Annotated in this window: 111 protein-coding genes, 1 tRNA gene, 1 other RNA gene and 2 riboswitches (1 of these 115 only partly in view); of the genes, 28 read left to right on the plus strand and 85 right to left on the minus strand. The window is 41.4% G+C overall.

Going from position 1 to position 115343, the window contains the following annotated elements; all coding sequences use genetic code 11:
- Positions 1 to 42: 42 nt before the first annotated feature.
- Complete coding sequence (locus G6554_RS05145) at positions 43 to 684, plus strand: YhcN/YlaJ family sporulation lipoprotein (protein ID WP_166239441.1); 642 nt, start codon at positions 43 to 45, stop codon at positions 682 to 684.
- Positions 685 to 730: 46 nt separating this feature from the next.
- Here the strand turns inward: G6554_RS05145 and lipA are convergent, their stop codons facing one another.
- Positions 731 to 1648: a lipoyl synthase gene (gene lipA / locus G6554_RS05150; RefSeq protein WP_166239443.1), complete on the minus strand. Its 918-nt coding sequence runs from the start codon at positions 1646 to 1648 to the stop codon at positions 731 to 733.
- 353 nt (positions 1649 to 2001) lie between these two features.
- Between lipA and G6554_RS05155 the strand changes: the two genes are divergently transcribed.
- Positions 2002 to 2964 (plus strand): M23 family metallopeptidase, encoded by a 963-nt coding sequence (locus G6554_RS05155; protein ID WP_481747908.1) that lies wholly within the window; start codon positions 2002 to 2004, stop codon positions 2962 to 2964.
- A gap of 24 nt (positions 2965 to 2988) precedes the next feature.
- Here G6554_RS05155 and yunB read toward each other — a convergent pair whose 3' ends face one another.
- From yunB to G6554_RS05230, 15 genes are all read right to left on the minus strand, one after another.
- Positions 2989 to 3771 carry a sporulation protein YunB gene (yunB, locus tag G6554_RS05160; protein WP_166239447.1) on the minus strand — a complete coding sequence of 261 codons (783 nt, stop codon included), beginning with the start codon at positions 3769 to 3771 and terminating at the stop codon, positions 2989 to 2991.
- Positions 3772 to 3859: 88 nt separating this feature from the next.
- A complete protein-coding gene (locus G6554_RS05165) occupies positions 3860 to 4162 on the minus strand; it encodes a YunC family protein (protein ID WP_166239449.1) in 303 nt (100 codons plus the stop codon).
- Between the two features lie 46 nt (positions 4163 to 4208).
- A complete protein-coding gene (locus G6554_RS05170) occupies positions 4209 to 5573 on the minus strand; it encodes a bifunctional metallophosphatase/5'-nucleotidase (RefSeq protein ID WP_166239451.1) in 1365 nt (454 codons plus the stop codon).
- A 9-nt stretch (positions 5574 to 5582) separates the two neighbouring features.
- Positions 5583 to 6404: a sulfite exporter TauE/SafE family protein gene (locus G6554_RS05175; RefSeq protein WP_166239453.1), complete on the minus strand. Its 822-nt coding sequence runs from the start codon at positions 6402 to 6404 to the stop codon at positions 5583 to 5585.
- A gap of 28 nt (positions 6405 to 6432) precedes the next feature.
- Entirely contained in the window at positions 6433 to 7278 is an 846-nt protein-coding gene (locus tag G6554_RS05180; protein ID WP_166239455.1) for a DUF72 domain-containing protein, read from the minus strand.
- 139 nt (positions 7279 to 7417) lie between these two features.
- Positions 7418 to 8815, minus strand: a complete 1398-nt coding sequence (gene sufB, locus G6554_RS05185; RefSeq protein ID WP_166239457.1) for a Fe-S cluster assembly protein SufB — start codon at positions 8813 to 8815, stop codon at positions 7418 to 7420.
- Between the two features lie 51 nt (positions 8816 to 8866).
- Positions 8867 to 9304, minus strand: coding sequence for a Fe-S cluster assembly sulfur transfer protein SufU (sufU, locus tag G6554_RS05190; RefSeq protein WP_166239459.1), 438 nt, complete (start codon positions 9302 to 9304; stop codon positions 8867 to 8869).
- Positions 9294 to 10523, minus strand: coding sequence for a cysteine desulfurase (locus G6554_RS05195; protein WP_166239461.1), 1230 nt, complete (start codon positions 10521 to 10523; stop codon positions 9294 to 9296). Before G6554_RS05195 ends, sufU begins: the two co-directional genes overlap by 11 nt.
- Positions 10523 to 11833: a Fe-S cluster assembly protein SufD gene (sufD, locus tag G6554_RS05200; protein ID WP_166239463.1), complete on the minus strand. Its 1311-nt coding sequence runs from the start codon at positions 11831 to 11833 to the stop codon at positions 10523 to 10525. The genes G6554_RS05195 and sufD overlap by 1 nt, the downstream gene beginning before the upstream one ends.
- Positions 11834 to 11854: 21 nt before the next feature.
- Positions 11855 to 12640, minus strand: coding sequence for a Fe-S cluster assembly ATPase SufC (gene sufC, locus G6554_RS05205; RefSeq protein WP_166239465.1), 786 nt, complete (start codon positions 12638 to 12640; stop codon positions 11855 to 11857).
- A 392-nt stretch (positions 12641 to 13032) separates the two neighbouring features.
- Positions 13033 to 13872 carry a MetQ/NlpA family ABC transporter substrate-binding protein gene (locus tag G6554_RS05210; protein WP_166239467.1) on the minus strand — a complete coding sequence of 280 codons (840 nt, stop codon included), beginning with the start codon at positions 13870 to 13872 and terminating at the stop codon, positions 13033 to 13035.
- Positions 13873 to 13886: 14 nt separating this feature from the next.
- Positions 13887 to 14555: a methionine ABC transporter permease gene (locus G6554_RS05215; RefSeq protein WP_166239469.1), complete on the minus strand. Its 669-nt coding sequence runs from the start codon at positions 14553 to 14555 to the stop codon at positions 13887 to 13889.
- On the minus strand, positions 14548 to 15573 hold the full coding sequence (locus G6554_RS05220; protein WP_166239471.1) for an ATP-binding cassette domain-containing protein: 1026 nt from the start codon (positions 15571 to 15573) through the stop codon (positions 14548 to 14550). Before G6554_RS05220 ends, G6554_RS05215 begins: the two co-directional genes overlap by 8 nt.
- A 195-nt stretch (positions 15574 to 15768) precedes the next feature.
- Positions 15769 to 15878, minus strand: a riboswitch (SAM riboswitch).
- A gap of 191 nt (positions 15879 to 16069) precedes the next feature.
- Positions 16070 to 17386 (minus strand): O-acetylhomoserine aminocarboxypropyltransferase/cysteine synthase family protein, encoded by a 1317-nt coding sequence (locus G6554_RS05225; RefSeq protein WP_166239473.1) that lies wholly within the window; start codon positions 17384 to 17386, stop codon positions 16070 to 16072.
- A gap of 64 nt (positions 17387 to 17450) precedes the next feature.
- Positions 17451 to 17553, minus strand: a riboswitch (SAM riboswitch).
- An 80-nt stretch (positions 17554 to 17633) separates the two neighbouring features.
- Positions 17634 to 17996: an SCP2 sterol-binding domain-containing protein gene (locus G6554_RS05230; RefSeq protein ID WP_166239475.1), complete on the minus strand. Its 363-nt coding sequence runs from the start codon at positions 17994 to 17996 to the stop codon at positions 17634 to 17636.
- 201 nt (positions 17997 to 18197) lie between these two features.
- Here G6554_RS05230 and G6554_RS05235 point away from each other — a divergent pair, with 201 nt between their 5' ends.
- The gene (locus G6554_RS05235; RefSeq protein ID WP_166239477.1) at positions 18198 to 19106 is read left to right on the plus strand and encodes a nuclease-related domain-containing protein; all 909 of its coding nucleotides are present in this window, start codon (positions 18198 to 18200) and stop codon (positions 19104 to 19106) included.
- Between the two features lie 679 nt (positions 19107 to 19785).
- On the opposite strand, the gene G6554_RS05240 is transcribed toward G6554_RS05235, so the two are convergent.
- From G6554_RS05240 to G6554_RS05270, 7 genes are all read right to left on the minus strand, one after another.
- A complete protein-coding gene (locus G6554_RS05240) occupies positions 19786 to 20094 on the minus strand; it encodes a thioredoxin family protein (protein ID WP_166239479.1) in 309 nt (102 codons plus the stop codon).
- Positions 20095 to 20100: 6 nt separating this feature from the next.
- Entirely contained in the window at positions 20101 to 20457 is a 357-nt protein-coding gene (locus G6554_RS05245) for a toprim domain-containing protein (RefSeq protein WP_007088111.1), read from the minus strand.
- Between the two features lie 247 nt (positions 20458 to 20704).
- Entirely contained in the window at positions 20705 to 21088 is a 384-nt protein-coding gene (gcvH, locus tag G6554_RS05250) for a glycine cleavage system protein GcvH (protein WP_166239699.1), read from the minus strand.
- Between the two features lie 71 nt (positions 21089 to 21159).
- Positions 21160 to 21516 carry a Spx/MgsR family RNA polymerase-binding regulatory protein gene (locus tag G6554_RS05255; RefSeq protein WP_166239481.1) on the minus strand — a complete coding sequence of 119 codons (357 nt, stop codon included), beginning with the start codon at positions 21514 to 21516 and terminating at the stop codon, positions 21160 to 21162.
- Between the two features lie 380 nt (positions 21517 to 21896).
- A complete protein-coding gene (locus G6554_RS05260) occupies positions 21897 to 23678 on the minus strand; it encodes an acyl-CoA dehydrogenase family protein (protein WP_166239483.1) in 1782 nt (593 codons plus the stop codon).
- Between the two features lie 60 nt (positions 23679 to 23738).
- Positions 23739 to 24914, minus strand: coding sequence for an acetyl-CoA C-acetyltransferase (locus tag G6554_RS05265; RefSeq protein WP_166239485.1), 1176 nt, complete (start codon positions 24912 to 24914; stop codon positions 23739 to 23741).
- Positions 24915 to 24961: 47 nt separating this feature from the next.
- Entirely contained in the window at positions 24962 to 27349 is a 2388-nt protein-coding gene (locus tag G6554_RS05270) for a 3-hydroxyacyl-CoA dehydrogenase/enoyl-CoA hydratase family protein (RefSeq protein WP_166239487.1), read from the minus strand.
- 208 nt (positions 27350 to 27557) lie between these two features.
- Here G6554_RS05270 and G6554_RS05275 point away from each other — a divergent pair, with 208 nt between their 5' ends.
- Genes G6554_RS05275 through G6554_RS05285 form a run of 3 tightly spaced genes read left to right on the plus strand, consistent with a single transcriptional unit; the run spans position 27558 to position 28358 of the window.
- Complete coding sequence (locus G6554_RS05275; RefSeq protein ID WP_166239489.1) at positions 27558 to 27689, plus strand: YuzL family protein; 132 nt, start codon at positions 27558 to 27560, stop codon at positions 27687 to 27689.
- A gap of 18 nt (positions 27690 to 27707) precedes the next feature.
- Positions 27708 to 28001, plus strand: coding sequence for a hypothetical protein (locus G6554_RS05280; RefSeq protein ID WP_166239491.1), 294 nt, complete (start codon positions 27708 to 27710; stop codon positions 27999 to 28001).
- 18 nt (positions 28002 to 28019) lie between these two features.
- Positions 28020 to 28358, plus strand: a complete 339-nt coding sequence (locus G6554_RS05285; RefSeq protein WP_166239701.1) for a spore coat protein — start codon at positions 28020 to 28022, stop codon at positions 28356 to 28358.
- Between the two features lie 36 nt (positions 28359 to 28394).
- Here the strand turns inward: G6554_RS05285 and G6554_RS05290 are convergent, their stop codons facing one another.
- Genes G6554_RS05290 through G6554_RS05310 form a run of 5 tightly spaced genes read right to left on the minus strand, consistent with a single transcriptional unit; the run spans position 28395 to position 32301 of the window.
- Complete coding sequence (locus tag G6554_RS05290) at positions 28395 to 28646, minus strand: DUF2573 family protein (RefSeq protein WP_166239703.1); 252 nt, start codon at positions 28644 to 28646, stop codon at positions 28395 to 28397.
- Positions 28606 to 29403: a siderophore-iron reductase FhuF gene (gene fhuF / locus G6554_RS05295; protein WP_166239493.1), complete on the minus strand. Its 798-nt coding sequence runs from the start codon at positions 29401 to 29403 to the stop codon at positions 28606 to 28608. The genes G6554_RS05290 and fhuF overlap by 41 nt, the downstream gene beginning before the upstream one ends.
- The gene (locus G6554_RS05300) at positions 29396 to 30214 is read right to left on the minus strand and encodes an ABC transporter ATP-binding protein (protein ID WP_166239705.1); all 819 of its coding nucleotides are present in this window, start codon (positions 30212 to 30214) and stop codon (positions 29396 to 29398) included. Before G6554_RS05300 ends, fhuF begins: the two co-directional genes overlap by 8 nt.
- 30 nt (positions 30215 to 30244) lie before the next feature.
- Entirely contained in the window at positions 30245 to 31300 is a 1056-nt protein-coding gene (locus G6554_RS05305; protein ID WP_166239495.1) for a FecCD family ABC transporter permease, read from the minus strand.
- On the minus strand, positions 31297 to 32301 hold the full coding sequence (locus G6554_RS05310) for a FecCD family ABC transporter permease (protein WP_166239707.1): 1005 nt from the start codon (positions 32299 to 32301) through the stop codon (positions 31297 to 31299). The genes G6554_RS05305 and G6554_RS05310 overlap by 4 nt, the downstream gene beginning before the upstream one ends.
- Before the next feature lie 188 nt (positions 32302 to 32489).
- Here G6554_RS05310 and G6554_RS05315 point away from each other — a divergent pair, with 188 nt between their 5' ends.
- Complete coding sequence (locus tag G6554_RS05315; RefSeq protein ID WP_166239497.1) at positions 32490 to 33458, plus strand: ABC transporter substrate-binding protein; 969 nt, start codon at positions 32490 to 32492, stop codon at positions 33456 to 33458.
- Positions 33459 to 33679: 221 nt separating this feature from the next.
- On the opposite strand, the gene G6554_RS05320 is transcribed toward G6554_RS05315, so the two are convergent.
- Together G6554_RS05320 and G6554_RS05325 are read right to left on the minus strand one after the other, a co-directional pair.
- Entirely contained in the window at positions 33680 to 34849 is a 1170-nt protein-coding gene (locus G6554_RS05320) for an FtsW/RodA/SpoVE family cell cycle protein (RefSeq protein WP_166239499.1), read from the minus strand.
- Positions 34850 to 34939: 90 nt separating this feature from the next.
- Complete coding sequence (locus tag G6554_RS05325) at positions 34940 to 35704, minus strand: DUF4931 domain-containing protein (RefSeq protein ID WP_166239501.1); 765 nt, start codon at positions 35702 to 35704, stop codon at positions 34940 to 34942.
- 186 nt (positions 35705 to 35890) lie between these two features.
- Here G6554_RS05325 and G6554_RS05330 point away from each other — a divergent pair, with 186 nt between their 5' ends.
- Positions 35891 to 36673, plus strand: coding sequence for an undecaprenyl-diphosphate phosphatase (locus G6554_RS05330; protein WP_166239503.1), 783 nt, complete (start codon positions 35891 to 35893; stop codon positions 36671 to 36673).
- A gap of 38 nt (positions 36674 to 36711) precedes the next feature.
- Here G6554_RS05330 and G6554_RS05335 read toward each other — a convergent pair whose 3' ends face one another.
- Positions 36712 to 37374 carry an FMN-dependent NADH-azoreductase gene (locus G6554_RS05335; RefSeq protein WP_166239507.1) on the minus strand — a complete coding sequence of 221 codons (663 nt, stop codon included), beginning with the start codon at positions 37372 to 37374 and terminating at the stop codon, positions 36712 to 36714.
- 226 nt (positions 37375 to 37600) lie between these two features.
- On the opposite strand from G6554_RS05335, the gene G6554_RS05340 reads away from it, so the two are divergent.
- From G6554_RS05340 to G6554_RS05360, 5 genes are all read left to right on the plus strand, one after another.
- A complete protein-coding gene (locus G6554_RS05340; protein ID WP_166239509.1) occupies positions 37601 to 38542 on the plus strand; it encodes a substrate-binding domain-containing protein in 942 nt (313 codons plus the stop codon).
- Entirely contained in the window at positions 38539 to 39408 is an 870-nt protein-coding gene (locus G6554_RS05345) for an ABC transporter substrate-binding protein (RefSeq protein ID WP_166239511.1), read from the plus strand. Before G6554_RS05340 ends, G6554_RS05345 begins: the two co-directional genes overlap by 4 nt.
- A 58-nt stretch (positions 39409 to 39466) precedes the next feature.
- Positions 39467 to 40165, plus strand: a complete 699-nt coding sequence (locus tag G6554_RS05350) for an ABC transporter permease (RefSeq protein WP_166239513.1) — start codon at positions 39467 to 39469, stop codon at positions 40163 to 40165.
- A complete protein-coding gene (locus G6554_RS05355; protein ID WP_166239515.1) occupies positions 40162 to 40899 on the plus strand; it encodes an ABC transporter ATP-binding protein in 738 nt (245 codons plus the stop codon). The genes G6554_RS05350 and G6554_RS05355 overlap by 4 nt, the downstream gene beginning before the upstream one ends.
- Before the next feature lie 442 nt (positions 40900 to 41341).
- Positions 41342 to 42100 (plus strand): (S)-benzoin forming benzil reductase, encoded by a 759-nt coding sequence (locus G6554_RS05360; protein ID WP_166239517.1) that lies wholly within the window; start codon positions 41342 to 41344, stop codon positions 42098 to 42100.
- Between the two features lie 29 nt (positions 42101 to 42129).
- Here the strand turns inward: G6554_RS05360 and G6554_RS05365 are convergent, their stop codons facing one another.
- From G6554_RS05365 to nadE, 10 genes are all read right to left on the minus strand, one after another.
- Positions 42130 to 43503, minus strand: a complete 1374-nt coding sequence (locus G6554_RS05365) for a HAMP domain-containing sensor histidine kinase (protein ID WP_166239519.1) — start codon at positions 43501 to 43503, stop codon at positions 42130 to 42132.
- Entirely contained in the window at positions 43481 to 44191 is a 711-nt protein-coding gene (locus tag G6554_RS05370; protein ID WP_166239521.1) for a response regulator transcription factor, read from the minus strand. Before G6554_RS05370 ends, G6554_RS05365 begins: the two co-directional genes overlap by 23 nt.
- A 279-nt stretch (positions 44192 to 44470) precedes the next feature.
- Complete coding sequence (locus tag G6554_RS05375; protein WP_166239709.1) at positions 44471 to 46813, minus strand: immune inhibitor A domain-containing protein; 2343 nt, start codon at positions 46811 to 46813, stop codon at positions 44471 to 44473.
- A 360-nt stretch (positions 46814 to 47173) separates the two neighbouring features.
- Positions 47174 to 48694, minus strand: a complete 1521-nt coding sequence (locus G6554_RS05380; protein WP_166239523.1) for a flotillin family protein — start codon at positions 48692 to 48694, stop codon at positions 47174 to 47176.
- Positions 48695 to 48712: 18 nt separating this feature from the next.
- A complete protein-coding gene (locus tag G6554_RS05385) occupies positions 48713 to 49258 on the minus strand; it encodes an NfeD family protein (protein ID WP_166239525.1) in 546 nt (181 codons plus the stop codon).
- Positions 49259 to 49502: 244 nt separating this feature from the next.
- A complete protein-coding gene (locus tag G6554_RS05390) occupies positions 49503 to 50237 on the minus strand; it encodes an amino acid ABC transporter ATP-binding protein (protein ID WP_166239711.1) in 735 nt (244 codons plus the stop codon).
- A 15-nt stretch (positions 50238 to 50252) separates the two neighbouring features.
- A complete protein-coding gene (locus G6554_RS05395) occupies positions 50253 to 50951 on the minus strand; it encodes an amino acid ABC transporter permease (protein WP_166239527.1) in 699 nt (232 codons plus the stop codon).
- Positions 50938 to 51768, minus strand: a complete 831-nt coding sequence (locus tag G6554_RS05400) for an amino acid ABC transporter substrate-binding protein (protein WP_166239529.1) — start codon at positions 51766 to 51768, stop codon at positions 50938 to 50940. Before G6554_RS05400 ends, G6554_RS05395 begins: the two co-directional genes overlap by 14 nt.
- Positions 51769 to 51921: 153 nt before the next feature.
- Positions 51922 to 53346, minus strand: coding sequence for an amino acid permease (locus G6554_RS05405; protein WP_166239531.1), 1425 nt, complete (start codon positions 53344 to 53346; stop codon positions 51922 to 51924).
- Between the two features lie 238 nt (positions 53347 to 53584).
- Entirely contained in the window at positions 53585 to 54406 is an 822-nt protein-coding gene (gene nadE, locus G6554_RS05410) for an ammonia-dependent NAD(+) synthetase (protein ID WP_166239533.1), read from the minus strand.
- A 121-nt stretch (positions 54407 to 54527) separates the two neighbouring features.
- Here nadE and G6554_RS05415 point away from each other — a divergent pair, with 121 nt between their 5' ends.
- Positions 54528 to 55040, plus strand: coding sequence for a hotdog domain-containing protein (locus G6554_RS05415; protein ID WP_166239535.1), 513 nt, complete (start codon positions 54528 to 54530; stop codon positions 55038 to 55040).
- 103 nt (positions 55041 to 55143) lie between these two features.
- Here the strand turns inward: G6554_RS05415 and G6554_RS26175 are convergent, their stop codons facing one another.
- Both G6554_RS26175 and G6554_RS05425 read right to left on the minus strand, forming a co-directional pair.
- Entirely contained in the window at positions 55144 to 56145 is a 1002-nt protein-coding gene (locus G6554_RS26175; protein ID WP_166239537.1) for a DUF3231 family protein, read from the minus strand.
- Positions 56146 to 56221: 76 nt separating this feature from the next.
- Positions 56222 to 57196, minus strand: coding sequence for a cation diffusion facilitator family transporter (locus G6554_RS05425; protein ID WP_166239539.1), 975 nt, complete (start codon positions 57194 to 57196; stop codon positions 56222 to 56224).
- A 159-nt stretch (positions 57197 to 57355) separates the two neighbouring features.
- Between G6554_RS05425 and G6554_RS05430 the strand changes: the two genes are divergently transcribed.
- Complete coding sequence (locus G6554_RS05430) at positions 57356 to 58063, plus strand: DNA alkylation repair protein (protein WP_166239541.1); 708 nt, start codon at positions 57356 to 57358, stop codon at positions 58061 to 58063.
- 70 nt (positions 58064 to 58133) lie between these two features.
- Here the strand turns inward: G6554_RS05430 and G6554_RS05435 are convergent, their stop codons facing one another.
- The 3 genes from G6554_RS05435 to G6554_RS05445 form a co-directional block, all read right to left on the minus strand.
- Positions 58134 to 58367 carry a group-specific protein gene (locus G6554_RS05435; protein ID WP_166239543.1) on the minus strand — a complete coding sequence of 78 codons (234 nt, stop codon included), beginning with the start codon at positions 58365 to 58367 and terminating at the stop codon, positions 58134 to 58136.
- An 80-nt stretch (positions 58368 to 58447) separates the two neighbouring features.
- Positions 58448 to 59458 (minus strand): AI-2E family transporter, encoded by a 1011-nt coding sequence (locus G6554_RS05440; RefSeq protein ID WP_481747905.1) that lies wholly within the window; start codon positions 59456 to 59458, stop codon positions 58448 to 58450.
- Positions 59459 to 59537: 79 nt separating this feature from the next.
- On the minus strand, positions 59538 to 60548 hold the full coding sequence (locus tag G6554_RS05445; RefSeq protein WP_166239545.1) for a polysaccharide deacetylase family protein: 1011 nt from the start codon (positions 60546 to 60548) through the stop codon (positions 59538 to 59540).
- A 330-nt stretch (positions 60549 to 60878) separates the two neighbouring features.
- On the opposite strand from G6554_RS05445, the gene G6554_RS05450 reads away from it, so the two are divergent.
- From G6554_RS05450 to arcC, 10 genes are all read left to right on the plus strand, one after another.
- Positions 60879 to 61100, plus strand: a complete 222-nt coding sequence (locus tag G6554_RS05450; protein WP_166239547.1) for a hypothetical protein — start codon at positions 60879 to 60881, stop codon at positions 61098 to 61100.
- Positions 61101 to 61224: 124 nt separating this feature from the next.
- Complete coding sequence (locus tag G6554_RS05455) at positions 61225 to 61869, plus strand: DUF2085 domain-containing protein (RefSeq protein ID WP_166239549.1); 645 nt, start codon at positions 61225 to 61227, stop codon at positions 61867 to 61869.
- A 175-nt stretch (positions 61870 to 62044) separates the two neighbouring features.
- Positions 62045 to 62497, plus strand: coding sequence for an arginine repressor (gene argR, locus G6554_RS05460; protein WP_166239551.1), 453 nt, complete (start codon positions 62045 to 62047; stop codon positions 62495 to 62497).
- 23 nt (positions 62498 to 62520) lie between these two features.
- Positions 62521 to 63219 (plus strand): Crp/Fnr family transcriptional regulator, encoded by a 699-nt coding sequence (locus G6554_RS05465; protein ID WP_207627526.1) that lies wholly within the window; start codon positions 62521 to 62523, stop codon positions 63217 to 63219.
- A gap of 308 nt (positions 63220 to 63527) precedes the next feature.
- Positions 63528 to 64796 carry an arginine deiminase gene (gene arcA / locus G6554_RS05470; protein ID WP_166239717.1) on the plus strand — a complete coding sequence of 423 codons (1269 nt, stop codon included), beginning with the start codon at positions 63528 to 63530 and terminating at the stop codon, positions 64794 to 64796.
- Positions 64797 to 64822: 26 nt separating this feature from the next.
- Positions 64823 to 65833 carry an ornithine carbamoyltransferase gene (gene argF / locus G6554_RS05475; RefSeq protein WP_166239553.1) on the plus strand — a complete coding sequence of 337 codons (1011 nt, stop codon included), beginning with the start codon at positions 64823 to 64825 and terminating at the stop codon, positions 65831 to 65833.
- A gap of 193 nt (positions 65834 to 66026) precedes the next feature.
- Complete coding sequence (locus tag G6554_RS05480; protein WP_166239555.1) at positions 66027 to 67370, plus strand: M20 family metallopeptidase; 1344 nt, start codon at positions 66027 to 66029, stop codon at positions 67368 to 67370.
- A gap of 24 nt (positions 67371 to 67394) precedes the next feature.
- The gene (locus G6554_RS05485; protein WP_166239557.1) at positions 67395 to 68885 is read left to right on the plus strand and encodes a YfcC family protein; all 1491 of its coding nucleotides are present in this window, start codon (positions 67395 to 67397) and stop codon (positions 68883 to 68885) included.
- 145 nt (positions 68886 to 69030) lie between these two features.
- Positions 69031 to 70431 carry an arginine-ornithine antiporter gene (gene arcD, locus G6554_RS05490; protein ID WP_166239559.1) on the plus strand — a complete coding sequence of 467 codons (1401 nt, stop codon included), beginning with the start codon at positions 69031 to 69033 and terminating at the stop codon, positions 70429 to 70431.
- Between the two features lie 276 nt (positions 70432 to 70707).
- Positions 70708 to 71670, plus strand: a complete 963-nt coding sequence (gene arcC, locus G6554_RS05495) for a carbamate kinase (protein ID WP_166239719.1) — start codon at positions 70708 to 70710, stop codon at positions 71668 to 71670.
- A 44-nt stretch (positions 71671 to 71714) separates the two neighbouring features.
- Here arcC and G6554_RS05500 read toward each other — a convergent pair whose 3' ends face one another.
- The 10 genes from G6554_RS05500 to G6554_RS05545 form a co-directional block, all read right to left on the minus strand.
- Positions 71715 to 72326, minus strand: a complete 612-nt coding sequence (locus tag G6554_RS05500; protein WP_166239561.1) for an undecaprenyl-diphosphatase — start codon at positions 72324 to 72326, stop codon at positions 71715 to 71717.
- Between the two features lie 16 nt (positions 72327 to 72342).
- On the minus strand, positions 72343 to 73590 hold the full coding sequence (locus G6554_RS05505; protein WP_166239563.1) for an MFS transporter: 1248 nt from the start codon (positions 73588 to 73590) through the stop codon (positions 72343 to 72345).
- A 367-nt stretch (positions 73591 to 73957) separates the two neighbouring features.
- The gene (locus tag G6554_RS05510) at positions 73958 to 74296 is read right to left on the minus strand and encodes a YmaF family protein (protein WP_166239565.1); all 339 of its coding nucleotides are present in this window, start codon (positions 74294 to 74296) and stop codon (positions 73958 to 73960) included.
- Positions 74297 to 74401: 105 nt separating this feature from the next.
- Positions 74402 to 75109: a DUF421 domain-containing protein gene (locus G6554_RS05515; protein ID WP_166239567.1), complete on the minus strand. Its 708-nt coding sequence runs from the start codon at positions 75107 to 75109 to the stop codon at positions 74402 to 74404.
- Between the two features lie 223 nt (positions 75110 to 75332).
- Positions 75333 to 76649 (minus strand): sensor domain-containing protein, encoded by a 1317-nt coding sequence (locus tag G6554_RS05520; protein WP_166239569.1) that lies wholly within the window; start codon positions 76647 to 76649, stop codon positions 75333 to 75335.
- 76 nt (positions 76650 to 76725) lie between these two features.
- Positions 76726 to 78810 (minus strand): sensor domain-containing protein, encoded by a 2085-nt coding sequence (locus G6554_RS05525; RefSeq protein ID WP_166239571.1) that lies wholly within the window; start codon positions 78808 to 78810, stop codon positions 76726 to 76728.
- Positions 78810 to 79028, minus strand: a complete 219-nt coding sequence (locus G6554_RS05530) for an aspartyl-phosphate phosphatase Spo0E family protein (RefSeq protein ID WP_166239573.1) — start codon at positions 79026 to 79028, stop codon at positions 78810 to 78812. The genes G6554_RS05525 and G6554_RS05530 overlap by 1 nt, the downstream gene beginning before the upstream one ends.
- Before the next feature lie 192 nt (positions 79029 to 79220).
- A complete protein-coding gene (locus tag G6554_RS05535) occupies positions 79221 to 80063 on the minus strand; it encodes a CheR family methyltransferase (RefSeq protein WP_166239575.1) in 843 nt (280 codons plus the stop codon).
- A gap of 34 nt (positions 80064 to 80097) precedes the next feature.
- Complete coding sequence (locus G6554_RS05540) at positions 80098 to 83325, minus strand: response regulator (protein WP_166239577.1); 3228 nt, start codon at positions 83323 to 83325, stop codon at positions 80098 to 80100.
- Between the two features lie 48 nt (positions 83326 to 83373).
- Complete coding sequence (locus G6554_RS05545; protein ID WP_166239578.1) at positions 83374 to 85899, minus strand: EAL domain-containing protein; 2526 nt, start codon at positions 85897 to 85899, stop codon at positions 83374 to 83376.
- 417 nt (positions 85900 to 86316) lie between these two features.
- On the opposite strand from G6554_RS05545, the gene G6554_RS05550 reads away from it, so the two are divergent.
- Positions 86317 to 87270, plus strand: coding sequence for an L-lactate dehydrogenase (locus tag G6554_RS05550; protein WP_166239579.1), 954 nt, complete (start codon positions 86317 to 86319; stop codon positions 87268 to 87270).
- 34 nt (positions 87271 to 87304) lie between these two features.
- Positions 87305 to 88528, plus strand: a complete 1224-nt coding sequence (locus G6554_RS05555; RefSeq protein WP_166239581.1) for an MFS transporter — start codon at positions 87305 to 87307, stop codon at positions 88526 to 88528.
- 260 nt (positions 88529 to 88788) lie between these two features.
- Here the strand turns inward: G6554_RS05555 and ssrA are convergent.
- The 16 genes from ssrA to G6554_RS05635 form a co-directional block, all read right to left on the minus strand.
- Positions 88789 to 89147, minus strand: a transfer-messenger RNA (tmRNA) gene (ssrA, locus tag G6554_RS05560).
- A 147-nt stretch (positions 89148 to 89294) separates the two neighbouring features.
- Positions 89295 to 89762 carry an SsrA-binding protein SmpB gene (gene smpB, locus G6554_RS05565; protein ID WP_166239583.1) on the minus strand — a complete coding sequence of 156 codons (468 nt, stop codon included), beginning with the start codon at positions 89760 to 89762 and terminating at the stop codon, positions 89295 to 89297.
- 94 nt (positions 89763 to 89856) lie between these two features.
- Positions 89857 to 92202, minus strand: coding sequence for a ribonuclease R (gene rnr, locus G6554_RS05570; protein WP_481747909.1), 2346 nt, complete (start codon positions 92200 to 92202; stop codon positions 89857 to 89859).
- Positions 92203 to 92273: 71 nt separating this feature from the next.
- Positions 92274 to 93020: an alpha/beta hydrolase gene (locus G6554_RS05575; RefSeq protein ID WP_166239587.1), complete on the minus strand. Its 747-nt coding sequence runs from the start codon at positions 93018 to 93020 to the stop codon at positions 92274 to 92276.
- Between the two features lie 62 nt (positions 93021 to 93082).
- Positions 93083 to 93271, minus strand: a complete 189-nt coding sequence (locus tag G6554_RS05580) for a hypothetical protein (RefSeq protein WP_166239589.1) — start codon at positions 93269 to 93271, stop codon at positions 93083 to 93085.
- 39 nt (positions 93272 to 93310) lie between these two features.
- Positions 93311 to 93544: a preprotein translocase subunit SecG gene (gene secG, locus G6554_RS05585; protein ID WP_166239591.1), complete on the minus strand. Its 234-nt coding sequence runs from the start codon at positions 93542 to 93544 to the stop codon at positions 93311 to 93313.
- 117 nt (positions 93545 to 93661) lie between these two features.
- Positions 93662 to 94585, minus strand: coding sequence for a DUF7916 family protein (locus tag G6554_RS05590; protein WP_166239594.1), 924 nt, complete (start codon positions 94583 to 94585; stop codon positions 93662 to 93664).
- 96 nt (positions 94586 to 94681) lie between these two features.
- Complete coding sequence (gene eno, locus G6554_RS05595; RefSeq protein ID WP_166239596.1) at positions 94682 to 95980, minus strand: phosphopyruvate hydratase; 1299 nt, start codon at positions 95978 to 95980, stop codon at positions 94682 to 94684.
- Positions 95981 to 95998: 18 nt separating this feature from the next.
- Positions 95999 to 97531, minus strand: coding sequence for a 2,3-bisphosphoglycerate-independent phosphoglycerate mutase (gpmI, locus tag G6554_RS05600; protein WP_166239598.1), 1533 nt, complete (start codon positions 97529 to 97531; stop codon positions 95999 to 96001).
- Positions 97524 to 98285 (minus strand): triose-phosphate isomerase, encoded by a 762-nt coding sequence (tpiA, locus tag G6554_RS05605; RefSeq protein ID WP_166239600.1) that lies wholly within the window; start codon positions 98283 to 98285, stop codon positions 97524 to 97526. Before tpiA ends, gpmI begins: the two co-directional genes overlap by 8 nt.
- Positions 98286 to 98412: 127 nt before the next feature.
- Complete coding sequence (locus G6554_RS05610; RefSeq protein ID WP_166239602.1) at positions 98413 to 99597, minus strand: phosphoglycerate kinase; 1185 nt, start codon at positions 99595 to 99597, stop codon at positions 98413 to 98415.
- Between the two features lie 108 nt (positions 99598 to 99705).
- Positions 99706 to 100713: a type I glyceraldehyde-3-phosphate dehydrogenase gene (gene gap / locus G6554_RS05615; protein WP_166239604.1), complete on the minus strand. Its 1008-nt coding sequence runs from the start codon at positions 100711 to 100713 to the stop codon at positions 99706 to 99708.
- Positions 100714 to 100763: 50 nt separating this feature from the next.
- On the minus strand, positions 100764 to 101786 hold the full coding sequence (locus G6554_RS05620; RefSeq protein WP_166239606.1) for a sugar-binding transcriptional regulator: 1023 nt from the start codon (positions 101784 to 101786) through the stop codon (positions 100764 to 100766).
- A gap of 141 nt (positions 101787 to 101927) precedes the next feature.
- On the minus strand, positions 101928 to 102176 hold the full coding sequence (locus G6554_RS05625; protein ID WP_166239608.1) for a glutaredoxin family protein: 249 nt from the start codon (positions 102174 to 102176) through the stop codon (positions 101928 to 101930).
- A gap of 14 nt (positions 102177 to 102190) precedes the next feature.
- Positions 102191 to 103513, minus strand: coding sequence for an RNA polymerase factor sigma-54 (gene rpoN / locus G6554_RS05630; protein WP_166239610.1), 1323 nt, complete (start codon positions 103511 to 103513; stop codon positions 102191 to 102193).
- Positions 103514 to 103646: 133 nt separating this feature from the next.
- Positions 103647 to 103718, minus strand: a tRNA-Arg gene (locus tag G6554_RS05635).
- 205 nt (positions 103719 to 103923) lie between these two features.
- On the opposite strand from G6554_RS05635, the gene clpP reads away from it, so the two are divergent.
- Entirely contained in the window at positions 103924 to 104529 is a 606-nt protein-coding gene (gene clpP / locus G6554_RS05640; protein ID WP_166239612.1) for an ATP-dependent Clp endopeptidase proteolytic subunit ClpP, read from the plus strand.
- Between the two features lie 102 nt (positions 104530 to 104631).
- On the opposite strand, the gene G6554_RS05645 is transcribed toward clpP, so the two are convergent.
- From G6554_RS05645 to hisD, 13 genes are all read right to left on the minus strand, one after another.
- Complete coding sequence (locus G6554_RS05645; protein ID WP_166239614.1) at positions 104632 to 104889, minus strand: HPr family phosphocarrier protein; 258 nt, start codon at positions 104887 to 104889, stop codon at positions 104632 to 104634.
- A 56-nt stretch (positions 104890 to 104945) separates the two neighbouring features.
- On the minus strand, positions 104946 to 105905 hold the full coding sequence (gene whiA / locus G6554_RS05650) for a DNA-binding protein WhiA (protein ID WP_166239616.1): 960 nt from the start codon (positions 105903 to 105905) through the stop codon (positions 104946 to 104948).
- A 62-nt stretch (positions 105906 to 105967) separates the two neighbouring features.
- Positions 105968 to 106954, minus strand: a complete 987-nt coding sequence (locus G6554_RS05655) for a gluconeogenesis factor YvcK family protein (RefSeq protein ID WP_166239617.1) — start codon at positions 106952 to 106954, stop codon at positions 105968 to 105970.
- Positions 106951 to 107844 (minus strand): RNase adapter RapZ, encoded by an 894-nt coding sequence (rapZ, locus tag G6554_RS05660; RefSeq protein WP_166239619.1) that lies wholly within the window; start codon positions 107842 to 107844, stop codon positions 106951 to 106953. Before rapZ ends, G6554_RS05655 begins: the two co-directional genes overlap by 4 nt.
- A gap of 58 nt (positions 107845 to 107902) precedes the next feature.
- Positions 107903 to 108361 (minus strand): NUDIX hydrolase, encoded by a 459-nt coding sequence (locus tag G6554_RS05665; protein WP_166239621.1) that lies wholly within the window; start codon positions 108359 to 108361, stop codon positions 107903 to 107905.
- 392 nt (positions 108362 to 108753) lie between these two features.
- Entirely contained in the window at positions 108754 to 109704 is a 951-nt protein-coding gene (gene trxB / locus G6554_RS05670; RefSeq protein WP_166239623.1) for a thioredoxin-disulfide reductase, read from the minus strand.
- Positions 109705 to 109803: 99 nt separating this feature from the next.
- Positions 109804 to 111297 (minus strand): tetratricopeptide repeat protein, encoded by a 1494-nt coding sequence (locus G6554_RS05675; protein WP_166239625.1) that lies wholly within the window; start codon positions 111295 to 111297, stop codon positions 109804 to 109806.
- A 102-nt stretch (positions 111298 to 111399) separates the two neighbouring features.
- Positions 111400 to 112017: a bifunctional phosphoribosyl-AMP cyclohydrolase/phosphoribosyl-ATP diphosphatase HisIE gene (hisIE, locus tag G6554_RS05680; protein WP_166239627.1), complete on the minus strand. Its 618-nt coding sequence runs from the start codon at positions 112015 to 112017 to the stop codon at positions 111400 to 111402.
- Complete coding sequence (hisF, locus tag G6554_RS05685; RefSeq protein WP_166239629.1) at positions 112014 to 112775, minus strand: imidazole glycerol phosphate synthase subunit HisF; 762 nt, start codon at positions 112773 to 112775, stop codon at positions 112014 to 112016. The genes hisIE and hisF overlap by 4 nt, the downstream gene beginning before the upstream one ends.
- Entirely contained in the window at positions 112772 to 113503 is a 732-nt protein-coding gene (hisA, locus tag G6554_RS05690) for a 1-(5-phosphoribosyl)-5-[(5-phosphoribosylamino)methylideneamino]imidazole-4-carboxamide isomerase (RefSeq protein ID WP_166239631.1), read from the minus strand. The genes hisF and hisA overlap by 4 nt, the downstream gene beginning before the upstream one ends.
- Positions 113500 to 114126 carry an imidazole glycerol phosphate synthase subunit HisH gene (gene hisH / locus G6554_RS05695; protein WP_166239633.1) on the minus strand — a complete coding sequence of 209 codons (627 nt, stop codon included), beginning with the start codon at positions 114124 to 114126 and terminating at the stop codon, positions 113500 to 113502. The genes hisA and hisH overlap by 4 nt, the downstream gene beginning before the upstream one ends.
- Before the next feature lie 99 nt (positions 114127 to 114225).
- Entirely contained in the window at positions 114226 to 114813 is a 588-nt protein-coding gene (hisB, locus tag G6554_RS05700; protein ID WP_166239635.1) for an imidazoleglycerol-phosphate dehydratase HisB, read from the minus strand.
- Between the two features lie 40 nt (positions 114814 to 114853).
- A protein-coding gene (hisD, locus tag G6554_RS05705; protein WP_166239638.1) for a histidinol dehydrogenase crosses the window boundary here: on the minus strand, positions 114854 to 115343 show its 3' end. It continues 782 nt past the right edge of the window; the window shows 490 of its 1272 coding nt (coding positions 783–1272); its start codon lies beyond the right edge, outside the window; the stop codon is at positions 114854 to 114856.

Genomic DNA, 115343 nt, shown 5'->3' on the forward strand with positions numbered 1-115343 from the left:
AAATCCTTCCTTTGGCCATTCTAATAAAAGGAGGTGTTGAAATTGAAAAAACTGATTTTAATCGCCGGATTGTGTGCAATCACCGCACTAACCGGATGTTCAAAGGATAATGCAAACCAAGATATTTATGAAGAAAGCGGCAACACCATTAACGTTAATAATAAAAGACATGAGCTCTACAACGAAGGTGCAAGTCGGGGGATTCGTAATGTCAGCAACAATTATGGCTTTGTCCGCCATCAAAAGAGTCCTGTGATGAATGATAATACGGCAAACAATCATTATGCTGCATTGGACCGAGAGCAAGTCGCTAACATTATAAGCAAGTACAGTACGTCTATTCCCCATGTCAATGACGTGGCAACACTTGTCACAGACCAAGAAGTGTTAATTGCCTATGATACCGATTCAAAGGATCGCAACCTAACAGCTGACCAGGTAAAACAGACCGCCATGTCAGTTGTACCTAGATATTACCACGTTTATATCACAGATAATAAAGTATTGATGCGTGATGTCGAAAATCTGGCTAATACCGATTCAAACGGTAAGAATGCCCGCAATTTAGTTACCGGGCTCATTACGCAAATGAAAAAGTCTCCACAAGGTACGAGGGTAAATCCGAGTGAAGATGAAAATGGTCTGACACCGGATGATCATACCACTAATCGGACAAATCGCTAAAAGAAAGAGTTCAACCCTTTTATTATTCAGGGTTGAACTCTTTTTATTACGCTTCTTTTGCTTCTTTTTCGCCAAGAAGTTGCTTGTGCTTTGCTGCAGCATTGACTTGTTCATCGGCATGATAAGAAGAGCGAACAAGCGGGCCCGCTTGACAGTGGCTAAAGCCTTTACTCATCGCAATTTGCTGGAATTCTGCAAATTCATCAGGACTGTAGTATTTTTCTACCTTTAAATGACTTCTTGAAGGCTGTAGGTATTGACCAATCGTCATAATATCCACATTGTTAGCCCGTAAATCATCCATCACTTCCAAAATTTCTTCTTTTGTTTCACCAAGGCCGATCATTAAGCTTGATTTAGTGGGAATGCTTGGCTCCATTTCCTTCGCACGACGGAGAAACTCAAGTGAACGATCGTATTTCGCACGTGCTCTGACTCTTGGGGTTAAACGTCTTGTCGTTTCAATATTATGATTCAAGATATCTGGCTTTGCATCCATCAACATTTTTAAATTTTCTTCTTTACCGCCCATATCTGAAGGAAGTACCTCAATGCTAGTAAACGGATTTTTCCGGCGAATCGCACGTACCGTTTCGGCAAACACCGCAGCACCGCCGTCTTTTAAATCATCACGAGCTACTGCTGTCACGACGACATGTTTTAGGTTCATCAATTGAACAGAGTCAGCCACTCTTTCTGGCTCTTGCCAATCAAGTTCTGTGGGCAGTCCTGTTTTTACCGCACAGAAGCGGCAAGCGCGCGTGCAGGTATCTCCAAGAATCATAAAGGTTGCGGTACGCCTTTCAGCCCAGCATTCGTGAATATTTGGGCAGCGGGCCTCCTCACAAACCGTATGAAGATTTTTCTCCCGCATCATTTTCTTTAAGCCCGTATACGTCTCATTCGTGTTCAACTTTATTTTCAGCCACTCCGGCTTACGTAAAATTTCTTCGTTTTTGCTCATAATTACACCCCTTAAATCCAATTATGTACGTTGTCACTTTATCATACTGCGATAGGAACGACAAGCCAACAGGTAATTTTGAATTGGAGCTGAAGCTTTTACTAGGATTCCGCCAACATTGGTGGGAATTCCGCCAAACTTGCGATTAATTCCGCCAAACTGCTACTTTATTCCGCCAACTTTACAATTAATCCCGCCAATAGGCAAGAATTCCGCCAATCTCTTTCGTGTAACTTTTTTGATTACCAATTATTATCTCTAATGAAAAAGCTAAATCATCATAAACTAACCTTGTACATTAATTGGAAGGAGGATTCCTGGTGCGAGCTGTTTTCATTATAGGAACTATCCTTATATTACTTACCTCACCTTTGTCTGTCAGGGATGCTCATGCTAAAGAAGCTTCCGATCCCTATCTGGAAAGAATGAAGCTATATAAAAAAGTGGAAACAGTAACCCAAATTCCTTGGTACTATTTAGCGGCTATCGATCAATATGAAAGAAGTATCCGTTTTGCTCGCCGCGATTTACCAAAACCGGAAAGTACCATTTCCATTTATTTTAGGCCTGAACAATGGGCGGGGTTAACGAATCCTAATCCTTCTGAAGAAAATCCAGCCATCATTCAGTTTTTTAATGGGATCGGTGTTGATGGGGATGGGGATGGAAAAGCGAGTTTAAAAAGTGATGAGGATGTTTTATATGCGTTCGCCCATTATCTTCTTTCATACGGGGTGGACCAGGATAATATTAAAATCGGTTTATGGAATTACTATCATCGCGATAAATCAGTACGGATTATCACAGGAAAAGCTAAAATTTATCGTCAGTTTGGCAGGCTTGATTTAGATAAACAAGTCTTTCCCGTGCCGCTTTATAGCAATCACAGCTATCGCAGTACCTGGGGCGATGCCCGCGGCTGGGGCGGTAGAAGAATCCATGAAGGGACCGATATCTTTGCCGGCTACGGCGTACCCGTACGTGCCACCAGCTATGGGATTATTGAAATGAAAGGCTGGAATAAGTTTGGCGGCTGGAGAATCGGGATCCGTGACATTAATAATACGTATCATTACTTTGCACATTTGAGCGGGTTTGCCAAGGATTTAAAGGTTGGCCAAGTGGTTGAGCCGGGATTGGTCATTGGCGGTGTTGGCAGCTCCGGATATGGCCCTCCAGGAACATCGGGTAAATTCCCTCCACATCTACATTACGGAATGTATAAGGACAATGGGATCAGCGAATGGTCATTCGATCCTTATCCACATTTAGCAAAATGGAAGCGGCTTGAGCGGATGAATATGAAACGGAAATAGGACTGTCCATGAAGGATAGTCCTTTTAATTCTCTGATTTTTTTGTTTCTGATTTCTTTTCTGGAAGTTGTATGGATGGTGTGATCCCGCCACCACTGTTATAGAATTGTGGAACTTCCCCTTCTACTAATCGGCCACCAACCGGAATACTTTGTTTTAACTTGGTAATTTTTGTTGCAAATGGAGTGATAATTTGAACAGACACTTCGATTTCAACAGAGACTTGAATCCAGACACTATTAATGCCCATTTCTTTAGGTACAATATGAACATCCGGCTCGACTTCACCAATCGCATGGAATTTCACCGGAATTTTTGGCCCAATATTCCCTAGTAATGAAATATTGGTGGCCTGGCCTAATGGCACATACCAAATAATCCCATCTTCCTTTCCGGTATTTTCTGTTTCAATCTCTACATCTGATTCTAATAATGCTATATCCCCCTTCTTTGCTGTTTTCAAATTCCTTTGAATTTGGGCAGTGGTTTCTGCCAATACCCGATTGATTAAATCTGTATTCAATTCGGCGTTTTGTTTTTTTCCATCACTGCTTTCCGTTATTTTTATAACCTCATTATTATCTCCTACATTGGTTGTCCGTTTGGTAATGGCTCTATTAATAACAAGAGAAGCGATATTCCGTGTTTCCGTTTCAGCATATCTCATCAGTGTCGGTTCTAATCCCTTGTTTACAAGCACCAAACCGGTTGCTGTGGAGAAAAGGAAAAAGACCAATGTTAGGAGCATCACATAGCGGAATGGCAAAGGTCCCCGTTTGAAAAACCTCCGCCCTCTAAACTTTGCCAACTAAATCCCCCCCTTCAAGCTATATGTATGCTTGTAAAAGGGGAACTAGCCCAAATAGCTAAAAAAGCTTGCTTTCGTAAGCAAGCTTTTACACCATTTTCAACAAGGCATCTTTACCAATCATACCTTGATGAATCCCTAATTCCTCTGCCTCTAAAGTGACTGATTCTAATGGGGCATTTAGGAGTTGATCAATCGTTCTGACTCCGACGGCACGGCCAGCAATGATTTTGCGATCCTTTAATTTTTCATTTAATAGGCTAACATCTAAAGCACCGCACATAATATATCCTTTATCATTTGATACCGTTAAAAGGGTGGTTTTAGGAAGTAACACGGTAACAGCCAAAAAAGTATGGCCGTCAATTTCAATTGGTGAAAGCTCAATCAAAGGTCCCACACTCCTTTCCTCACTATCAAAGTATGATAACAAAGGACTAAGCGTATGGGCTTGATGGCAGCTGAAGCCTCCATTTTATTAAATCCCGCAAAAATTCCGGCAGAAAATAGTGCTTCTGCTTGTGTGGTAATACTTCTTTGAAAAAATGACCAAAGGTAAACATATCCGGCAGGGCTAACGTATAGTTTTTCCCATACACAATTTCACTGCCATTCACAAAAACGGTATTCTTTTCGAAATGAATGCCATCATAAACAAACACGCCTAAAACGGTTCCTCTAAAACCAAGGCCTTTAATTTGTTTGTGTGGTAATGTCTCATCTCTTGTTTGGAAAAGCACGGTTTGTAATTCCAGTCCCGTCAATTCCACCACACACGGATTAATCGGATGTGGACAAACCTCTAGTAAATCATAGTTAGTGACCTCACCAGCTAATGTTCCAAGCAAGAGCCCAGCATTGATCATGGCACAATCGGCATTGCACCACTCCCTCAGTGTCTGAGAAAGCAATTTTGAAAAATTCGTTTCACGAAAAGGGTCATGAACCAATGGCTCACGAAGAGTGGCAACCGGTTTGTTTAACAATTCTTTCCCTTTGTTTAAAAAAGAAAGGATTTGTTCCTGTTCGTTTTTTATCATGGGGAGGTCAATAAAGTCATAAAGAATAGCTTCCTTATTCGTAACCGTTTTTTGGTCATTCAGAGTGATCAGGACCTCACCAACATAGTAACCATACTTTCCCGCAGCACCAAGCAGGGTATCACCCACTTGCATTCCTTTTTCGAAAAAGTGGTGCGTATGGGCGCCTAAAATCACATCGATTTCCGGAAACTCCGTCGCAATCCGTTCATCCTCATTTTTACCAAGATGGGACAGTAAGATGATGAAATCTGCTTCCTCTTTTAATGGTGTGAGCCATTTTTTCAGCTCTGATAGCGGTTCTGTCAACTTCCAGCCAAGCAATTCGTATAGTTGGGGAAACGGGGCTGTGATTCCGATTACACCGATTCGCGTCCCCTTTTTTGTCTGATAAATCTTATATGGTTTTACCCACTCCGGATAGTGACCATCTTTTTTATACAGGTTAGCAACCAGTACATCAAAAGCAGCATCATCGTATAGCTGGTCTAAATCTTCATATGGGAGGTTAACCCCCTCATTGTTTCCAATCGTAACCGCCGTATAATGGGCGTCATTTAATAGGGTAATGTTTCCCTGTCCTTTTGTTGCCTCTGTTAACGGATGCCAGCGATCAAGAAAATCACCGATATCAAAGAGAAAAACATCCTCTTCTTGTTGCAGGTGAAGGGCATTCTTTTGTTTTAAAAATTGTTGTATTCGCGGCCAATGTTCTAAGTGACTATGGAGATCATTTGTATGATAAAGATGGATTGTTTCCATTTTTCACCCTTACCCTGTAATCCCTTGAAAGATCAACCGGACAGCGACCACAACAAGGATGATTCTGATAATCAGGACAATCGTTTTGCTCTTTAGTTTTGAATTTAATAATACGCCTACCTTCGCACCAATCCATGCGCCAGGTATTAATGCCAGCGCATAAAGCCAATTCACATTTCCCAAAGTAATATGGGTGATCGAGCTAAGGATGGCCGTCGGTAAAATCATAAACATGGATGTCGCCGTTGCCACATGCGGTGGAAAGAAAAACAGTAAAATCATTGTGGGTACCATTAGCGAGCCGCCGCCGATCCCAAAAATTCCTGATAAAAATCCAACAATGAAGGAAATGATGATGGCAGTGATTGGACTAAAACCATATTCGAAGGTCTTGCCGCTATTGTCAGTAAAGCTGCGAACAATACCCTTATCTTTCCGATACGGAAGCGGCCTTAATTTGTCTTTGACCACCATAACAATGGAAACAAAAAGAATAAAGACACCAAAGTAAATATTGAACGAGTGTAAATCTAATTTTTCCGTTACCCAGGCACCAAGGATGCTACCCGGTCCACTGCCGATCAGAAAGATCAAACCACTTTTATAATCCACTGTTTTGTGTTTCATATAGGCTAACGTCGAAGATAGCCCGGTAAAAATCATCGTAAATAGGGAGGTCCCCACTACGACCTGTGGTGTGAGGTGGCTAAATGTTGATAATGTTGCTAAGTATAGCAAGGCAGGAACAACAATGATGCCTCCCCCCATGCCGATCAACGACCCTAATGAGCTCGCAAGCAGCCCGACTAAAACTAATATGATCCATTCCATATATTCTCACCTTCTACTGTCTGTCTTCTTAAAATAAATCTAACTGCCTTGGTGCGAGTCCTTCGTATTCTATTTGTAAAAGATTCATCATTTCTTTGGCGTTATCCGCTGCATCGCCGCCGGAGTTGTTGTTAAACAGGAGATAGACGTTTTCGGTCTCCAAGGCCAATCTTTGTATATGGTCCACCCATTCTGCCAGCTCTTGCTGATTATAGCGATAAAGGTAGCGAACTTCACGCCAGTTTTCAGCAGTCCGCTTTTGCCAGCCATGGACGTTACGGCCGTGAAATCTGATAAGTACATTGTGTGGGTCAATTCCCTCCAGGATCGTTGGAATCGATCCTTCGCCGGATTGGGGCTCATCACAAATGCTGTGAAGCCATTTTTCTGTTTTCATAAACTCGAGCGTTTGTTGGCGATATGACGGTGTAAACCATGATTGGTGCCGAAACTCTAACGCACAGGGAATGCCATTCATTTGACGTTTACACCATTTTAAATAATCAACATTTTCACGTTTACATGAAAACCACGGCGGAAATTGAAATAAGACCATGGCTAATTTATTGTGTTGTATGTATGGTTCCAGTGATTCTTTAAAGGCAGCGAACATTGCTTGTTTTGTTTCAAAAGGAATTTCGCCACGTTGATGACCCGTCATTCCTTGGTAGGCTTTTACGATAAACTGGAAGCCCACTGGGGTTTCAGTGACCCATTTTTCAGCATTTCTTGTTGGCTGAATCGCGTAAAAGGCCGTATCTACTTCAACAATTGGAAAATGACCTGCATATACCTTTAGCTTATCTCGTGTTGGTGTTTGATTCGGATATAAGCTATCATGGTCGCCCCAGCCTGTTACACCGATATAGATCAAGAAACTCACCTCCATTTATTAATAATAGCAGTAAATTACCCTTATACGCTAGTAAACGAATGCTATCCGACAGTAACCCGCAACCAGACGCAAAAACCCGCCTGCCAACGCAGCAAGCGGGTAAATTTTTCAAAAAATATTAACCGATGGAGCCTTCCATCTCAAACTTGATAAGTCGATTCATCTCAACGGCGTATTCCATTGGTAATTCTTTTGTAAATGGCTCGATGAAGCCCATAACAATCATCTCAGTTGCTTCCTGCTCAGAGATGCCGCGGCTCATCAAGTAGAAGAGCTGCTCTTCGGAAACTTTCGAAACCTTCGCTTCATGCTCAAGAGAAATATTGTTATTTAATACTTCGTTGTATGGAATGGTATCTGATGTAGATAGATTATCCATAATCAACGTATCACACTCGATGTTAGAACGGGCACCATCGGCTTTGCGTCCAAAATGGACCAATCCGCGATAGTTTGTTTGTCCGCCATGCTTGGAAATAGACTTAGAAACAATGGTCGAAGATGTATTTGGCGCTAAGTGAATCATCTTAGAACCAGTATCTTGGACTTGGCCTTTGCCGGCAATCGCAATCGATAATGTCATGCCGCGGGCACCTTCACCCTTCAGAATAACCGCCGGATATTTCATGGTTAACTTGGAACCGATATTACCGTCGACCCATTCCATTGTCGCATTTGCTTCGCAGACAGTCCGCTTCGTTACAAGGTTATAAACATTGTTTGCCCAGTTTTGAATCGTTGTATAACGGCAGTAGCCGCCTTTTTTAACGATAATTTCAACAACGGCGCTGTGAAGAGAGTTTGTTGTATAAACAGGTGCTGTACAGCCCTCTACATAGTGTACACTTGCCCCTTCATCCACGATGATCAATGTTCTTTCAAATTGTCCCATATTTTCGGAGTTAATCCGGAAATAGGCTTGTAACGGTGTATCCACCTTAATACCTGGTGGCACATAAATGAACGAGCCGCCTGACCAAACCGCAGAGTTTAATGCTGCGAATTTATTATCCGTTGGAGGAATCACCTTTGCCCAGTGCTCGCGGAAAATATCTTCGTTTTCCCTTAAAGCTGAGTCGGTATCCTTAAAGACTATCCCTAATTCTTCAAGATCTTCCTTCATATTATGGTAAACAACCTCTGATTCATATTGAGCAGAAACCCCAGAAAGATACTTTTGCTCTGCTTCAGGAATTCCAAGTTTATCAAAGGTAGCTTTAATTTCTTCCGGTACTTGATCCCATGATTTCTCGGATTTCTCAGAAGGTTTAACATAATAGGTTATTTCATCAAAATTTAATGAGTTTAAATCCCCGCCCCATTGCGGCATTGGCTTGCTGTAAAAAATTTCAAGTGATTTCAAGCGGAAATCCAGCATCCACTGTGGTTCTTTTTTCATTTTAGAAATTTCTTCGACAATCTCACGTGTTAAACCACGTTTCGATCGGAATATGGAAACGTCTTTATCGGCAAAACCATATTTATAATCACCGATCTCAGGCATTTTTTTTGCCATCGTCGTTTTCCTCCTTCATAAACGAAAAGGGGTACAACTCCCCTTCTTGTTTTATTGTTGTTCCTCTTCCTTCAATCCTTTTTCCATCGCTTTCCATGCTAATGTTGCGCATTTAATGCGGGCTGGAAATTTCGCAACACCTTGAAGTGCTTCGATATCACCTAAGTCAATGGAATCATCAGGCTCTTTTCCTAGCATCATGTCTGAAAAAACATGTGCTAAATTGATCGCATCATCGACTTTTTTTCCTTTAATTGCTTGCGTCATCATTGAAGCGGATGACATCGAAATCGAACAGCCTTCACCCTCAAATCTGGCATCTTCCACGATTCCATCGACCACTTTAAAGGTTAATTGAATTCGGTCGCCACAGGTTGGGTTATTCATATTAATGGTATGGCTGCCATCTTCCAAAATCCCGCGATTGCGCGGTTTTTTATAATGATCCATAATCACTCTACGGTAAAGTGCATCTAAATTAGAAGACATCGCTGAAATACTCCTTTGTTTTGACAAGCCCTTCAACGAGTTTATCAATATCCTCTTCTGTATTGTATAAATAGAAACTTGCACGCGCTGTGGCGGAGGCTTTCAACCATCTCATCAGCGGCTGGGCACAATGGTGTCCGGCACGGACTGCAATTCCTTCTGCATCTAAAACAGTTGCCACATCGTGCGGATGAACCTCATTAATATTAAAAGTAATAAGTCCTGCACGCTTAGCCGCATCAAGCGGTCCATAAATGGTCATGCCTTCTACAGCTGCCATTTTTTCTAAAGCGTAAGCCGCGAGCTTATGTTCATGCTCGGCAATATTGTCTAGACCGACTTCATTTAAAAAGTCGATTGCTGCACCTAAACCAACAGCCCCAGCAATAATCGGTGTACCGCCTTCGAACTTCCACGGCAGCTCTTTCCAGGTTGATTCGTACAACTCAACGAAATCAATCATTTCGCCGCCGAATTCAATCGGCTCCATTTTTTCAAGTAGATGTTTTTTTCCATAAAGCACACCAATACCGGTCGGTCCGCACATTTTGTGGCCGGAAAAAGCAAGGAAATCACAATCCAAATCTTGCACATCTATTTTCATATGCGGTGCACTTTGGGCACCATCAACCACCATAACTGCACCGTTTTCATGGGCAATTTGGGCAATTTCTTTGACAGGATTAATCACACCCAGCACATTTGACACCTGCATCACTGATACAATCTTTGTATTCTCAGTGATCGTTGCACGGACATCATCAAGTGATAATGTGCCGTCCTCTTGCAGCGGAATATATTTCAACTGGGCACCAGTCCGTTTGGCGACTTGCTGCCACGGAATGATATTACTATGATGCTCCATATAGGTAATAACAATTTCATCGCCTGCTTTTACATTTGCGGCCGCATAGCTTGCTGCAACTGTATTAAGCGATGTTGTTGTTCCTCTTGTAAAAATAACTTCCTGTGTTGATTTGGCATTAATAAACTTACGAACCTTTTCCCGTGCCCCTTCGTATGCATCTGTAGCTCTTGTTCCTAATGTATGCACACCACGATGGACATTGGAATTGATTTCACGATAATATTTATCAACTGCCTCGATAACTTGAAGCGGCTTCTGCGATGTTGCCGAACTGTCTAAGTACACAAGGGGATTGCCATTCACTTCTTGGTCAAGGATAGGAAACTGTTTGCGAATATCCTGGATATTCATTAGCGTACTTTCCTTTCAATTACTTCAGTCAGCTGTTTCTTTACTCCTTCAATTGGAAGTTGTGTCACAACTGGTGCAAGGAATCCATGAATCACTAAGCGTTCCGCTTCTGTTTTCGTAATCCCTCGGCTCATGAGGTAATACAATTGAACTGGATCAACACGGCCTACGGAGGCAGCGTGACCCGCCATTACATCATCTTCATCAATTAACAAAATTGGATTCGCATCGCCGCGTGCTTTTTCACTCAAGATTAGAATGCGTGAGGTTTGTTCTGCATCGGATTTAGATGCGCCATGCTCAATCTTTCCAATTCCGTTAAAGATAGAGGTGGCACTTTCCTTCACAACACCATGATTTAAAATATTTCCATTCGTATGCTTTCCAAAATGAACCACTTTAGTGGTAAAGTTTTGTATCTGCTCACCGCGTCCGACAACTACTGTTTTCGTATCTCCAGTGGAGCCATCGCCAAGAAGATTGGTTGTGTTTTCCGAGATCGTATTACCCTCGTTCATTAAGCCGAGTGCCCATTCAATTTGGGAATCTCTGCCGGCAACGCCACGGCGATTGACATAAGTAGTAATTCCCTTAGCCAATGTATCTACTGCACCATATCGAACTTTTGCATTCACATTCGCGATGACTTCAGTCAAAATATTCGCTAATGTATTAGATGTTTCCATTGTGGAAAAATAGTTTTCAACGTATGTTACTGAACTATTATCTTCTGCCACCACAATCACATGGTTAAACAGATTTGCTTCCGCATCATCATGGACAAAAACAGCTTGGATAGGTTCCGTAATTTCCACATTTTTAGGAACATATAAGAACACCCCGCCATTTACAAGTGCTGCATGAAGTGCTGTCAAACGATGTTCATCGACATTAATAGCCTGCGTCATATAGTACTTTTTCAACAAATCTCCATGCTCTCTTGCTGCCGTGAAGATATCCGTAAAAATAACACCTTTGCTTTTTAAGTCTTCAGACAAAGTTAAAAAAGCCGGAGTTTGATTTCGTTGAATGTATAAATTCATCTTTTCAGCATCCAGATCAACTAACGACTTTACTTCTTCCGGAAGCTCCGCAAGTGATGCATAGACATCACTTTTTACCGTATGCTGATTGAACCCAGTAAAATTCCATTTATCTATCTTCGTTTTATCAGGTCTAGGCATTGGCAATTGTTCGAAATCAGCTAATGCCTTTAGACGAAACTCTTCAAACCACACAGGCTCGTTCATTTCTTTTGAAAAAGAACTGATTGACCCGTTGTCAAATGGTAATTTTGTTTCTGTTGTCATTTTAATCCTCCTAACACTCTCTTACGCTTCTTGCCCAACTGTTTCATCTTCAATTCCGAGTTCTTGCTTGATCCAGTCATATCCTTCTGCTTCTAAGCGTTGTGCCAGTTCTGGTCCGCCTGATTTCACGATACGGCCTTGCATCATAACGTGCACATGGTCAGGAGTGATATAGTCTAATAGACGTTGATAGTGAGTGATCACTAAGCAGCCGAACTCTTCGCCGCGCATTTCATTAATACCCTTTGAAACAACTTTTAGGGCATCGATATCGAGTCCTGAGTCGATTTCATCAAGAATTGCAATCTTAGGCTGCAGCATCATTAATTGCAAAATTTCGTTACGCTTTTTCTCTCCGCCTGAGAAGCCTTCGTTTAAATAGCGTTGTGCCATATCGAGGTCCATTTCAAGGAATTCCATTTGCTTATCCATTTGACGGATAAATTTCATAAGGGAAATCTCATTGCCTTCGCCACGGCGGCTATTAAGTGCTGAACGTAAAAAGTCTGCATTTGTTACACCATTAATCTCACTTGGATATTGCATGGCTAGGAATAAACCTGCACGAGCGCGCTCGTCTACTTCCATTTCAAGAACATTTTGTCCGTCTAATGTAATGTTACCGCTCGTTACTTCATATTTTGGGTGACCCATGATGGCCGATGATAACGTGGATTTACCAGTACCGTTTGGTCCCATGATGGCATGGATTTCTCCACCCTTTATTTCAAGGTTTACCCCTTTTAAAATTTCTTTCCCATCAATTTCTACATGTAAATCTTTGATCGCTAAAGTTGATCCAGCCATATCTATACCTCCGAAAAGAAAGTTTTGTATCTTATAGACCCATGGGGACTATGTTCTATTCTCATTTTATTCTCATTCCAATCTTATAACAAATGAAATGTATTAGCAACTCCTAAACAGTAAAAACTAGGGAGCCATTTTCATTAAGCCAATCCTAAATGAGAATGGGAGTATTCCTTTAAAAAAGATTCAGACAACAGTTCTTTTATGTAAAATGCACCCGTTTAAAATCATACCTCATTTTTTAGGCTTTTCCAACTGAATTCAAGTGTAAAATCCTTTCTATTTTTACCCAACCCACTGGATTCATGTATGCGGTTACCCTGCTCGCGTAGAAACAGCAAAAGCCAGTGAAGGGTTCACTGGCTTTTGCCTTTCTACCTATTTATATATTATTCAGAAACGGGTACAACGGCACCTTCGTATTTTTCAAGAATGAAATCTTGAATTTCCTTTGAATGAAGGACTTCAACAAGTGTTTTAATGGCTGGCTTGCTTTCGTCACCTTTACGAACAGCAATCACGTTTACATACGGTGATTCTTTATCTTCAATGGCAATGGAATCCTTCACAGGGTTTAAGCCGCCGTCGATCGCATAGTTTGAGTTGATTAACACGGCATCTCCTTCGCCATTGTTAAAAATTTGCGGTAATAACTTCGCTTCATAGTTAGCATCGAATTTAAGCATCTTAGGGTTTTCGACAACATCTTTAATTTCGGCTTTTGTTTTATCGATTCCGTCTTTTAATTTGATTAAGCCTTCTTTTTCAAGTAATGAAAGGAGACGGCCATGGTCAGCGACAGAGTTACTCATGATTAAGTGTGCACCTTCTGGAAGATCGCTAAGCTTTTTGTATTTTTTTGAATAAATTCCGATTGGTTCGATGTGAATTCCGCCAGCATTAACAAAGCCATAGCCAAATTCTTTGTTTTGGGACTCTAAGTATGGAATGTGTTGGAAATAGTTAGCGTCTAATTCTTTTGACTTTAACGCTTTGTTAGGTAAGACATAGTCTGTAAATGTTTTAATTTCAAGATCAATGCCTTTTTCTTTTAAAAGTGGTTTTGCTTTTTCAAGGATTTCTGCATGCGGAACCGTAGATGCTCCGACAACTAATTTGCTTGTTTCAGATTTATCGCTAGTACCTTCAGACTTTTCCTCTGATTTCCCACATGCTGCTACAACAAATACAATCGATAAGGCTAAAAGTAAACTAAGTATTTTCTTCATTTTGACCTCTCCTTTTATCGTTTATCTAATTTTGAAGTGATAAAATCACCAATAAATTGAACTATAAACACAATGATTAATATGATGACGGTTGCGACAAACGTGACATCGTTTTGACCCCGTTGAAAACCATAATTATAGGCAAGATTCCCTAAACCACCGGCACCAATCGCACCTGCCATCGCCGTGTAACCGATAAGGGCAATCGCGGTAACTGTAATCCCGGATATAAGCGCCGGCATCGATTCTGGCAGCAAAACCTTCCAAATAATTGTTCCCGTTGTGGCACCCATTGACTTAGCGGCTTCAATGACCCCTTTATCAATTTCTCTAAGGCCAATTTCCACCATCCTCGCATAAAACGGGGCAGCTCCGATAATCAGTGCCGGCAATGCAGCGTCTTCGCCAATCATGGTTCCTACCAAGAATGTGGTAAAAGGGATTAATAATACAATTAAGATAATAAACGGGACTGAGCGAAAAATATTTACAATTCCACTGATTACGGCGTTAATCGGTTTATTTTCCCACATGTTTCCTTTTGTGGTTAAAAATAAGATCAAGCCAAGTAGGGTGCCTAAAATAAAGGTTGCTAGAACCGATATTCCCGTCATGTAAAGAGTATTTTTTGTTTCCTGCCACATGATCAGCCAATCCACATTCGGAAAATATTCTTTAATCATTTGTGACCACCTCCACTCCTACCTGTTGTGAACGAATAAAGTCGATTGCTTTGTGAACTTCATCATCGTCCCCATCGATATGAATGAAAAGTGTTCCGTATGAACCACTTTGTGTTTGCGAAATTTTCCCCTGCAAAATATTCACGACTACGTTATGATGGCGGATTAAATTCGTCATCAGCGGCTGCTCTGCAGATTCGCCAATAAACGTCAGTTGAACAATCCTTCCTGAACGATATTGGTCAAGTAAATGATCTGCTGTTTCCTTTGTTTCTTCAGGCTCTGAAACCTGCTGCACGAATCGTTTCGTAATCGGCTGCTGCGGGTTTTTAAATACATCGAGCACCGTACCAAGCTCCACGACACGACCGCTCTCCATCACCGCAACCCGGTGACAAATTTTCCGAATAACATGCATTTCATGTGTAATCAAAACAATCGTTAACCCAAGCCGCTTGTTGATATCTACTAACAATTCTAATATCGAATCGGTCGTTTGCGGATCCAGTGCCGAAGTCGCTTCGTCACAAAGGAGTACTTTTGGGTTATTGGCGAGTGCTCTGGCAATCCCAACTCGCTGCTTTTGTCCACCGCTCAGCTGTGAGGGGTACGCATTTTCGCGTCCTTCCAAGCCAACTAACTTTACTAACTCTTCGACTCTCTTCTTTCTTTGCGTTCCTTTAACACCCGCAATTTCAAGTGGAAAAGCAATATTTTCGCTAACTGTCCTTGACCACAGCAAGTTAAAATGCTGAAAAATCATACTGATTTCCTGACGTGCTTTTCGAAGTTCAGCGCCCTTGATTTTTGAAATGACCCGTCCGGCAACCGTGACACTTCCATCGGTTGGCAGCTCCAGCCCATTCAACATCCGGATCAGGGTACTTTTTCCGGCACCACTATAACCAATTACACCGAAGATCTCTCCATTTTTAATCTCAAGGTTTACATCATCTACAGCTTTCAGTTCACCTTGCTTCGAAGGATAAATCTTGCGGACACTTTTTATTGAAATCACCTAAAATCACCTACTTCTTATCCTGATTATCCGTTACTTGAATATAGGGTTTGACTGTTTCAGAGAAAATATTTCAGAAAAATAAAAGCGGAAAGCGCCTGAAGTTAGACAATTCTAAAAGTTGAAAATCTCTTTCCTTTTCCAAAATAAAATGCCTCTCTGCACAGGCAGAAAGGCATCACGAACTAGACCTTTCTCCCATCTTCCAAAGCCTACGCTTTGTGTGAATTGGCACCATTTCAATAAAAAATATTGACGGTTGCCGGGCTTCATCGGGCACATCCCTCCACCTCTCTTGATAAGAGCTAACAGCATTCTATATTCAATTAACACGTTAAATTATTTAAGTAAATTATTTTACAAAAGCTATCGTATCACGGATAAAAAATAGTGTCAATAAAAAGATTCTTCATTTTCGGAAAATTGAGTGGAAAAACGCTAGTCGCTGAAGCCGGTCCATTCTCTCAAAGTCGAACGTTTTTTTTTTCCTTATTACTTAGGCATTCGCCTTAACTGATGCCAAGCCTGTTGCTGCTTCAATTGCTGCTTCGAGATCCTCAATTAAATCCTCCACATTCTCAATACCAATGGAAAGTCGGATTAAATCCTCCGATACACCTGCCGATTTCAGTCCTTCAGCATCTAATTGCTGGTGTGTCGTACTTGCCGGGTGAATAATTAAGCTTTTTGCATCACCCACATTGGCCACATGCGCCCAAAGTGACAGAGAATCAATCAATTTAGCTCCTGCTTCTTTGCCTCCCTTAATGCCAAAGACAACCATTGACCCTGCACCTTTTGGTAAATACTTTTTCGCTAGCTTCTGATCTGGGTGCGATGGATGCCCCGGATAGGATACCCATGCAACGGCAGGGTGATCTTCTAAATATTCAACTACTTGCTTCGTATTAGCCACATGCTCCTTCATCCGGACATGGAGCGTTTCGAGCCCAAGCGTAAATTGGAAGGCATTAAGCGGACTTAGGGCAGGACCGAGGTCGCGCAATAATTGCACGCGGGCTTTAATAATGTAAGCTATAGCACCGAGTGCTTCGGCATAAACAAGGTCATGGTAGCTTGAGTCAGGTGTCGTGAAGCCCGGGAATTTCGGTGAATTCCAATCAAATTTGCCGCCATCAACAATGATTCCGCCAGTTGTTGTCCCATTACCTAGCAGCCATTTTGTCGCCGAGTGAATGACAATATCAGCACCGAATTCAATTGGACGGCAGAGATACGGTGTCGCAAATGTATTGTCAATAATTAATGGCACTCCTGCCTCATGTGCAATGTCGGCCACTTTTTCAATATCGAGGAGGCGTAAGCTTGGATTACCAATCGTTTCTGCAAAAACGGCTTTTGTTTTTTCCGTAATTGCTGCACGGAAATTTTCCGGATCATCCGGGTTAACAAATTTCACGTTTATTCCATATTTAGGGAGGGTAACAGCAAATAGATTATATGTTCCGCCATAAAGGTTTGATGCAGAAACTATCTCATCCCCTGCCTGTGCAAGGTTTAGAATTGCGAGTGTGATCGCTGCCATGCCGCTGGCAACCGCAAGGGCGCCGACTCCGCCTTCTAATAATGCCACTCTTTCTTCAAAAACCGTTGTTGTCGGATTATGAATTCGGGTATATATGTAACCTGGCTCCGCTAAACTAAATAGATTTGCTGCGTGCTCGGTATTTTTAAATTGGTAGGCATTGTTTTGATAAATGGGAACAGCACGCGCACCTGTTACCGGATCCGGAGCTAACCCTCCATGTACACTTAATGTTTCAAAACGATATTTCTTTTGATTTTCTGCCATTCTCGCTTCCTCCTTTATTGTAAAAAAACTAAAACCCCACTTCATGAGAAGAGGGGTCACTCTCTTCTCATCTCCCAGAGCGCCATTGCTCTGCTGGATTTAGCACCGTGTTCCATACCGGTTGCCGGGCTTCAAAGGGCCAGTCCCTCCGCCACTCTTGATAAGAATGCCTTATTAAGTTATCTTAATTGATTGAATATTTAAGTAATACATTACAGCAAGTTCAATTCCGAGTCAATAACTTTGTTTAAATTATTTTTGCAAGTGGATGTTCCTGTGCTTTTGTTAAAAAGAAGATCGATTCTAGTAATAGTATGGTTCTTAATGGTGCTGAAACTTTTAGCCGCCCCTGCTGTTCAAGAACACGCAGCCTTTCCGTTCCATTGAGCAGCTGCTTCATTGCAGCAGGGGAGCCAGTGATCTCGTATTTCGACGGTTGTACTTCTGAATTTTGCAGGCTTATGATGGTGCTGTTTTTGATTATTAATTGGATGATCTGTTCCCCACATCTTAGGTTAATTTGTACGTCCGCTTGATGAATGAGGGGAAGGACATGGGCTTGGTCCTGGATTTTTACTAAAAAGGTGTTTAGCACTTCGATCATTTTCACCACTCCGGTCTCCTTGCTTATAAAGTACTAATTCAGCAAGCAGGTACGGAATCCTTTTATTATCACTCGACAATTTCCTGAGAAATATGTCGGATTTACATGAGAAGGCCCTTTTTTTGGAAAGTGTTAAAAAGTATTCAAATCTTCATCTTCCTTCGCTAAGTTATTTTTATAAAATGAAAGTTAGAAAGGACGTGGAATATGTGTTATAAACCTCGAGCGAAACCAATGAAAGCAATTATTCTAGAATTCCTAAATGGTAGAATGTTTTTGGCTGAAAAGGACAAACAGCGCCTGCATTATCTCGTCAAAGGCTATGAGGGTGAAGTGATGTTTGACGCATTGACAGAGAAGCTTCACTGTCAAAGGTATACGCTAAATGACTTATTGCTTGATTCTAGCGGCAGTACCTTTCAAATTGATTCATTGATGGTAACTCAAGAGCCTTTATACCTTTTCGAAGTGAAAAATTTTGAAGGAGATTATTTTTATGAAAATGGCAGGTTCCATCTAGTTTACAAGGATAAGGAGATTAAGAATCCATTGCAACAACTAGAACGAAGCGAATCCTTACTCCGGCAATTTCTTCAGAATTTGGGTTATAAACTCCCAATTGAGGCGTACGTTGTCTTTATCAACCCCGAGTTTCACCTATATCAAGCCCCTCAAAACTTACCTATTATTTATCCAAATCAACTCAATCGTTTTATGAATAAAGTGAATAAAAGGCCATCTACTTCAAATGGCTTCCATAAAAAGCTTGCAGACCAATTAGTTTCTATGCATCAAGTTAAGTCCCCCTATGATAAGTTACCCCCATATGACTATGCAGGTCTGAAAAAGGGTAATTTGTGTGCTGCTTGCCACTCCCTTAAAACTTCTGTTGTTGAACGTAAACTTTTTTGTGATGTATGCGGTCACATAGAATTGCTTGATCATGCTGTTTTGCGAGGTGTGGAGGAGTTAAGACTACTTTTTCCTGGGATGAAGATCACCACTGTTGTCGTTTATGATTGGTGTGGTATGGCAGTGTCGATGAAGACCATTAGGAGGGTTTTGATGCAGAACCTTAGAATTAGTGGAAAAACAAAGGGATCCTTTTTTATGTAATTTTGTTGATTTGCATTTTCCGGGGTATAAATCACCTTTTTATAGCGACAGTGGCTTCTTTTTCCGGCTACTAGGCACAATTATTTTTTTTGTGACCGCGGCGGTCTTTTTTTCCGGCTTCCGGTCACAATTATTTTTCGTGACCGCGGCAGCCCTTTTTTCTGGCTATCGGTCACAATTTTCCTTTTTTGTGACCGTGGCGGCTCTTCTTTTCAGCTACCGGTCACAATTATTTTTTTGTGACCGCGGCGGCCCTTTTTTCTGGCTATCGGTCACAATTTTCCTTTTTTGTGACCGCGGCGGCTCTTTTTTCTGGCTATCGGTCACAATTTTCCTTTTTTGTGACCGCGGCGGCCCTTTTTTTCGGCCTCAGGTCACAATTATTTTTTTGTGACCGCGGCGGCTCTTTTTTCCGGCTATCGGTCACAATTTATCTTTTTTATGACCGCGGCGGTTCTTTTTTCCGGCTACCGGTCACAATTTTCCTTTTTTGTGACCGTGGCGCACTTTTTTCCGGCCTCCGGTCACAATTATTTTTTTGTGCCCGCAGCGGCTCTTTTTTCCAGCTATCGGTCACAATTTATCTTTTTTATGACCGTGGCGGCTCTTTTTTCCGGCTACCGGTCACAATTACTACCACGAATCCTCACACCAAAAAGCAGATGCTACCCGCATCTGCTTAAGTTAAATATTCTTTTATTTTTTCCAGCAAATAGGGCACGGAATGAAATGCGTAAAGGGTCTCTTTCACTTGGCCGCCTCGTACAATTAATAAGCACGGCACACTTTCTACCGCAAATTCTGCCGCTAGATCAGGATAAAAATTCAAGTTCATTTTTCCCATTTTAACCTTTACGAGCTCCTCAACCACAGCTAGCATCTTTGACGCTACCTGACAGGTGCCGCATAGAGGGGTATAAAAATATAGTATCCCGCTTTCCTCATTGCCAAGGAAAGCAGTCAAATCATTTCGATTCCATTCGTTCATAACTATTTAACCCATTTCTAAAAACTCAGTATGCACATCGATATTCGCTCCTAGGAGAACGGTTGCCAAGTGGTGTACTGGCGCGGTCGCTACCTCGCGATACATGCGATCAATATATAAATGTTCAGCCTGTGGAAACTCCCTTTTAAAGCGTTTGCGAAGCTTCTCACCGGCAGCATCAGCATCAACAAGAATATAGACATCCTTGTCCTCGAGAAAATCAATCAATTCATCCAATTTGGTGTGACTGATGGTCCCGTTTGTACAAATGATTTCAACCGGTTCCTTAACAATATTCTTTACCTTATTTTTATCCGATTTCCCTTCGACAATTAGAACTTTGTCAACATACGAATCATTCATATCCACATCACCTGTATTAGAAAGTTGTTTATGTTAACATATTCTAAAATATTGATTCCGTGTGCATCTTTAACTATAGCATTATTGTTATGATAAGAGTAGGGTTTTGCATACTCATGAGGTTTACCTGCCCTTAGATTCAATCCGTCACACGTTCATTTTATTATAGGCTTCCCGATTTTAGTAGAAGAAAAAGTGGGAATTTAAGAGAAAAAGCACCCAACAAGGTGCTTTTTCAACTGTATGATTAGTCTTCTTTTGTCATTGCTTCATATTGTTCTGCAGTCATTAGCTTGTCTAACTCACTTGAATCAGAAAGCTCCACAACAACCATCCATGCTTTTTCGTATGGAGATTCATTGACAAATTCGGGGCTGTCGCTTAGATCTTCGTTTACTTCAACAACTTTGCCGGTGACTGGTGCGTAAAGCTCAGAAACAGTTTTAACGGATTCAACGCTACCAAATGGTTCGTCGGCAGTTACTTCGTCGCCTACTTCTGGAAGCTCAACGAAAACGATGTCGCCTAATTCATGCTGAGCAAAGTCAGTAATTCCAACACGGACTCTTTCCCCTTCAACCTTTACCCACTCATGTTCTTCGGAATAACGCAATTCTTTTGGTGTACTCATTAGCTCAAATCCCTCCATTATTTTTTCTAAAATCTATCATCGAAATAAATCGATTTCCCATTAATCATAACTTAAAGCCACTTCTTCTCATACTCTTCTTCTTTAAAGCCAACTGTGACACGTTCACCATCTGTTACTATCGGTCTTTTGAGTAACATTCCGTCAGATGCAAGCAAATCAAGCAGTTCGTCCTCGGAGGCAGATTTCATTTTATCCTTGATCCCTAATTCCCGATATTTCAAACCACTCGTGTTAAAAAATTTCTTTAATTCTAAGCCGCTTTTTTGATAAAACGCCTGCAACTCGTCACGGGTTGGGGGCTGTTCCACAATATGTATTTCTTCATAGGAAATCTGGTGTGCATCAAGCCATTTCTTTGCGTTTCGGCATGTGCCGCATTTGGGATACCAGTAAAAAGTCAGAGACACTTGTTTCACCGCCTTTTACTAAAATGTGATCGCGTCAATAGAATAGTACCATAACGTTTTTTAAAATCCTAACAAGTGGCCTTAAAAGTTCTCCCTAACAAAAATTCGACTAATTTCGTAAAAACCCTTCCCTATTCGAAAATTATTTTTATAAGAAAAGCGCACGCGCCCTGTTCAGCGGCGTATGGCCTGGAGCGCTCCAACTGAGATAAAGGAAACACGGAGAGCGGAGCGATCCGATGTTGACTTATCGTAGGGCGGAGCACGAAGGACACTAGCCGCTAGGGCGCTGGAGCTGGACAATTCTCAAAGTCGAATGATATAAATTCCAATATTCAAAAAGAAAAACTCCCTTCAAGAAAGAAGGGAGCCTTGATCAATTAAACAATATAACGTTCAGCTTCGATTAATACATCTGCTGCTTCACGTTTTTTCGCAATCACGTTGATTGGGGTATGACGTGTAAATTTGCGAAGGGAAGACAACATCATGCGAAGTGTGTCTCCATGTTCAACCGCTACTAAAGTTTCTTTCGCAGTAGCTTCGATTTCATTGAATGCTTCTTGACAGAAAATCTGTGTATAAAGAAGTTTTTGCTTGTTCTTTTCTAATCCGTCTTTGGCGATGGCCTTTTCTGTACGTAAAACGACAGATTCCATTGCGTAAACAGCCGAGACAATGTCAGCAATATTCGCTAGCACTTCTTGCTCTCTTTCGAGGGCCTTGCCAAATTTCTGTGCCGCTAAACCAGCAGATAGTAACGCAATCTTTTTCGCATTTTTTACAAGGTATTTTTCTTGTGCAAGTGGCTCATCACCTGGCTCCTCCGGCATGAGCATCATAAGTTCCTCTTGAAGCGCCATAGCTTTTTGGAATAGTGGAAGCTCACCCTTCATTGCTTTTTTCACAAGAGTTCCTGGAACAAGAAGGCGGTTAATTTCGTTTGTACCTTCAAAAATTCGGTTAATACGGGCGTCACGATATGCTCTTTCAATTGGATATTCTTGCATGAAGCCATAGCCGCCATGAATTTGGACACCTTCGTCTACAACGTATGATAATACTTCACTTGCGAAGAATTTGTTAACTGAGCACTCAATGGCATATTCTGCAATCGAATCTGCCACCTTCTTTAAGTCCTTTGCTTCTTCCGTAGAAAGCTGGCCTTGGTTGTCTTCATATAAACCAATTGTGCGATAGACTGAGCTTTCAGCGGCATAGATTTTAGATCCCATTGTTCCAAACTTTTCTTTTGTCAAATTAAACTGGGAGATTGGTGTTTTGAATTGCTTGCGGCCGTTTGCATATTTTACCGTCATATCAAATGCCTTTTTAGAGCCGCCGACACCGCCAACTGCTAATTTGTAACGTCCAATATTTAAGATGTTAAAGGCAATGACGTGACCTTTGCCATATTCACCTAATAGGTTTTCAACAGGGACAGCAACGTCTTCTAAAATAAGTGTACGAGTGGATGAACTCTTGATTCCCATTTTCTTCTCTTCTGCTCCAGTAGATACACCCGGATACTCTCTTTCCACGATAAATGCGGAGAAATGTTCGCCATCAATCTTTGCATAGACAACAAAGACATCAGCAAAACCAGCATTTGTAATCCATTGCTTTTCACCATTTAGAACATAGTGAGTACCTGCCGCATTTAATTTTGCCGTTGTTCTGGCACCTAGGGCATCTGAACCGGATCCCGGCTCTGTTAAAGCATAGGCAGCAATCTTTTCACCTGATGCTAATGCAGGTAAATATTTTTTCTTTTGCTCATCGTTTCCGAATAAAACGATTGGCAGCGAGCCAATCCCTACGTGGGCGCCATAAGATAGAGAAAAGCCGCCAGCCCCAGACATTTTCTCTGTAATGACAGATGAGGTCACCTTATCTAATCCTAAGCCTTCAAACTCTTCCGGAACGTCAACAGCTAAAAGACCAAGCTCACCCATTTTCTTTAACAGCTTTACCGTACGATCAAATTCATGGTTTTCCAAGTGTTCTATTTGTGGAGCCACTTCTTTTTCAATAAAGTCGGCTGCTGTTTGCGCAATCATTAAGTGCTCTTCAGAGAAATCCTCTGGTGTAAAAATATCTTCAAATGACAAATCTTCAATTAAAAAGCTTCCGCCTTTTACGAATTTTTTAGTTTCAGTCATGAAAAATTCCTCCTAATCCTTTTTTCATGGGGCTAGAGGTGAAAGCCCCATGGTTGTAATTTAAAGTAATTCGAATACCCCGGCAGCCCCCATACCGCCGCCGATACACATGGTAACAACACCAAATTGCTGATTTCTACGTTTCAATTCATGGATCAAGCTTAACGTCAGCTTTGCACCCGTACAGCCTAGCGGGTGACCAAGCGCGATTGCTCCACCATTAACGTTAACGATTTCTTCGCTAAGTCCTAGTTCACGAATAACTTGCAGTGATTGCGAGGCAAATGCTTCATTCAATTCAAACAAATTAATATCGGATAACTCTAAACCAGCTAGTTTAACGGCTTTTGGAATGGCGACAACAGGGCCGACACCCATAATTTCCGGTGGAACGCCGCCAACAGCAAATGATCTGAATTTGGCTAATGGCTTTAAGCCAAGTGATTCTGCTTTTTCACGATCCATTACCATCACTGCTGCAGCTCCGTCACTTGTTTGCGAAGCATTTCCAGCTGTTACCGACCCCGTTACGGAGAAGGCTGGACGTAGTTTTCCGAGTGTCTGCAGGTTTGTACCTGGACGAACTCCTTCATCCTGTGAAAATTGAATCGTTTTTTCAACAAGTTTATTATCATTTCCAACCGTGCGAATCGTTACATCAACCGGCACGATTTCATCCACGAATTTACCTTCTGCAATTGCTTGAGCAGCACGCTGGTGACTTCTTACTGCGAACGCATCCTGATCTTCACGGGAAATTCCATATTTCTGTGCAACTTGCTCCGCTGTATGGCCCATTCCCATATAATATTGCGGTGCTGTTTCGGCAAGTTTAATATTCGGACGAACCACATGCCCCATCATCGGGATCATGCTCATCGATTCCGCGCCGCCGGCAATCGCTGTATCTGTGTGACCCAGCATAATTCCTTGCGCCGCATAGGCAATGGCCTGTAAGCCTGACGAACAGAAACGATTAATGGTGATAGCAGGGACAGTATATGGCAGTCCTGCCAGGGCACCGATATTACGAGCCATGTTATTTCCTTGTTCTGCTTCCGGCATCGCACAGCCGATAATTAAATCATCTATATTTCCTTCATAGTTTCCCGCACGTTTTAATGTTTCTTTTACAACTAACGCTCCCAAGTCATCAGGGCGAACATGGGCAAGCGTTCCTTTCTTTGCCTTACCAACCGGGGTACGCGCTCCGGCAACGATTACCGCTTCTCTCATGCAAGTTCCCTCGCTTTCTCTCAAATTAGGGGGGCTGACCCCCTTGTTTAGTTTCTTAACGGTTTGCCCTTCACAAGCATGTGCTGCATGCGCTGCTGTGATTTTGGTTCTGCAATTAGGCTAAGGAAAGCTTCTCTTTCTAGATCTAATAGATATTGCTCATCCACTTCTGTTCCAAACGGTACTTTACCACCGGCGATGACATAGGCAATCTTCTTCGCAATCTTCATGTCATGTTCAGAAAGATAGCCGGATAAGCGCATTCCTTCCGCGCCCAGTAACAATGTCGCATAGCCCGTTTCTCCCACTACCGGAACCTTTTTTCGCACTTTTGGTTTATAGCCCTGTTTATGGAGGGCAAGTACGGCCTGTTTCGCATCATAGATCAGATGATCGCTATTGAAGCTGATACCATCCGAACCATCTAAGAAGTTATTTTCACGTGCTTCTTCAGCAGAAGTAGAAACCTTCGCCATCGCAATCGTTTCAAACACTTTATTGGCTACATTTTGTAGATCAAATGGAATGCCATTTGGCAGATTCTCTAAATGCTTCATGTAAAGCTCTTTATTACCGCCTCCGCCAGGCAGTAAGCCAACACCGACTTCGACAAGACCCATATACGTTTCAGCAGATGCTTGGATATGTGCTGTCGGCAGACAAACCTCTGCACCTCCGCCGAGTGTCATTCCAAATGGTGCCGCGACCACCGGCTTCGCGCTGTATTTCACTTTCAACAACGCACTATGAAGGTGGCGGACAATCATATCAAGTTCATAAATATTATCATCCTGCACTTCCATTAACATCATCGCCAGGTTCGCGCCAACACAGAAGTTCTTGCCCTGGTTGCCAATCACAAGACCTTTATAATTTTTCTCAACTTCATCCACCGCATAATTAATCATTTGCACGATATCGAGACCAATCGCATTGTTTGGTGAATGGAATTCTAAGAGGGCAACACCGTCGCCAAGGTCAATTAAACTTGCGCCGCTATTCTTTTTAATAACACCCTTTTGTTTTTTTAGTTTTTTAAGATCAATTGCTTTTGGATTATATTCCACTAGTCTATATTGACCGTTATCATAGTAGAACTGCTCACCGTTTTCTTCTAAGTAGAAAGAGGAATTTCCTTTTTCAAGCATTTCTGTCACCCATACTGGAACTTCTATACCTGCTTCTTGCATCTTTTTAACAGATTTTTCAACGCCAATTGCATCCCATGCTTCGAATGGACCCATTTCCCAGCCAAAGCCCCACTTCATCGCACGATCAATTGCTACGATATCATCGGCGATTTCACCTAACAGCTGTGCAGAGTAGACAAATGACGCTGTGAAGGTGTTCCATAAAAATTGCCCAGCTTTGTCATTCGCATATACAAGCGCTTTCAATTTATTCCCTGTGCCTTTTTCCTGCTTTGCTAACTCAACGGCAGGTGTAGACAGCTTTTTACGTGGGCCATATTCTAATGTATTTGGATCTAATTCCAGAATTTCTTTTCCTTTTTTCAAAAAGAATCCTTGTCCGGATTTGCTTCCAAGCCAGCCTTTTTCAACCATTGCTTTTAAGAAAGCGGGTACCTCAAATACTTCTTTCTCCTTGCCATCCACTTGGTCATACACATTTCCGGCAACATGATAGAAGGTATCTAAACCAACTACATCAAGGGTACGGAAGGTAGCACTTTTAGCGCGGCCAATTAATGGTCCCGTTATCGAGTCGACTTCGCCAACACTTAAACCGGCTTTCAGCATTTCTTGCACAGTGACAAGAAGACCGTATGTCCCAATCCGGTTAGCAATAAAGTTTGGTGTATCTTTCGCCACTACCACACCTTTTCCAAGTACATCCTCACCGAATGTCTTCATGAAGGCGAGAACTTCCGGGTCTGTGTATTGGGTTGGAATTACCTCTAATAATTTCAGGTAGCGCGGCGGGTTAAAGAAGTGGGTGCCAAGGAAATGCTTTTGGAAGTCGTCAGAACGGCCTTCTACCATTGCTTCTACCGATATTCCCGAAGTATTAGAGCTGATAATGCTGCCTGGCTTACGGTATTGGTCCACTTTTTCAAATACCTGTTTTTTAACGTTTAGGTTCTCGACAACGACCTCGATAACCCAGTCAACCTCTTTTAATTTAACTAAATCATCTTCTAAATTTCCTGCTTCGATGAGGGCTATGTTCTTTTTCGCCGCTAGTGGCGCCGGCTTTTGCTTCAATAATTTTTGAATGTTTCCTGCACTGATGCGATTACGTACTTGTTTGTCAGCTAATGTGAGCCCTTTTGCTTCCTCATCTTTGGTTAATTCTCGTGGCACAATATCCAGTAATAATGTTGGAATGCCGATATTTGCGAGGTGGGCAGCAATTCCTGAGCCCATTACTCCAGATCCTAGGACAGCTGCTTTTTTTATCAATTGGTTCAACATTGTCTCCCCCTTCAAACTTTGAATGAATACTCATTCATTTTTATGTCAAAAAAAATTCACTTATGAATGAGTTCTACTACTACTTACTATAAAATATTTCGAAAATTTGTGCAATCCATAAACGCGGAAAATTGAAATTTTTTTGAACTTTTCTTTTTAGCAAAATAAAAGTTCCTGATTGGGCATGCTATTTCGTGAGGTGATAACGATGGCGAAAATGAAAAAAGATCCTTCCAAAGCAGGCGTTAGTGCCGCTAGTGTGAAGGGAAATGCCGGGCCTGGCAACGAAGAGGCTCATTTAGATAAGAAAAACAGCCAAAATAATCAATATAAAAGATAGGAAATCGGAGGGATAACGATGCAGCAGCAAAATATGAGTATGCCAAACATGAATGCACAAAACCAACAAATGAAGATGCAGCAGCCCCCTGGGGTGGTTTCAACAAAAGATGCACTTTACTTAACCGACATGATGTCATGGAATTTACTATCTGCCAAAAAGGCACACTTCTTTGCCGGCCAATGTCAGGATCCTGAGGTAAAAGCAGCAGCGGCAAAATGCGGGCAAATGCATCAACGTCATTACCAGCAGCTCCTTCAACACATGGGTCAGCACGCTAGTCAGCAACAGCCGTTAAACAACATGCAATGAGAAATGGAGGTTTTTATGATGAATCAAAACCAGCAAAAAATTCAAAATCCAGAAACGCAAGTACCAAAGACACCGCAAATGAATGATCGTGATTTCATTAACGATTTATTGACAACAGAGAAATATATGACGACTTCCTATAGCATGGCAATGCATGAGGCGAGTCATCAAGGGCTATACCAGGATATCATGCAAATTTTCAACGAAACTGAGCAATGCCAGCGCGATCTTTATAATTTGATGTTCCAAAAAGGCTGGTATGCCATTGAAGCAGCTGACCAGCAGAAACTGCAACAATCGTATCAGCAATTCCAAGGGTATACCAATCAATTTCCTAATGGCGGGACGCTGCAATAAAATAAGAAACCGGAGGATTTAAAATCCTCCGGTTTCTTATTTTTCCGTCGATTTCCGATGTTCTTCATTCAATTGTTTAATTTCCTGAATCATTTGCTTCATTTCTTCCCGTGCATCAGGGTATAGTGAACTCCAATGGTTGATTAATGCCGGCATCGACTTGGCAATATGAGAGTACAGCGCCCAGGCCTTTACCTTTTCCTTTGTTTCAGCATCGGATTCTCCCACTAATAGTTCACTATATTTTTCAAGCAAAGCGTTGAACTGCTCCGCAAATACTTTCTCCATCATGACACCTTCCATCTTTCGCCAAATGAGTACATGGACATGTTTTGCAGCGTTTCCCTGCAGGTAGCTGATAGGTAAAACAGCAAGTCTTTCTAATTCTAATCTCTTCATCTCGCTCTTCTACATACGTCTTTTCAGTAAAGTATTTATGCAATGGGTTTAAATGGTAATCCCCAAACAGTTGTCCTTCTGCTTCTAGCAATAAATAGCGAAAATCATCTCTCACGTTAGCATTCTCGCTATCTTTCCATTCACTTTCATAAAGCCAGAATATGTATATAGCGATATTCTCCCACAGAATCAGTTTAGAAATTCTGACTGTTTTTTCCATCTGCGCAATAATGGGATAAATATTTTTCGCAAACAGATCCTTCAGAATACGATCGCGCCATTCTGAACGATTCTCACTTGCGTCCAATTCTTCCACAGCTGAATCCATCAAAGTTAAGGACGGGAGCCAATTTTCCCCTTGTATCGGTAGCTCCATCTCCACGTTTTCCAATGACACATTCAATTTTTTATTCCAGGCGGTCATCGCATAAAGCGCCATTACTGCTATGAAGGCATACCTTTTGATAAAAATCGATGCCGCTACTTTTTCATTCGGTGCCCCGAGCGTCTCTGCTAATTTTTTCAAATAGTCCTTGAGGAACGACTCATCCAGCAGTTTGGCGACGCTGACGGAATCATTTAAACTGGCCTGGAACCTGTATTTTTTTAACTGAATTCTTTCTTGATCTGTCATTGGGTTAGCCATTTATCGCTACCGCCTTATCAATAATACATCTGCCTTTACCGTAAGGGATGCACAATGGAGTCCCAAATAGCGGATCCATCGTTACCTCACAGTCCATGCCAAAGACATTTTTGACCAAGCCGCAGTTGATGACATGCTCGGGTTTCCCTTGTGCGTAAACCTTCTTGTCCTTAATGGCAACCACATTATGGGCATAGCGGCAGGCAAGGTTGAGGTCGTGAAGCACCATCACAACGGTTCTATTTTTCATTTCATTTAATTCAAACAGCAAATCAAGAATTTCAATTTGGTGGGTCATATCCAAATATGTCGTCGGTTCGTCCAAAAGGATAATATCCGTATCCTGTGCCAAAGTCATCGCAATCCATGCCCGCTGTCTCTGCCCTCCGGAAAGAGAATCAACTGTTCTCCCTTTTAACTCTTCCAAACGAGTGGCTTTAAGGGCATCATTGACCTTTTTTTCATCTTCCTCAGACCATTGTTTGAGCCAGGTTTGATGCGGGTAACGACCTTGTTTGACGAGTTGAAGAACGGTTAACCCCTCCGGAGCAGTCGGTGACTGCGGCAGTATAGCCATCTTTTTGGCAATTTCTTTTGTAGAAAGCTTAGCAATTGCCTTTCCCTCAAGGAGGACTCCCCCGGACTTCGGCTTTAGGAGACGGGCAATTGAACGAAGCAAAGTGGATTTCCCGCAGCCATTCCCGCCAATAAAAACGGTAATTTCACCCTTTGGAATTTTCAAATCCAGCTCATTAATAATGAGTGTCTCTCCGTAGGAGAGGGATAAATTTTTCGTTTCAATCGCATTCATCATCCTGCCAGCTCCTTTATGACTTTTATCTTAAGCATTCCTCGTTTTAAATAGTAAGTAAATAAAGTACGGTGCGCCGATTCCGGCCGTAAACACTCCGGCAGGCACTTCTAACGGTGAAAACATCGTTCGACCGATTAAATCTGCCACCATCACTAAGATTCCGCCCAGTAGCGCTGAGGTCGGAAGCAATGCGCCAAAGGACGATCCCACTAACCTTCGGGCCATATGCGGTGCCATTAACCCAACAAAGCCAATGCCCCCGGCAAAAGCGACCGAACTGCCAATCAAGGCGGTACTGATCATTAACAGTAGAAAACGTTGTTTCTGCACCTTGCCACCTAAACCGGTTGCCACCTCATCACCAAGCTCTTGAATATTAATCGCTCTTGCTGCCACCATGGCAATGATGAGAAAAATGACCGTCCACGGAACAAGTGTCGCTACATTTTTCCAATTGGATCCATAAACCGTGCCCGTAATCCAAATATTTGCTTGGCTTGCCTGGTAAATCGGCCCCATAATCATCATTAAAGTCGTTAACGCCTGCATCAAGGTGGAAATCCCAATACCAATCAATACAAGTCTAATTGGCGAGACCCCATTTTTCCAGGCTAGGAAGTAAACGAGCAGCGCCACAATCCCTGCACCCAAAAAGGCGGCTAACGGCAACCAGGCTATGCTGACGGTTAACGCATTATTTTTGTCACTAAATAGGGCTAAGAAGGCCACTACCGCAACTGCGGCTCCCCCGGTAATCCCAAGGATATCCGGTGAGGCGAGCGGGTTACGAATCATCCCTTGTAAGATGCCGCCCGCTACCGCTAAAGACATTCCTACCATTAAGGCGACAATAATTCGTGGTAAACGAAAGGATGTAATGATTAGCTTTTCCATTTCAGGGCCGCCACCAAATAAAACTTTAACCACAGTTAACGGGTTAATTTTCATTTCCCCTATACCGGTACTAGTTACAAATACGATGAAAGTAACAAGTAGCAGAATGATAAAGATAAATGCAGCCCTTTGGTCGATTAAAAAGGACAGTTTGCCCTTAAACGGACGAAAATTTTTATATTTACTCATCGGCCATTGAACCCCCTTCTCGCAATGTAGATAAAGAATGGAGTTCCAATAATGGCTGTCATGACTCCGACAGGTACTTCGGAGGGCATTAAAATATATCGTGCAGCGATATCGGCGGCAAGTAACAGGATTGCCCCCAGAACACCAGATAAAGGAATTACCCAGCGATGATCAATACCAATGATCGACCTCGCAATATGGGGAATGACGATTCCGACGAAGCCTATCGGCCCTGCCACTGCCACGGAACCACCGGCCAATAAAATGACTATCACACCAATGGCAATTTTAATTAATCCTGTGTTGAGCCCAAGACCCTTTGCGACATCTTCCCCCATGGACAGGATATTCATTTTTCCAGCAATCAGAACGGCACCTAACCAGCCAATGCCGATAAATGGTAACACGGACATAAGCGTCGAAAGCTTCCGGCCTTGTACAGACCCGGCAAGCCAAAACAATACCTGCTCAAGTGCCGCTTCATCTACAACCAGTAAACCTTGGGTAAAAGATGAAAACATTGCGGCTATTGCAGCACCCGCCAAGGTAAGCTTCATCGGTGTTAATCCCTCCCGGCCGAAGGAACCAATCCCGTAAACACTAATCGCCGCAACTGTTGCGCCAAGAAAGGCGAGACCGTTGAAGGCTGTTAAATCATTGACTGAAAATAAGGTAACCGCCGCAACGACGGCAAAGCCTGCCCCGGCATTAATCCCGAAGATTCCCGGTGAAGCGAGCGGGTTCTTGGTTAATGTTTGCATCAAAACCCCTGCTATTGCTAGGCTTGCCCCTACTGCTGATGCAATTAACGCACGTGGAAGTCTAACAGTTTGAATAATAATATGTTCGTTTGAGCCATTATAATGCGTAAAGGAATCAATTGCCGTTCGCCAGCTAGTATCTGTATAGCCGAAAATAACACTGGCACACATTAATAGAAGCATGACTAGAACCGCGGTTATAAATCCAACCCATTTTAATGATATATTTTTTAACAGCATTTGCATGAAACCTTCCTACCAGCTTTATTGTTCATTACCATTAGTCTATCTTTAATTGATAACCATTGTCAATGAATTTGATAATCACTTTCAATTAGTCATTGACAACTTGTGTAAGGCACATTATGATAAAAATGTCATTGAAAATGATTATCATTTACATTTATAAAAGGAGGATACATACTTATATGAAGTCAGTAAAAACAGTTCTTTCTCTTTTCTCGGTCATGGCGCTTCTTTTATTAGCGGCTTGTGGTGGAAATGAGGAAAAGACAACAGACAAGAAAGATACACCAAAAACAACGGAAGAAACGTCCTATACCGTTGAACATGCAATGGGTTCTACTCCTATTAAGGGTACCCCAAAAAGAGTCGTCATTCTCACGAACGAAGGAACGGAAGCACTTTTGGCAATGGGGGTAACTCCTGTCGGTGCTGTTAAATCTTTTACCGGTGATCCTTGGTATGATCATATTGCCGATAAGATGAAAGATGTAAAGGTAGTTGGGGTGGAAAGTGAAGTAAACGTAGAAGCCATAGCAGCACTGAAGCCTGATTTGATTATCGGTAATAAAATGCGTCAGGAAAAAATTTACGATCAATTAAAAGCGATTGCACCAACTGTATTTGCGGAAACCCTTCGTGGTGATTGGAAAGAGAACTTTAAGTTATATGCTAAAGCACTTAATAAGGTAGATAAAGGCAATGAAGTCATTGAAAAATATGACGCCCGCATTGCTGACATGAAAGAAAAACTTGGTGATCAGAAAAATATGAAGGTGTCTATGGTCCGCTTTATGGCCGGCGAGGTTCGTATTTATCACAAAGATACCTTCTCAGGTGTTATCTTAGATGACCTTGGCTTCGCCCGTCCGGAAAGTCAAAATGTTGAGGATTTTGCCGAAAGAAACGTGACGAAGGAACGGATTCCAGCAATGGAAGGAGATATTCTTTTCTACTTCACGTATGAAACAGGTGATGGCAAAGGTTCTGAATTGGAGAAAGAATGGATTAATGATCCATTGTTCAAGAATCTAGAGGTAGCTAAGAAGGGTGAAGTTCACAAAGTGAGCGATACGATTTGGAATACCGCAGGCGGCGTCCTTGCTGCCAACCTGATGCTTGATGATATTGAAAAGATCTTTTTGAAAAAATAAGCTTCAAGGACCGCCTATGTGATGGGCGGTCCTTGTTTTGGATTTTTGTTAAAATCTTGTGGATTCCGCCAACTTGAGTCGGATTTCCGCCAAGCTAGATGTGGATTCCGCCAAACTTAGAATTTATTCCGCCAACTTCCGGATTAATTCCGCCAAACTGCACTCGGATTCCGCCAAACCCCTTTTTAAAGCAAAAAAAGAGCGAAACCGATCTCGCCCTTTTATGCTGTTGTCGAAAACATGTATTTTTTATAATGGTAGCGAATCGAAAAAATCAGGCCCAGTGCGAGCATGTTCCCCATTAACGCGCTCCCGCCGTAGCTGATGAACGGCAGCGGGATTCCTGTGATTGGCAGGACGCCAATCGTCATCCCAATATTTTGGAAAACGTGGAAGGTAATCATACTGATGACCCCGACACAAATATACGTATAAAAGTTATTCTTCGTTTCCATGCCAACTTTTGTAATATGGTAGATCAATAAGAAAAATAAACTGATTAATACGCTCGCACCAATAAAGCCATATTCCTCGCCGACCACACTAAAGATAAAATCGGTTTGGCTTTCCGGTAAATAAACTTCGCGGTTGCCGAACCCTTTGCCGCCTGTTTGCCCTGAGCCAATGGCAAGCAGGGATTTCGTCAGCTGGTAGGCATCCGTCCCTTGATAGCTATATGGATCAAGCCATGAATAAATCCGGCGAAGCTGGTACTCGCCCACGCCAAGATACTTTGCCAAAAAGTCGGGATTCCATAGGACAAAATAAAAAACAGTTCCAATCAGGACTACCCCTGCAGAAAACATCGGCACCAATATCTTCCACGAAATACCAGAGATAAAAATCATCCCTATCAAAATGGCAATAAAGACGAGTGCTGTTCCCAAGTCCTGCTTAATGATCAGCACTAATGGAGCCATTGCGACAATCCCCATTTTGATCATAAGCCAGAAATCAGACTGCATGGTCTTGACCACATTTTTTTGATGATGTTGATCGATAACCCGTGCCAAACCTAAGATAATAAAGATTTTGACAAACTCCGATGGCTGCAAAGAGCCAATCCCTGGAAGCACGAACCAGTTTTTCGCACCGTTGATAACCGGAGCGATACTTGCTGGTGCAACAATTAGAAAACAAAGCAGGAAAATACCAAATCCATAGGCATACCAGGTGAGCTTTCGCAGCTGGTCGGAATCAAGCGTCATAACAGCTGCGATAATCCCGCCGCCGACACCATACCACACAATTTGCTTAATTAAGAAATTTTCCTTGTACTGCCCGCTCGCCTGCGCACTATAAATGGCCAAACAGCTAGCTAAGAAAAGTAAGATCAATATAAATACCAGATTATAATCGAGTTTTGAAGTTGCGTTATTTTTTGAAGTCATTTACGTTCCACCTTACTAAGAACTTGTCCATTTCTTCATTATATTTTTAATAACAACAAATCTCAACTTCTAACCCTATAATGGTTTTATTTACATAGTAAAATAAATTTTTCTCACTTCTTCTGCCATCCACTGTAAATTACTTGGTACCTGGGGGATGCCATAGCCAATATAAAGTGGGGTGGTGACAAAACGGGAAACAATTTTCGCATAGATTTTATCGTCAATATGATGAAAAAATACATTGTAGCTTGTTGCTCTGAAGGGAAAATGGTTTAGGATATAGTCGACCGCCATCTGCATATATTCCGAAAACTTCTCTTGATAGGCGGTATCCGGCATTTCTACATTAAATTCATAAAACCCCACGCGAGGCTTTGTCGACAGTGTAAACCGAACACTATCTGCTTCGGCAATCACAATCCCCTCAAACATTTCATGGGTTACCGTTTCTTTGTAATCAATATCATGTAAACCAATGATCTGCATATGTGGATGGGCGAGCGTCCCACCAGACAATGGTCCATGGTTTTTGAAAAAAATGACCGAATGATAGTTGCCGGTTTCCTCCATTGCTAACCAATGCCGCAAGCCGAACCTAATCAATTTATGTAGATGCTCTTTTGAATAGGTTGATAAATCTGCGTGACAATCGTCTGTTTCTATTAATACGGTTTGGTAGGCATTTTCTAATACAGGATATTTATTTTTCAAAAGAATAATGGATCCATCCACAGCGATGAGATCCGTCAGTTTGTCTCTTTCGCAAAATGGGCAGGCCTGCTCTTTGTTTCGAATATTTTCCGGTTTCTTGACACCGATGGATGTATTAAAATGCAGATGTTTCGTTTCCAAACGTTTATCCCCTCTCCAAAAGGCTATAGTTCTATTTTATGGGAGGTAGTGTTTCATTTGCACTTATTTTGTTCTAACAGCTTATTATTTTTATTTACCTTATAGGAGAAATTTCATTAATTTAAAGATATTTGCATATCTTTAAATTGTACAGGCATATGAATACTTTAGAATGTGAGGGACCTTATGTTAACAAAACTAGAAGCATTGATCCTCGGGATTATTCAGGGGTTAACGGAATTTTTGCCGATCAGCAGTACCGGACATCTTTATTTAGGAAGGAATTTATTCGGCTTACAGGAAGCGGGGCTTTTGCTCGATACGATGCTTCATGTCGGCACACTCTTGGCAGTCTTTGTTTTTTATAAAGCTGAATTTATCAAAATCATCAAAAATCCTTTTAGCAAATTAACGTTTTTATTGATTGTGGGGACACTGCCCGCGGTCATTTTTGGACTTGCCTTTAAGGATTATATTGATGAGATTTCAAAGACAGGGGTGACGATTGGCTGGGAGTTTTTAATTACCGGGTTATTCCTGTGGCTCGCCGATTCCGCAAAAAATGGTTATAAGAAAATGGATGATATTAACTACAAAGATGCCCTTATCATTGGAACATTTCAAGCGGTTGCGATTATGCCGGCAATTTCCCGTTCCGGCATGACGATTGTTGCGGCACTTTGGCGAAAATTAGACAGGGAAACGGCCGCTTATTTCTCCTTCTTATTATCGACACCCGCGATTGCCGGCGCGATTGTCTTACAAACGAAGGATTTACTTGGCGGCCAAGGAGAAGAAATCTCTTTATCTGCCTTGCTTGTCGGCATCATCGCCTCGGCTATCTTTGGATATATTGCCGTGAAATGGATGATTGGTTACTTGAAGAATCATTCTTTAAAGCCGTTTGCGATTTATGTATGGGCGCTAGGCCTACTCGTGTTATTTTTCCAATTTACAGGGAAGTTCTAACATAAAAAAGCGACTCGAGGCAATCGAGTCGTTCTTTTTTAGCTATTAACAGGCTGTTTTGCCATTTCTCTTGCTGCTGCCGCTGCTTCTTCCTTCGCTTTTGCCATAATTTCCGGAACCTTTTTCGGAAAATGATCCATTCCTTCGGCAACGACAGTATCAAAAATTTCAAATCCGAGGAATTGAAATACCTTTTGGAGGTACCGATCCCCCATTTCGAATTCCACCATTGGGCCGCTGGAATAAATGCCGCCACGGGTTTGAATGTGGAGGGCTTTCCTGCCGGTCAAGAGTCCTTTTGGTCCTGCTTCCGTATTGGTAAATGTCTTTTCTACAATAAATAAATTATCAATAAACTTTTTCAAAATCGACGGGGCACCTAGATTCCAAATCGGTGTGACAAACACATAATAATCCGCAGCGATAAAGCGATCGGCTAGTGCATGCATGTTTTCTAGCTTTGTCCGTTCTGCTTCCGATAGCTGCTCCTTCGTATAACCCATGAACGATAATTTTGCGCGAGCATATAACAGATCCATATCAATATCGGGGATATCCATATCATATAAGTGCCAGCGTTCAATTTCTACATCCGGTTGCGCTGCCTTAAACTCCTCTAAAAATACCTCTCCAATTTGCATCCCTTTAGATAACTTACTATCATTTTTCGGATTTGCTGTAATATACAAAAGTTTTGACATGTACATCCCTTCCCTTTAGCTACAATTTTCTCCACTATTATTATTTTACAACAAACTTTCTTGCTCACCATTGAACGATATGGAAAAATTGTGAATTCTGGGTGATTCCTTTGAACTATTTGTGACAATTCTAAACAAAACTAAATGAAACTTAACAAAACTTAACAAAAGTCACATTTATTATGCTATTCTTTTACTAAAATAAACGGGAAAAGGAGGTTACTAAATGGATGTGAAAGCGTATACGCCCGATGAGGTCGCACAAATCTTTCAAATCTCAAAACATACTGTTTATGAGCTGATAAAAAGAGGCGAGCTGCAAGCCTTTAAAATCGGTAATAAAATGAGAATTGAACATACCGAAATAGAAAGATTTAAAGAGAACATGAAGGCTCCTGCAAAAAAACAGCCACCGGAACAAATAATCACGAGGAGCAAGACTAACGCGCCAATCCGGCTTTCCGGCAGTCATGACTTCCTTGTCGAACATTTTGCCAAACAAGCGGGACAAGCGTTACATATGCAAATTCTGCCTTCCTTCATTGGCAGTTTAGAAGGGCTGATGATGCTTTATCGCGGACAATCCGATATTGCAGCCATTCATCTATTAGACCCAGCATCACAAGAGTATAATCTGCCATTCATCCATCAACTGTTTGTCTACGAATCGATTTTAGTGGTGAGATTGGCCGAAAGAGAGCAAGGCTTAATTGTCACGAAAGGAAATCCAAAGAGTATTCTTGATTTTTCCGATCTAACGAGAAAAGATATTCAATTTATTAACCGCCAAAAAGGGTCGGGGACAAGATTTTTACTAGATTCCAAGCTTTCAAGCTGTGGAATTGCCCCTAGTAAAATCAACGGGTACGGCAATGAAGAATGGAACCATTTGTCGGCGGCTTCTTACATTAGCAGGGGCATTGCCGATGTGACCTTTGGTATTCAATCTGCCGCCAGCCACTTAGGGCTTGATTTCGTGCCAGTAGCAACGGAACAGTTTGATCTCGTTTTCCGTTTTACAGATGAGAACAAACAAAGCTTAACAGATTTAATTCATTACTTACAATCTGCCAATTTCAAAAATAGCCTACAAGATTTAGAAGGCTATTCGATTCAAGCTCTAGGAAAAATCATCTATCAAACTACTCAAACGGAGGAACTCGTATGAAGAAAAATCGCTTATTCATCGTACTATTTGCTTTAATGCTCCTAGTTTTATCGGCTTGCGGAAATTCCGACTCAAAAGATGCTGCCGCAAAAGAGACAAAGAAACCTGCACCAAAACCGGCTCCAACAGAAATGATTTTGGCAACAACAACGAGCACACAGGACAGCGGCCTGCTCGATGTTTTACTTCCCATGTTTGAAAAAGAATATAATGTAAAAGTAAAACCAATTGCAGTTGGTACAGGTCAAGCTTTGGAAATGGGGACAAAAGGGGAAGCAGATGTCCTTCTTGTTCATGCCCCAGCAGCTGAAAAAGCAGTTGTTGATGCTGGTGATGCCATTAACTACAAACGTGTGATGTATAACGACTTTATTTTAGTAGGACCAAAGGAAAACCCAGCAGGTGTAAGTGGGGATGATATCAAAGGTGCTTTCAAAAAATTAGCTGATACAAAATCCATTTTCGTTTCACGCGGTGACGACTCTGGTACACATAAGAAAGAACTTGGCATCTGGACTGCTGCCGCCGTTCAACCAGCCGGTGATTGGTATGTATCTACAGGACAAGGCATGGGACAAACTCTTCAGGTTGCAGCCGAGAAAAAAGGCTATGTGTTAACTGACCGTGCCACATGGCTCGCCCAAGAAAAGAATTTGGATACTCTCAAGATTGCCGTTGAGGGCGGAAATGATTTAATGAATATTTATCACGTTATGCAAGTAAATCCTGAAAAACATGATAAAGTGAATAGCAAAGATGCCGAAAAGTTTGTAAACTTTATGGTAGATGCGAAAACACAAGACGTAATCGAAAACTTCGGTAAGAAAGAATACGGACAATCCCTATTCTTTAAATATACGGAGTAATTTTAAAAGCGCAAGCGCCCTGATCAGCGGCGCATGGCATCCTGGAGGCATTGTAAGTATGGAACTACTACTAGATGGACTCAAAAAAGCGATAGAAATGATCTTATCCGGTGATCAAGAAATTTTTGCGATTACCTGGTTGACGCTTAAGGTCTGTCTCATTTCCATTCTAATTAGTACTCTGATTGGATTGCCGCTAGGGATTTTCCTTGGTTTAACTAGATTCAAAGGGCGCAGGATTCTATTATTATTGATCAATATTGGTATGGGCCTGCCCCCGGTTGTTGCCGGACTATGGATTACGATGCTGTTATGGCGTTCTGGTCCATTAGGCGACTTAACCCTGCTCTATTCACCGACAGCGATTGTGATGGCACAAATATTAGTCAGTCTGCCGATTGTCACGAGCCTGACATGCACAGCATTTCAGCAAATCAGTGAGAAGATGCTCTTACAAATTAAAGCGCTCGGAGCTACAAAGCTGCAGACATTAATGATTCTTATTAAGCAATTAAAAATTGCCATTTTAGCGGCGGTAATGGCTGGTTTTGGACGCGTCATTGCAGAGGTTGGTGCCGCGATGATGGTCGGCGGTAATATTCAGGGCGATACGCGAATCTTAACCACAACGATTGTGATGGAAGTTTCCAAAGGGAACTTTGACATTGCCTTAGCTCTTTCGTTTATTCTATTATCTGTTGCCCTATTGATTACGGCCGCCTTAACATTTTTACAGCAAAGGAAGCGAATATCATGAACCCGTTAATTGAGCTAAAAAATATTACTTTTAACGCCCATATGAAAACGATTCTTGATATTCAGGAATTCCAGGTTTATGATGGCGAATTTCTCGGAATTATGGGGCCAAATGGCGCCGGGAAAAGTACTCTGTTAAAGCTGTTAGCATTTCTCGATCAGCAAACGAGCGGTGATATTCTTTTTCGTGGGCAGAGCATTCCCAAGGGAAATGCCCCGCTCGGTTTACGGCGGAAGTTCTCGATTGCCCTCCAGCAATCGTTGCTGTTAGATGGAACTGTTTTTCATAATATCGCAATTGGTTTAACGTTACGAAAGGTTCCGAAAAGCATTATAAAGGACAAAGTGGCCCATTGGATGGAGCTGTTTGGCATCAGCCATTTGGCCAAAAAAAATGCGCTGTATTTATCCGGCGGCGAGGCGCAGCGCGTCAACTTAGCGCGGGCGATGATTGTTGAACCGGAGATTCTCTTTCTTGATGAGCCTTTTTCCGCATTGGATTTTCCGACCAAAATAAAGTTAATGGAAGATTTCAAGGGCATTATCGAAAAGGCCCAAACAACAGCCGTGTTTGTCAGCCATGATTTAATGGAAATTAATTACCTCACGAATCGGCTGGCCATTATCGTGAATGGTGAAGTGAAGCAATCCGGGCCCACCCCTCGGGTCCTAGAACATCCTAATTCTTCCACTCAATCCTTCCTAAATGAGTGGAAGAAATTTTATCCCGCATAAACGGGCAGTAAATTTCCTTTTAAAAGTTTTAATAAAAGCGGAAAAGTCTTGTTAAGGTAATACTGCCCGCAAATGCCCGATTGGTTCAACTAACAATCAGTGGGGAAAGCCCCTCCACTGATTGAAGTTTCACTTTATCCCTTAGCACGTTAACTTGCAGTTCCCATTGGGACTGCCTTTTTAGAGATACGAAAGTATAAATTTCGACTTTGAGAATAGTCCAGCTCCAGCGCCCTAGCGGCTAGTGTCCTTCGCTCTCCGCCCTACGATAAGTCAACATCGAATCGCCTCCGGCTCTTCGTGTTTCCTTTATCTCAGTTGGAGCGCTCCAGGCCATACGCCGCTGACCAGGGCACTTGCGCATTTCTAATTTGCTTTAAAAATTTGTGAGACATAAAATGGAGATACATAATGTAACTGGATCCAAAGGGGGAGTAGTACGATGAAATACGCAATCATTACCGGTGCATCAAGAGGTTTAGGTGAAGCGATTGCTAAACGACTTATTCGTGAACAAATCTCTGTCGTTTCGGTTTCACGGACAGAGAATGAAGAAATTAAAAGTCTGGCAATCAAACATGGAATTGATTATAAGCATCTTTCCTGTAATCTTTCATTAGAACAGGAAGTTCAGGAAGTTTTCATGGAAATTGCCCATTGTATTTTTCAAAAGGATCCGAAAGAAATTCTTCTATTTAATAATGCCGGTGTGATTGATCCCATCCAAAAAGTTGGTCATTTAGACCAAACGCCAATCATCGGGAACATTCAGGTCAATTTAATTGCACCGATTCTGATTACAAATTTATTTTTTAACAAGGCGCAATTAACCAATACAAAGGTAACGGTTATTAATGTATCCTCAGGTGCGGCAGTTCGTTCGATAGAAGGCTGGAGTGTGTATTGCAGCGCAAAGGCGGGATTAAATATGTTCACGCAGACCGCTGCAATAGAGCAAGTCGGGTTGAACACAACCAACAAAATTATTGCGTTTAGCCCTGGTGTGATGGATACGAACATGCAGGAAACGATTCGTTCGTCCCACGAGGAGGCATTTAAAGATCTAGAACAGTTTAAAGAATATAAAGAAAAGAACCTGCTTTTAAAGGCAGATGTGGTCGCTAATGCCTTAGTCGATCTCGTTCTAAGCGGCGAGGTTGAAAGTGGGAAAATATACACTATCAAAGACCTGTTAAAATAGTATTAAGGCCGCTTCAGATAGGCGGCCTTTTAGTCTTCCCGTGGAAACCATAGGATGATACTGGTTCCCTTATTCAACCTGCTTTTAACCTTGATGATGCCTTTATGGGAATCCATCAAGGCTTTTACAATCGAAAGGCCGATTCCGACACCGCCCGTTTTGCGGTCACGGGATTTGTCACCGCGATAAAAGCGCTCGAAGATATGCGGGATATCCTCCTCCTTCATCCCCGAACCTTCATCTTGAATCCTAAAGCCTACATACCCTTCCTTTTCTGTCATCACCGATATCGTCACATTCTTCCCTTCTGGTGTGTACTTCAGGGCATTATTGAGGATATTGGAAAGGATTTGCATTAAGCGATCCTTATCTGCCGCAAATATTTCTTCTTGAGCAGGCTCTTCAATTTGCAGCTCAACACCTTTTTCTTTAAAAATAGGCAAAAACATTTCCCATAAGGCTGCCAATACACTACCGGCTTCAAGTTCGATCTTTTCCAGCCTGATTTGCGGATTCTCGGCCGCTAATAATTTTTCTAATTCATTCACGAGCCGTACTAAGCGCATCAGTTCTTCGTGACTTACCTCTAACCGTTGTGGTGTTGGCTCCCAGATCCCGTCCTGAAAGGCTTCAATCTGGCTCCTTAATGTGGCAAGCGGCGTCCTTAATTCGTGAGCCAGGTCACCGGTAAATTGCTTCCGGAGCATTTCCTCCTTTGCCAGTGATTCAGCAAGATTATTGAAGGATATGGCAATCTGCTTTACCTCTGTGGGCAAGCCTGATAAAGGAATGCGGATATCCAAGTTATGCTGTTGCAGCTCACCAGCCGCAAATGACAGTTTTTTCAATCCAGAGGTTAATTTTTTTGAAAAAATCATGCTAAAGACAATTGCCAGCACAATCGTTAGACAGACGGCAGCTAAAATATATAACTGAATAGTTTGGATAAATGTGTATTCATCGTCAATTAATCCCTCTGGGTAGATGGCCACAAGTTTCCCAATAATAGCATGATCGATTTTGAGTGTATAGGTTTTGGAGTGCCACTCTTCCTCATCAGGTGCTGGTTCTGTTAAGCCAAAGCTATTCAACATGCCACGAATATTGGAAGAATCCATCTGAATTTGCCCAAAGCGGTCATATAATTGAAAATAAAGCTGATCTGTCATTGCATGCTCATGGAGCAGTCCAAACACCGGATCACTGGTAAAATGGCCATTTTTTCGATAGTCTTTCTCAATTTCAGTAATAATTCGATCTATCTTTTTTTCACGATTACGGTCTAAATAACTATGAAAACTTTCCTCAAAGCCATATTGAATAAAAAAGCTGACAATTAAAATGCCAATCATTGAGATGAGGACTAGATAAAACAGGATCTTAGACCGGAGTGTTTGCAGCATCTAGGACCCCTCCAAATTTATAGCCCATCCCAAAAACAGTTACGATAAAATCTGGCTGCCGCGAATCTGATTCAATTTTTTTTCGAAGATTTTTGATATGCGTATCGACACTCCGCTCATACCCTTCATAATACATCCCTGCATCTTGAATTTTTTCCAGTAAATCCATCCGGCTGTATACTCGGCCGGGATTGACTGCCATATTGGTTAACAATTTATACTCAATCGGTGTTAAGGTAACATCCTCACCGTTTACCATCACTTCTTTTTTAATTAAATCAATGGCTAGTTTCCTTCTATTAAATTCGAGTCTCTCCATTTTCTCGGTCTTTTTCACTCGTCTTAAAATCGCTTGGACACGGACAACCACTTCCCGCGGGCTGAATGGCTTTGTTAAATAATCGTCGGCTCCCATGACAATCCCGTTGATTCGATCATCTTCAGCTGATTTTGCCGTCAGCATCAGGATTGGCACATCCGACTCTTTTCGTACTAAGCGACAAACTTCTTCACCTGAAATATCAGGCAGCATTAAATCTAATATGATTAAGTCTGGGTTGATTGTTTTGGCTTTTTTCAAGGCATCAATTCCATTATCGGCACTATGAATTTCATAGCCTTCTCTTTCTAAATAGGCTTCGAGAACTTCTATGATTCTGAGTTCATCGTCAACTAATAAAATCTTCATGAATCACCACTCCCCATACCATTACTATATCATCTTGGGTCTGTGATTTTTATAACTTCACAAATTCACCACAACTTCTCCATAACATCTTCAATTTTTCCCGCTAAAATGTGATTGTAGTTAAGTTGTTGTAGTACATGGTTCGTAGCCATCTTACTCATCCCAAATTTAACCTCTCTCTTCCTATAGTTAGGGTGCCGCGATTTACGAGGCGCCTATTTTTTTGATTTTAAAAACCAGAAAAGAGACATCGGTGAATTCCGATGTCTCTTCCATTTCCTATTTATGGATCCAAACTGCACCAGCAGAGTTATCTTTTGCTTCCCCGATGACTTGGACCTTAAGTGGGTACTGTGCAGGAACTTTAACTCCGGCATCAGGAATCACTGTGTTAATATACGATTTAGTAGAATCAAACTCCGTTATGCTTGGAAGGCCTTTGTAATCATAGATTCCACGACTTGGAGAATTTACACTCCATGCAGGTGACTTGTCTAATGAGAACGCAGCATCTGCCACTTGGTAGCGAGTTGTTTGGCTAATAGAGTCCTTACCATTTAGGTTAAATACAAGTGCTTCAGGGTGTGAATCCACTACACTTAGGAATCCTTCACCTGGGTGGACGCCACCCCAGTTATCTGTAAATGTATCATCACCATACCAAACTACTAAACCAGTATTATATTTTGCGTCACGAGAGAATTGAAGTGCTGTATCAGAACCAGCATAATTTCTCCACTCTAGATAGTAGTAGTGTGGTTTGTTGATCCAGCCATCAGATACTTCGAAACCGTTTAGGAATACTTGAGGTGTATCTTCCGCATCGTCAGAGAACGTAACTTGCCCATCTACTGTTAATGAAAGGTTATCAAGCGCGAAACCGTTTGGAGCAAGACCGCCGTCCGTTACATATTCAAATACCAGTTTTACTTTTTTACCTGCAAATTGGCTTAAATCAAGCTTTCCATCTACCCATTTGCCTTGAGAAGTTTCAAGCCCACCTGCCGTGTTTTCATCACCGATCACATCTAGGTCCACGCTCTTGCCATCTTCAGTTACTGCACTCACTGAAAGATAATCATAATCAGTTTCAACCTCATACCACTGTTTATAGTCGAACGTTGCAGTTGTAGCACTTGTTAAATCAAACACTGGTGTTTCTAAAACAGTGTGAAGGTCATCCCCTTTTGTACTGTAATAGTATTTTGCCCCAAATTCTGGCGCAATGCCTGGAACCCTCTTATTAGGCAAGTTTACCTTCACGATACCTGGGTTCTTAGATTTTGTGACACTCTGATCGATAACTGTTGCTAAACCGTTTTTATCGATATCTTCATAGTTTACTTCCGTTATATTAGCCCAGTTACCGCCAATTGTTTTTTGATAGAATTCTTTGACCTGCGGTGAGAAGCTTGGCGGTTGTGTGCCGGCAATATGACCGCTCCAGCTGCCGCCGCTCATAATAGACCATTGTGCAACCGTATCACCATTGCCGGTATATTGGGTATCATACTCATCCGGGGCACCTAAGTCATGACCATATTCGTGTGCGAATACACCAACTGCTCCATCTTCTGGCTCCACTGTATAATCGAATGCAGCCATATTTCCGCCCCAGTAATCTACTGTAGCTGTTGTGTTTGCAACTGGGTAAACGCCATTTAATGTCCAGCGGTGTGACCAGATGGCATTATCGCCAAGAGCTCCGCCCCCTGCTTCCTGACCAACACCAGCATGAATGACCATTAAGTGGTCAACCAAACCGTCCGGCTCATTAATATTTCCATCGCCATCAAGGTCATAGATATCTAAATTATCGTAATCTCCTAGGTTAATTCCAGATGCAACCGCAGCATTTAAGGAATCCTTAATAAATCCACGTGGTCCTTTTGTGCCTGGCATATTATCATTGCCGCCTTCCGGACTATCACTGCCGTAATCTGCGGCATTTCCCGGTACTGTCAGCCAATTTGAAACAGTTCCATCAACCGTATAGCTGCCGCCAGATTGTTCTTCATAATATTGTTTAAACGTTTTTACCTTGTCACCATTGAACAGGGTAAAATCTTGATCGCCAAATAACATTTTTTGATAGTGTTCTTTACTGAAGTCACTTGCATACATATAGCCAGGTTCTTGTTCGACATTATTATGCTTAAAATCAGCATACTCAACTAAAAGAACTAGTACTTCATCCTTTCGTACATCTCCGTTATATGCAGCTTGTTTGGCAGAATCTACTTTAACTGCCCCGTTTGGCTTGCCTTTTTTGAAGTTTTCATGACCTTTGGCTAGCTGCTTCGCAAGCTTGTCCTTTTGTTTAGTAAGAAAGTCTTTTGCTTTTTTATCTAACTTCTGTTCTTCCTTCGTTTGAGCCTTGCCTGCTTTACCAGGCTTTTTGCCTTGTTTTTTCTCTATGTAGTTCTTTGCAGCTTTGGTAATTTCTGCAGGTGTTGCATTCTTTGCAATGAGCCCTCTTTTTTGCAATGCTTTACCAAGGCGATCCAAATCCACTACATTTAAATCAATCGGAGCTGATTCGACTGTTGCTGCCGCAGATGCCGGTTTTGGTGCAACCGTACTGCCAGCAAATGCGCCTGCAAACATGGTAGTAGCTACCATTGTACTAGCTGCAAGGCTGGAAAAGACTTTTAAAGTATTTTTCTTCTTCAACTGATTATTCCCCCCATACTCTATATCTCTGACCGCTCCTTTAAAGAAACGGTGCTCTATTATTCTATCAGTTGAGTATGAATATTATAAATAGTCTGAATTCAGTGTTGTAAACTATTACAATAGAATCACTTTAGTAGTAAATCAGGGGAAACTTAGGTACTATAGCACATAAAAAGCCGCTTAGATCCACTTTTTACCCTTTCCTCTATTAAATAAGGAAATTTCACTATTCTAAAGTTAGGTATTTAGACCCACTCAAAACTATCAAAAAAACCTTATCAATGGATAAGGTTTTTTTGGTGGTATTTATTCAGTCTTATTCTTGACTTCGTCTGTTAGTTCCTCAATGCTCTTTCTTACATTCCCTTTACCAGAGTAGTTCTCGATTAGCTCCTTCACGTCAATCCCGCTTGAAGCCTTTAATGACTCTTGCAGACTTGCCATTAAATTGGTTGCATAGCTGGTAATCTTATTGGCACCGCCATTTTCTCCTGAACCGCCGCCCGTATCGACAACGGTAATTTTATCAATATTGGACAATGGGGCAGCGACTTGCTTCGCATATTCCGGAAGCATTTTGATAACCATGTCGAGAATGGCCGCTTGGCCGAATTGTTCGAATGCTTCCGCGATTTTTTCCTTCGCTTCGGCCTCCGCTAAACCTTTTAAACGGATTATTTCTGCCTCTGATGACCCTTGAGCCTTTTGTGCTTCCGCTTTGGCAAGACCGTCGAGACGAATCCGCTCCGCTTCCGCCTTTGCCATTGCTTCAATCCGGTATTTATTTGCCTCTGCTTCGGCCATCTCTCTTGCCTTGTTAGCAGCAGCGGATTGCTCGACAGAATAGCGATCGGCATCCGCTTTTTTCTTCACTTCAGAATCGTATTGACGCTCGCGGCGTTGAATTTCTTTTTCTTCTAATTCAATTTGCTTCTGTCTCTCAATAATCTTAATTTGCATTTCCTGTTCCATAACGTCTTGCTTTGATCGAGCCGTTTCAAGGTCATACGCTTGGTCGGCTTTCGCTTTAGCGATATCCTGCTCGCGGCGGAACTCAGCAATTTTTAACTGGTTAATTTTTTCAGCTTCAGCAATTTCTGTTGCACGCTCTAATTCGTTACGCTTTGCTTCCTTAGAAGCCTCGGCTTTTTTGATACGGGTTTCTTTTTCCGCTTCAGCTGTGGCGATATCCGCATCACGCTTCACTTGTGCAATCCGTGGTTTACCGAGGGAATCAAGATAGCCATTTTTATCACGGACATCTTTAATGGTGAACGATACAATCACGAGACCCATTTTAGCAAGATCTTGCGAGGCAACCCGTTGGACTTCTTGTGAAAATTTATCGCGATTTTTATAAATTTCTTCCACCGTCATCGAACCGAGGATAGACCGTAGGTGACCCTCTAGGACTTCTCTGGCTTCATTTTCACGATCTTCCTTCGGCTTTCCAAGGAACTGCTCAGCAGCAGTAGCAATTTCACTAATCGAACCGCCAATTTTTATAATGGCAACCCCATCGGCCATGACCGGCACACCCTGCTCCGTGTATACTTCTGGTGTGGTAACTTCTAGTTTACTAGATAACAAGCTAAGCGGCTTTGCCTGCTGGAATACTGGTAAAATAAAGCTACCGCCGCCACGGATAATTTTAATTTTATTGCCAGCTTCATCTACATGGACATTTCCGTTTCCAAGAAAACTACCAGTTACAATCAAGGCCTCATCCGGTCCAGCAGTCCTGTACTTTGTAATAAAAACGCCAATTAATGCTAGGAAAATAAGTACGACAATCCCAACGATAACCCAAATAATGTTAAAATCCATTTTTTTATTCCCCCTACTCTATATAAAACTTTCTAATTGATGATGAACCGTTACCTGGAGCACTCCATCTTTCACCTGGACAACTAACACACTTGTTCCATTAGGTATTTGGTCGCCATCAAAGCTTGCAGCCGGTTTAGCAATTCTTCCACTTGTACTCTCAATCATCACTTCACCAAAGCCATCCGCTGGGATCGAGGTAATGACTGTCCCAATTCGGCCTTGTAAATCTGATTCTTTATAAACAAGTGATTCCTCCGCGGAAGACAGTGGCAAGAGAACAAAGACATTTAATAATGTAACCACAATAATGGCGATGACTGCAGAGATAGCCAAAATGAGTAAATAATGCAGCGATGACAAACGTTCAAACAAGTAACCGCTCGCTGACAAAATGGTCACGAAGGCAAAGATTAGGACCGGGTTTAGGAAGTGCAGCCCGCCATCCCCTGCTCCGTGAAAATGAAACACATCGGCAAATAAAACATAGATTACCGTCAAAACACCAGAAATAATTAATCCATATAAATAAATTGTTTCTAAAGGTATGCTGAAAGGTTCCATAAGCATCAATCCTTTTTTGATTATGGTAAATAGACAAAGGAAAGTGTACCTTCTGACTAGAATTTCACGAAAACTCAGGGCATAGTGCATCCTTCCCTTCCCCGTAGGTTATGTATGGTAGGTAATACGGATAAACATGTAAAAGGTTTCATACATAATACAATTTTATCATTATTTTCCAATTTATAATATAGCAATCTTCGACAAATAAAAAAATGCCATAGCCCCCATGAGCTACAGCACCTTACTGAATCATATTCAAAAACTTCTTTGTTCGTTCTTCCTTTGGATTGGTGAAAATCTCTGCTGGCTTGTCTCGTTCGACAATGACACCCTGATCCATAAAAATGACCTCATCGGCAGCATCGCGGGCGAAGCGCATTTCATGGGTCACGACAATCATCGTCATCCCTTCTGCGGCAAGATCCTTCATTACTTTTAACACCTCGCCGACAAGCTCGGGATCAAGGGCGGATGTTGGTTCATCAAACAGCATGACCTCCGGTTCCATCGCGAGCGCCCGGGCAATCCCGACACGCTGCTGCTGGCCGCCTGAAAGCTGGGCAGGATAATAATCCTGCTTATCACCAAGACCGACTTTTTCCAAAAGTGCCGAGGCATTTTTGCGTGCCGCCTCTTTACTTTCCCCTTTAACAATCACTGGGCCTTCCATGACATTTTCTAGGGCCGTTTTATGTGGAAAAAGATTGTACCCTTGAAAGACCATTCCCGTTAACCGGCGGAAGGAAGTAATATTCTTTTTCGGAACGGCCTTTGAAAAATCCAAACTTTGACCTTCAATCGAAATCATCCCTTTGGTAGGCACCTCCAACGCATTTAAACAGCGGAGCATGGTGGTCTTCCCGGAACCGGATGGACCGATGATGACCACTACTTTTCCTTTTTCCACCTCGAGGTCAATTCCCTTTAAAACTTCTAATTGGCCGAATTGTTTATATAAACCTTTAATTGAAATCATCATAAAACTCCCTTACTATGATGCGTAGCGATCCAATCTTTTTTCCATAAATCCTTGGATTATGGAAAGGAAAAAGCAGATTATCCAATAAAGGAGGGCCGCTTCGATATAGACCAACAAAAATTCATAATTGGTTGCAGCAATTTCTTGGGCACGGCGAAACATCTCAGTTACAAGCACAAGTGAAGCTAATGATGTATCTTTGACAAGACTAATAAAGGTATTCGATAGTGGCGGGATTGATACCTTTGCAGCCTGTGGCAAAATAATCCGTTTTAATGCCTGTGTATAGGTCATTCCAATTGAATAACCGGCCTCCCACTGCCCTTTTGGAATCGAAAGAATCGCAGCGCGGATTATTTCGGACGCGTACGCACCAACACTTAGCGAAAACCCAATAACAGCAGATAGAAATGGATCGAGCGTTATCCCGATATTGGGAAGGCCATAAAAAATAATAAATAATTGCACTAGTAAAGGTGTCCCGCGGATGGCCGAAACATACACCCTTGCAATGATCTGAAATGCCTTTACATGGGAAATGCGAGCAAGGGCTGTCAGAACAGCTAAGATGATCCCAATAATAAACGAAATAAGGGTTAAGGGAATCGTGTTCATAATAGCACCCTCCAGCATCGGCTGGAGGGAGGTTTTGGCGATATCAATCAGTCTTGCTGCTCGTTCCGGGTCAGCAAAAATACTATTTAAGTACATCTACACCAAACCATTTCTCAGAGATTTTTTTGTATGTGCCATCATCGATCATCTCTTTTAATGCTTTGTTGACAGCATCTACGAGTGTGTCATTTTTCTTTCTAAACATAAATCCGCTTATTGAAGCGTCGTCTGCTGTAGCAACAATTTTGATCGGTGCATCAGGCTTTTGTTTCATATAATCTAAAAAGGAAATTTTATCATTGACCGTTACATCGACACGTTTCTGTACAAGCAATTCAACTGATTGTTGGAAACCATCGACCCCGACAATATTAGCGCCGTTCTTTCTCGCAATATCTCCATAGTTACTTGTTAACGACTGAGCAGCATTTAAGCCCTTCATGTCCGCAAATGATTTTACTTTATCATTGTCCTTTGCAGCGATTAGAACAGCAGAAGATGTAATATACGGATCAGAGAAATCGTATTTTTCCTGGCGGTCCGGGCGTATTCCCACCTGGTTGGCAATCATATCAAAACGCTTCGCATCAAGGCCGGCAAAGATGGCATCCCATTGTGTTTCCTTGAACTCTGCCTTCACACCTAAACGCTTGGCTACTTCCTCAGCAAGCTCGACATCAAATCCGGTAAGCTTTCCGCTTTGATCATGGAAGGTGAAAGGAGCATATGTACCTTCTGTACCAATGACAAGCTTCCCTTCATCTTTTACCTTCGCCAATAAATCCTTGTCAGCCTTTTCAGCCGTTTTGTTATCAGATTTATTTTTCTCAGCATTATCATCATTCGTACCGCATGCTGACAATACAACCATAAAGCTTAATAATAAGGCAAAAATAACCGTTAGTTTTTTCATGTTACCTGTAAACCCCCTAATTCTGATTGTTCTTCTTGGATTTAATCATCATATAATATCCCTAACTTCCTGTCAAAAGATATATTTCAAAAAGACTAGGTTTATTTTACCCTTTTCTAAAAAATAAAAACCTATCAGAGAGGATCTGATAGGTTAAGCGGTAAGAGCTTCTTTTTGTTCGATTCTTTTACGCCTTTTCCTTAGCGGTCCGTAAAACAGAATGCCGCTAGCGAGCAGGATAATGCCATACGTAAATGTTTTAATATCCGCAGTTCCAGCAATTATCACCCAAACTGAATAAATCGTGGAAAGTAATGCCACCACACCATCTATGATCCGTGAACGAACATCTTGATATGTTTCACCAGTTATAACCAATTTAAGCTGGTAAATAGATGAAATAAAGTAAGGCACTAAATAAGCCAGCGTAGCAATCAGAATAATAAAATCAAATGCACCGGAAATCGACTTTGAAACCGTTGAAAAAATGAACAACTGGCCAATTCCACTTGTCAGAAGAAGCGAAAACGATGGCAGGCCCTTCTTATTTTCTTTTAAGAAAACCGGGAGAAATACTCCCTGTTTTGCAGCTTGATACGGCACTTCCGCACTTAGCATGACCCAGCCGATCGTTGAGCCAAAAAGACTGATTAAGCCGATTGCCGCCAACACCTTGCCGCTAAGTGGTCCTAAAACAGATTGAATTGCATCTATCATTGGTTTGTCAGAGTGGATAAGCGTATTTTGATCTAACATCCCCATCACAAGGGTGCTGATCCCCATATAGATGGCAAGGGCTATAAATAAACCAAGGATTGTTGCTCTTTTAACATCATTTTGTTTCTTTGCACGGCCGGCAAACACAACCGCGGTCTCGATACCAATAAATGCCCATAATGTGTTCACCGCAGCATTATTCACTTGCGACATCATCCCGAGGGCATGTCCTGCCTCATCTGCCCTGACGGCTACGAACGGGAGGATATTGCTTTTTTCAAACGCGAACAAACCGATGAGGATAAATAAGAAAAAGCCGATAACTTTTGCCGCTGTCGCCACAAAATTTAATTTGCCGGCACCTTCCATCCCGCGCATAATGATCAAGTGAATCCCCCATAACATCAGCGAACAAACAATAAACGTTAGTCCATTGCCGACCATAAGGGTGAAACCGCCGATGGTAAACCACGGAGTCTTACTTGTTAGAACCGGAAAGAACGTGGATAAGTAGCTTGCGAAGGTGGTAATGACGGCCACAATCCCGGCCACATTTCCAATCCAGTATCCCCAAGAAGACATAAACCCTGATAGGATGGATGCCTGTGAACCTGATTTAAAAAGTTCTTTCGCATAAATCTGCGGACCGCCGGTTAAGCCTGGTTTACGCTTCGCTAAATTACCAAACACAAGGGCAATCATTAAAACACCTATGCCGGTCAACAGCCAAGCCATAATCACCCCTGCCGGACTAGCTGCCTCTGATAATGACCTGGGCAGCATAAAAATTCCTGAACCAACCATATTGCCAACGACGAGTGCCGTTAATATCCAAAATCCTAATTGATTTGTTTTCCCCATTGTGAGAACCCCTCTCGCTGCAACTCTCTCTTTTTATGATTTCCATATACTCATGATGTAACTAGGATACGCCTGGAGCAATTCTTTGTCAATGGAAAATTTTATCGTGATAAAGTATTAGAGAACTAAAATATATGAACAAAAAATAATTAGTAACCTCAAACGGTTACCTAGCAATTGAAACGTAAAAAAGAAGAGATTACCCTTTTTCAAAGGTAATCTCCCATTGTACTCTATTTTATTTCCACCATTCATCAAACAAACTGGCGGGCATATTCCGCTTATGTTCCGTTAGGAGATAGCGTTTTTCAACCTTTTCCGCCACTTCTTTGGAAACAGGTTTACCTTCGAGATAATCATCAAGTTCATCATAGGTGATCCCCAATTCAGTTTCATCCGCTTGCCCCGGTTTCTGATCAAGCAAGTCCGCGGTCGGAACCTTTAAATATAAACGTTCATCTGCTCCCAGCTCTTTCAGCAATGCTTTGCCCTGCCGTTTCGTTAAGCCTGTCAATGGCAGGACATCTGCGCCGCCATCGCCATACTTCGTATAGAAGCCGGTAACCGCCTCCGCCGCATGGTCTGTCCCGATTACAAGCAGTCCTTCCATACCGCCAATCGCATATTGAGCAATCATTCTCATCCTTGCCTTGACATTGCCTTTATGATAATCGCTTAATGGGCTCCCCTCATAACTCTGGTCATATTCTCTTTGCACCTCATTGACTGCTGCTTTAATATTAAAGCTTGTTTCACGGTCAGCGCGAATAAAAGCTAGCGACAGTTTCGCATCTTCCTCATCTTGTTGAACGCCGTAGGGAAGCCGGACCGCAATAAACAAGGCTTCCGTTCCTGCCTTCCGTAATTCCTCCACAGCCATTTGTGCTAGACGGCCCGCAAGTGTCGAGTCCTGTCCGCCACTGATACCTAATACATAGCCTTTTGCCTTCGTTTTTAACAGATAATTTTTTAAAAAGTCAATTCGCATTCGAATTTCTTCTTGCGGCTGAATAGTTGATTTGACATGTAAATCTTTCATAATCTGTGCTTGTAAGCTCATTAATTGATCCCCCTACCACTTATTGATATAAATGTAATGTACCACAAAAGCCTCTATTTCACTAAATCAAACAAATACATATGGGTAAACTAAAAACAGTTAACTGTAGGAGGAATTCATAGTGGAAGCAAAAACATGTAATGAATCAAGAGTTGTGAGAACGAGCAGGATTTTTCCAAATGATGTAAATAACCATAATACTTTGTTTGGCGGGAAGTTAATTAGCGATATTGATATGATTGCCTCTATTTCGGCAGTAAGGCATTCTAGGGCGGAATGTGTAACAGCCTCGATTGATTCTGTCGATTTCTTGAGCCCAATCACACCAAAGGACTCTGTTTGCATTGAAACCTTTGTTACATCGACGGGTAATTCCTCCATGGAGATTTTCGTCAAAGTTATTGCAGAAAATCTCATTTCCGGTGATCGAAAAATTGCCGCTACTGCCTTTTTAACCTTTGTCGCGTTAGATGATAATGGAAAGCCAACAAAGGTTCCTGGCATCATCCCTGAAACCGACGAAGAGAAAAAGCTTCATGAAACCGGTAAGGAACGAGCGGAAAAGCGGAAAGAACATCGAAAGAGCAGCAAGGAGCTTGCTGAGGTATTTACCACCCATAAACCATGGGAATAAGAAAAGCGGAAGGAAGGCGCCTGGAGCTGGACAATTCTCAATGCCGAACTTTACTTTTTCTTATATTTGAAGACAGGAAAGGTTCGCACATATTAGTGCGAACCTATTTCAAACGCTGAAGATCTCTTCTACTAGGTGCATGGGGCGGTTCTTGCGCCCAACCACGGTCAACTAAAATATCAAAACCCTTTGCCGAGTAAACCAAAATATCTACAATATACTTCTGATAATAAGCGGTAAGGTCCGTTCTCATGGACAAAGATAATGCATGTCCAATCAACGTAATATCAATCGCGTTTAACGAATGAAACAGTGTGACCACTAGCCTATCAGAAAAGGGTGAAACCGTTGAATCCGTCACTTCCATATTGGTCGAAATATTACCAAGCAGTTCTTCCTTCATGAATATATCATTAAACGTTTTAATTTGTTTTTCCGAAATCTTTTTACCCTCTTCAATATATGAATGAATCTCCTTGTCTTTTACCACCTGAAGCAAACCCATACATAATAAAATCGAAAAGTAATTCCGTTTCGTATTAAAGAAAATTTCGGTAATCTCAGCGACATTTAATGGTCGCTTTTTCCCAAAACCACTTAAATAAGAAAGTTTTTCTACGTATTCCACTTCTTTAGGATAAGGAATCATCGGCGGGCGATCATAGATTCCCTTTGAAAGCATTACGGTTGTGGACTCCTTATATAACAGCGAAAATTCCTGAGTCATTTTTACAAATAATTCCTGAATATCTTTTCGTACAATACTTGCGGTAATAAATCCCGCGCTAATCATACTCATACGGGACATCGAATAAATAAAGCTAAGGCCGAACATATCATAAAATAATGGCGGCACTGTCAAATCCAGATCCTTTTCCGTAAATCCATCAGGGATGGGGATGCCTTCCTCCGTAAAAATAGTGGTAATTTGCTTTACATGACCATCGGAAATCTCAAAGGCATGCCGCAAGATCTTTTTTACCTCTTCATCTTGATTGTGGTGGAGAAAATAGGTAATTAAACAAACAGCCATATTTTCCTGCAGATAGGTTGTCCATAAACCACCAATTTCTGCACTAGATAGTCTACTATTATGTACTGCCACGAAAAAATCCTCCTACTAAAAACACTTTAGGGATAGATTACCTTGCAATGGAACAAATTATTCAAATTCCTTCCATCTATTCTGCCGGCGATTCACCGCGGCTTTTCCACGTCATCACACCATCTTCTTCATCAATTTCAATCGTGACATCAACAACCCCTTTTTCCGCCATGATTTTTTCTTCCAGACGATCTTTAATATCATCGGCCGCAGCGACTGTTAGATTTGGGTCGATCTCAATTTCCAATTCTACGTGCAGGTCTTCCCCTTCTTTAATAACGGTGATGTCTTGAATATCCTTAACATCAGGATCTGCCATCACCATCGTCCCAATTATATTTTCCATCTCCTCATCGGCCTGACCAATCACTCCGGCAGCATTGTCTAAAAAGACCTTTCCTACTACAAAGAACATCATTCCGCCAATCAACATCGAGGCAATCCCCTCTAATTGATGAATGTTTGTAAAGTGAGCAATCACGACAGCAAGGATTGCTAATAACCCACCCGCGGAAGCCACAAGATCTTCCATAAACACAAGCTTTGTCGCCGGCTTCGCTCTACCCAAATTTGCAAAGCTTTTTGTAAACACACTCAGACCACTAGCTTTGACATCAATTTCATGTAAAATTTCTTTCATTGCCTTAAACAAGACAACCGTTTCAAGTATCGTTGACACAGCTAGAACAAGAATATTAATTAAAAACCCGCCAGACTTTGTCGGATGGATGGTATGATGCCAGCCTTCTTTTATCGTTTCAAAAGCCATAATGCCGACAATCAATACCGCCCCTAAAAGGACTAAATTAACCAAGCGACCAAATCCATTGGGAAATTTCTCCGTTGGTGCCTTTTTACTTAAAGCGGAGCCGATAAACACAAAAAACTGATTCGCCGCATCCCCGAGACTATGCATCGTTTCGGCAAACATCGCAACGTTGCCTGTAAACAAAAAGGCTACACCTTTAATGATCGAAATAATTGTATTAATAATGGCGGCAAGCATAGCCGATTTATTTCCTCGTTTCAAAAGCTGTATTAATTCTCCCACCTGAATCCTCTTTTCCTTTTTGAAATTTGTTAAAGTTACTATTTTCTAAAATACCATATTTCATTAAAAATTACTTTTTTTAGGGATACCATTATGAGATTTTTTCTAACAGCCTATAATGAATGTTAAAATTAGGATAATTGATGAGGAGGAATTAAAATGACGGTAGAGGAAATCATGTGGAAGCTGGCAGAGTTGGGGTCGGAACAAACCAAGAAGACATTTATCAACCATGGTGCACATGGATCATTATTCGGAGTGAAAGTAGGCGATGTAAAAAAGCTGGTAAAGTACGTGAAAAAGGATCAAGATTTAGCATTAGCACTATACAATACCGGTAATTCCGACGCCATGTATTTAGCTGGATTATCCGTCAACCCAAAATTAATGACGAAAGAAACGCTGCAGGATTGGGTCAGTCATGCCGACTGGTATATGCTTGCTGAATATACAGTGGCCTGGGTTGCGGCAGAAAGTCCGTTTGCACTCGAACTGGCTCGAGATTGGATGAAATCGGATATCGAAATGACGGCAGTAGCTGGGTGGAGTACATATGCAAACTACTTATCGATTACACCTGATGAAAAATTAGATCTTGAAGAAATTCGTACTCTTTTGCATCAGGTGGAAACGACGATTCATGGAGAAAAAAACCGGGTCCGCTATGTAATGAACGGCTTTGTCATTAGTGTCGGCGGCTATGTTACGGCTTTGCATCAGGAAGCAACCAGGGTAGGAGAAAAGATCGGCAAGGTGCATGTAGACGTTGGAAAAACCGCTTGTAAGGTGCCTTTAGCAACGGAATATATTAAAAAGATGGAGCTTCGGGATAAGATTGGGGTAAAGAAGAAAACATGTATCTGTTGAAGTTACATGTAAAGAATAAAGTAGCAAAACTCAGAATCAGACCGCTGCCAGTGTGCAGCAGTCTGATTCATTATACGTTTCTTAGAACCAAATATAACCGATTATTTCGTTCATCCTGTTCCACTAATGAGGCCAAATCATATTTTTTCAAGAGATGAAATACCTCATTTAAAAGGTTTTGAGTATGCTCTTTGGTAAAAAACTGATCGAATAAGGGTTTCATTTCCTCCGGTAAAAAGTCTGCTTGGGAATCATATTTACTTTTTACATCTTCATGGGTGTGATCTAATTTGCATTCGCTCATCTAAAAATCCTCCTAATCAAAGAATACACTTAGCATAGCAGAAATGGGCCAACAAAAAAAAGCCCAGTAATCAGGCTTATTTACTTAACCTTTTTAGTCTCCGTTACTTCTAGAACATCCAAAAGGAAAACAAATACAGGAATTCCAATAATCAACCCCCACACCCCAAAGAAATGCTCCGAGAAGATCAAGACTATAAATGTATAAAAAACAGGAAGATTTGTTTTTGAACTCATTAAATTTGGATTTAAAATATAGGCTTCAATACCATGAATAATCGCAATCGCAATTCCGACATAGAGAACCTTGATCATGCCGCCAATACTATAGGCGATAATCACAAGCGGAATTAACGAAATGATCACACCAGCAACCGGAATTAAGCCCAAAACAAAAATCATTATCGATAAACCGCCAAGCTGCGGGAAATCCAAGATCCACAAGAAAATCGTAGTAAGAACACAATTTACTAAGGCAATGATTAATTGCGCTTCAATTACTTTACCAAACGTTCCAACGAATTTATGAGCAAAGAACTCAATTTCTACGTAAATAGATGAGATTTTACTCGTTCTAAATTTCTTCGTAAATGCAATTAAGCGTGGCTTCTCTAATAAACAAAATAGGCTCAGCAACAGCGCCAATAAAACTTGTAACGTGATTTTACTTATATCAGTAAAATATTTAATTAAAAAGGTAAAGCCTTGCTCAAGGTAATTGGAAATTTTGTTTTCCTCAATCTGGCTCACGAGGTAATTCAAAATTTCATTATTATGATTTGAGGTGTAAAAAGTCGTTAACTGTTTGATTAACGCAGTAATTTCACCTGCAATCATCGGTAAATACATCACTAAACCGTATGAAAACAAACCGACTATACAGGCATAGGAAACCACCACAATCAACCTGCGATTAAGCGGGACCTTTTTTTCAATAAATTGGACCAAGCGATCCATTAAAAACGTAAAAATAAACGTGAGTAAAATCAAATTAATCATCGATCGCATCGAATATAAAATGATCGCAATGAACACAAAAATGGCTATTCTTTTAAATCCGCTGCTTTGCAAAAGTTTATTTATCATAGGCAATTATCGAACCCCATTATGTTTACTAGTAAATACATGTTTATTATATCAAATTATAAGGTAATCTGTCCTTTTTAACTTGCTATCTTGCATTAAATTGAACAGGTGTCATCGAATTGTCAATTGCTTTACCTGTAAAGCCCTGTGCACGTAAATAATCTAGCAGCGCTGGCAGATGTGCAAGTGTTTCCGGTCGTTCATGTAAAAGAATAACAAGTGGACCATTATGGTCTGCCAATTTAGTTAATTGCTCAATGACACTCGTGACATAACGTCCATCCTTATAATACCAATCCTTACTGTCAATATTCCAATCCCACATGAAGTATCCACGGTCCTTAACAGCTTGCCGGTACTCGACTGTCATTTGTGGAACACTGCCATATGGCGTTCTCATAATATAAGAATCAATACCGGAAATTTCTTTTAAGGTGTTCCGATTTTGGGTTAATTCCGATATGATCGAATCCACTGATGCATAAAAAGCTTTCTGGTTATGGGAAACACTGTGGAGACCCACTGTTTCCCCGTTCTGTACCATCAATTTGACCGCATCAGGATATCTGCGAATATTCCCATCTATCATAAAAAATGTCGCTTTGTATTGATATTTCTCTAGAAGTGCAATGATGTCAGCGGAGAATGGTGCCGGACCATCATCAAAGGTTAAATAAATCGTCTTGTTTTTCCCCTGTGGCGGCGTATTATTTTGCTCCTGCTGGTCCCCAGTTGTTTCCTTTTCCGTTGTCTGGGGAGTTCCTGTTTCTTGTGTCGCGGGTGGTTCTTTGCTGGTTTCAGGTGGAATCGTTTCAGGCACTTGTTCTTGCTTATTTCTCCAACTCTCTGCTTGATCCTGCTGTTTTTGCATCCGTTCTTTTTCCAATCTTGAGTCCTTTGTGTTCATGGCAATTGAACCTGTTGTTGGCCCTTTTGCAGCGGCACGCTTTATATGTTCACTTTTTGAGTGATTGCTAGATTGGCCGATAGCCTTTGCAAAAAAATAATTGCTCAAAAATACCCCTGTAAATAAGAACCCAATAGCAATAATGACAATGACTGTCCCTCTTGACCATCCGCTCTTTTGTTTCCCCATTGCTTCTCCCTCTTTGTTGTATTTTCCTTCCTCCATTATAGACGAATTTATGGCTAAATTGTTTCAAATCTATTAAAAATATTACAATTCTATTAAAATCAATGGATATTACTAGTAAATCCGACAGCATCGTTTGACAAAAATCTATAATTTTCGTGAAGATGTGAGAATTGCAACTTTTTACCAATTCATTATAACAGGAAAAACATGAAAAAAGGGGCTAGCGAAAAAAATTAATCAGAAATATCCAAAAGAGGTACAGGCAAATTCTGTAACTTAGTAACATACAAATCATTGAAGCGGATTTTCCGTATCCCGGAGGTGAGATTTGTGTCTGGTGGGCAAAAAGCACTCTTTTACATCTTATCGATTCTTATTCCAATTGTTGGCATCATCTTAGGAATTATTTGGATGAATGATCACGATCTTGAAAAGAAAGTGGTCGGTAAAAACTGTTTAATTATTGCCATTGCTGTAACAGTCTTAAGCTGTATTTGTTGGTTTGCACTTTCTGCCTTCTCGATTGTCCCCGCAGTTATGACGGGGTATTAGCAAAAGCGGAGGGCTTCTTGAGCTGGACATTCCTCAAAGTGAACCTTTTCATTTTCTTTTATTAAAGGCAAGAAACCCAATTCAGGTGAATGAATTGGGTTCATTGTCATAGGAGTGATTCGTGATGATTCAAGAAGTGCTGCACTTCTTCGGAAGAGCCATCTGCCACCAATTAGAGGAACGATCACTTCTTGCTTCTGGTGAAACATTATCCGTTTGTGCCCGTGATACCGGTATTTTTATCGGTGTCATTTCAACACTGGCATATTTACATCTGTTTAAGCGAGGGAAGAAAATGACGATCCCTACTATAAAAACGAGCTTGTTTCTTCTATTATTTATGGTGCCAATGGCAGTCGACGGCTTTGGGTCTTATGCCCATTTATTTGGGAGTACTAATCTGAGAAGGTTGGTGTCAGGCACCAGCTTTGGATTTGTTTTACCTTATTTTGTTTATCCGCTGTTGTCCGCTGCTGCCTTGCAAAACAAAAGCCAGCCGGTTGTAACGTGCAGGAAAGATCTACTTTTGCCAATGCTTCTAGGCAGTATCCTAAGTGTTTTAGTTTATTGGGGGCTGCTCCCCTATTTCGTTATTGATGGCTTGATCATCTTTACCATTATCATGTGGTTCTGCTTATTATCGTCATTTATTTTTTCATGGATTCAAACTAGCAGCATTGGTCTAAAGTGGGCGCTTTCCATTATTAGTGGAATCGTGTTTCTTTCTTTATTCTCCCTCTTACACGGTTATGCCATTTATTACTTGTAAGACTCATAGACTAAATTGGGACAGGTTTCCTGTTAGTTTACTTTTTCATCGTTTTTAAATTTGTCATTATTTATACATACCATTGATAAAATATGTTCACTTTTTATACATACCAATTACTTGTAATTGGCAATATGATGTAACTAAGGAACTCTTAAGAAAGTGAGTATGGAAGATGAATAAAGAGATGAGATTGCAAACGATTTCAAGACTTATCTCTGAACATGAGATAAAGACACAGGAAGAACTCGGGCAATGGCTTTTTGATAGTGGCTTACAGGTGACACAAGCAACAATCTCTAGAGACATCCGCGAGTTGAAGTTGATTAAGGTCCCTTCCAAGGATGGGAGTCAGAAGTATAGTTTTAAAATAGATCAGGATCATCTAATTTCTGAAAAGCTACGCCATAAATTGCGGGATGCCCTTGTTAGTATGGAGATCATACAATATTTCGTTATCATTAAAACGCTGCCGGGACATGCCCATGCGTTTGGAGCATTGCTGGATTCGATGGAGATTGACGGTAAAGCGGGAACGATTTGCGGGAATGACACGTGTTTAATTATTTGCCGTTCCCCTAAAGAGGCAGTCGACATCAAACAAAAGATCGATTTATATCAAGAATAATCACACGAAAGGGAGAGATAATCATGCTCAACTCAGCTGTGATCAATATGGATGTACTTGCTGATTTACAACAATTCGATACATTTTCCAACCTTTCAGCTAAAACATTGAAAAAATACCTGCCTTATTTTTATTTTCGCAGCTACAAGAAAAACCAATGTTTGTTTATGCAGGGTGACCCGCGCGACAAAATCTTTTTCCTGCTCGATGGGTATGTGATGTTTGAACGTGCCAGCGAAGAGGGCAGTATGCTTTATTTAGACGTTATTAAAAAAAATCAAATGTTTCCCACTGGCGGGATTTTTAAGGATAAGGTCTACCAAGATACCGCCATCGCCGTGACCGATGTTCATTTGTACTTCATTCAAACCCATATAGTAGAGGAACTGCTTAAGTCGAATCCCAAGCAATTACTCTATATTATTTCGAAACTCTCAGATATTCTCAACCTACATCAAAAGCGTGTACAGCGAATCCTCATCCCGCATGCCCAGGAACGGGTTTTGCATTCGATTCAATTTTTAATGGAAGATCTAGGAGTGAAGGATGGCTGTGAGATTGTGATTCCTTGTCCCCTTACAGCAGCTGATATTTCCAAGATATCTGGAACAACCAGGGAAACCGTTAGTTTGCTGATTAATCAGTTAAAAAGAGAAAAGATCCTTTCGGTAACTTCCAAAAAACTAAGAATCCATCAACCGGATTATTTTAATGAACTGTAAATGAGGCTGACTCCATTTTGGGTCGGTCTTTTATTTTGCCTCGATAATTTTCTTAATTTTAGAACTTTATGTGTGAACTTATTATGTCATTCAGCCATTATTCAGGCAATTCCTATCGAAAAGACCTTTTTGCATAAAAGTATACATATTTATACAACTCCATTTATGTTTTCGACAAAAAAGCGTTAAGATTATTACATTTTGATTGTAAGGATGCTTACAAAGGAAAGGGGTTACATCGCTTAGAATGAAGGTGTAGCAAGGATAGATTAAATAAAGGAGGAAGAAAGATGAGCAGTATAACAGAAATGACTACTCCCCAGGATATACAAAATCAATTAAAGCACCCGATCCATGTTACCTCAGAAATCGGTACTTTAAGAACCGTTTTACTCAAGAGGCCTGGTAAAGAGGTAGAGAATCTAACACCTGAATACCTGCAACGACTTTTATTCGATGATATTCCTTATTTACCGATTATCCAGAGAGAGCATGATTATTTTGCCGAGACATTAAAAAACCGAGGCATAGAAGTCCTATACCTCGAAAAGTTGGTTGTCGAAACCTTAAGTAATGTAGAGATAAAAAAACAATTTGTTGATGATATATTACGAGAAAGCAAGGCTAATGTCAACGGTGCAGCCAGTGTATTAAAAGAATATCTTCTATCTTTTTCGACAGCAGATATGGTTGACAAAGTGATGAGCGGGATTCTTAAGAGAGAGATAGAACCAGAGAAAAAATCGCACCTTTATGAATTGATGGAGGATCACTATCCATTCTATCTAGACCCGATGCCAAACCTTTATTTCACCCGTGACCCTGCAGCAAGTATCGGAAACGGCTTATCGATTAACCGAATGAGGGAACCGGCACGAAGGCGTGAATCATTATTCATGCAATACATTATAAAACATCATCCACGATTTGCTAGACACAATGTTCCTGTTTGGTTAGACCGTGACTTTGGCTTCTCGATTGAAGGTGGAGATGAACTCGTACTAAATGATGAAGTAGTGGCCATTGGCGTTTCTGCCCGTACATCTGCACGAGCGATTGAAAAATTAGCGCTAAATTTATTTAAGAGACAGGACACTATTAAAAAAGTAGTTGCTGTAGAAATTCCTAAATGTCGAGCCTTTATGCATCTTGATACAGTGTTTACGATGGTAGATTACGATAAATTCACCATCCACCCTGAAATCCAAGGGCCACAAGGCAATATGAATGTATATATTCTGGAAAAAGGTGCAGATGATGCGCACGTTACGATCACACATCGTACAAATCTTCAAGAAACCTTAAAAGAGGTTTTAGGATTAAATGAATTGATTTTAATCCCATGTGGCGGTGGTGATGAAATCGCGGCTTCTCGTGAGCAATGGAATGATGGCTCCAATACTTTAGCGATTGCACCAGGCGTCGTTGTCACCTATGACCGAAACTACATCTCCAATGATTTATTACGTCAGCATGGTATCGAGGTCCTTGAAATCTCAAGCTCGGAATTATCCCGTGGCCGTGGGGGTCCACGCTGCATGAGCATGCCGATTGTCAGAGAGGATTTACACAAATAATTTTAACAAAAAGGAGAATGATCAATATGTTAATGACTGCACCGAAATTTAATGGGAAAAGCTTTCTTTGCGAAAAGGATTTTTCAAAAGAGGAATTTGTTTATTTGATCGATTTAGCGATGAAATTAAAAGATGAGAAAAAGCATGGAATTACCCATCGTCATCTTGAAGGAAAGAACATTGCGCTGCTTTTTGAAAAACCATCCACTCGCACGCGCTGTGCTTTCACGGTAGCTTGTACCGACCTAGGGGCGCATCCTGAATATCTAGGAAAAGATGATATTCAGCTTGGGAAAAAGGAATCGGTCGAAGATACCGCAAAGGTTTTGGGCCGCATGTTTGACGGCATCGAGTTCCGCGGCTTCGAGCATAAAAAGGTAGAAATGCTAGCAGAGCATTCGGGAGTGCCGGTTTGGAATGGTCTAACTGATTTATGGCATCCAACCCAGACACTTGCTGATTTCTTAACCGTAAAAGAAAACTTTGGCCGCCTCGAAGGAATTAAATTCGTCTATGTTGGTGATGGTAGAAATAATGTAGCCAACAGCCTGCTCGTTGGCGGTGCCCTTGTTGGTATGGACGTTCGGATTTGTGCACCTGAATCATTGTTCCCAGCACCGGAAATCGTGGAATTGGCTCGTGAGTTGGCCGAAAGATCAGGCGGACGTGTAACGGTTACCGCTGATGTTGAAGAAGGTGTTTCCGGTGCAGATGTCATTTATACCGATGTGTGGGTGTCAATGGGCGAAGAAGCGAAGTTCGCAGAACGGATCGCCCTTCTCTCTCCGTACCAAGTGACAATGGACATGGTGAAAATGACAGGCAATGACAACATGATATTCCTGCACTGCCTCCCTGCCTTCCATGACCAGGAAACAAGGTATGGGAAGGACATATTCGAAAAACATGGGCTTGCTGAAATGGAAGTAACCGACGAAGTATTCCGCAGCGAGCATTCAAAGGTATTTGATCAAGCTGAAAATAGAATGCATACGATTAAAGCGGTGATGGCAGCAACACTTGGTCACTTAGAATAAGAGGTTACCGTGGGGAAGATGCGGAGTATTCGCCTCTCCCCTCTTTCTAAATTAGATTCGCTCATTGGAGGCCAAAATTCGCTCATAGAATACCGAAATTCGCTCATTGGACTGTGAAATTCGCTCATTGAACTCCCGAATATTTGATTGCTAAGCAAAGACAGCTAAAATAACTGTGAAATGGAGGAATAGTATGGACCATTTAATTCCAGAACTCCGCAAAATAGAGAAGGACTTCCATCAATCGTTAATCGAGCTAATTGAGATCCCAAGTGTGATAAATGAAACCGACAAGGATACCCCTTTCGGAAAACACATTGACCAAGCCTTGAAAAAGACTCTAGAGATTTGCGATCAGTTGGGATTCCGCACCTATTACGATCCAAAGGGATATTACGGCTATGCTGAAATCGGTGCCGGCGAAGAAATGATTGGTATTCTTGGACATCTTGATGTCGTTCCACCCGGAAGCAGCGAAGAATGGGAAACTCCTCCCTTTCAAGCAACCATCATCGACGGAAACATGTTTGGCAGAGGGACACAGGATGACAAGGGTCCGACACTTGCCGCCCTTTTTGCTACGAAAGCGTTAATGAATCTTGGAATAAATTTTAATAAACGTGTCCGCTTTATTTTTGGAACAGATGAAGAAACACTTTGGCGTTGCATGAACCGATATTGCGAATTGGAGGAAATTCCAAGCATGGGCTTTGCTCCAGACTCCGTTTTCCCGCTTGTTTACGCTGAAAAAGGACTGCTCCAGCTTCATTTAGAAGGGAAAAATGAAACAAAACTTCGACTGCAGGCTGGCAATGCCTTTAATGCAGTGCCCGACATGGCAACCTATACGGGTGAAAAACAACAAGAATTGAAGGCTGCATTGGATATGTTTGATTTCGCTTATGAAACAACCAACGGTAATGTGAATGTAATAGGTAAAGCGGTACATGCCCAGGTAACCGAAAAAGGGATCAACGCCATTAATCGCCTTTTAATCGGATTAAAGCACATCGGTTACACTTCCAAAATCATTGAATTCATTAATGACATGGTCGAAGAAGATCCATTTGCGATGAAGATTTTTGGGGAATGTGAAGATGAAGCTTCCGGAAAGTTGAAATTCAATGTCGGTAAAATAGAGTTAAATGAGGATATCGAGAAACTCTCGGTTGATATTCGTATCCCGGTGACAGCCGATAAACAAGTGATTGTAAATACACTCACACAAATTGCTAAGGAATACGGATTAGAGTACAAAGAGTTCGACTATTTAAAATCAATCTATGTGCCGAAGGAACACTTCTTACTTCAGACATTAATGAAGGTGTATCAAGAGGTAACTGGTGATCTCGTTTCCGAGCCCATCTCGTCAGGCGGGGCCACTTATGCTAGAGCCATGAACAACTTTGTTGCCTTTGGAGCTATTTTCCCACAGCAAATGAAAACGGAGCATCAGCCGAACGAACACATTGAGCTTGAGGAAATGTTTAAGGCGATGCACATTTACGCCAAAGCCATCTACCATTTAACCCGTTAAAACTAATTTTATGGGGGAATTCCTATGAAAAAATTCAAGATGCCTACTGCCTATACGTTATTATTCTTGATTATTGTGATCATTGCGGCATTAACCTGGGCGATTCCAGGTGGAAAATATGAAACAAAGGTAGACAAAGCAACACAGCAAGAAATTCCTGTATCCGGGACCTATCACCAGTTAGCTGGTAAAGAACAAACTCCTCAAGGGGTGTGGGAGGTATTAAATGCCCCCATCAACGGGTTCTTTGATGCCAAAGATATTGCCCTATTCGTCCTAGTCATTGGAGGCTTCCTTGGGGTTGTTATGAAAACAGGAGCAATCGATGCCGGGATTTCCCGCGTCATTCGAAAATTGAAGGGCCGAGAGCAATGGCTGATACCGATATTGATGATATTATTTGCTATCGGCGGTTCAACTTACGGGATGGCTGAAGAAACGATCGCTTTCTACCCCATTCTTATCCCTGTTTTAATCGCAGCGGGCTATGACGCGTTAACGGCCGTATCCATTATCGCTTTAGGCGCCGGTATCGGCTGTTTAGGCTCCACTGTAAATCCGTTTGCAACAGGAATTGCCTCGGGATTTGCCGGGGTCTCCATCGGAGACGGGATGGGGTTACGCCTGGTTATCCTTGTTGTTACCTTAACCGTAACGATTTTGTTTGTCATGCGTTATGCCAAAAAGGTTAAAGACGATCCATCTAAATCATTGATTGCAAATATGAAGTCAGAAAATGAGAAGCATTTCTTAACGCAAAAGACAGAGGATATTGAATTCACTGGCCGCCGTAAAGCTGTTCTTTCGGTTTTCGGGCTAACCTTTGTCGTGATGATTTTAGGGGTTATTCCATGGGCCTATAAATTTAATATTACTATATTCGAAGATTTGGTGAATGCTTTAGGAAAAATTCCATTCATCGGCAAATTACTTGGCGGTATGATCCCACTTGGTGACTGGTGGTTCGGAGAATTAACGATGCTATTCCTAACCTCCTCCATCATCATCGCCTTTATTTTCAAAATGGGCGAAGAGAATTTCACCAGTACATTCATTAACGGGGCCCGTGATTTATTGGGTGTTGCCATTATTATTGGGATTTCCCGCGGAATCACGGTCGTCATGGATGCTGGCGGAATGACAGCAACCGTCCTTCATTGGGGCGAAGGCATGCTCGATAATATGGGGTCTATCCTATTTACGAATCTATCATTCTTATTTTACTTGCCATTGTCCTTCCTAGTACCATCAACATCAGGACTGGCAACACTATCGATGCCAATTATGGCACCGTTAGCAGACTTTGCCGGCATTGGACGTGATTTAGTCATCACCGCATACCAAAGTGCTTCCGGGATTATCAATTTGCTTACACCAACTAGTGCCGTTATCATGGGCGCACTTGCCATTGCGCGGATTCCCTATAGCACCTATCTTAAACATGTTTGGAAATTAGTGGTAGCGTTATCAGTCATGGTTATGGCGATCATGAGCATCGCGGCTATGATGAGCTAAGCAAAAATATAGGGCCACAGAAAAGATCAACTCGCTAAGCGGCGGTTGGTCTCTTTTTATTAAAAAATCTTATAGTATTTAAGAAGCAAAAAATAGCAATCATAAGACTAACAATAAAGTCTCCCCCAGTAGAAGGATGGTTTATATGAACAATAAAGATAGCAAGCTCGGATTATTTGCTTTAATCTCCTTAGTCATTGGATCACAGATTGGCGGGGGTGGGTTTAATCTTGCCACCGACATGGCTTCAAGCGCCAATGCCGGCGCCATCATCCTTGGCTGGATTATTACCGGAATCGGGATGATCTCTTTAGTATTTTCCTTCCATCATATCGGCAATAAGCGCCCCGATTTAGAGGGTGGCATTTATAGCTTCGCCAAAGCCGGCTTTGGCAGTTACATGGGGTTTAATTCTGCCTGGGGTTATTGGCTGTCAGTATGGCTTGGCAATATTGCCTTTTTAACCCTTCTCTTTAGTGCAATTGGCTATTTTATTCCGGTATTTACAGGTGGGAATCTTAGTTCTGTTCTTGGGGCTTCCGTATTCCTATGGGTTTTGATTTTATTTGTTTTACGAGGTGTTCATGAAGCGGCCCTTGTAAATATCGTGGTTACCATTGCGAAAATTATTCCCATTTTCCTGTTTATCATCATTGCCATTTTTGCTTTTAAATGGGATACCTTTACAATCGACTTCTGGGGCGGCAACACCTATCATTTTTCCGACGTGATGAAACAGATGAAAGGAACCATGCTTGTCTCCTTGTGGGTATTTACCGGTGTTGAAGGTGCCGTGGTCTTATCAAGCCGGGCGAGGAATAAAAAGGATGTTGGCAAAGCAACGATTATTGGACTTATTTCAACCTTAACGATCTATATTCTCATCTCGTTATTATCATTAGGGGTGATGACCAGGCAGGAGCTGTCCAGATTAAAAAGTCCCTCCATGGCCTACGTACTAGAAAGCATTGTCGGTCCATGGGGTGCGGCCTTTGTTAATCTAGGACTGATGCTCTCATTATTAGGCGCCCTCTTAGGATGGACCCTGTTTGCGGCGGAAATTCCCTATTTAGCCGGAAGGGATGGAACTTTTCCAAAGATCTTCGCTAAGGAAAACAAACATAACGTCCCAAAGAACTCTTTGGTTTTTACCGGTATCTTAATCCAACTCTTCCTGCTAACCTTATTAGTTTCTGAAAGGCCTTATCGATTTGCCTTTTCCATGGCTAGTTCGGCCATTCTAGTACCTTATCTATTCTCCGCCCTGTATCAAGTGAAATATAGTTGGGAGCATAAACAACTGGGACAAATGGTAATTGGACTCCTTGCTTCTATCTATAGTGTTTGGATCCTGTATGCCGCAGGAACCGGCTACTTATTATTAACGGCGATTTTGTATTCGCTTGGGATCTTCGTTTATTTATATGCCCAAAAAGAATTAAAGCAAAAACCATTTAAACGCTTTGAACTTGTCTGGGCCATGATCATTGTTCTACTGGCGATTGTAGCAATTTACCTGCTGGCAGTCGGAAAAATTACCATCTAAACAAGGCTGGCACAGCGCCAGCCTTCTATTTTTGTGTTTTTTTGAATATTAGAACATTATCTTTGTATTTTATGTGACATCCAATGGTTATACACTTGTTGCTGCTTGAAAATCATGATTCATGGGATTTGGTACATAAATATGCATTCAGGCTTATAGAAGAACCAAAAAAACGTAATGATTTTAACAGTTTACTTGTTATAGCCCTAACAAAAGGAAATGAGGATACCACTTACAATAGGGATAAGAAAAGAAATATAAATAAAGGAGAAATAGATTATGTCAAAGAAAGTGGTTATCGCTTTAGGCGGGAATGCTATTCAATCAGGAGATGCTTCTGCAAAGGCACAGCAGCAGGCACTTGAAACAACTGCACGGCAATTAGTTGATTTCATTGAACAAGGAATTGATATCATTATTTCACATGGAAATGGTCCGCAAGTCGGAAATGTTTTATTGCAACAGGCCGCAGCTGATTCTGTAAAAAACCCGGCGATGCCACTTGATACTTGCGGTGCCATGACCCAGGGGATGATCGGTTATTGGATGCAAAATGCGCTGGATAAAGTTTTGAAGGAACGCGGGATTTCAAAAAACGTCGTGACCGTTGTAACTCGCGTTGTTGTCGATCAAAATGACCCTGCCTTTTTAAACCCAACCAAGCCAATTGGTCCTTTCTATAGCGAAGAGGAAGCAACGGCAATCATGGAAGAAACACATACCTGTTTTAAAGAAGATGCGGGCCGAGGCTGGCGCCGGGTTGTTCCATCACCAAAGCCAGTGAGCATTCGCGAGCATGCAGTCATCAATTCCCTTGTTGAGCAAGGAAACATCGTTATTTCTGTCGGCGGCGGCGGCATTCCTGTTATTGAAACGGACGAAGGCCTACTTGGCATCGAAGCCGTGATTGATAAAGACTTCGCCTCGCAAAAGCTTGCGGAGCTTGTCGATGCAGATGCCTTATTAATCCTGACTGGCGTTGACAATGTCTACATTGATTTCAATAAACCAACCCAGAAAAAATTAGAGGAAATCAGTATTGAAGAACTGCAGAGTTATATTGTAGGCGGCCATTTTGCGGCGGGAAGTATGCTCCCAAAAGTGGAGGCAGCCATTAGTTTTGCCGAAACGAGCCCTGAACGGAAAACCATTATTACCTCGCTCGACCAAGCCTTAAACGCCGCCCTCGGAAAAGCAGGAACTGTCGTCAGTTTACAAGGTGCCGCTGTTTTCGCATAACATAACAAAACCTCATTGAATCTAGTTCAATGAGGTTTTGTTTATTAAAAATGTTTGGACTGATCTTTCGTCTTTGCTTTTATAGGCAGTATGGATTGTTCTACTTTTTCATATTTTGATAGAACTGAGTTTACAAAGCCGAGCTTTGGAACGAGCCAATAGGAAACGATTGCTGCTACTACTCCCAATAGAGCGCCAGTGAGCACATCGCCAGGATAGTGGACACCAACCATTACGCGGGAGATAGCCACAAAGACGGCTACGACTAACCAAATCCATCCCTCTTTCTTCCTGACTAACCAAATCGAAAAACAGATGGAGAAGAACAGGATCGAGTGGTCACTCGGAAACGAGTTATCGACTGCATGTTCAACTAACTTGTTAACATGCGGCAGGACTGCAAAAGGCTGGTTATGCGCGTAAAAGCTCCCTGCGATTTTCCCAAGGACTTCAGCTATCGCAACAGCAAGCACACTTTGGATGACCATCCTTCTATTTTTGTTAGTTCGGGTGAACCAATATACTACTAATCCAATAACCAGAATATACAACATATACTCTGCCATGAAGATGGCGATTGGGTTTAATGAATCGTATTCTTTTCCTAAATTATTGATTGCACGAAAGGCATCGATATTTACTTGCGATAAAGACATGTATTACAACCTCCTGCTATTTTGAACCAAGAACTTCAGTTTTTGATTGTTGTTTCTGATTATAGATCGGCAAGATAACGAGTACACCGATGATAAAAAGAATCGCCGATACTTCAAATGTGGTTTCCAATGAAAAATTCTCTTTTATTACACCGGCCACACTCATCGTGATGACCATTGATCCTGCAAATAGCGGGCTTAAGATCCCGTTGACCCTGCCAATAAAGGCCTCTTCCGTCCTTTTCAAAATCAATGTATTGATTCCAATCTGGATACATGGCATCATCAGGCCGTTAAAGAATTCAGCAATTAACGTGATCGTTACGTTTGTTGACCAGCCCATGACCGCAATACCAATCCCATTAACCAGCATTCCAAACACAAGCAGTCGTTGCGGCGCCACATTTTTTGCAAAAATCATTGCCACAGCACCACCGATAATCATCCCGACACCATTGACCATTAGCAGCCACTGAAGATTTTCCTTCGGCAAGCCAAGTTGTTCGGTGACGAGAAAAATGGATAACGGGTTAATGAAACCAATTCCAAGCCCAGCAGCCATGAAACATAGACCTAATAGGCTCAATTCTTTTTTTCCAAGAACATACTTTATCCCACTTTTCATTTCCTGCAAAAGGCTTGATTCCCCAACTGCTTCTAATGGGCGATCCTTTGGCAGGAATCCGAGTGCTGCAGCTGAAAGTAAGAAGGCGAGACCAGTGATGGTGATCGAGATATCAATTCCAAACGATTGAAAGACAAACGTTCCAATCACCGGGCCTAAAACCATAAATACTGCAAAGACCGTTTGATAGACGGACATCGCCTGCTGTACTTGATCCGCGGACAAATGCATTTTAAACAATTTCATCCCTGATGGCTGGGAGAATTGTGACAGGATGGCTGAGATTAACGTCGCGAAAAAAACGACTTTCCATGTACCGAAAACGAGTGTAATCAGCACAAGAAAAATAGATACTGCACTCAGGACATCACACCAAACCATTGTCTTTTTCGGCGCCCAGCGGTCGGCAAAGGTTCCGCCAATAAAGGAGAAGATAAAGATTGGTGCGAATTCTGCCACTGAAATCATCGAAACGGCAAAGGCATCGCCATTGGTCTGATCCATTACAAATAGAAGAACGGCAAAGTTTCGAACCCAAATACCAACCTGAAGAAATAATCCTGACATAATAATGGCGAGAAAGACTCGATTGTGAAATAAGCCTCCTGATGGAGCTGTTTGTGTTACGTTATTTTCCATATAAAAACCTCCTGGTAATCTTCTGGACAGGAGGCAGTACAATACAATTTCAAGGCGGAAAAATACCCCTTATGGGATACTTTGATCTTATCGACTTGTATAAAAGTACAGACTAATCCTATTCAGAAAAAAAGATTGTATTTTTTTTCATACGAAATAGGATTATAAGATCATCGTTCCAAGGTCACCCTTCCGTTTTTTGTAAGATTAATTCTAAATGATTTTAAGCCGTAAATCAAGCTTTTTCATACAGGGTAAGTTTAGGCATCATAAGTTGTCGTAAAATCCAATAAAAAAGGGAAATAAAGAAATCCAGTATTCATTTACTGGACTTTACCTCATTTCATTATAGAATGCAGTACTTATTCTACTTATTCCCCGGAGCCGGCTTATCTACCCCTTTCACATGATGCCGATGCCCATCATCCTCACTGGTAAAAAAATCATAATAATGAACATGCATTCCATTTCCTACCGGAATCGCTGGTCCAGAATAGGCCTTATAGTGATGGGAATGTCCGTTTTCGAACATAACATATCCTTCCGTATAATGAATATGACTCCCATCCTGGGTCTGCGTCGGGGGAAAAGTAATATCTAAACATTGATGAACATGCCCATGCACCACTGACGTATAATCAACCGAGCCATGATTATGGTACGGCACAAACCCGTTAACAAAGTCATCTTTCCCTGTTTTAGCCATAAACCCAACCCTTCCATCCCTTTATTACTAATCATATTTGCCTGCTCTATCCAATATGTTTACATCCACATAAAAAAACTGCCTCAAAAAGTTAAGGCAGTCATGTTAATTATCTCTTCCCGGATTATAGTAGTAAGGATCACTGATCGGATTGTTTATTTCATGATTATCAATAAATAACGTTCCGTTTTCTAAAAATGTAGCCAACGTTATATTCTCTATCTTTTCCCCCATTTTTTTTACCTCATTTATTAGCCAGCTTTGATCTAATTGTAAATATTTTAAATTATGATAGACAATTTGCCTGTCCATGATAAGGGGGATAGGCAGATATTCTTTTTTTACTTGAATATTTAAATCATTTGGTTGAACCGGTCGGTATTCTGCCATTGGAATAACACTAATATTTCCTGTTTCCTCCATCAAGGCAATCGCTATATTCTGAGTATCCGAAAATCCCTTTACTCGCAAATGTGACAATAATTCATTTACAGGCATCCGTACTTTTTTTAGCCCATTCCGATCAATATCGCCATTACGGATTAGGACAGTAGGACTTTCATATAAAATCCATCTTAATTTATTGTGTAAGGATAAACGGACAAATATTTTATATAAAATAACGATGATGACAGCATAGGTTAATGATTTTCCGACATTGTTGACCTCAAGCGGCGTACTGATAATATTTGTGAGGACAAAGATATACAATAAATCAAACGTATGCATTTGGGCTACTGCCTTTTTTCCGGTCAAACGTAAAAACAAATACCCTGCTATAAAAACAATGATCGTTCGGTAAATGAGCTCCATCCGTATCTCTCCTGAGGAATATTCCATTAACATAATTCCTACTTGTTATTATTAGAAGATTTACCGGAGGTTAAACGGGAAGAAATTACTTTTTAAATTGACTTTCCCTTTCTGAAGGTTTTTTCTTCTTGGATGTGTTGGAACTGAAACATCGTTATTACCCCGAGAATTAAAGATGGGATCCAACTGAGTGCATTTTTTTCGCTATGTTTCCTGGCTATCTTTATTGATAGAGCTGAAAATTGTTTCTGCCTTTTTCCTTTGCTTTATACAATGCTATATCAGCATGTTTAAGCAACTCTCTTACTTCTTGTTTAAAATCGGTGAAGAATGCTATCCCAATACTGGATGATATCTTCGTTTCAAAGCTCTTTATTACCCACTTAGATTGGAAGGAATCTATTATCCTTTGGGCGATTTGAATAGCCTCCTTTTGGTCATTCAAATCATTCAAAAGGATGATAAATTCATCTCCGCCTAATCTAGCAAATAGATCCTTCCTTCGAATGCATCCTTTTACACGCCTTGCAAATTCTTTTATAATCTCATCCCCGATATCATGCCCCATTGTGTCATTTACTTCTTTAAATCTATCAATATCAAGAAAGAAAACAGCAAGAGTTTTTTGGGTGGATTTCGCCCTTTCCAGTTCAGCACCGATTTTATTGGATAAAGCTGTCCTGTTAAGCAAACCTGTTAAGGGATCTTGCAGGGCAAGTTTTTTTAACTCTGCTTCATACTTTTTTCTTTCGGAAATGTCTTTATACACAGCGATTGCCCCATCCCAATTACCATCTGAATCGTAAAGTGGTGAGTAGGAGGCGAGCACTTCAACAATTTTTCCATCCTTTGATAGCCGCTGTGTTTCATAGGATGGAATAATCTTTCCTTTTTTTAATTCTCCAATAATCACGTTTAAGTCTTCCTGGCTGCCATTAGGAATAATACTAATAGAACCGTCGTTTAGAATTTCTTTTCCTGACCAGCCTAGTAATTTTTCAAACGCTTTATTAATTGCTCTAAAGCGTTGATTTTTGTCAAACGTATACATGACGTCTGCAACACTATTCCAAACTAGTTCAAAACGATCGTTAGCCCTTTTTAATTCATATTCTTTCTGTTTGCGATCGTGTATATCACGGACAACAGCTAACAAATGTGTACATACCCCCGACTGGTTATATACGGGTGTTATTTTGGATTCCCAATGTACAATTTGACGGGAGGGGTATTTATCACTAATTAAATTCGGCGGTAATTTCATTTGCTGTTCATAGGTTATCGGTTCCCCTTTAATCATAGCTTCTCGATACTTTGCTTCTATTACCTTATATACTTTTTCTGTAACTACCTCATTTAATGGTTTTCCAAAAGACTCTGCAGTTAGCCCGGAAAATTCCATTGCGGGTACATTGGCCAGTTCATAGCTAAGAGTATTGTTATCTCCGACCTTTGTAAGGTAAACCAAGTCAGACATATCGTTAAATAATTTTAAAAGTAAATTATTCTTATTTAAATCTTTAAAATAAATATCTAACATTCGTGATTCACCCTTCGATTTGTCCAAATCTATTTATACGTTTAATTGGTTCATTCCTTATAGTAATCAAAAAGGATTATATTTTAGTTAAAAGCCGGGAAAATGCATCTACATCTATCGGTTTACTGAAAAGATACCCTTGAATCAGACTGCAATGATACTTTAATAGAAAGGCTAATTGTTCCTCTGTCTCAACCCCTTCTGCAACCACCTCTATATGGAGTTCTCGTGCTAAATATAGGATGGATTTGATAATCGCTTCATCATCCGAACTAGAATGTATTGTATTAATAAACGATCGATCAATTTTTAAATAATCCACTTTAAATTTCTTCAAATAACTAATGGAAGAATATCCTGTTCCGAAATCATCTAGAGAAATGGCAATCCCCATTTCTTTTAAAGCATTTATTGTCGATAAAACCTTCTTTTCATTATGGATAAAGGAAGACTCGGTTATTTCAAACTCTAACCATTTGGGATCAACCTTGGTTTCTTCAAGAATGACGTGCACCTTGCTAACGAGGTCATCCTTTAAAAAACGCTTTGCACTAATATTGATGGATATAGGAACAATTTCCTGGCCCTCTTCATACCACTGTTTTAGTTGTTTACAAACCTCGACAATCACCCAGTCGCTTAATTCAATAATTAAATTCGTTTCCTCTGCTATGGGAATAAATTGACCAGGAGGAAGAACGCCCTTTTCTGGATGGTTCCAACGAATTAATGCCTCTGCCCCCCTCATCCTCCTAGTCGTTGGATCCACCTTTGGCTGATAATAAAGGATGAATTGTTCGTTCTGAATCGCTTTTATTAAGTCATTTACCAGAAGAAATTGGTTATGAAATTCACTTGTCATCGAAGGGGTAAAAAACTGGATATGGTTCTTCCCCATTCCTTTTGCCCGATATAGAGCAATATCTGTGTTTGCACATAATTCATTCAGTGTTTGTCCATCACGTGGAAAAATACCGATTCCAATACTAATGGTAATGTGCAAAGGAAAATCTTGAATGATAAAAGGGATTTCAAATTCCTTCTTTATTTTCACAGCCAATTCAGACGCCTTTTCGTGATCGTTAAGATTCGGTAGAATCACGGCAAATTCATCCCCGCCAAGTCTTACTAACAAGTCATTTTCGCTAAGATGGCAGCTTAATCTTTTAGCCGCATCTTTAAGCAGCTGATCTCCTACTGAATGGCCTAATGTGTCATTTACAAACTTAAAGCGGTCCAAATCCAAATAGAACAGGACAAATTCTACTTTATTTATTACTAAGTTCTGTATTTTCTCTTCAAATAGCCTTCTATTTGGCAGTTCAGTTAAATAATCGTGATAGGCATAATAGTTTACCTTGTCATCTTCTAATTTCTGTTGATGAATATCGGTAATTAACCCATCAAGACGAACTAAGGTTCCAGTGGAATCCAAAACAGGAAATGTCCTGGCTTCAACCCATTTAATTTCGCCACTTGAATCAACAATTCGATATTGATATTTACAACTATTCCCTTTCCTGAGTTCGATCTGATTTTGTTTAAAAGTCTGTACATCCTCTGGATAAATAAGCTCCTTCCAATTACGGAAGCCATTAATAAAATCCTCTTGTTTGAATCCTGACAATTCTTCAATACCCGAGGAAACATAAACAACCTTTTGAGCCCGAATATCCCAAGACCAAACTCCTAAATTTAGACTTTCATATATATGTTGGAATTGAGTTTCGTTTTCCTTTAATCGTCTTTCCGTTTGAATAAGTTGTGAGTTATCTTTGGCGATTCCATAAATACCTACCACTTTACCATTGTGAAACATCGGAATATTGGTGATGGTTACTTCGACAAAATGTCCGTCCTTATGAATACAGTTACAATTATATTGTTGTACTTGTCCATCAGCAGCCAGTTGAAAATGATCCGAGACTCTACTTCGATCTTCTGGTATGACAAAAGAGTCGTACAAACCCGTCATTTCACGTGAAGAGAAGCCTAGAAAGCCTTCTACACTATTATTGCAGCTTACTATATTTCCCATTAGATCGATTTCATAGAGGGTATCTGGATAATAATGAAATAATATCTGTTCCCTATTTAGATTTTGAAAATCATCAGAGGTTATCAATTGCGACGGGCTCTTTGCCAGTATGAGTTTACTCACTAATAATTCTCCTCACTTCCAAGATACTGAAGGTTATTGTTCGTTTGGATTACATGATCTACTAATTGAAATTGATAGATTAATTGATCTAACTCTCGACTACATCTTAAAACCGCCTTACTTGAAAGGCCATTCGTACAAACAAGACTTGCTAAATCGTTCTTTTTTTCCATAATCTGTTTTATCATCGATGCTTTCAAAGATAAGGGGTTATCCATTTTTCATCCATTCCTTACTATAACCGTATTATTATTGTATTTTCATTATGAAATTTTAGGGAAAATTAAACTATCACCTTCTCTTCTCATTCTGATAAATCTATCAATATAGGAAGTTATTCCTATATACATCGTCATTCCTTAAAATCCCTTAATTTCCGAAAAAAAAAGAGACCAGCTGGCCTCTTTTCATTACTTCACCTTTTTATATAATTTCTGACTTCGACTAATGGTTTCATAGTGTTCAGCTTTATTTGTATAGATAATGGTCTCTTTATCACCGAGACCGAGAATGCCAAGCATCCCTAAACTATCATAAAAGAGAGAATGCACTTTTTCTTGCAGGCTCTTGTTAAAATAAATTAACACATTTCTGCAAAGAATGACATGAAATTCATTAAAGGAACTATCTGTTACTAAATTATGCTTTGCAAAGACAATATTCTTGGAAAGAAAAGGCTGAAACTTTACACCGTTATTTGTGACATGATAATAATCAGAAAAGGCTTTTCTCCCTCCGGCTAACATATAATTATTCGTATACTTTCTCATATGTTCTAGAGGGAATATGCCTGATTTAGCTATTTTTAATACCTCTGCATTAATATCTGTTGCATAAATCTTCGTCTTTTCATAGATACCTTCCTCATGCAGCAGCATTGCCATAGAGTATACCTCTTCACCCGTTGAACATCCTGCATGCCATATTCGGATGGATGGATACGTGCGTAATAACGGGACCACTTTCTCCCTAAATTCAAGAAAAAACAAGGGATCTCTATACATTTCCGTTACATTAATTGAAAAGTCGGCAATGAGCCTTTTTAAACAGGCAGGATCATGTAAAACTTTTTCTAACAAACCCGTTATACTGTTGAGCTTTTCGGCATGTACTCGATACCATATTCTTCGTTGGACCGATTTATAAGCATAGTTTCGAAAGTCATATCCGCAACACTTGTATATTCCTTGTAATAATAACTCTATTTCAATTCGTTCTATATCTGATTGGCTTTCTGTTTCGTTTATACTCATAAGGCTCCTCTATCATCATTCAATGATGTCAACATTATTGATATAGCCAGACCCTTATTAGCGACATAAGTTGATCCGGATCAAAAGGCTTAACAATGTAGTCGGATGCTCCTGCCTCCATACATTTTTCTCGATCTTCTTTCATTGCCTTTGCTGTTAAAGCAATAATCGGTAATGTGGAGAACTCCGGATTATCTCTTATTCTTCGTATGGCCTCATATCCATCCATTTCAGGCATCATGATATCCATCAATATGATGTCAAAGGCAGGACTTTTCTCTAATACTTCAATACTTTCCCTTCCATTTTCTGCAAATGTAATATCCAACTGATACTGCTCAAGGAAGCTCATTAACGCAAATACATTACGGACATCATCATCAACCAGAAGAATTCTTTTCCCTTTAAGCGCTTCATGTGCGACGGCTTCATCGGATTGACCTTCATCATGGCTAACTTCTACTTTTTCATTACTAGTCTTTAAATACAATTCCAATTCATCATTCAATCGCTGTAGCGAATGCTGGTCCTTGATAATAATTGTATTTGTGTATTTCATAAGAAGAATCTCTTCTTTAACGGATAAGTCCCGTCCAGTGTATATAAAGACATTTAGATTTTCGTTTTCGGTGTTGGATTTGATTCTACCCAATAAATCAATCCCATTGATATCGGTTAAGCCTAAATCTAATATCATGAAATCATAGTTATTTAGCTTTAGCTCTTCCAACGCCTCTGAACCCGAAGATACTGCTCTAATAATGACATTCTTTTCACCCATTAATTCCATCAGGCTATTTCGCTGCCTTACATCATCATCCACAATTAATAGTCTCTTTATGTCATTATTATCTTCAATGGTTTCTTTCTTCTTACCCTTTTCGGGAGTTTCATCTATTCCTCTAAATGAATTTACAGTGATCTCTCTTGAAACGGCAACTTCATTCATAGAGACCTGTAATTCCTCCATTTTGTTTTCCTCATTGGAGTCTCTTACATAAAAGGAAAACCTGCTTCCTTTCCCCTGTTCACTTTCAACCACGATTTCCCCATTTAAGAGATTGGAAATTTCCCGGCAAATGGACAACCCTAAACCAGTGCCGCCAAACCTTCGACTTGTCGTTCCGTCTGCTTGCTGGAAAGCCTCAAATATAAGTTCTTGTTTATCTTTTGCAATCCCTATACCAGTATCAATGATGGAAAAGACAAACATCGACTGGTCATTTGGTTTAGCCAATAGCCCTATTTCTAAGATCACTTCACCGGTTTTGGTAAACTTAAAGGCATTTGACAACAGATTTCTCAAAATTTGTTGTAACCGTTGTTCATCACTGTTTATATACGGCGGCAGGTCATCTTGGATAGAAATGGTGAAGTCTAAATCCTTTTCAATGGCAATCGGTCGAAAACTGTTCTCAACAAATTCTACTAAATCATTAATGAATACTTTACTAGGATTGACCGTCATTTTTCCTGACTCAATTTTTGCCAAATCCAAAATATCATTAATTAACGCTAATAGATCACTGCCAGAAGAGTAAATCGTTTTTGAAAAATTCACTTGCTTCTCATTTAGATTCCCCTCTTGGTTATCCGCAAGTAATTTAGAGAGAATCAATAAACTATTTAAAGGTGTACGAAGTTCATGCGACATGTTAGCTAAGAACTCTGACTTATATTTAGAACTGATTGCCAGTTGATTCGCTTTCTCCTCCAACTCAGCACGGGCCTTTTCGACTTCCCTGTTTGTCAGTTCAAATCTTTTATTTTGTTCTTCTAAAATGGCGGCCTTTTCCTTAAGCTCTACATTGGTGTGTTCTAATTCCTCTTGCTGCTGCTGAAGAATTTCTTCTGATTGCCTTAGTGCCTGGGTTTGTTCTTCTAACTCTTCATTAGTAGCTATTAGTTCCTCCTGCTGTGCTTGGAGCTCTTCCGATTGGGCTTGAACCTCTTCAGTCAGTACTTGAGATTCTTCTAGCAAGTGAGCAAGTTTAATTCTTCCATATACACTCTCGAGGATAATTCCAAAACTAATGACAATTTCCTCCAGGAAGGCACTCTGCTCCTTGCTCATAGGGTTAAAGGAGGCAAATTCCAATACACCCTTTACATCCCCTTCAAAAAGGATAGGTAGGATAACGAGGTAACGGGGTGATTCCTCACCAAGTCCAGATTTAATTTTAATATATTCTGGCGGAACATCCTCTAGGATGATCGGAGATTTTTCTAAAGCCGCTTGTCCTAAAAGTCCTTCACCCATATTAAAACCAACGGGATGTTGTTTACTTTCCGTCAATGCATAGGAAGCAAGCAATGTAAAGGATGAATCATCTTTTCCATATAATACCCCATGGCTTGCATCAAGTAATGGAATAACCTTCGACAGGAACGTTTGACTCAACGCTTCAAGACTTTCGACACCGCTTAAGCTTGTGGTCACCTCTGCAATATTTGATTTATTCCATAACATCCTTTGTTCACGAATTCTCTGGCTCACTAATGACTCAACCATCTTATTAAAGGAGAGGGCGACGTCATCGATCTCATCATGTGAAATGACTTCAACCTTTGTACTTACATCCATTTGTCCATTTGCGATGATCTGCATTTCTTTCGAAACTCTTCTTAACCTATTTGCAAATGACCACACGATTCTAATGATAAAACCAGATGAAATAATGATACTAATGAGACTGATTAGACTAGTGATTATTACTTGTCTTTGAACATCTTTTATTGTCGAAGAGAAAGAAGATTTCATGTTGGCTTCAAAATTCGCTGTAATTGTCTGAATTTCCTTGAAAAGTTTATCATGAATAGAGTGTCCATTGTCGTCTATTAATTGAACGGCATCATTCTTTTTTCCTTTGGAAAGTAGATCAATTACATTATTCTTATATAGATTAAATTGAATATTGGTCTCTTTCAGTTCATTAACCATCATTTTTTGTTCTTTTGTCACTGTCTTTGAATCGAGCTGTGCAATGTCATGGCTGACTCTTTCACTAATCGTTGTTATATTGCTTAATTCCTTTTGGAAGGAGTCCTGGTTATCGAAAATAACCAAATTTCTCAAACTAATGGCCTCATCTTTTACTTCCTTTTGTATTTGTTCGGCCAAAAGGGAGAGATCATAGTTGTTTTCTGATAGATTATTTAATTTGTTTAGACTAGTAATCTGCAACATGCCAAATAGAATGATAAGAATGATAATTAACGGTTTACTACTAAGCCCTAATAATAACTTAGTTTTAATTTTCATATTGAATCTCCTCGGACTCGGACTAAATTTCAATTTACCCTACAAAATTTACGCTCTTAATATTTCTCCCTCTTCGATACATATTTGGTATACCTTCGCCATCGCCTGAAGTCGATCATTCACAGATAGCTTTTGAAAAATTCGCGTGATATGATTTTTCACCGTGTGTTCACTGATGAATAACTCTTCTGAAATCTCCTTGTTGCTTAGACCATTGACTAATAGTTTAAACACATCCATTTCCCTAGTTGAAATAGAATATAGCTTTTCAGCTCGAAATAGGGCGGCTTCTAGAACCTTGTTGCTAAATTCTCCTTCGGTTTCATCCGAATTTACCATTATGGCTGCTTGGGGATAGATCTTTACTTTCTTATCTAAATAAATAACGCCTTTCCGATTGGTTGTTTTCTTGTCATTTGAGGTTAGAAACCTTTCAAAATCAACAGCAGGAACGGGCGGTGAATATAGGTAACCCTGTGCTTCATCGCAATGGAACTTTTCGAGAATTTCCAATTGTTCTTTTGTTTCAACCCCTTCTGCAACCACAGACATATTCAACCCTTGGGATAGTGAGATAATGGCAGAAATTAACGTTTGGCTATTAGAAGATTCTTTAGAAATATCTCGGATAAATGATTTATCTATTTTAATGGTATTTACGGGGTAATCCATTAGATAACTTAATGAGGTGTATCCTGTACCAAAGTCATCAATACTTATTCTTATCCCCATTTTTCTAAGCTGCTTCAATGTATTGGTAATGATTTCCTCATTTCCCAAAATAGCTGATTCGGTAATCTCTATCTCGAGCCATTCCGGGCTAATTTCTGTTTCGTTGATAATTTGCTGAATATGGCTTACCAAATCCTTACGTAAAAATTGTTTTGCCGAGAAATTCACAGATATTTGAATGGGGGTAAATCCAGCCTGCTGCCAAGCTTTATTTTGCAGACAAACAGACTTCAGAACCCATTCATCAATTTCGATAATTTTTCCAGACTCTTCTGCTAAAGGAATAAACTCTGTTGGTGAAATTGTCCCCCAGCTTGGATGGTTCCATCGTATTAATGCTTCAGCGTTTCTAATTTCGCCAGATTCAATATCTATCCGAGGTTGATAAACAATCGTAAACTCTTCCCGTTCTATTGCCTTACGCAAATCGTTTTGCAGAATAAAAGCTTTATACGATTTGATATTCATACCTGAATGGAACACCTTATATCTATTTTTCCCCTGTTCCTTTGCCCGGTATAGTGCAGCATCCCCATTCCTCATTAACACTTGGGCATCCTCACCGTCAAAAGGGAAAATACTAATGCCAATTGATGTGGTAATAAATAGTTCATACTGATCAACGAAAAATGGTTCTTTGCAAACCGCTAAAATGTCTTCAGCAATCTCAAGTGCTTTTTCCCGGTCAGTATTCGGTAATAAGATATTGAATTCATCCCCGCCGACACGGGCCACTAAGTCTTTGTCCCTAACAGAGGCTACAAGTCTCTTTGCAATCGCCTCAAGCATTTTATCACCAATAATATGCCCAAGTGAATCATTTATATATTTGAAGCGATCCATATCTAAATAAAGTAATGCTAACGGTTGGTTGGACTGTCTTGCCTCATTTAACATCGATGTTAATTGCTGATTATATAATCTTCTATTTGGTAAATCGGTCAATGCATCATGGTACGCCATGTATTTAATCTTTTCCTCATAATGCTTCTTATTGGAAATATCTCTGATAGTTATCGCTATTAGACACCTATCTTGCACGTACCTCTTGCCAATTTGTATTTCAACTGGAAATTCGGTACCGTCCCTTCGATTAGCGATTACTTCTTTAAGATTGTCATTACCTGGTAAATAGTTCAAATCCTTTATCGTTTTTAATATGCTTTTAATATACATTTCAGTATCTTCATTTTTAAATAGCTTTAAAATCGTTTGTCCGATGAATTCATTCTCATGATATTGAAACATTCGTTTAATTGCCGGGTTTACTTTTAATATCAGGCCAGCTTCATCAATGACAATCATCGTATCAATGGAAGTTTCACTTATAACATTTGACAATGCTTCGGAAATTCGTAATTTAGAAGTGATCTCTGAGAGGTCTTTATTGGTTTTCTCTAATTCCTTTGTCTTCTCCGTTAATTTAACCGCTTGGTGGATAAGCTGCTGATTCAATTTATAGATCTCAATAAATCCTTCTACTTTTGCTTTTAATATCGTAGGATCAAAGGGTTTAAGAATATAGTCAATTGCGCCGATAGAATAGCCTGTGAAAATATGTTCTGAATCCATATGATTAGCCGTAATAAAGAGAATGGGAATGTTCTTAGTCTTTTCACGTGCTTTTATAATCTTTGCCGTTCCAAAGCCGTCCATTCCCGGCATTTGAACATCCAATAAAATTGCAGCAAAATCATACTTTAGTAGATTCTTTAGTGCTTCCTCCCCTGAAAAGGCTTTAACTAAATTGTAATCTTCATGCTCAATAATTGCTTCTAAGGCTAGTAGATTTTCCGGTCTATCATCAACTAGGAGGATATTTATTTTATTGTCCATGCTCATAATTATCCCTCTTTTACATTTGGTTAACACTATGCAGATAGTGTTAACTTTCTTTTTCTACATTATTACAAATTTCGTAACCTTTTAACATAGAATCGACAAAATAAGACATTAATAGTTACTGGAAACTTCTCTTTTTTCATAGAATTATATAAAAAAGTCTTAGAACCACTTTGTTGGTAAAATAAAAATCGCCTTTTTTGGGTACCTGCCCCTTAAAAAGCCAGTACATTTATGGTATCGCTTACTTGTAAACGCTCCAAAAAGGGACATTTTTTTGTCACATCATCTGTGAAATTATTCACAAACTAGTGATATACTAACCTCATTAAGTTGTTAATAAATAAGGTTCAGTTACCGAGTCTTGCATGTACCATTTTTTATCATACATTCCACCATATAAAGGAGATTACCATCATGGAAAACAGAAATAGAAAAGTGAATCGCGTTGTCTTAATTGGAACAGGGGCAGTAGGCACTAGTTATGCCTATTCAATGATTAATCAAGGTGTTGCCGAAGAACTGGTTCTCATCGATGTGAACGAGGCAAAAGCAGAAGGAGAAGCAATGGATTTGAATCACGGGATTCCATTTGCACCATCCCCCATCAACGTTTGGAACGGTTCATACCAAGATTGTGCTACCGCAGACCTAGTCGTCATTACTGCGGGGTTAGCGCAAAAGCCTGGGGAAACCCGCTTACAATTGGTAGAAAAGAACACACAAATTTTCAAACAAATTGTTAAAAGCATTATGGCTAGTGGATTTGACGGTATCTTCTTGGTTGCAACAAACCCTGTCGACATCTTAACCTATGTAACCTGGAAAGAATCTGGCCTTCCAAAAGAACGTGTCATCGGTTCCGGAACCGTATTAGATTCTGCCCGCCTTCGCTTTCAGCTTGGCAAACATTTCAACATGGATACACGAAATGTGCATGCTTATATCATTGGTGAACACGGAGATACAGAACTTCCGGTATGGAGCCGTGCTTCAGTCGGTGTGGAAAGATTGGAAGAACTTGCAGCTGGCAAGGGCGACATAAACACAGAATGCTTAGAAAAGATCTTCGTTAACGTCCGTGACGCAGCGTACCATATCATTGAGCGAAAAGGCGCAACCTTCTATGGCATTGGCATGTCCCTTGTTCGCATTACGAAAGCAATTTTAAATAATGAAAACTGTATCCTAACCGTTTCCGCTTATCTAGATGGACAATATGGACAACATGATGTCTTTATCGGAGTTCCTGTAGTCATTAACCGCGGCGGAATCCGTGAAGTCCTTGAAATTCAACTAAATGAAAAAGAAATAAAGCAATTTAACCACTCTGTGAACATCCTAAAAGAAACGATGAAACCTGTACTTTAGTATAAAATACGATCCTTGAAAGCAGATGAACAGGATGAAAACAATCAATCATACAAAAAAGGGTTATTTTATGATGGCTGTTTTATGGCTCGCCTATGTAACCTTTGCCATGAACTGGGTCGCTGGTTCCTCTTTAACACCGCAAATCACTGAAACCTTTTTTGGTGGACCGGTGGATCCCATTATTTCTCAACTTGTGAATTATTCGATTACCACGGCACGCGTCTTTGCCAATATCCTAGCAGCGATCGTGCTCATGAAATGTGGGCCCCGAAAAGCAGCGGGGATGGCGATTGGTCTTCTGATGATGGGGCTGGTCGCGATCTATCTGCCCAATTACTGGGCCTATACCGTTGCACGGATGGTTATGGCCGTTGGGGGCTCGATGGTCATTGTCTATATGAACCCTGTTGTTGCACACTATGTTAAAAATTCACAAGTAAAGCTGCGCATTAATGCCGCCAACACGGTCGCCTATAATGCCGGAGCCTTTATTGTCGCCGTCTTATTTACGGTTTTTGCTAAGCAAATGGTCAGCAATTGGCGGATAACGTTAACGTTCTTTGCCTCGTTAACCATCATATTTTTCATCGCATGGCTTTGGAAAGCAGAAACCTTTGAAACACAAGAAACGGACGGCACTGCCGAAAAGTATGGCTATAAAGATGCGCTCAAGGACGGATTCCTTTGGCGCTATGGCCTTGCGTTTGCTTCCTTTCTAACATTGTATGTATTATCGCTGGTCAGTTTTAAAGCGATTTTTGATCAATTTACATTATTAAATGGTTCTGTGACAAACCTGTTGATCTCTGGTTTTGGGATTTTAGGGACATTTGCAGGGATTCGGATTGGAAATAAAGGGGTACGGCGCAAGCCCATTCTACTATTCTCAGGGATTGTCATGGTTGGGACGTTTGCTCTGGCGATTATATTTGCGAACAAAGTTCCGCTAGTATCCTACCTGCTCATTTCGATTTCGGGGTTTGCCATGTATATTCAATACCCCATCTTTTTGAACTTGCCCCATGAGTTGAAAGGGATGACGCCACAAAAATTGACGATTATGTTCGGCCTATTTTGGGCGATTGCCTATGCGGGCCAGACGATTGCGACGATTGCCTGGAGCTTTATTTTAGGACATTCCGGCTACACTCCGGCGATGGTTTTCTTTATCGCTGCCTCCAGTTTGTACATCTTCCTTGTGGCCACCTTCCCAGAAACAAGGAAAAAGGAAGCAGCCTTGTTGAAAGCTGCGTGAGTAAAGTAAAATCCTTAACTTGAAAAGTTTAAGAAAGAAGGGTGTACATGATACATCCTTCTTAACTCATTTCATCAAAATAAGAGTGGATAAAAAAAGAAACCGTGCCTTATGGATACTTGAAAATTATGAAAAGGTTACACCAAGGAACGGAAAATATAACCCAGAATTTCTAAAAAAGAAAATTTCATTCGAAGATACCTTTTTTAAAATATAAAAAAGACCAGCATTCTCTGCTGATCTTGATATCCACCTATGTATGGTGGAGACGGCGGGAATCGAACCCGCGTCCAAAGATATCGCCACTTAAGCATCTACGAGTGTAGTCGATATATTGGTATTTCGCTGAATCTTCTGCCTATCGACCGGCGTCCGGTCAGCTAGCCTGGTTGTTCTCTTCCTTCATCCTCAGGCGGTGGAATCCAGCGTAGCCTACTAAGAGTGAGTCCGCTACCCTACCACATAGGCAATGGAGGGGCGAACAGCTATGCAGTTATTAAGCTGCGAAAGCTAGGTTGTTGTTAGTTTTGCCAGTTATGGCTTTGACGTTTTAACGAGGCCGATCCCCTCGACTCGCAACCTAAGCTCAAACTACCCCTGTCGAATCCGTAGCGTCCCCATGATAAAAATGAAGCTAGAACGTTAGGATGCTCAACACTGTCCCTGAGCAAAAGTTTCTGTCGCAACTTGGCGACAAACTTATTATACCACACCTACAGCAAATTTCAATTGTAATTATTTGTAAGATACCTCTTTTGACTGAACCTTACATTTTCTGACGATCGCGGAAGGCACGTTCAATTTCGCGCTTCGCTTCTTTTTGCTTCAAGGATTCACGCTTGTCATAATTCTTTTTACCCTTTGCCAAACCAATTAAAACCTTACAGAAACCATTTTTTAAATAAAGCTTTAATGGAACAAGGGCATACCCCGCCTCTTTCGTTTCTCCAAGCAGCTTACTGATTTCTCGCTTATGAAGCAATAACTTACGTGTTCGCAAGGGGTCATGATTAAAAATATTGCCCTGTTCATACGGACTGACATGCATCCCAAACAGAATCGCCTCGCCATTTTGAATCCGTGCATAGGCATCCTTAAGATTCACTTTTCCCGCACGAATCGACTTGATTTCTGTCCCCTGCAAGACGATACCGGCTTCGTACGTTTCTTCAATAAAATAATCATGGTAAGCCTTTTTGTTTTGCGCGACTACTTTTCCTGCACCTTTTGGCATAATTTTCACCTCAATCTATAGATTTTATTTTAGCAAAAAATATATGCTACTACAATTGAAAGAGAGCCTCCGAAGAAAGGCTCCCCCTAAATAATTATTTATTTTTACGCTTCGTGCTTTTCGATTTAGGCACGTTATCGTAAAATTTACGTTTCTTTTTCTTTTTGTTGCCCTGGCCGCTGCCAGATTCGGATTTTTGATTTCCTTCTTGGCCAGATTTACGGCTTTTGTTTCGACCCTGACCACTACCACCGTCACCCTGCTGCTTATTGCGGCGCGGCTTATGTGTATCGCTGCCCGTTTTAAAAACCTTCGGTGTCTCAGAACGTTCCCTGCGAGGTGTTCCCTTCATGCCGACGATTTCAAAATCAATCGAGCGCTCGTCTTTATTGACTTTTACCACTCGAACGGTGATTTCATCACCAATTCGGAACACATTGCCGGTTCGCTCACCAATCATCGCCAAATGGCGCTCATCATAACGATAATAATCATCGGTCATATAGCTGACATGGACTAGACCTTCAATGGTATTCGGCAGCTCGACAAACATCCCAAAGTTTGTCACAGAGCTGACAATGCCGTCATACTCAACACCAACCTTGTCCTCCATGTACTCCGCTTTCTTCAATTCATCGGTTTCACGTTCGGCATCAACGGAACGGCGCTCCATTTTTGAAGAATGCGTAGCAATCTCAGGTAGGCGCACATTCCATTTTTCCCTTGTCGTCTCATCAAGCTTGCCCTCAATTAGATAGGTCCGGATTAAGCGGTGGACAATCGTATCGGGATAACGGCGAATCGGCGAGGTAAAATGGGTATAGAATTCCGTTGATAGCCCGAAATGTCCAAGGCTCTCCGGATCATATTTAGCCTGCTGCATCGAGCGGAGCATTACTTTCGATACCACCATTTCCTCAGGCTTGCCTTGAACCTCTTCAATGATTTCCTGAAGGGCCTTTGGATGGACATCATTGGCGGTTCCTTTCACAATGTAACCGAAGTTAGTGATAAACTCGAAAAATCTCCTTAGCTTATCTTCCTTCGGATCCTCGTGAATTCGGTAAATGAACGGAACATCCATCCAGTGGAAATGTTCAGCAACTGTCTCATTGGCGGCAAGCATGAACTCTTCGATTAATTTCTCCGCTACCGAACGCTCACGAAGAACCACATCTGTTGGCTTGCCCTCTTCGTCAACCAATACCTTTGATTCTTTAAAATCAAAGTCAATTGCCCCGCGCTTCATCCGTTTATTGCGCAGGATTGCGGCGAGTTCTTCCATCAATTCAAACATTGGGACAAGCGGTTCGTATCTCTTGCGTGTTTCTTCTTCTTTTTCAACAAGAATCAGATTGACAGCATGATACGTCATCCGCTCGGTTGTTTTAATCACGCTTTGAAAAATTTCATGGGAGACGACAGCGCCATCAGATGAAATTTCCATTTCACATGATAAAACAAGGCGATCCACCTTTGGATTTAACGAACAAATCCCGTTGGATAGACGGTGCGGAATCATTGGAATCACTCGGTCTACTAAATAAACACTTGTGGCCCGTTCCTCCGCCTCAAGGTCAATGGGCGTGCCTTCTTTTACATAATAGCTGACATCGGCAATATGGACGCCTAGCTTATAGTGACCGTTTTCAAGCTTCGTCACAGTTACCGCATCATCAAGGTCCTTCGCATCCGCGCCGTCAATCGTGACAATCGTTTCGTTCCGCAAGTCACGGCGATTCGCTAATTCACTTTCGTCAATGGTCTCAGGTGTATCGTTTGCTTGCTTTAATACGTCATCAGGGAAAGCCATCGGTAATCCATGCTTATGTATGACAGAGAGTATATCCACGCCTGGGTCATTTTTATGGCCAAGAATCGTGATGACTTCCCCTTCGGCACTTTTTCGCCCCTCAGGATAGGTAACAAGCTTAACGACGACCTTATGCCCTTCAACCGCCCCTTTAGAAGCCGATTTTGGGATGAAAATATCACTAGCAAACTTTTTATCATCGGGAATCACAAAGCCAAAGCTCTTACTTTCAACATACGTTCCGACAACTTGCTGAACGCCGCGTTCAATAATGCGGATAATCGTGCCTTCCCGGCGCTGGCCGGAAGTTTCAGATGAAACGCGTGCCAAAACGATGTCGCCATGCATGGCCGTATTGGTTTCGTTGGGTGGAATAAAAATGTCATCCATTCCAGGCTCATCAGGAACGACAAAGGCAAAACCTTTCGCATGACCAATCAGCTTTCCGCGAATTAAGTTCATTTTTTGCGGCAGACCGTAACGGTTGCTGCGGGTGCGAACCACGAGACCCTTTTCTTCCATTTGCACAAGGGCCTTAACAAACTCTTTAAAGTCACTGGAGTCCTGGATGCCAAATGCTGCTTCCAGCTCTTGAACTGTCAATGGTTTGTATGCCTCTTCCTTCATATATTGCAAAAGCCTGTCAATATGCTTTTGTATGTTTTCTTCCAAACTAATCCCTCCTTAGGGGTGTTCTGTTAATCGTGCCAGTCAAGCTTTTCTAAAAAGGCATAAACGTCCTCGTGCAACTGATCCCGCTCTTTATCGAGCGTGATGACGTGCCCCGATTCCTCATACCATTTAATTTCCTTTTTGACTGACTCTATTGTTTCATAAATAATGTTGGCACTTTCTGTGTTAATCATCTTATCGTTGCGGGCCTGAACGACAAATGTCGGAGCATAGATCATATCGACATTTTCACGAACGTCCACGATTAATTGCTGCAGTGCCTTTAATGTTTTCATCGGTGTCTTTTTAAACTGATTCATTTCCATTTCGATTTGCTCGTCTGTTTTTCCTTCATATTTCTTAAATTCACGGGCATAATCAAGAATTCCCTGATACATTCTTTCTTCACTTTTTATATACATCGGGGCGCACATTGGCACAATGGCTTTTATAGGTACAGTGTAACCCAATTTAAGGGAAAAAACACCGCCAAGTGAGAGTCCGGCAACAGCAATTTCTTCGTGGCCTTTATTTTTTAAAAAATGGTAGCCATTTATGACGTCCTGCCACCAGTCTTCAGGGCCTGTGTGGACAAGTTCTTCCGGAGGTACTCCATGTCCTTTGTAGTGAGGGGCATGGCAGGTGTACCCTTTTTTTTCGAGGTAGCGTCCGAGCATCCGGACATCTGCAGAATTTCCGGTAAAACCGTGGAGCAAGAGAACGGCTCGTTTGCCCCCTTCAAAGGTAAATGGCTTTGGTGTCGTGACTTTCATGTAAAAAACTCCTTTTGATTCAATTCGCTTCTATTAGTTTAAGCAAAGTGATGATGAACATGCTAGAAAAAAGGCTTGTGGCGGCGAAGTTCAATTAAATTTAGTTGGATTCCGCCAAAATTGGGTGTGATTCCGCCAAGTTGAGTTGAAATTCCGCCAAACCATGAATTTATTCCGCCAAACTGGGCTGGAATTCCGCCAAACTTCGGATTTATTCCGCCAACGGCGAATTTCCCCGCACAAAACAGCAAAAAACCCGGCGCCTTGGCCGGGTTTTGACTAAACTACTATTAGATTTTAAAGTAAGTAACTGCAAGAGCAAGGATAAAGAATAATACTGATAAAACAATCGTGATCCGATGTAGAATCAGGTCAATTCCTCGTGCTTTTTGCTTACCGAAAAGGGTTTCAGCTCCACCTGAAATGGCACCGGATAGACCAGCGCTCTTACCGGATTGAAGTAATACAACCGCAATAAGACCAATACTTACGATTACTAATAATGTTACGACAAATGCATGCATGAAGGCCACCTCCTGTTAGACGAACATTTCACAGTATATTAAATTTACCATATTATTTGACTTTAAACAATAGAGTGTTTGTGACAGGTTATGGAATGGCGGTGTACACCTAGAAACTTATCGTAAAATAGACGATGCCATTCTTACATATGTATGTCTTTTTCCTCTTACGACAATCGAGTAAGCGGTAATATTTTCAGGGATCGCCATTCCCGCCGCCCCGGCATCACCAATATGGAATAAATCCGCCCCTGCCATCTTGCTGTTTAGAGCAATTTGCTTAATCGTTGCTTCGTCGGCACCTTCCTGGCTTGTTCCCGTTGTCAAAATCGCCATGGCCCCCTTTTCGTGAACAATATCTACAAGCCTGGCTGTTTTTTCTACGGTAAAGCCCGGCACGGTTCCGGGAGATGGAATAAGGATGATGTCTGCTCCCGCTTCAATAAAACCATGCAAGGTTTCGGTTGACATCAGACTGCCGCCAACCTCGCCGGCAACACCGGCGCTATGCATTTTTCCTGCAATGATTAAGCCGTCTTCACCGAATACCTCACGGGCCGTCTTAATGGCTTTAGTAATTTCAGCATTGGAGACCCCTGTTTTCGGATTTCCAGTTAAGCAGACGAAATCAAAGCCGAGTTCTTTTGCCTTTTGCAGTGATTTTTCCGTTGCCAGCCTTCCCTCTGGAAGTTCAAGCAAAGTCTCGACTCGCTCGGCATCTACATCAACCGGCTCTAAATTAAGACCAATCGGACGACCGACCAGTTTTTTCAATGTGCGGACAATGGAAATGGTGTCAGGCACCACGTCCGTTAGACCTTCTATCGATGGGTTAAACACGTCAAAGAAGTTTAATAAAATGAGGTCAGCCCCAAATGCGGCAGCCATTTCTGCATTGGTTACAGCCGGATAATAAGGGGTCACCGCACCGATCACCTCGGCTACAATCGTTCTCCCTTCAGAGGCAAGTATGGATTGTTTCAACTCTCGTCCGGTCATTTTTTCAAAATCAGCTGCGGTACAATCTAATAAACGTATCATACGATTCAGCTCCTATAGTAATATTTTCCTTATCACCAAAATACCACAAAAAAGCACCCTACAACAGCTGTAGGGTGCCTTACAATAGGTCAGAAATTATTTACTTAAGTTATAGAAAGACTTAAGACCGTTGTATTGAGATGTTTCACCTAATTGATCTTCGATACGAAGCAATTGGTTGTATTTCGCTACGCGGTCTGTACGTGATGGCGCACCAGTTTTGATTTGACCAGCGTTAGTTGCAACAGCGATATCAGCGATTGTGTTATCTTCTGTTTCACCAGAACGGTGGGAAATAACGGCAGTGTAGCCAGCGCGTTTTGCCATTTCGATGGCATCAAATGTTTCAGTTAATGTACCGATTTGGTTTACTTTGATTAGGATGGAGTTGCCAATACCTTTTTCGATACCCTCAGCAAGTTTTTTAGTATTGGTAACAAATAAATCGTCACCTACTAATTGAACTTTTTTGCCAAGACGCTCTGTTAAAAGTTTGTGGCCTTCCCAGTCGTTCTCGTCTAAGCCGTCTTCGATCGAGATGATTGGGTATTTATTCGCAAGCTCTTCGTACCAATCAACCATTTCTGCAGATGTTTTTACAACACCTTCGCCTGCAAGATGGTATTTGCCGTCTTCTTTGTTGTAGAACTCAGAAGATGCTGCATCCATGGCTAAGAATACTTCTTCACCAGGCTTGTAGCCGGCTTTTTCGATTGCTTCTACAATCGTTTGTAGGGCTTCTTCGTTTGAACCTAAGTTTGGCGCAAAGCCGCCTTCGTCACCAACAGCCGTGTTAAGGCCTTTGCCTTTAAGAACTGTTTTTAATGTATGGAAAATTTCTGCACCCATGCGAAGTGCTTCTTTAAAGCTTGGCGCACCTACAGGCATGATCATGAATTCTTGAATATCCACGTTGTTGTCCGCATGCTCACCACCGTTAACGATGTTCATCATTGGCACTGGAAGCTGCTTAGAATTGAACCCGCCAAGGTATTGGTATAAAGGAATATCTAGGTAGTTTGCTGCTGCATGAGCAACTGCCATCGACACACCAAGGATGGCGTTAGCGCCTAATTTGCCTTTGTTATCTGTTCCATCAAGCTCGATTAACGCTTGGTCAACTGCCACTTGGTCAAGAACGCTGTATTCTTCACCAACAAGATGTGGAGCAATAATTTCATTTACATTGTCAACGGCTTTAAGAACACCTTTGCCAAGGTAACGTCCTTTGTCGCCGTCGCGAAGTTCAACTGCTTCATATTCACCTGTTGAAGCGCCGCTTGGTACTAACGCGCGTCCGAAAGCACCTGATTCTGTAAATACTTCTACCTCAACGGTTGGGTTACCGCGGGAGTCTAATACTTCACGAGCGTATACATCTGCAATAAATGGCATTTAAATCTCTCCTTAGAATTATTTAATTAATGTTTTTCCAGTCATTTCGGCTGGTTGCTGTAGCTTTAATAAATCTAGCATAGTTGGGGCTAAATCACCAAGAATTCCACCTTCACGTAATTCCACACCTTGTTTTGTAACAATAACCGGTACAGGATTCGTTGTGTGTGCAGTCATGGGTTCACCTTCAAGGGTAATGACTTCGTCGGCATTTCCGTGGTCTGCCGTAATAATGGCTGATCCGCCTTTTTCAAGGATTAGGTCAACGATTTTTCCTAAACATTCATCCACTGTTTCGATCGCCTTAATCGTTGGCTCAAGCTTACCTGAATGTCCGACCATATCAGGGTTTGCAAAATTTAAGATAATGGCATCCACTTTATCATTCTGTATTTCATTCATCAATGCTTCCGTTACTTCATACGCACTCATTTCCGGTTGAAGATCGTAAGTAGCAACCTTTGGTGAGTTGATTAAAATCCGCTCCTCACCAGGAAACTTCGCCTCACGACCACCGCTCATAAAGAAGGTTACATGTGGATATTTCTCTGTTTCAGCGATTCTAAGCTGCTTTAAATTATTTTGCGACAATACTTCACCTAACGTGTTGTCCAAATTAGTTGGTTTGAAGGCAACATAGCCATCTACGGACTCGCTGAAATGGGTTAAACAGACAAAGTATAGATCCTTTGGATGTTTTGGCCCGCGGTCAAAGTCACGGAAATCTGCGTTTGTAAATGTATTGGAAATCTGAATGGCCCTGTCCGGACGGAAATTATAAAAAATAACGGCGTCGTTATCTTGAATAGTTGCCACTGGCTGCCCATCTTCTTTTGTAATCACAGATGGAATCACGAATTCGTCAAAAATTCCATGCTGGTAAGAATCCTCTACTACTTCCAATGGATTCGTATAGGAAGGACCTTCACCATACACCATCGAACGGTATGATTTTTCCACACGCTCCCAGCGCTTATCCCGATCCATCGAGTAATAACGTCCAGAGACTGTTGCGAATTCGCCTACTCCGTATTCTTTCATTTTATCCAGTGTTTGCTGAATGTATTTTGCTGCTGTTTTCGGACCGACATCACGTCCATCAAGGAATGCGTGCACATATACTTTTTCCACGCCTTCTTCCTTCGCAAGCTTTAAAAGCGCAAACATGTGTTGAATATGGCTATGAACCCCACCGTCAGATAGTAAACCAAACAAGTGAAGCGCAGTCCCGTTCTTTTTCACATGCTCCATGGCCCCTGTAAAGGTTTCATTTTTTTCAAATTCACCTTCACGAATGGCGATATTTACGCGAGTTAAGCTTTGGTACACGATCCGGCCGGCTCCGATGTTCAAGTGTCCAACCTCAGAGTTTCCCATTTGGCCTTCAGGAAGACCAACTGCTTCACCAGAAGCAGTTAAATGGGAATGCGGAAAGTTGCTCCAGAAACGGTCAAAGTTAGGCTTTTTTGATTGTGCAACTGCATTTCCTTTTGTTTCGCCTCTGCATCCAAAACCATCAAGGATGATGAGGGCAACCGGAGATTTACTCATACTGACCTGCCTCCAGTAGCTTTAAAAAGGATTGTGCTTCAAGGCTTGCTCCGCCCACTAATGCACCATCAATATCCGGTTGTGCCATGTATTCTTTAATATTATCCGGCTTCACACTGCCGCCGTATTGAATTCTTACGGCATCTGCCACATCTTGTGAAAAGGCCTGCGCAACCACCTGGCGGATATGGGCACAAACATCATTTGCATCTTTAGATGTCGATGATTTGCCTGTACCGATGGCCCAGATTGGTTCATAAGCAATGATTGTTTGTTTTACTTGTTCATCAGTTAATCCAGCTAATGCTTTGGCCACTTGATCGCCAACTAATTGATTGGTTTCGCCATTTTCGCGCTGTTCTAACGTTTCTCCGCAGCAAACGATTGGGGTTAGGTTGTAATTAAATGCCGCAAGTGCCTTTTTGTTAACAGATTCATCTGTTTCATTAAACATTTCGCGTCGTTCTGAGTGTCCGATAATGACATATTGAACGCCAAGATCAGCCAAGGCTGTAGGACTGATTTCTCCTGTAAACGCTCCTGATTCTTCAAAGTGCATATTTTGAGCACCGATTTTTACATTGCTGCCTTGTGCAGTTTCCACAAGGGTTTGTAAAAATAATGCCGGTGCGCAAATGACAGATTCCATTTTTTCTGTAGCTGGAACAAGACTTTTTACTTCTTCTGCAAAGCTTTTGGCTTCCGCTAATGTTTTGTTCATTTTCCAGTTACCTGCAATGATTGGTTTACGCATGGGTGGCACATCCTTTCTTGAAAAGTGTAATTTGTTCATATCTTGATGAACTATGTTCATAACCTACAGAACTTTGTTCATAACTTGAAAACTTTGTTCATAACGAGTAAATATTTGTCTATAAAGATTATTTATCGTTCAATGCCACGACACCAGGAAGTGCTTTACCTTCGATGAACTCAAGGGATGCGCCGCCGCCTGTTGAAATATGGCTCATTTTTTCGGCTAGGCCAAATTTTTCAGCAGCTGCTGCTGAGTCGCCGCCGCCAATGACTGAATATGTACCCTCTGCTTCGGCAAGCGCCTCCGCAACAGCCTTGGTGCCACCGGCAAATTTGTCAATTTCAAATACGCCCATTGGTCCATTCCAGATAACCAATTTTGACTTTTGAATGACATCACGGTAGATTTCTGCTGTTTTTGGTCCAATATCAAGAGCTTCCCAATCTGCAGGAATTTCTTCAATTGCTACTACTTTAGAGTTTGCATCTGCTGAGAAATCATCCGCAACAATTGCATCTACCGGCATGTAGAAATTAACTCCTTTTGCCTTTGCTTTTTCCATAAAGGATTTCGCAAGATCAATCTTATCGGCTTCAAGCAGAGATTTTCCAATTTCGTGGCCCTGTGCTTTAACAAATGTGTAAGCTAATCCGCCGCCAATAATTAAATTGTCGACAAGTTCTAACAGATTTTCAATGACACCAATCTTGTCCTTTACCTTCGCACCACCGATGATCGCTGTAAAAGGACGTTCTGGATTAGAAAGAGCCTTTCCAAGTACATCAAGTTCCTTCTCCATCAAAAAGCCGGAAACAGCTGGAAGGTAATGTGCAACGCCTTCTGTTGAGGCATGGGCGCGGTGCGCTGCACCAAATGCGTCGTTTACATACACATCAGCAAGCTCTGCAAATGCTTTAGCAAGTTCAGGATCATTCTTTTCTTCACCAGGGTAGAAACGAACGTTTTCAAGCAGGAGTACATCGCCCTCACCCATGGAGCCGATGACGGCTTTAACGGAATCTCCGTATGCTTCATCCACTTTTTTCACGTCTTTGCCAAGAAGCTCAGCCAGTCTAATACCAACTGGAGTTAAGCGCATTTCTTCGACCACTTTTCCTTTTGGACGGCCGAAATGGCTTGCTAAAATGACCTTTGCGCCTTGCTCCATTAAATACTGAATCGTTGGCAATGCGGCACGGATCCGTGTTTCATCGGTAATCTTCCCATCCTGCATCGGGACGTTAAAATCCACCCGGCAAAATACGCGTTTCCCTTTTACATCGATATCTTTAAGTGTTTTCTTGTTCATGTAAAGGACCTCCTTAAAGTATTGGCTGCTGAAAATGACAGTAAAAAAGGGAGGGGGGCACCAACTCCCCGCTCCCCTTTGGAAAACCTTACGCTCTAAAAATAATTTTTATAGGCCTTTTGAAGCAATGTAATCAACAAGGTCTACTACGCGGTTTGAGTAACCAACTTCGTTGTCGTACCAAGAAAGTACTTTTACCATGTTGCCTTCAAGAACCATTGTTGATAATGCATCAATAGTAGAAGAAGCCGTGCTGCCATTATAGTCTGTAGAAACCAATGGAAGCTCACTGTAAGCTAAAATTCCTTTTAAAGGACCTTCAGCAGCTGTTCTTAATGCAGCATTTACTTCTTCAGCTGTTACCTCTTTATCTAATTCCATTACTAAGTCCACAATTGAAACGTTTGGAGTTGGAACACGCATTGCCATACCGTTCAATTTACCCTTAAGTTCTGGTAATACTAGTGAAACTGCTTTTGCAGCACCAGTTGAAGTAGGAATCATGTTTTCAGCTGCTGCACGTGCACGACGGTAGTCCTTGTGTGGCAAGTCAAGGATTTGTTGGTCATTTGTGTAAGAGTGAATTGTTGTCATCATACCGCGCTTAATTCCGAATGTATCATTTAATACTTTTGCAAACGGTGCTAAGCAGTTTGTTGTACAAGAAGCGTTTGATAGTACGTGGTGGTTGTTTGCATCGTATTTGTCTTCGTTAACACCCATAACGATTGTAATATCTTCGTTATTTGCTGGTGCTGAGATAATAACCTTTTTAGCGCCTGCTTCAAGGTGTTTCGCTGCATCTTCGCGTTTTGTGAAACGGCCAGTTGATTCAACAACTACATCAACACCAAGGTCGCCCCAGCCAAGTTGTGCAGGATCGCGTTCAGCGATAACTTTTACTTTGTGTCCGCCGACAACTAGGTATTCGCCGTCAACTGTTACGTCTTCTGCAAGTGTTCCGTGAACTGTGTCATATTTTAAAAGATGTGCAAGCATGTTTGCATCTGTTAAATCGTTGATTGCTACGATTTCCACATTGCTATTGTTTAATGCCGCACGAAATACGTTACGACCAATACGTCCAAATCCATTAATTCCAACTTTTACTGCCATGATAAAATTCCTCCTTTTATTGGGTAAAGATATATTTTTTTAAAAAGGATTTACCCTTTCAATAACCGTTTTGCCACACCTTCATCTGTTATTAATATAGTAGATGCCGGTGCTTTTTTCAGATATGCCTTAATTGCCTTTGCCTTCGATGCCCCGCCTGCCACAGCAATGACATTCGGGATATGAGCAAGGTCTTCAAGTTGCAGTCCAATGGTTAAAACCTTATGGACAATCTCACCTTGTTCATTGAAATAATAGCCAAAAGCTTCGCCGACTGCTTTCCCGATTTCTAGCTTTTGCTTAAGTTTCGGGTTGGATTTCCGCCGCTCAGCCATTGTGATAGCATCCCCAATTCCATGGATAACCATGCTTGCGGATTGAATTAAGGTCAAGACTTCGTGAATATCGGGTTCTTTGATGAATGATTCGTAAATTTCGGAACTGACCTGATCCGGAACGTATAAAACACGATACTTTGAATCTGTGTTTTTTGCCATATTCGAGCAAATCGTATTCGCTTGATTGGCCACATCTTCGCCAACCCCGCCGCGTGCCGGAACGAAAAGAATCTCTTTGTGTTGATGATTGGTTGTTAATCGCTCAGCAACAGCAGCCATGGTGGATCCGCCAGTAACAGCGATGATATTTTTCCCGCCTAAAAGCTTTTTCATGCAAAGCGCACACGCCCTGCCTAATTCGCCTTTGACCAGTGGTGACTCATCACTATCTCCGGGTACAATGATGACTTTCTTAATGCCGAGCTGATGTTTTAATTCCAACTCCATTACATCAATACCCTTTAACTCACGCATCAAACCATCTAAATCCTCGAGTAAATTTTTCCCTTCAGAGGTTAAACTCATTCCCACATTATTTGCGTAAATAAGATCTTGCTCTTTGAGGAAGTCTACTTCACTACGAAGAATCCTTTCGGTGAAGCCAAGACTTACGGCTAGGCTTCTTCTTCCCACCGGCTGCATTAAGCCAATGTGCCTTAGAATGGTATATCGCTTTTGCAGCACTTGCAGGAGATCGGGTAGTAATCTTTTTTGAATATCGATAAATGACTGCATGAATGCATGCTCCTTTATTCTATGTAGTTGGTCCGAAAATGTCCACCGTAGACATATTATGTCCCACCTACACTAAAAAAAATCACCCCTTGTACGTTTTTAATTGTAACAGGAGTGAAACCCTATTTCAACACATTTGACTCAGTTTTTTTCCTGTAAACGGTTACTAATGGCAAATTTATCAACAAAGCCAAATCCAACCTCTTCTCCGTCAAGATGAACTACCGGAATCATCAATCCGTAACGCTCGGTTAATTCATCGCTCGTTTCGATATCGATTTCTTCGAGCCTAAAATTCCATTCCTGTTTCAGCTCATCTAGGGTAGCTTTCGCTTTGTCACATAATGGGCAGCGATTCCGTGTATATAAAGTGATCGTCGTTTGTGTCATCGTTAAATTCCTTTCTAATTGAACCTTTTTCGTTTGGATGAAGATTGGATTCCTAGTTGATCGCGGTACTTTGCAATCGTACGCCTTGAGACAACGATCCCTTCCATCTCCTTTAATTGTTCCACAATTTCTTGATCTGATAATGGTTTTTCCTTATTTTCTTGTTCTATTAATTTACTAATCTTATTTTTCACTTGCGTAGATGAAGTATTCTCTTCCGCTGCAACAGTCTGAATCGTGCTTGTAAAAAATGTTTTTAATGCAAAGGTTCCAATTGGTGTTTGCACATATTTTTCCCGAACTGCACGGCTTACCGTTGATTCATGAATATTTAGTTCCGCTGCCACTTCCTTCATGGTCATAGGGACTAAATAGTTTGTTCCTTTTTGAAAAAAAGCCAATTGCTTTTCAACCATTTTGGAGACTACCCTTGTTAGAGTTTCCTTCCGTTGTTCAATACTTTTTAAAATCCACTGATAATCCTGGACCTTATCCTCCAAAAAACGGCTGACCTGCTGATTCTGATCTTTGAATTTTTTATAATATTTTTCATTAAACCCGATTCTTGGCAGGGTATCATCGGACATTCGCACCGTGAGGCCTGCTGCTGATTGCTCAACGATCGCATCGGGAATAATATACGATGTCGTTTCTTTCCCAAGCAGCGCCCCTGGCTTTGGGTTAAGCAATTGAATTTGGTCAAATATATCTTGAATATCCTTTAGGGTTACTTTCAGTTCTTTGGCAATCTGCTTCCATTTCTTATCTGCAAATGGGACAAAAAAGTCAGTAAGTATGCGCTGGGCCAACTCATTATTGGGATTTTCATAATACACTTGGATCAAGAGACACTCTTGAAGATCCCTTGCACCGATCCCCGCCGGTTCAAGCGTTTGAATCACTGCTAAACAATCTTCTACTACCTCTTCCTCTGCTTTAAGTTTATGGGCAATTTCACTAACGTTTCCTGTAAAGTAACCGTTTTCATCTATGTTTTGAATAAGATGACGGATTATTTTTACTTGCTCTGCCGAAAGGTTTGAACTGTTAATTTGTGAGAGTAAATGGTCCTCTAATGAAAAAGGTTTATCGGCAATTTGTTCGATCCAGTCCTTTTCTGCTTTTTGATGCCGCTTCGGTTTACGATCCATGAGCGGATTCATCGGCTTCACATGGCCAGTTTCAATTTGCATGAGGGGATTTTCTAGTGCCTTATCTTCTAAAAAGGCAGTCAATTCCTGGGCCGAATATTGCAATAATGCAATCGCCTGTGACAATTCCTGTGTCATCGTTAATTTTAACGTTTGCTGCTGCCATAAACCTGCCTTTAAGTTCATCCGTCTCCCCCCTCATTACCATTTTACACGATAAAGCGGATTTCGTGTATGGGAAATTGCCTTCGTAATGGTTCACGTTCATTTTTGTAAAAATAAAAGCCCCCTGTTTACTGGAAACAGGGGGCTTTGATGACGCGCTCGGAGGGAATCGAACCCCCATTTTAAGAACCGGAATCTTACGTGCTATCCGTTGCACCACGAGCGCTAAATTGTAGCGACTTACATATTATATGCTAGATCGACTAACATTGCAAGTGAATTGTAGGTTTAAAAATAGCAGAAATGGATATGATGAGTTAGGGAAAGTTGTCGAAGTTTTTTAAAGTCGAATTGTTTGACCTTTATTGACCATCAGTGTATGATTACATTACATATTATTATTACCTTTTCCATTCAAAGGAGGAAGAAAAATGAATTTGATTCCTACAGTTATTGAACAAACAAACCGCGGCGAACGTGCCTATGACATTTATTCCCGTCTGTTAAAAGACCGGATCATTATGCTTGGCAGTGCCATCGATGACAATGTTTCCAATAGCATTGTAGCACAGTTATTATTTTTAGAAGCAGAAAATCCTGAAAAGGATATTACTCTTTACATCAATAGCCCTGGTGGAAGCATCACTGCCGGTATGGCTATTTATGATACTATGCAGTATATTAAAGCAGATGTATCAACGGTATGTATTGGTATGGCGGCTTCTATGGGTGCATTCTTACTTGCAGCCGGGGAAAAAGGCAAGCGTTATGCATTACCGAATGCGGAAGTCATGATTCACCAGCCACTTGGCGGTGCCCAAGGACAAGCAACGGAAATCGAGATTGCAGCAAAACGCATCCTCTTCCTTCGTGAAAAGTTAAACGGAATTCTTTCAGAGCGCACAGGTCAGCCGCTTGAAGTGATTCAACGCGATACCGACCGTGATAACTTCATGACTGCTGAGAGAGCAAAGGAATACGGCCTAATTGATAATATCGTTACCCGTAACCCTATTGAAAAAAAGGATAATAAATAATTTCATGAGCAACCGGCCTCCAGCCGGTTGCTTTTTTGTTTTTACCGATCTCGGGTATAAATAAAGGGTCCAGCCTGCTTAACGTGGCTGAACCCATTTTCTTTAATGTTCTTTTTCAATAAAATCTGTTAATACGTTGATGGCCCTGTCTTCATCATCGCCATCAGCGATAATGTTAATGACAACTCCTGACCCTACTGCTAGGCTCATTAAGCCCATGATGCTTTTCGCGTTAACCTTCTTGCCATCTTTCTCTAGGAAAATATCAGCTGAAAAACGGTTGGCTTCCTGCACAAAAAGTGCGGCTGGTCGTGCTTGAAGACCCGTTTTCAATTTTACCTCTACTTGTTTCACCAACATTATACAATTCCTCCTCATGGTCTATTTCTATTCTTTCTTATAACTAATTCACTATTTCACAAGCTTCCATGCTTTAACGCCATGTCCCCAGCGCGCAGTTTGTCTGCGATCTCATCAATTTTTCTCAAGCGATGATTAATTCCCGATTTACTGATGGTCCCGCCGGATACCATTTCCCCTAATTCTTTCAGAGTAACATCAGGATATTGAACACGAAGTTCAGCAATTTCTCTCAGTTTATCAGGCAAAATTTGCAAGCCCACATTGGCATCGATAAACCGGATGTTGTCAACCTGCCTGATGGAGGCGCCAATGGTTTTATTAAGATTGGCGGTTTCACAGTTTACCAGACGATTAACGGAATTCCGCATATCCCTGACAATTCTGACATCCTCAAAGCGAAGCAGAGCGTTATGAGCCCCAACAATATTAAGAAATTCCGTAATTTTCTCGGCTTCTTTTAAATAGGTGATAAAGCCCTTTTTTCGCTCAAGCGTTTTACTGTTTAATCCAAATGTATTCATCAATTCACATAAAGAGTCGTTATGTTCTTTATAAAGTGAAGAAATTTCCAAATGATAAGAAGACGTTTCTGGATTATTAACAGACCCCCCGGCAAGAAAGGCACCACGTAAATAAGAACGCTTACAACACTTCTTTTTTATCAATTCTGGTGAAATATCGTGAATAATGGTAAATCCTTCACCCAAAATTTTCATGTCCTCAAGAATTTGCTTTGCCTGCTGGGATAAACGAACGATGTATACGTTATTTTTCTTCAGGCGCATTTTCTTTCTAACTAAAAGCTCTACTTGAATTTGGTAGCTCTTCTTCAACAATGTATAAATTCTTCTGGCAATCGCAGCATTTTCGGTTTGAATATCCACTACTAACTTACGATTTGAAAAGGACAGGGAACCGTTCATGCGAATCAATGCCGATAGCTCGGACTGAATGCAGCACGTTTTCACTTCCAAGTTCGTTAATTCCTTTTTTGTCTCCGAAGCGAAAGACATCCCCTCACCCCTTTATTTAAAAACCACTCTATTTTACAGCATTATAAACTTCACAATACTATCTACGCTTCATAACGCTTTTTGGTTTCATCTACAAGCAAATTATATAAAATGTTTGCCACTTTTTTCGGATCATGCCGTAACGCCCCATTTTCCTGATAGGCAATGTCAGCATGCACCACTTCAAGCCCAAGCTCAAACAACTGAGGCAAATCGTACAGAACCGGGTCGGCCAATTCTTCATTATAACGAAGCTGAATATGCTGTGGAATTTCTTCGTTATTCACGAGAATCGTATTAATAAAAGCACAGCTCATATGATCATAGATGGCCTTCACATGATCACTTGCTGTAAAGCCATGCGTTTCCCCTGCCTGCGTCATCAGGTTACATATATACACCTTTTTGGCATGGGAGCGACACAGCTCATCGCCTAAACGCGGGACAAGCAAATTGGGCAAAATACTGGTATACAAGCTGCCAGGGCCAATAATAATTAAGTCTGCCTGGCGAATCGCTTGAATCGACTCCGGCAAAGGGCGAATCGCCTTTTTAGAAGTTAAAAATACTCGTTTGATTCTTTTCCCAGAGTAAGGAATTTTCGATTCCCCGGAAACGATGGCGCCGTCCTCCATCTCTGCATGTAATACCACGCTCTGGTTTGCTGCTGGAAGTACCTTGCCGCGAACATTTAGGATCTTACTCATTTCCTGAATCGCATGAACGAAATTTCCGGTGATGGAGGTCATCGCCGCTAGGATTAAATTTCCAAGTGAATGTCCGGAAAGTTCATTCGATGTTTTGAAACGGTGCTGAAACATCTCCTCTACGAGTGGTTCCACATCTGACAGTGATGCCAGTACATTACGGATGTCACCAGGTGGAGGAATATGCAGATCCTCGCGCAAGCGCCCCGAGCTGCCGCCGTCATCCGCGACCGTCACAATAGCGGTAATATCGACAGGATACTGTTTTAATCCTCGTAATAAAACCGGTAATCCTGTTCCCCCGCCAATGACGACGATTCGAGGCTGTCCAAACTCTCTCATGTTGTTTTATCCTTTCTCTTCTCAATGTCACGGTGGGTGACGCATGTCTTATAATCATTTTGGAAAAATCGGCCCAAGTACTCTGCTAAGGTAACAGATCGATGCTGGCCGCCGGTACAGCCAATCGCAATCACCAGCTGTGCTTTCCCTTCTCTTTTATAATGTGGAAGCATGAAGCTGAGTAAGTCCGTCAATTTTTCTAGAAATTTATTGGTTTCATTCCATTTTAGGACATAGCTTGAGACCTCTTCATCCAAGCCTGTTAATGGACGCATGTGTTCAATATAAAAAGGATTTGGCAGGAAGCGCACATCAAATACAAGATCCGCATCAATCGGAATCCCGTGCTTAAAGCCAAACGACATGACATTGACAGTAAAGATTAATTGTTTATTTGCCGTAAACTCCGTTAATATTTTCTCACGTAATTCACGCGGTTTCATCTGGGAAGTATTGTAAATCAATTGTGCCCGGCCTTTTAATCCCTCAAGAAGCTCTCGTTCGAGCGTGATACCCTCAAGAGGTAAGCCTGAATGGGCAAGTGGATGTGACCGCCTTGTTTCCTTATACCGGCGTACTAATGTAGAATCATCCGCATCTAAAAAAAGAATCTGCGGTGTCACCCAGGATGTTTCCGCCAGGTCATCGAGGGCTTTAAAGAGATGATCAAAGAATTCTCTCCCTCTTAGATCCATGACAAGGGCAACTTTATTCATTTTATTCCCTGATTCCTTCATAAGTTCAAGGAATTTTGGAAGTAATGTGGGAGGCAGGTTATCAACACAGAAGAATCCTAAGTCTTCAAAGCTTTGAATGGCTACCGTTTTTCCAGCCCCAGACATTCCGGTAATGATGACCATCTGGATTTCACTTGTCGAACCGGTACTCATGGCAATTCCTCCTATTATTGTCCAGCGGAAGCACCCTAAGGCGCTTCCGCTTTTCTTATTAACTTGGATCTAATCGATAACTAATGAGTTCAAAATCTTTTGTATAAGTAAAAGTGCCGTAAATGATTCCATTTCCATGAATCATGTAATCAATGATATGTAGATCGCCCGCAGCCATCGGCAGACTTTTAATCTGATCAAACGGCTGCCATGCCAGCTTTCCTTCTTCCGATTCATCTAAATCGATGCCATCTGAATCGGTGGCAACAAAGGTAAACATCATCCACTCGGAAAGGAGCTCGTCGCTTTCTTTCATAATCATCGTAAAAATACCTTTTAATTGTGGGTTTTTTAAATAAATACCCGTTTCTTCACGGAATTCCCGAATGCAAGAGTCACGAACCGACTCGCCCGGCTCCATTTTCCCGCCAGGAGCCACCCACCAGCCACGGCGCGGTTTCTGCAGCAACAATATTTGATTGTTTCTAATTAATACACAATTCGTCACCCGCTGCATGTATTCACCCTCTTAATAAAGCGCAAGCGCCTTGACTAGGGCTCGAGCTATAATCCAAAACAATCTGCTAATTTATTCATTTCATTATACTATTTTTAGAATCCAGTCACAATGAATACAAAATTGATATTTCTGTTAACTTTATTTGGTGCCTGTCACCATTTCTACATTTCCGACTATGCAAACGCAGAAAATGGTGCCTGACACCACCTTTAGGCATAAAAAAAGAGCACAAGCTGCTGGGCCTGTGCAGGAAAGGTATATATTTTAAAAGGGGGTCAATTTCTCTTATCATACCCTATCTTTATTTCACCACTGTTACAGGATAGTTACTTTTTTATGAATTGTTTGGTCCGCGTAGTTTCCTGTTACGGCTCTTGGAAATGCCCAAGCTATTTCTTTAATTTCATTTCTTCTTTTAGCTCTTCTACATAATGCTGGGCACTTTGCGCAGCAATACTGCCGTCGCCAGTAGCCGTTACAATCTGACGCAACGTTTTTTCACGGATATCTCCAGCGGCGAAAATCCCCGGCACCTTCGTTTCCATGAGCTCATTCGTCTCAATGTAGCCATTTTCGTTGGTAATACCGATGCTTTCAAATGGTTTTGACAGCGGCAGCATCCCGATATAAATGAACACACCATCAGCAGGAAGTGTCTGCTCCTCACCATTTTGAGTTGAAACGAGCGTCACACTGCCAACCTTACCGTCTTTGTCATTTATCGATTTAATCGTGTGATTCCAAATAAAGTCCACTTTTTCGTTCGCAAAGGCACGGTCTTGGAGAATCTTTTGCGCACGCAACTTGTCACGTCGGTGAACAATGGTTACTTTAGAAGCAAAGCGAGTTAAATACACGCCTTCCTCAACAGCAGAGTCTCCGCCGCCAATGACGTAAAGTTCTTTTCCTTTAAAAAATGCCCCGTCACAAACGGCACAATAGGAAACACCGCGGCCGCCGAGCTCCTTTTCTCCTGGAACGCCGATTTTCTTATATTCAGCACCTGTTGTGATGATAACAGAATAGGCTTTATATTGTTTTGCGCCCGCAGTCACGATCTTGTAATCACCATGATCAACGATTCCTTTAATATCACCATAAGCATATTCAGCGCCAAACTTTTTGGCATGCTCAAACATTTTTGTTGATAAATCAGGTCCTAAAATACTTTCAAATCCTGGATAGTTCTCGACATCCTCGGTATTGGCCATTTGCCCGCCCGGAACTCCGCGCTCAATCATGAGTGTGGAAAGATTTGCGCGTGATGTATACACAGCGGCTGTCATCCCCGCAGGACCAGCCCCAGCAATAATAACGTCATAAATTTTTTCTTCAGTCATTAAGGTTCACTCCTAACTTATATATAAAAAAATACGATTAAGTATTATCATTCCCTACTTAATCGTAATAAACAATCTTATAATAGTCCATTTTTCTGCTTAATTTAAATAGTTATTCACTAATTTTACATATTTTCCGATGGTTGCGGGTGATAGACCGTAGCGCCCAGCCACTTCCAGCTGCGAAACCTTTTCGCTGCGCAGTTTATGCCACAAGTACTCGACTGCTGCTGCCCAGGCACGTTTATTTTTCAAATGGATATCCGCTTTAGATATTTCAACAAACACCGAAAACCACATTAAATACAACCCTGACTCAATGGCGCCTATTGGGTGGTAATTTTCATAAAAAATCTCAGCAATTTCCTGGGCGTCTGCGATCATCGATGGTTTTCCTGACCGAATCAACGAAATATACTCTTTTTCTAAAGAAGTAAATTTCTGATTTTGAAACAGACGCTTTGAGGTAATGATTTCTTCCTTTTTACTTGAAACAGTTGTCAGAAAAAGGGCAAATAATCGTTCTTCCACATAGTCACTTTCAAGTTTTTGGAAAATAGATCCCTTATAGTCCTCAAAGCCATTTGCCCGTGGATTTTTATCATTCCATGGCTCCAAGCCTTCCTTATCAGGCGTTATTTCGAGTACCTTTTTCCAGATGCTTTTCGCGAAATTTTCATAACCCGTGAAGTAAGCAGCATAGGAAAGCCAATAATAAAACGGACCATCCCCGTTAAAACCATGCCTATATAACTTTTTCAACCATATATATGCAAGCTCATATTCCCCGACCAAGGCAAAGGTTGCCCCTAGTTTGAATTGATACTCGCTAAGCAGCGGCTGGATTTTTTTCAATGGTTCCAATAATTCTGCAGCACTTTCTGACTGACCTTGATAATGCGCAAATACAAGCCTGTTGCATAGAGCATGAAGATTACCTGGATTTCGCTCCAGAACATCTTCTAAGATGGACTCCGCTCTTTCCACTTTTCCTAAATAAAAGTAAGCAAGCGCTAAATTGTTATAGGCGGACCAGTATTCCGGATATTCCTTTACGACCTCTTTTAACAGTTCAATGGCCTTTGGAAAATAGCCAGATTCCAGCAGCTCCCGCGCCTGTTCTTGTTTGATGATGAGATCATCCTCTTGATACAGTTCATCCTCAAAATCATCCGATTCCAAAGTGAGTAAATCAAGCAAATCCTCCGTGTCTTCCGAAAAATCACCATCAGGATCCAGCTGTAAATAGAGCTTACTGTGGTGGTATGCATCTTTAAAGAATCCCATATGGGCATAATTATTCGCTAAAAAGTAATGGCATTCTGCCATTTCCGGGTCAAGCTCTTCAATGACGAGGTGCAAGAGTCGGTTGGAATTTTCAAACTCGCCAAGTTCGGTTGACACAATCGCCAACTGGCATGTTATCATCGGTTCACCCGGCTCAAGCTGTATGGCTCGCCCAAGATATTTTTTTGCTTTTATAAAATCACGTCGATGGTATGCCTTTAGACCCTTCGTGAAATAATATTCCCCCGTAGGAACAAATGATAATAGTTTTCCTTTTTGCATTCTTGCCATCAAGTCTTTCACCATGAAGTCCTCCACATTTTTCAACATAACTTATGTAGTATACCATATTTAGGGGCTCTTCGAGAAGGGTCCTGTGATTTTGGCAAAAATAAAAAACCGGTGCGATTAGGACCGGTCTTTGTGTCTTTCTTCTAGTGTTCGTAAAACCTCTTTAAAGGGAAGTTCTTGTTCGACCAATAGCACTTGCAAGTGGTAAAGTAGGTCTGCCGCTTCCCACCTTAGCTCTTCATGGTCGCGGTTCTTGGCAGCGATAATCACCTCGGCGGCTTCCTCACCAACCTTTTTCAAAATTTTATCCACACCTTTTTCAAAAAGGTACGTTGTATAGGCCCCCTCGGGACGTTGTTGCTCTCGTTCCACGATCACTTTTTCAAGTGATTGTAAAATCTGATAGTCACTCAAGTTCGAGGTATTTTCCTCAATTCGTTCTGAAAAACAACTAACTGCTCCAGTATGACAAGCCGGGCCTTTTGGATAAACCAACACCAATAACGCATCTTGGTCGCAGTCGTAGTTGATGCTGACAACCGTTTGGGTATTGCCGCTTGTTGCTCCTTTGTGCCATAATTCCTGACGGGAACGGCTGTAAAACCACGTTTCCCCTGTTTCAATCGTTTTTGCCAGTGATTCCTCGTTCATATAGGCAAGTGTTAACACTTCTTTCGTTCCGGCATCCTGAATAATCGCTGGAACGAGGCCCTTTTCATCAAATCGAACATTCATCGTATGCTCACTCCTTTTTCCCGCAAATAGCTTTTCACTTCATCCACTGACGTTTCTTTGTAATGAAAAATTGAGGCCGCGAGGGCGGCATCGGCTTTTCCTGCTAAAAATGCCTCTTCAAAATGTTCGGCTTTTCCAGCTCCGCCTGAAGCGATGACCGGAATCGTGACGGCATCGCTAATTGCTTTCGTTAACTTTAAATCGAAGCCGTTTTTCTCACCATCGCTGTCCATGCTGGTTAATAGGATTTCACCAGCACCTAGTTCGGCCGCCTCTATTGCCCATTCCACAGCTGTTTTCTCTGTCGGTTTTCTGCCTCCATGGGTATAAACACGCCACGTTCCTATCGCTGGGTCAAATTTAGCATCGATAGCAACTACGATGCATTGTGAGCCAAAGTAGCCTGCGCCTTCACGAATCAAATCCGAATTTATAACGGCTGCCGTATTGAGCGACACCTTGTCTGCACCAGCCCGGAGGATTTTTTTCATGTCCTCCAGTGAATTGATGCCGCCGCCAACGGTAAAGGGAATCGCCAGTTCAGCGGCGACAGCCTTCACGACTTCAATCATCGTTTTCCTACCTTCTACCGATGCGGAGATATCTAGAAATACGAGCTCGTCCGCCCCTTGCTCATCGTAAAATCGGGCCAGTTCTACGGGATCGCCTGCATCACGAAGTTGAACAAATTGAATGCCCTTCACCACCCGGCCATCCTTCACATCAAGACAGGGAATAATCCGCTTTGTTAGTGTCATGAGCGTTTCACCTCTTCTAGTGCTTCCTTTAGGGTAAAACGATTTTCATATAGGGCTTTTCCAACGATTGCACCGCTTATATTTTTGGCGGTCGATAATGCCTTTAGATCAGCAAGACTGCTTACCCCGCCTGAAGCGATGACATTTTTGCCCGTTGTTTCGGCCATTTCACAAACCGCTGCAATATTGGGACCTGAAAGCGTGCCGTCGGTGGCAATGTCGGTAAAAATAAAGGTTTCAGCTCCCGCATCCGCAAACCGTTTTCCTAGTTCAACTGCCTTGAGGGCAGAGGTTTCAAGCCAGCCATGTGTCGCAACATAGCCGTTTTTCGCATCAATTCCGACTGCGATGTTTGACCCGTATTTTTTGATCATGTCGATGGCAAAGTTAGGATTGGAAACGGCAATACTGCCGATGATGACACGATTGACACCATTTTCAAGATAGTGATTGATATCTGCCTCCGAACGAATGCCCCCGCCAATCTGGATACTAACGTTAGCTAGCTTTTGGGCTGCAGTGATGACAAAACGGTCATTGACCCGTTTTCCATCCTTTGCTCCGTCAAGGTCAACCATATGGATCCATTCAGCACCTTCTGCTGCAAAGCTTTGTGCCATATCGAACGGGGAATCCCCATAGATGGTTTCTTGATCATAATCCCCTCGAAGGAGGCGGACGCAATTACCGCCCCGCATATCAATTGCCGGATAAATCGTGAAGCTCATTGTACCGCCTTCCTTTCCGAAGCCAATTGTAGAAAGTTATTCAGCAAGGCCATCCCAAGCCTGCTGCTCTTTTCAGGATGAAATTGCATGCCATAAATATTGTCTTTACCGACAACAGCAGATACCTGTTCATGATAGTCAGCTTTCGCAAAGAGCACTTCAGAATTTTCCGCATCGACAAAATAGGAATGCACGAAATAGACGTAATCCTCGTTCAAGTTTTTTAGTATTGGCGATTGTTTTGTGAACTCTAATTTATTCCAGCCCATTTGCGGGACTTTATAGGTTTCGCCTTGCTCTGTTTTGCCAGGAAACCGGCGGACACTTCCAGGTAGCAATCCCAAGCCTTTAGTAGGGCCATTTTCCTCACTTTGTTCAAACAACAGCTGCATACCGAGGCAGATGCCTAGGAGCGGTTTCCCGGTTGCGGCAAATTCTTTTATCGTCTCAATAGGAAGTCGTTCCATTGCGTCACGGAACGAGCCAACTCCCGGGAGAATCAAAGCATCCGCTTGAAGTAAATTCGATTTATCAGCGGAAATAAAATAATCAGCGTTTAATCGCTCTAAGGCCTTGCTCACACTAAAGAGATTTCCCATACCATAATCAACAATACCAATCATCGTGCCAGCCCCCTTTCTTTATAGACCGTTTTTAGTAGTGCCCGGCAACCGCTTTAAGCTTCCCACAGTGTCAAACTAGTTATTGGTGACAGGCACCATTTACAACATACCCTTAGTGGAAGGTACGCCTTTGATGCGCGGGTCGATGGTTGTGGCTTCATCGAGTGCCCGTCCCAGGGCTTTGAAGACGGCTTCGATCATGTGGTGCGTGTTTTTGCCATAATGGACGATGACATGGAGGTTCATCCGCGCCTCTAAGGCAAGCTTCCAAAGGAATTCGTGTACTAGTTCCGTATCAAAGGTCCCTACTTTCTGTCCCGGAAACTCGGCACGCATTTCGAGATGCGGGCGGTTGCTGAGATCGACCACAACCTGGGCCAGAGCTTCGTCCATCGGAACAAAGGCATTTCCATATCGTTTAATCCCCTTTTTGTCGCCTAAGGCTTCACGGAGTGCGTGTCCCAAACAAATACCGATATCTTCGGTTGTGTGGTGATCATCGACCTCGGTATCGCCTAGGGCGTCAACAGTCAGGTTAAATTGACCGTGTTTCGTGAATAAATCGAGCATATGGGTTAGGAATGGGACACCAGTTTCTAAATTCGACTGACCCTCTCCGTCAATTGCTAAGGATAGTTGGATTTTGGTTTCGTTTGTCTTTCGTTCAATACTTGCCGTTCTTTCCATGAAAGGGGCCTCCTTGAAATATCACTTTTCTCTACTACCATTAATCATTTGTCAGTCTTTTTTCCACTGCCCTCGCGTGTGCTTCGAGCCCTTCCGCACGGGCAAAAGCGGCGATTTTTGTGCCATTTTCTTTTAACGCTCGCTCACTGTAAACAATGACGCTAGATTTTTTCTGAAAATCATCCACATTCAGCGGGCTGGAGAACCGCGCCGTTCCGTTTGTCGGCAGTACATGGTTCGGGCCGGCAAAATAATCCCCAACGGGTTCAGAGCTATAACGACCAATAAATATAGCGCCAGCGTGACGAATCTTCCCAAGAAGCTCCATCGCATTTTCGGTGATAATTTCAAGGTGTTCAGGTGCTAACTGGTTCACCGTTTCAACTGCTTCTTCGAGATCTTTTGTTAGATAAATTGCCCCGTAATCCGCAATCGAACGGGAAGCAATTTCCCGCCGTGGCAGCAATGCCAGCTGCTTTTCAACTTCCACTGACACCTTTTGCGCTAACTCCACAGACGGCGTAACCAAA

This window comes from Bacillus sp. MM2020_4, assembly GCF_011250555.1.
Taxonomy (GTDB): Bacteria; Bacillota; Bacilli; order Bacillales; family Cytobacillaceae; genus Neobacillus.

Bases quoted from the DNA above. Each gene is read 5' to 3' on its own strand.
- lipA (WP_166239443.1), bottom strand. From the start codon at position 1,648: ATGAGCAAAAACGAAGAAATTTTACGTAAGCCGGAGTGGCTGAAAATA.
- G6554_RS05170 (WP_166239451.1), bottom strand. From the start codon at position 5,573: ATGGAAACAATCCATCTTTATCATACAAATGATCTCCATAGTCACTTA.
- G6554_RS05175 (WP_166239453.1), bottom strand. From the start codon at position 6,404: ATGGAATGGATCATATTAGTTTTAGTCGGGCTGCTTGCGAGCTCATTA.
- sufB (WP_166239457.1), bottom strand. From the start codon at position 8,815: ATGGCAAAAAAAATGCCTGAGATCGGTGATTATAAATATGGTTTTGCC.
- sufU (WP_166239459.1), bottom strand. From the start codon at position 9,304: ATGTCTTCTAATTTAGATGCACTTTACCGTAGAGTGATTATGGATCAT.
- G6554_RS05195 (WP_166239461.1), bottom strand. From the start codon at position 10,523: ATGAATATCCAGGATATTCGCAAACAGTTTCCTATCCTTGACCAAGAA.
- sufD (WP_166239463.1), bottom strand. From the start codon at position 11,833: ATGACAACAGAAACAAAATTACCATTTGACAACGGGTCAATCAGTTCT.
- sufC (WP_166239465.1), bottom strand. From the start codon at position 12,640: ATGGCTGGATCAACTTTAGCGATCAAAGATTTACATGTAGAAATTGAT.
- G6554_RS05210 (WP_166239467.1), bottom strand. From the start codon at position 13,872: ATGAAGAAAATACTTAGTTTACTTTTAGCCTTATCGATTGTATTTGTT.
- G6554_RS05215 (WP_166239469.1), bottom strand. From the start codon at position 14,555: ATGATTAAAGAATATTTTCCGAATGTGGATTGGCTGATCATGTGGCAG.
- G6554_RS05225 (WP_166239473.1), bottom strand. From the start codon at position 17,386: ATGGCAGAAAATCAAAAGAAATATCGTTTTGAAACATTAAGTGTACAT.
- G6554_RS05235 (WP_166239477.1), top strand. From the start codon at position 18,198: ATGTGTTATAAACCTCGAGCGAAACCAATGAAAGCAATTATTCTAGAA.
- G6554_RS05240 (WP_166239479.1), bottom strand. From the start codon at position 20,094: ATGAACGAATGGAATCGAAATGATTTGACTGCTTTCCTTGGCAATGAG.
- G6554_RS05245 (WP_007088111.1), bottom strand. From the start codon at position 20,457: ATGAATGATTCGTATGTTGACAAAGTTCTAATTGTCGAAGGGAAATCG.
- gcvH (WP_166239699.1), bottom strand. From the start codon at position 21,088: ATGAGTACACCAAAAGAATTGCGTTATTCCGAAGAACATGAGTGGGTA.
- G6554_RS05260 (WP_166239483.1), bottom strand. From the start codon at position 23,678: ATGACTGAAACTAAAAAATTCGTAAAAGGCGGAAGCTTTTTAATTGAA.
- G6554_RS05265 (WP_166239485.1), bottom strand. From the start codon at position 24,914: ATGAGAGAAGCGGTAATCGTTGCCGGAGCGCGTACCCCGGTTGGTAAG.
- G6554_RS05270 (WP_166239487.1), bottom strand. From the start codon at position 27,349: ATGTTGAACCAATTGATAAAAAAAGCAGCTGTCCTAGGATCTGGAGTA.
- G6554_RS05275 (WP_166239489.1), top strand. From the start codon at position 27,558: ATGGCGAAAATGAAAAAAGATCCTTCCAAAGCAGGCGTTAGTGCCGCT.
- G6554_RS05280 (WP_166239491.1), top strand. From the start codon at position 27,708: ATGCAGCAGCAAAATATGAGTATGCCAAACATGAATGCACAAAACCAA.
- G6554_RS05285 (WP_166239701.1), top strand. From the start codon at position 28,020: ATGAATCAAAACCAGCAAAAAATTCAAAATCCAGAAACGCAAGTACCA.
- G6554_RS05290 (WP_166239703.1), bottom strand. From the start codon at position 28,646: ATGGAGAAAGTATTTGCGGAGCAGTTCAACGCTTTGCTTGAAAAATAT.
- fhuF (WP_166239493.1), bottom strand. From the start codon at position 29,403: ATGGCTAACCCAATGACAGATCAAGAAAGAATTCAGTTAAAAAAATAC.
- G6554_RS05300 (WP_166239705.1), bottom strand. From the start codon at position 30,214: ATGAATGCGATTGAAACGAAAAATTTATCCCTCTCCTACGGAGAGACA.
- G6554_RS05305 (WP_166239495.1), bottom strand. From the start codon at position 31,300: ATGAGTAAATATAAAAATTTTCGTCCGTTTAAGGGCAAACTGTCCTTT.
- G6554_RS05310 (WP_166239707.1), bottom strand. From the start codon at position 32,301: ATGCTGTTAAAAAATATATCATTAAAATGGGTTGGATTTATAACCGCG.
- G6554_RS05315 (WP_166239497.1), top strand. From the start codon at position 32,490: ATGAAGTCAGTAAAAACAGTTCTTTCTCTTTTCTCGGTCATGGCGCTT.
- G6554_RS05320 (WP_166239499.1), bottom strand. From the start codon at position 34,849: ATGACTTCAAAAAATAACGCAACTTCAAAACTCGATTATAATCTGGTA.
- G6554_RS05330 (WP_166239503.1), top strand. From the start codon at position 35,891: ATGTTAACAAAACTAGAAGCATTGATCCTCGGGATTATTCAGGGGTTA.
- G6554_RS05335 (WP_166239507.1), bottom strand. From the start codon at position 37,374: ATGTCAAAACTTTTGTATATTACAGCAAATCCGAAAAATGATAGTAAG.
- G6554_RS05340 (WP_166239509.1), top strand. From the start codon at position 37,601: ATGGATGTGAAAGCGTATACGCCCGATGAGGTCGCACAAATCTTTCAA.
- G6554_RS05345 (WP_166239511.1), top strand. From the start codon at position 38,539: ATGAAGAAAAATCGCTTATTCATCGTACTATTTGCTTTAATGCTCCTA.
- G6554_RS05350 (WP_166239513.1), top strand. From the start codon at position 39,467: ATGGAACTACTACTAGATGGACTCAAAAAAGCGATAGAAATGATCTTA.
- G6554_RS05355 (WP_166239515.1), top strand. From the start codon at position 40,162: ATGAACCCGTTAATTGAGCTAAAAAATATTACTTTTAACGCCCATATG.
- G6554_RS05360 (WP_166239517.1), top strand. From the start codon at position 41,342: ATGAAATACGCAATCATTACCGGTGCATCAAGAGGTTTAGGTGAAGCG.
- G6554_RS05365 (WP_166239519.1), bottom strand. From the start codon at position 43,503: ATGCTGCAAACACTCCGGTCTAAGATCCTGTTTTATCTAGTCCTCATC.
- G6554_RS05370 (WP_166239521.1), bottom strand. From the start codon at position 44,191: ATGAAGATTTTATTAGTTGACGATGAACTCAGAATCATAGAAGTTCTC.
- G6554_RS05375 (WP_166239709.1), bottom strand. From the start codon at position 46,813: ATGGTAGCTACTACCATGTTTGCAGGCGCATTTGCTGGCAGTACGGTT.
- G6554_RS05380 (WP_166239523.1), bottom strand. From the start codon at position 48,694: ATGGATTTTAACATTATTTGGGTTATCGTTGGGATTGTCGTACTTATT.
- G6554_RS05385 (WP_166239525.1), bottom strand. From the start codon at position 49,258: ATGGAACCTTTCAGCATACCTTTAGAAACAATTTATTTATATGGATTA.
- G6554_RS05390 (WP_166239711.1), bottom strand. From the start codon at position 50,237: ATGATTTCAATTAAAGGTTTATATAAACAATTCGGCCAATTAGAAGTT.
- G6554_RS05395 (WP_166239527.1), bottom strand. From the start codon at position 50,951: ATGTACTTAAATAGTATTTTTGCTGACCCGGAACGAGCAGCAAGACTG.
- G6554_RS05400 (WP_166239529.1), bottom strand. From the start codon at position 51,768: ATGAAAAAACTAACGGTTATTTTTGCCTTATTATTAAGCTTTATGGTT.
- G6554_RS05405 (WP_166239531.1), bottom strand. From the start codon at position 53,346: ATGGGGAAAACAAATCAATTAGGATTTTGGATATTAACGGCACTCGTC.
- nadE (WP_166239533.1), bottom strand. From the start codon at position 54,406: ATGAGCTTACAAGCACAGATTATGAAAGATTTACATGTCAAATCAACT.
- G6554_RS05430 (WP_166239541.1), top strand. From the start codon at position 57,356: ATGACGGTAGAGGAAATCATGTGGAAGCTGGCAGAGTTGGGGTCGGAA.
- G6554_RS05435 (WP_166239543.1), bottom strand. From the start codon at position 58,367: ATGAGCGAATGCAAATTAGATCACACCCATGAAGATGTAAAAAGTAAA.
- G6554_RS05445 (WP_166239545.1), bottom strand. From the start codon at position 60,548: ATGGGGAAACAAAAGAGCGGATGGTCAAGAGGGACAGTCATTGTCATT.
- G6554_RS05455 (WP_166239549.1), top strand. From the start codon at position 61,225: ATGATTCAAGAAGTGCTGCACTTCTTCGGAAGAGCCATCTGCCACCAA.
- argR (WP_166239551.1), top strand. From the start codon at position 62,045: ATGAATAAAGAGATGAGATTGCAAACGATTTCAAGACTTATCTCTGAA.
- G6554_RS05465 (WP_207627526.1), top strand. From the start codon at position 62,521: ATGCTCAACTCAGCTGTGATCAATATGGATGTACTTGCTGATTTACAA.
- arcA (WP_166239717.1), top strand. From the start codon at position 63,528: ATGACTACTCCCCAGGATATACAAAATCAATTAAAGCACCCGATCCAT.
- argF (WP_166239553.1), top strand. From the start codon at position 64,823: ATGTTAATGACTGCACCGAAATTTAATGGGAAAAGCTTTCTTTGCGAA.
- G6554_RS05480 (WP_166239555.1), top strand. From the start codon at position 66,027: ATGGACCATTTAATTCCAGAACTCCGCAAAATAGAGAAGGACTTCCAT.
- G6554_RS05485 (WP_166239557.1), top strand. From the start codon at position 67,395: ATGAAAAAATTCAAGATGCCTACTGCCTATACGTTATTATTCTTGATT.
- arcD (WP_166239559.1), top strand. From the start codon at position 69,031: ATGAACAATAAAGATAGCAAGCTCGGATTATTTGCTTTAATCTCCTTA.
- G6554_RS05500 (WP_166239561.1), bottom strand. From the start codon at position 72,326: ATGTCTTTATCGCAAGTAAATATCGATGCCTTTCGTGCAATCAATAAT.
- G6554_RS05505 (WP_166239563.1), bottom strand. From the start codon at position 73,590: ATGGAAAATAACGTAACACAAACAGCTCCATCAGGAGGCTTATTTCAC.
- G6554_RS05510 (WP_166239565.1), bottom strand. From the start codon at position 74,296: ATGGCTAAAACAGGGAAAGATGACTTTGTTAACGGGTTTGTGCCGTAC.
- G6554_RS05515 (WP_166239567.1), bottom strand. From the start codon at position 75,109: ATGGAGCTCATTTACCGAACGATCATTGTTTTTATAGCAGGGTATTTG.
- G6554_RS05520 (WP_166239569.1), bottom strand. From the start codon at position 76,649: ATGTTAGATATTTATTTTAAAGATTTAAATAAGAATAATTTACTTTTA.
- G6554_RS05530 (WP_166239573.1), bottom strand. From the start codon at position 79,028: ATGGATAACCCCTTATCTTTGAAAGCATCGATGATAAAACAGATTATG.
- G6554_RS05535 (WP_166239575.1), bottom strand. From the start codon at position 80,063: ATGAGTATAAACGAAACAGAAAGCCAATCAGATATAGAACGAATTGAA.
- G6554_RS05540 (WP_166239577.1), bottom strand. From the start codon at position 83,325: ATGAAAATTAAAACTAAGTTATTATTAGGGCTTAGTAGTAAACCGTTA.
- G6554_RS05545 (WP_166239578.1), bottom strand. From the start codon at position 85,899: ATGAGCATGGACAATAAAATAAATATCCTCCTAGTTGATGATAGACCG.
- G6554_RS05550 (WP_166239579.1), top strand. From the start codon at position 86,317: ATGGAAAACAGAAATAGAAAAGTGAATCGCGTTGTCTTAATTGGAACA.
- G6554_RS05555 (WP_166239581.1), top strand. From the start codon at position 87,305: ATGAAAACAATCAATCATACAAAAAAGGGTTATTTTATGATGGCTGTT.
- smpB (WP_166239583.1), bottom strand. From the start codon at position 89,762: ATGCCAAAAGGTGCAGGAAAAGTAGTCGCGCAAAACAAAAAGGCTTAC.
- rnr (WP_481747909.1), bottom strand. From the start codon at position 92,202: ATGAAGGAAGAGGCATACAAACCATTGACAGTTCAAGAGCTGGAAGCA.
- G6554_RS05575 (WP_166239587.1), bottom strand. From the start codon at position 93,020: ATGAAAGTCACGACACCAAAGCCATTTACCTTTGAAGGGGGCAAACGA.
- secG (WP_166239591.1), bottom strand. From the start codon at position 93,544: ATGCATGCATTTGTCGTAACATTATTAGTAATCGTAAGTATTGGTCTT.
- G6554_RS05590 (WP_166239594.1), bottom strand. From the start codon at position 94,585: ATGATACGTTTATTAGATTGTACCGCAGCTGATTTTGAAAAAATGACC.
- eno (WP_166239596.1), bottom strand. From the start codon at position 95,980: ATGCCATTTATTGCAGATGTATACGCTCGTGAAGTATTAGACTCCCGC.
- gpmI (WP_166239598.1), bottom strand. From the start codon at position 97,531: ATGAGTAAATCTCCGGTTGCCCTCATCATCCTTGATGGTTTTGGATGC.
- tpiA (WP_166239600.1), bottom strand. From the start codon at position 98,285: ATGCGTAAACCAATCATTGCAGGTAACTGGAAAATGAACAAAACATTA.
- G6554_RS05610 (WP_166239602.1), bottom strand. From the start codon at position 99,597: ATGAACAAGAAAACACTTAAAGATATCGATGTAAAAGGGAAACGCGTA.
- gap (WP_166239604.1), bottom strand. From the start codon at position 100,713: ATGGCAGTAAAAGTTGGAATTAATGGATTTGGACGTATTGGTCGTAAC.
- G6554_RS05620 (WP_166239606.1), bottom strand. From the start codon at position 101,786: ATGCAGTCATTTATCGATATTCAAAAAAGATTACTACCCGATCTCCTG.
- G6554_RS05625 (WP_166239608.1), bottom strand. From the start codon at position 102,176: ATGACACAAACGACGATCACTTTATATACACGGAATCGCTGCCCATTA.
- rpoN (WP_166239610.1), bottom strand. From the start codon at position 103,513: ATGAACTTAAAGGCAGGTTTATGGCAGCAGCAAACGTTAAAATTAACG.
- clpP (WP_166239612.1), top strand. From the start codon at position 103,924: ATGAATTTGATTCCTACAGTTATTGAACAAACAAACCGCGGCGAACGT.
- G6554_RS05645 (WP_166239614.1), bottom strand. From the start codon at position 104,889: ATGTTGGTGAAACAAGTAGAGGTAAAATTGAAAACGGGTCTTCAAGCA.
- whiA (WP_166239616.1), bottom strand. From the start codon at position 105,905: ATGTCTTTCGCTTCGGAGACAAAAAAGGAATTAACGAACTTGGAAGTG.
- G6554_RS05655 (WP_166239617.1), bottom strand. From the start codon at position 106,954: ATGAGAGAGTTTGGACAGCCTCGAATCGTCGTCATTGGCGGGGGAACA.
- rapZ (WP_166239619.1), bottom strand. From the start codon at position 107,844: ATGAGTACCGGTTCGACAAGTGAAATCCAGATGGTCATCATTACCGGA.
- G6554_RS05665 (WP_166239621.1), bottom strand. From the start codon at position 108,361: ATGCAGCGGGTGACGAATTGTGTATTAATTAGAAACAATCAAATATTG.
- trxB (WP_166239623.1), bottom strand. From the start codon at position 109,704: ATGACTGAAGAAAAAATTTATGACGTTATTATTGCTGGGGCTGGTCCT.
- G6554_RS05675 (WP_166239625.1), bottom strand. From the start codon at position 111,297: ATGGTGAAAGACTTGATGGCAAGAATGCAAAAAGGAAAACTATTATCA.
- hisIE (WP_166239627.1), bottom strand. From the start codon at position 112,017: ATGAATGTTCGATTTGATGAAAAGGGCCTCGTTCCAGCGATTATTCAG.
- hisF (WP_166239629.1), bottom strand. From the start codon at position 112,775: ATGACACTAACAAAGCGGATTATTCCCTGTCTTGATGTGAAGGATGGC.
- hisA (WP_166239631.1), bottom strand. From the start codon at position 113,503: ATGAGCTTCACGATTTATCCGGCAATTGATATGCGGGGCGGTAATTGC.
- hisH (WP_166239633.1), bottom strand. From the start codon at position 114,126: ATGATTGGTATTGTTGATTATGGTATGGGAAATCTCTTTAGTGTGAGC.
- hisB (WP_166239635.1), bottom strand. From the start codon at position 114,813: ATGGAAAGAACGGCAAGTATTGAACGAAAGACAAACGAAACCAAAATC.